Genomic DNA, 115,343 nt, shown 5'->3' with positions numbered 1-115,343 from the left:
TGGACGCCATGCGCCGCCGCGTGGGCATGGTGTTCCAGCAGTTCAACCTGTTCCCCCACCTGAGCGTGCTCGAGAACTGCACGGTGTCCCAGGTCAAGGTGCTCAAGCGCTCCAAGGAGGAGGCCAAGCGCATCGCCCTGGCGAACCTGGAACGCGTGGGTCTGGAGGCCAAGGCCGGCCAGCGGCCCACCCAGCTCTCCGGCGGTCAGCAGCAGCGCGTGGCGATCGCCCGGGCGCTGTCCATGGACCCCGATCTGATGTTGTTCGACGAGCCCACCTCCGCTCTCGATCCCGAGACCGTGGGCGACGTCCTCGCGATCATGCGCCAACTCGCGGATGACGGGATGACCATGCTCGTGGTGACCCACGAGATGTCCTTCGCACGCGACGTCGCCGACCGCGTGGTGTTCATGGACGGCGGCGTAGTCGTGGAACAGGGCCCCGCCCGCGAGGTCATCGGCTCACCCCAGCACGAGCGCACCCGCACGTTCCTCTCCCGGGTCCTCAACCCCACCACGGTGGACACCCCGGAGTAATCCGCCCGCCGACTCCCGTGCAACGGGGGCCCCGCCCACGTGATCCCGCAGCAATGGGCGGGGCGCTCGACGCAGCGTGGAAGCACACGACGACGGCGCCGCTGTTCGGGAAGAACAGCGGCGCCGTCGTGGTGGAACACGGGTGCCGAGCGGGTGCCCGACCGGATCGGTGGATCAGACGCGATCCGTGACAGGGATGTCGGTGGCGGACCCCGGGATGTCCTGGGTCTCGAGGATCTCCTCGGCCTTGGCCTTGGCCTGTTCCACCGTGCGCTGACTCGGGACGAGGATGGTCACGAGCGCACCGAACAGGGCCACGGCACCGAAGATGTAGAACGCGGTGGCACCTCCCAGGTTGGCGGCCAGGGGCCACCCGCCGATGAGCGGGCCGAAGATCCCGCCCAGGCGGCCGGAGCCGGAGGCCCAGGCCACGCCGGCGGCACGTGCGTTGGTCGTGTAGTCGTTGGACGTGAAGCCGTAGATCAGCACCTGGGTACCCAGGGTGCCCACACCGGCGATCGCGATGACGATGAACAGCACCGGCAGCGGGAACGCGATGGTCATAAGCGCCAGGGTGATGGCCGCGAGCACGAACGTGGTGGCCACGATGCGCTGCGGGCCCGAACGGTCCGCGAGCTTGGAGGCGAGCATGCCGCCGATCACCGCGCCCGATCACGACGTCATGAGCGGCCCCTGCGGGAGGCGATGAACCGCGGTCAGCCCCGGTTCACCATCCCGGAGGGCCGCACCGAGATCACCTCGACCTGAGAATCCCGCGTGGCGTCCACTGCCGTGCGCACCGCCGCGGCAATCTGCTCGGGGCGGATCCAGTCCTCGGGGTGGTACTCGTTGCCCATGTACGCCTGCAGTTCCTCCTGCATGTCCGTGGCCACGCGCCCCGGGTGCACCGAGCTCACGCGCACGCCGTTCTCGCGTTCCTCCTCGCGCAGCGCGTCGGTCAGGGCGCGCAGGGCGAACTTGGTCCCGGAGTACAGCGCCGCCGACGGGCCCGAGGTGAACCCCGAACCCGAGTTGATGGCCACGACGTCACCGCCGGCCACGCGCAGCTGGGGCAGGGTCAACCGGGTCAGCTGAGCCACGGAGATCACGTTGACGTCGAAGATCCGCTCCCACTGCTCCCGCGTGGCCTCCTCCACCCGCGCTTGCGGTGCGATCCCGGCCGAGTGGACCAGCACGTTGAGCCCCTCGAACTCGTCCCGCAGGGGTTCCCACGCCTCGGCGACCTCCTCGTCCGAGCTCACGTCCGCGGTGAACGCCCGGGTCCCCGGACCCAGCCCGGCGAGTTCGTCGCGGACCCGCTGGACGTCGTCGGCGGAACGTCCGCCCACGAAGACGATGTGGTCCCGTGCGAGGTCCTGCACGATGGCCCGGCCGATGCCGCGGGTGGCGCCCGTGACGAGCGCGGTGCGGACGGTGGTCGTGTGAGTGCTCTGCTCAGTCATGACGCCATGCTAACGAGCGCCCCGGACACCATGGGCGGCGCATACGGCCGCCGCCGGCCCGGGACGGTACGCACGGCGCACGGTGAAAAACATGTGAGCGCCGAGTGGCATTCACTCCCCCGCGCGAGGCTCCCGTTCGGAGGGCTCGCCCTCAAGGTACTCCCGCACCGCTCGCGCACCGGCGTCCCTGGCGGCCACGTTGAAGTCCCGCAGGCTCTGCCGGTCCAGTGTGACCTCGATGACCCGCCGGCCGGCCACGGGTGCGGCGAGCGCGGCGGCGAGTTCGATCGCGGTGTCCGCGCTCACGTACTGGACCCCGTACGCCGCACACAGCTCCGCGATCCCCACCGTGTGGGGGGTTCCGAAGAAGCGCTCCACGGTCGCGGTGTAACGCGGGTCCCGGCCCAGATCCCCGTGTTCCAGGGTCTGGAAGATCCCGCCGCCGGAGTCGTTGACCACGATCATGTGCAGGTCCGGGACGCTTTCGCCGGGTCCCAGGAGCAGTCCCCCGGCGTCGTGCAGGAACGTCAGGTCCCCCATGACGGCACGCACGGGCCGCCCCGTCCCCAGTCCCACGCCGTGCGCGGTGGCCACGGTCCCGTCGATCCCCGCGAGCCCGCGGTTGGCGATCACCGCCAAGGGCCCCCGGGCGCGGGCCACGAGATCCAGGTCCCGAACGATGTTGGAGGACCCCGCCACGAGTACCGACCCGTCCGCGCACGCTGCGTCCCACACCGCCCGCGCTACGTGCAGGCGCGTCAGCGAGGGTTGGTCGTCCGCGAACCGCAGCACAGCTGCGTCGGCGGCGGCTCCCGCCTCGCGCCACGCCTCGAGCCACCCGGGTTCCGCGGGTCCGACGGCGCTCGCTGCCTCCTCGAACGAGCCCACCGCGTCCTCGGGGCGCCTGCCGTGCTCGAACCACGGGGAGGGATCGGGTCGCACGGCGATCACCCGCACGTCGGGGCGCTTGAGCAGCGCCGAGACACGGCGACTCAGGGTCGGGCGGCCCGCGAGGATCACCGAGTCCACGCGCTCACCGAGGGGTGAGTCCAGCACGCTCTCGTAGGACGCGATGGCGGCCTCTCCCGCGCGCGCCTGGGACGAGGGCTCGGCGAGCAGGGGCAACGAATGCTCCAGCGCGAAACGCTCGGTGGTAGGCCCCGCGCCGTCGCCGGCAAAGATGAGGGGATGCGCGGTGCCCGCGGTCGCCGAGGGTGCCGGGGGCGCCGAAGACTCAGAGTCGGAAGACACCCGCCGCGCGGCATTGGAACGCATATCCGCGCCGTCGGCCTCCGACGTCACGCGCACGGGCTCGTTCCATGGCGCCGACTCCGCGATTCGCACCGACTCGGCGGGCGGGAGGAACGGCTCCAGGAGCACCGACCACGGGTGCACCCGGATCCGCGCGGCACCCCCGGAACGCACGGGCCGCACCTCACTCGCGAGGTCGCGGGCCCAGCTGCGCAGGTGACGGTGGTCGTCGTCGCACACGGGGTACAGCGGATCGCGCAGGGCCACGTTCACATGCACGGGTCCGGGCGGATCCTGCTCATCGCCGGGAAGGGCGGCCAGGACGTGATCGAGCAACGATTCCACGTCCTCGCACTGCTGCGGCCATGACAACTGCGGATCGTCCGGGGGTAGCAGGTCCACGGCCGCGCGCACGAAGTTGGCGAACATCCCGGGTTGCCGCGTGGTCTGGTTCGCGCCGGTCCCGCGCAGTTCGGGCGGCCGGTCCGCGCTGAGCACCACCAGGGGGACCCCCGCGTGGGAGGCCTCCATGACCGCCGGGAGCAGCTCACCCACGGCCGTCCCGCTCGTGGTCACCACGGCGCACGGCAGGCCCGTGGAGCGGGCGATGCCGAGGGCGGTGAAGGCGGCGTCGCGCTCGTCGATCCGCACGTGTACCGACAGTGCGCCGCTGGCCTGCGCTGCGGCCGCGGCATATGCCAGCGGCGCGGAACGCGACCCCGGGGACACCACGAGGTGTTCCATCCCGCGCATCGCGAGGGCGCGCAGGACGGCGGTGGCCGAGACGAGGCTGGGGCTGATCACGCTCCAGAGCGTACCGACCGGCACCGACACGCACAGCGGCCCCGGTGCCGCGCCGTCGTCGACGACGTGGACCGGGGCCGCAAAGGTCACTCAGGGATGGCTCAGATGGCCCACTCCCCCGCGTCCGCGCGGAGGTTACCCAGCACACCCGGGGTGTTGACGCTGTCGTCCTGCACCATGCCCGCGGCCTGCGTGCGACCGGACTGTGGGTCGATGAGCAGGAACGAGCCCAGCGCGTGCGACTGCGTGTACGCAGTGGTGAACAGCGGTTCGGCCACGCGCACGGTCACCCGGCCGATATCATTGAGCTCGAACGACTCCACCGATTCCGCGGCGAGGCTCTCGAGGTTCAGCCTCCCGTCGAGCGAGCCCACGATCCCGCGCACCACGCGCGTGGTGTGCTTGAGCAGCACGCGCTGGCCCTCGCGCAGGGGCTTCTCGTCGTCGAGCCAGCACACCACGGCCTCCACCGACTTGGTGCCCGACGGCGCCCCGGCCGGTTCCGCGATCAGGTCACCGCGCGTGATGTCGATCTGGTCCGCAAGTGTGAGGGTCACGGACTGCCCGGCCACGGCGTACTCGGCGGGAGCCCCGGCCACGTCGATGCGCTCGACCGTGGTGGTGCGCCCGGCCGGTTGCACGGCGACCTCGTCCCCCACGGCCACCGAACCGGAGGCAATCTGGCCCGCGTAGCCGCGGTAGTCCACGAACTCCGGGGACAGTGCGGCGGACTGCGGGCGGATGACGCACTGCACGGGCAGCGCGAACCGTTCCGCCTGGGTGAGCTCGGACGAGTCCGGGAGGTTCTCGAGCCAGCTCAGCAGGGACGGACCGTCGTACCACGGGGTGTCCTGGGAGGCCTCGACCACGTTGTCGCCTCGCAGCGCGGAGACCGGGATGATCCGCAGGTCCAGCACACCCAGTTCGTCCGCGAGTTCGTGCAACTGTCCGCTCAGTTCCCGGAACGCTTCTTCCGCATCGGGCAACAGGTCGATCTTGTTGACCGCGACGATCAGGTGCGGCACTCCCAGCAGGGCCCCGACAGCCAGGTGGCGCCGGGTCTGCTCCATGATCCCGTGGGTGATGTCCACGAGCACGATCAGCGCGTCCGCGGTGGAGGCACCCGTGACGGTGTTGCGCGTGTACTGCACGTGCCCCGGGCAGTCCGCGAGGATGAAGCTGCGCGCGGGCGTTGCGAAATAGCGGTAGGCCACGTCGATCGTGATGCCCTGCTCGCGTTCGGCCCGCAGCCCGTCCGTGAGCAGCGCGAGGTCCGCGGCGTCCAGGCCGCGGGACTGGCTGACCCGTTCGATCGCGTCGAGCTGGTCCACCAGGATGTTCTTGGTGTCGTGCAGCAAGCGGCCCACGAGCGTGGACTTGCCGTCGTCCACGCTGCCGGCCGTGGCGATCCGCAGCAGGCTTGCTCGGTTCTCGGTGCTCATCTCTAGAAGTAGCCCTCTCGTTTGCGGTCCTCCATGGCGGCCTCGGACACGCGGTCGTCCGCGCGGGTGGCCCCGCGTTCGGTGAGGGTGCTGGTCATGACCTCAGCCAGCACCTCCTCCGCGGTCGTGGCCGGGGACTCCACGGCACCCGTGCAGCTCATGTCACCCACGGTGCGGTAGCGCACGGTGCGCTGCTCCACGGTCTCGTTCTCCCGCGGGCTCACGTACTCACCCACGGCGAGCCACATCCCGTCGCGGCTGATCACGTCCCGCTCGTGGGCGTAGTACAGCGGGGGCAGGTCGATGCCCTGCTCGGTGATGTAGGACCAGATGTCCAACTCGGTCCAGTTGGACAGCGGGAACACCCGCACGTGCTCACCGGGGCGGTGGCGCGTGTTGTACAGGCTCCACAGTTCGGGGCGCTGGTTACGCGGATCCCACTGACCGAACTCATCGCGCAGGCTGATGATGCGTTCCTTGGCGCGGGCTTTCTCCTCGTCACGCCGGGCGCCGCCGTAGACGACGTCGTGCTTGCCCTCCGCGATCGCGTCCAGCAGGGGAACGGTCTGCAACTGGTTGCGGGTGCCGTCCGGGCGCTCGGCCAGGCGGCCGTCGTCGATGTAGTCCTGGACCTTGGCGACCTCCAGACGGATCTTCAACCGCTCCACGGTGCGATCCCGGAACTCCAGGACCTCCGGGAAGTTGTGCCCGGTGTCCACGTGCAGCACGGGGAACGGGATGGGTGCCGGCCAGAAGGCCTTGGCGGCCAGGTGAAGCATGACCACCGAGTCCTTGCCGCCGGAGAACAACAGCACGGGGCGCTCGCCCTCGGACGCGGTCTCGCGGAAGATGTGGATGGACTCGGCCTCGAGACGCTGCAGCTGGGAGAGTGTCACGGACTCGGAGGTGGTCGTGGTCATAGATGGATCCCGCATTCTGTCTTGCCCACACCGGACCAACGACCGGCGCGGGGGTCTTCTCCGGGTGCGACCTTGCGCGTGCACGGTGCGCACCCGATGGACGGGTAACCCTGGCCCAGCAACGGGTTGACCACTACGAGGTTCTGCTCGGCGTAATCGACCACGTGGTCGAAGCTCCAATCCACCACGGGGTTGAGCTTGACCATCTGGTGGTGCTCGTCCCACTCCACAGGCGCGGCGTTCGCGCGGTGGGGTGTCTCCTCGCGTCGCAGCCCGGTCACCCAGGCCTCGTACCCGGCCAGGGCCTTGTCCAGCGGCGCAACCTTGCGCATCCCGCAGCACAGGCCCGGGTCACGGTCATGGAGCTTGGGACCGTACTTGGCGTCCTGCTCGGGAACGGTCAGCTCGGGCAGCAGGGTCCGCACGTTCACTGGCCAGTCCGAGGCGAAGCGATCGCGGGTCTCAAGGGTCTCCGGGAAGTGGTAGCCCGTCTCCAGGAAGAGCACGTCCACATCCTTAACGTGATTGCTCACCAGGGCGGGGACCACGGTGTCGGAGGCCATGGAGCACGCGACCGCGAGCTTCTTCCCGAAGGTCTCGGCGGCCCACGCGAGCACCTCGTCCGGGTCCGCATCCCGCAGTCCGAAGCGCTGCTGCGCCTCCTCGACGAGCGCCTTGAGCTCCTCGACGGAGCGGGTGCGTCCGGGGGAAGCGGCCGCGGGGTCCTGCTCGATGGTCGTGGTGTGAGCGGACGACGACGACGCGTCCGCCGCGCCGCTGTTGCCTGCGGTGTCGGTCCTGGTCATTTCAGTGAATCCTCCTGGGCGTTCAGGGCCCACTCGGCGAAGCTCTGGTGAGCCTCGCGCTCGTCGAGGAACGTGCGGGTGACACGCTCCACGTAGTCGGACAGGTCATCTGCGGTGATCTTCAGCCCGCGCACGGTTCGACCCAAACCGCCCTCCTCGCGGTCCGGGGAGGCCAGGCCGCCGCCCAGGTGCACCTGGAACACGTACTCCTCACCGATGTACTGGCCCTTGAGACCGATGTCCGCGGTCTGGATACGCGCGCACGAGTTGGGGCACCCGTTGATGTGCAGGGAAATGGGGGTGGGGATCTCCACATCCTGGAGGCGCTGCTCCATGTCGTCGATCACCCGCGCGGCAAGACCCTTGGTCTCCACGAACGCGAGCTTGCAGAACTCGATCCCGGTGCACGCGATCGTGGACCGGCGGAACGGGCTGGGCTTGGCGTGCATCCCCCACGGGCGCAGCGCCTCGATCAGGGAATCCACGTTCTCCGGGGCCACGTCCAGCACCAGGACCTTCTGGTGCGGGGTCAACCGGATCCGGCCGGAACCGGCGGCCTCGGCGGCGTCGGCGAGCGCCACGAGGGCGTCACCGCTCAGGCGACCCGCGGTCAGCGCGAAGCCCACGTACTTCTTGCCGTCGTTCTGCTCGTGGACCCCCACGTGATCCGCGTGACCCACGGCGCGCTCGGGGGCGGGACCGTCCGGCAGCTCGCGACCCAGGTACTCGTCCTGGAGCACCTGGCGGAACTTCTCCGGGCCCCACTCGGCGAGCAGGAACTTCAACCGGGCCTTGGTGCGCTGCTTGCGGTAGCCGTAGTCGCGGAAGATCGCAGTGACCCCGGCCCACACGGGCACGACGTCCTCCGGCGCCACGAACGCACCCAGGCGCTCCCCCAACCGCGGGGACACGGACAGTGCACCGCCCACCCACAGGTCGTAACCGGGACCGAGTTCCGGGTGGTTGACCCCCACGAAGCTGACGTCGTTGATCTCGTGCACCACGTCCAGGGTGCGGCTGCCGGTGATCGCGGTCTTGAACTTGCGCGGCAGGTTCACGTAGTCCGGGTTGCCCACGAACTCTGTGCGCAGCGCCTCGAGTTCGGACGTGGGATCGATGATCGGATCCGCCTCGACGCCCGCCACGGGGCTGCCCAGGAACACGCGGGGGGTGTCACCGCACGCCTCGAGGGTCGTGAGCCCCACCGAGTCCAGGCGTTCCCACATCTCGGGGACGTCCTCGATGCGCAGCCAGTGCAGCTGGATGTTCTGCCGGTCGGACACGTCCGCGGTGCCGCGCGCGAAATCCCGGGAGATGCCACCCAGCACGCGCGTCTGCTCCGTGGTCAGCTGTCCGCCGTCCAGGCGGATGCGCTGCATGAAGTACTCGTCCGAGAGCGATTCGGCGTCCAGCTTGGAGGTCGACGCACCGTCCACGCCCTGCTTGCGCTGCGTGTACAGGCCCAACCAGCGGAACCGCCCGTGGACGTCGTCCGCGGGGATCGAGGCGTACCCCGTCTTGGAGTACGTGTCGATGATCCGCTGCCGGACGTTGAGCGAGTTCTCCTCCGCTTTGAACTCCTCGTTGTGGTTCAGCGGCGTGCGGCCGCTGACCTTCCACTGGCCCAGATCGGTACCCTTGCGGGGTCCGCGCACGCGGCCGGACGCCGCGGCGGGGGCCTTGTCCTGGGTGTCGGCGGAGGGTGTCATGGGTGCTCCTTGGGTGAGGGGGAGGCAAGTCGCTCCAACGTACCGAGCGAGCCCTCAGTGCAGCGATTCACCGTCACAAACACGTCACATAGCCGGCCTTCCCCCTGGTCACCCGCGGGTACAGGCCTACGTCGCTCGGCCGACACCGCGGCGTCGTCGCCCGCTGTGCCCGGGCACGACGACGCGGGCGGAACCGCGGTCCCCGCGATCCCGCCCGCGCATGCGTGCGGTGGTGCTACGAGCTCAGCCCTCGAAGGACTTGGGCGCCTGGCGAGCGCGGCGCTTGAGCTCGGCATTGCTCTTGCCCTGGTACCCGCGGTACTTGGGGCCGTTCTTGCCGTTCTTGCGGCGCTTGTCCTGGTTGCGGCCCTTACCCGGCTTGTCGCTCACGCCACCGGGGAACTCGGGCTGGTCCTCGCGGTTCTTGTGGAAGACCTGGACCACCGCGGGGCGTGGCATGGAGAACTCGCCGGCCCCGGCGCGCGTGGGCAGCACGTAGTCGGGGAAGTACGAGCGGGGCTGCTCGAACGTGCCGTCCTCACCGGGGTGCTGCACGGCCACGTAGACCATGCCCTCGGTGTCGTGGATCACGGGACCGCACGTCTCCGCGTCCTGCGGCACGGCCAGGAACTGCTGCACGCGACCGCGATTGGCACCCTGGAGGTCCACCTTGAACAGACCGTCGTTGTAGCCGATCTTGGAGGGCGCACCGTCCGTGGAGATCCACAGGTTGCCCGCCTTGTCGAAGGCCACGTTGTCGGGGCACGAGATCGGGGAGACCTTCTCCTTGGGGAACCCCCCGAAGTACGTCCCCGAATCCTTGGTGGGGTCACCGCACACGAGCAACAGGTTCCAGTCGAAGCGCGTGGCCTGGGGCCGGTTATTGCGCTCGGTCAGTTCCAGGATGTACCCGTCACGGTTGCCGGTGCGGGGATTGGCCTCGTCCACGTCCGCCTTGCCGGGCTTGCCGCGATCGGAGTTGTTGGTCAGCGCCGCGTACACCTTGCCGGTGTGGGGGTTGGGCTCCACATCCTCCGGGCGGTCCATCTTGGTGGCGCCCGCCTTGTCCGCGGCGAGGCGGGTGTAGACCAGGACCTCCTCCACGGACATGCCGCGGACCATGGACTTTCCACCCTTGAGCAGGGGCAGCCACTCGCCGGTGCCGTCGAACTCGCCGTCGCGGGGCAGCTGGCCCGTCCCAGTGATCTCGGGGGCCTGGGAGTTGCCGCGCAGCCGGGCCACGTAGAGGTCGCCCTCGGAGAGCAACTTCATATTGTGGGCCTTGTCGCCCTTGCGGTATTTGCGGGACGAGACGAACTTGTAGATGTACTCGAACTTCTCGTCGTCACCGGAGTACGCGACCACCGTGCCGTCGTCACCCACGCGCACGTTCGCGCCCTCGTGCTTGAAGCGGCCCAGCGCGGTGTGCTTGATGGGCGCGGAGTTGGGGTTCTGCGGGTCGATCTCCACGACCCAGCCGAAGCGATTGGGCTCGTTCTTGTACCCCTCGATCCGGGCGTCGAAGCGCTTCTCCACCTCGGGCCAGCGGCGGGACGGCATGGTCGTGGGGAAGCCGTAGCGCTTCTCCTCGGCGGTGCCGGAGGTGATGAAGTACTGGTGCACGTTCTCCTCACCGGAGAGCACCGTGCCCCACGGTGTCACACCGCCAGAGCAATTGTTCTGGGTGCCCAGCACGCGCTTGCCGGTGGGGTCGTCCTGCGTCTTGAGCAGATCGGACCCCGCGGCGGGCCCGTCCATCACGAACGTGGTGGTCAGCGTGATGCGACGGTTGCGGGCGCCACCGCGCACATAGGTCCACGGCTCCCCCACCTTGGTGCGGGAGATCTCCACGACCGACATGCCGTGCGCCTGGATCGTGGTCTTGACCATGTTGGTCAGGTTGGTCTTGTCGTAGCCCGCCGGGAACATGGTGTTCTCGTTGGTGTACTCGTGGTTGTTCACCAGCACGCCCGTGAGCCCGTTCGGGTCCGGGATGATGTCCAGATAGTCCGAGTTGAATCCGAACTGCTTGGCTTGCGCTTCGGGGGTCTGGTTCTTGGGGTCGAACTCCGGGGAGTCGTAGAACAGGGGGTCACCCCAGCGGATGATGGGCGACCAGTCGTAGCCCTTGGGCACCGAGAGGTCGTCCACGGTCATGTCCACGGGCTTGATGGGCGTGAAGTCCAGGCGGGCACGGCCCTGACCCCAGTAGGCGTAGGTGGCCTCGGCCGGCTGGGCAGTCGCGGCGACCACACCCACGGTCACGGCCCCGGCCATCCCCAGCCCCAGGGCGGCACGGCGGCTGACGGCTGCGGAGATGACGTCGTGCACGTACTCGTTGCCGGATGTGTTCGCGTCCGGGGTCATGCACTGGCTACCGCACTTGAGTTCACACGTGAGCGGGCTTCGCTTGCCGTTGACGTGGCCCAGCATGGGCAACAGGCGACGGCGTTCGGGTGCTTGGGTCATGGCGTGGCTCCCTGGGTGGGACATGCATTGATGCATGTCAGCGAGTGGTTCCGCTGCTCAGCCCACCATCACGGCGTGATCGCCACGCAACCACCGGGCGAACGACGGGTTAATTGCGCGTCTGTCACGGACCACCTTCGGGGCCCCGCACGCCGCGTGCCGCATTGTGGCGACTTTGGGTCCCGGGCTGCATACAGGGGCGGGTTTCAACCCCCGTTGACGTGCTGGGGCAAGTTCGAGCCACCTCGGCCCCTCATCATGGATCGGGACTGCTGTACGGGGGGTGACATCTGAGCTGGCTTGCCCGTCGGGCGGCCTGGAAGGATATGCACCATGCCCGCTGCATATCCCCGAGAGTTCCGCGAAGACGTCGTTCGTGTGGCGCGCGCCCGCGAGGATGGGATCACGCTCGCGCTGATCGCTCGTGACTTCGGCGTTCACGAAATGACTCTCCACAAGTGGCTACGTCAAGCCGATATCGAGGACGGCAACCGTGCCGGAAGAACCCGCGAGGAGTCCTCAGAGCTGCGCGACGCGCGCATGAGAATTCGTCTTCTTGAGCAGGAGAACGAGGTCCTGCGCCGCGCGGTTGCGTACCTGTCTCAGGCGAACCTGCCGTCACAAGGCTCTACCCGCTCGTGAGGGAGCTCGCTGTCAACGGGATTCCCGTCGCGGTGCCCTTGCGGGTTTTGAAGCTCTCCCGCCAGCCCTACTATCGGTGGCTGAAACCCCAGGTCACCGCCTCGGAACTGGTCCAGACATACCGCGCGAACGCCTTGTTCGATGCCCACCGCGATGACCCCGAGTTCGGATCCCGGTTCCTGGTCGCAGAAGCCCACGCGGCCGGGGAGGCGATGTGTGAGCGGACCGCGTGGCGGATCTGCCGAGACAACCAGTGGTGGTCGGTCTTCGGGAAGAAACCAGGGAAGAACGGCAAGCGCCCCGGTCCTCCCGTTCGCGAGGATCTCGCGAAGCGAGACTTCACCGCGGATGATCTCAACGAGCTGTGGTTCACCGACATCACGGAACACTGGACTGATGAGGGAAAGCTCTATCTCTGCGCGATCAAGGACGCGTTCTGCGGGCGGATCGTGGGCTACTCCATGGATTCCCGGATGAAGGCCCGCCTCGCGGTGAACGCACTGGTCAATGCGGCCACTCCGACCGCCAGAAGGCCCCGAACGCCACAATGTGCTGCTGCGTCTCCCGCGCAGTAGCAACTCGACCGGATTCAACTCCGGAAAACCCCGCACAGTCAGCCCTCGTAACCATCGACGTTCCCTGAAAGGCATGTTTTGGACATTCGCCGTAAGATCGACATTTCCAAGATGTCGGCATATCAATGGGTCATTGTTGCACTAGCCGCGTTTCTCAACGCCCTCGACGGGTACGACGTGTTGGCAATGGCCTTCACCGCGACCTCCGTCTCCAAGGAGTTCGAACTCACAGGAGCCCAGCTGGGCTGGCTGCTGAGTTCCGGTCTGATCGGCATGGCTGCTGGGTCACTCTTGCTGGGCCCGTTCGCTGATCGCTTCGGACGTCGCAAGATCTTGTTGGTCGCGGTTGGCATCAATGCCGCAGGTTTGTTCCTTTCCGGCACGGCGAACTCCGCCCTTGAGCTGGGCGCATGGCGAGTCATCACCGGGCTGGGTGTGGGCGGCATCCTCGCAACGGTTACGGTCATCACCAGCGAGTACTCCAATTTGAAGAATCGCGGCATGGCCATCAGTATCTACACCGCCGGCTACGGGGTGGGTGCCACACTGGGTGGAATGGGTGCCACCCAGCTGATTCCCGCTTTCGGATGGCGCTCCGTGTTCCTTGCCGGTGGCCTTGTGACATTGTTCGCAGCCGCTTTGATCCTGGTGATCCTGCCAGAATCTGTTGATTACTACCGTGTCCGACGCCCCAAGAATGCCGAAGAGAAGGTGGCTGGAATTGCCCGACGGATCGGGCTCAAGGGGGACGTTTTCCTGGGGGATGCACCCGCCACAACCAATCCGTCACAGGGTAGCGTGACGCAGCTGCTTGGTGGCCGGTACCGGGTTTCGACCATCCTGCTATGGGTATCGTTCTTCGTCATCATGTTCGGCTTCTACTTCGCGAATTCGTGGACGCCGAGACTTCTGGTTGAATCCGGGATGACGGAGCAGCAAGGCATCGTGGGGGGCCTGATGCTGACCATGGGTGGAACCTTCGGTTCGCTGATCTACGGTGTTCTGACCATTCGGCGTAACGCGCGCAACACGCTCGTGGTGTTCACTATTCTTGCGGCCGTGCTATTGGTGGCATTCATTACTACTACATCAATTCCGGCTCTCGCATTCCTGAGTGGTGTTGTCGTGGGAATGCTCATCAACGGCTGTGTTGCGGGACTCTACACCGTGGCACCTCAGACGTATGCGCCGGAGGTGCGAGCAACCGGTGTCGGATGGGGTATCGGAATTGGCCGGGTGGGAGCCATTCTGGCACCCATTCTGGTGGGCACCCTCCTCGACGGCGGCTGGTCACCGACCCAGCTCTACATCGGGGTTGCGGTCGTGGTAGCTCTAGCTGCCTTCGCGGCCTCGCGCTTGAAGCCCCATATCGATACTCCTTTGGTTGAATCCGCCACCGAGGAGCCCACTCCGGCTGCCCGTCGCTGAACCGGACTTGCCAAGAAGGGGCCGATCCTACCCATGCGTAGTGTCGGCCCCTTCCGCCGTCTAAACGTCCCCGCCCCGCAGCACCTCATACGTGCGGGAGATCCGCTCGAGCCACCAGTCACGGCGCGGGCCCGTGACCGCGTGTTCCGTCAACAGATCCTCGGAGACCGCCACGTCCCGCACCGGGAGGTAGCCGTCCACCGGGCGCAGGGGCTCGGCGGTGACGTCCGCGGTCATCAGGGACAGCGTCCCGAGCCCGCACGCGTACGGCAACTCCGGTAACGCCGCGGCGAGTGCCACGCCCGCCCGGATCCCCACCGAGCTGTCGATGGCGGAGCTGACGACGGCGGGCAGCCCGGCCTGCGCGACGATCTCCAGCGCTCGGCGTACCCCGCCCAGGGGTGCGACCTTAACCACGATCAGATCCGCCGCGTCGGCCCGAGCCACGGCCAGCGGGTCCTGCGCCTTGCGCACGGATTCGTCCGCGGCGATCAACAATTTGTTCCCCGCGTCCCGCAGCCGACGGCGCACGTCGGCCAGCCCCGGCACGGTGGCCACGGGTTGCTCGGCGTACGCGAGCTCGAACTCGCTCAGGGTGATGAGTGCGCGTACGGCGTCGTCCTCGCTCCAGCCCATGTTCGCGTCCACGCGCAGTTGCGCGTCCGGGAGGGCGGCGCGCACGGCGGCGACGCGAGCGACGTCGTCCGCGAGGCTCTGTCCGCGTTCGGCGACCTTGATCTTCACGGCGTGCACCGCGCCGCCGTACCCCGCCAGGACCTCCGGGACGCGCTCGGCGGGGACGGCCGGGACCGTGGCGTTGACGGGCACCCGGGTGCGCACGGGGTCGGGGAACCCGGTCCATGCCACCTCGATGCCCGCGCGCAACCACGACGTCGCTTCGGCGTCCTCGTACTCGGGGAAAGGACCGAACTCGCCCCAACCCGCCGGGCCGTGGAAGACGACCGTTTCCCGGGCGGTGACCCCCCGGAACCGCACGCGCATGGGCAGGGAAACCACCCGAGCGGTATCGAGCAGATCGGACAGTGGGGGTATGGACATCACCGAAGAGAGCATGGCCCTAGGGTACGTGTCCGCCTTGATCGCAACGCCGGTTACTGTCCCCTGTTTGGCGTTACTTCATAGAGTTTGAGCCCATAACTTTCTATGTAAATGCATCTATTTACATGCGAAACGCGCTTTTTATGCCACTGCGCGCCGAAAGGCTTCCCCGGAGACCCCACACCTCCGTGGGCCGCTCGGCCCACAAAGCGTTCGCAGTCGCAATTACGTGCCACAACGCATAGTTGTGCCCGACGTATTCTGGAGGGGTCACACGTGTCGTGAGTCCGGGGGGATGATCGCGACACCACAGGGGGAATCGGGGGATTCGTGTTGCATGTCTTTGCGCTGTCCGAAATCGCGTCCGTGGGGGAAACGTTGCAGGCGTTCCTGCAGGGCGGCAGCCGCGTGCTGTTGATGATCGCCATGGTGCTGTTCCTGGCGTACCTGCTGTTCTTCCTCAGCACGGTGTCCATCGCGAGCGCCATCACCACGTGGCACCAGATCCGGCGCAGACCCCGTCAGGCCGCGCACCCGCGCGAGATGGCGCCCGTGACCGCCGCCGAGGACCAGCCGTACCAGGAGCTGCCCGCGCACGGTCGGCACGCGCTGAAGGTGAAGGGCTGAACCGTGATCCTGGTCTTCGGTCATCGTATCGACCTCATCCTGGTGCTCGCCGTGGTCCTCGTGGCCCTGAGCGTCCTGTACGGCATGTTCATCCTGGTGCTCTCCCGCTTCGAACCGCAGCGCTCTCAGCACCGTAGGGTGAAGATCGCCACCGTCCCCGGCCACCACAAGGTGGTCTTCGTGATCCCGTGCCTCAACGAGGAACGCGTCCTGCGGCCCAGCCTCGAGCGGCTCGTCGGCTTGGACCACCCGGACGTCCAGATCATGGTGATCGACGACGGTTCCGACGACGGCACGGCCGAGATCGTGCGCTCGTTCCCGGACCCGCGCGTGCACCTGTTCCAGCGCACCCTGCCCCACGCCCGCGAGGGGAAGGGCGAGGCGCTCAACGCCGCCATCCAGTACCTGCGCACGAGCGATCTGATCGCCGGGACGTCTCATTCTGACGTGGTCGTGTGCGTCATGGACGCGGACGGACGTCTGGACCCGCACGCCCTGGACGACGTCATGCCCCTGTTCAAGGACAACCGCCTGGGCGCGGTGCAGATCGGCGTGCGGATCAACAACCGCCAGCAGAACCTCCTGGCCCGGATGCAGGACCTCGAGTTCGTGCTCTACACCCACGTGTTCCAGCGGGGCCGCCGACACCTGGGCAGCGTGGGACTCGGCGGCAACGGCCAGTTCGTCCGGCTCTCCGCGCTCGACGGGCTGGGTGTGTCCCCGTGGTCTCGCAGCCTCACCGAGGACCTGGATTTGGGCGTGCGACTGCTCATGGACGGGTGGCAGACCGAGTTCGTCTCCACCGCGTCCGTGCACCAGCAAGGACTCGTGGACGTCAAGCGCTGGGTCAAGCAGCGCACCCGGTGGTTCCAGGGCCACCTGCAGTCCTGGAACCTGGTGCCGTGGGTGCTGCGGGACCTCACCGGCAGCCGCCGGGCGGATCTCTTGTACCACCTGACGAGCCCGTTCCTCTTGCTGCTTACGTCCTTCCTGTCTCTGGCGTTCGCCTTCTGGGTGCTGGACCTCGCAGTCGGGATCGTCACGGGTCACGCCGTGGTCTCCGGGTGGTGGCTCTCGTCCTACCTGATCGCGTTCGGACCCGCGCTGCTCTACGGGCTGGTGTACTGGTCGCAGGAACGTCACAGCGGTCTGAACCCGGTCAAGGCCGTGGGCCTGGTCCACCTCTACGTGCTCTACGCCGTGCTGTGGTATGTGGCCGGCTGGAAGGCCGCGTGGCGCGCGGTGCGCGGCCACAACGGCTGGGCCAAGACGGAACGCGTGGTCGAGAACCAGGAGCAGGTGGACTCCTCGGCCCGGGAGCTCACGGTGGAGGCCCATGCATGAGGAAACGCGGCGTCGTCGTACTCGTCGCGACGATCGTGCTGGTGCTCGCGGTGATGGCCGTCATGAATAACCTGTGGCGCGTGCAGCCGTGGGCGGACGGGGAGGTGCACGGGCGCTGGCAGGTCATGTACACGGGCTACGGCACCGTGAAGGGCAACGACCGGCAGGTGCTGCTGGAACCCCACACGGCCGAGGCCGCCATCGTGACCCACGGGGCGCTCGTGCACACGGTGGAGAACTACGACGACGCCGACTTCGCCGTCACGGTGCGCACCGAGGAGCAACTGCGCCGCAATGACGAACCCAATGCGTGGGAAGTGGGCTGGGTGCAGTGGAACCTGCGCGACAACGACCACTTCTACGCGGTGGCGCTCAAACCCAACGGCTGGGAGATCTCCAAGCAGGACCCGGCCTACCCGGGGGCGCAGCGGTTCATCGCCTCCGGTGGGGACTGGACCTTCCCGGTGGGCAGGGACTACCGGGTGGAGATCACGCAGGACTGGCCCAGGATGACGGTCACGGTGGACGGGACCGAACTGGCCACCGTCACGGACGAGGAGACTCCCTACCGAGGTGGCGCGATCGGGTTGTACACGGAGGACGCCAAGGTCCTGTTCCACGATTTCGAGATCATGGGGCAGGGCTGACGGGATCGTCCGCGCCGGGCTGGCGCGGACGGTTGCGGGGTGCGTACGGCAGCGCACCCGACAAGGGGGGACGCGCGGTCCGGGGGGACCCGCGGGAACGTGCGGAAACACAGGGAGACAACGATGGACGGGGACTTCAAGCTCACACGGCGAGCGCGGATCGGGTGGCTCACGGGCATGGCCGTGATCCTGACGATCGCGCTCGTGGTGGTGTTCGGCCTCACGAGCAGTGCGCTCGTGGAGGGGCAGGCTTCGAGCCTGGCCAAGCAGTACACGGATCCCGAGTTGGACGGGGCGAGCTCCACCGAACCGGAGGAGCAGCTGTCCGCGAGCTACGGCCGGGACAGTGGCAAGTCCACACTCGTGCTCTACGACAACACCGGTGCCGCCGCGGACACCAACGCCATGTACGCGATCGCCACGGGCAACCTGCTCACACACTTCGGGAAGACCGAACTCAAGCCGGTGGCCGACTACACGGACGCCATGGTCGAGAACTACGACGCCGCGGTGTACATCGGCGCAGACCACCGCGTCCCGCTCCCCCAGGCCTTCCTGGACGACGTCCGCTCCACCGACAAGCCCGTGATGTGGTTGGGCCGCAACATCGAGGCCCTCGCGGGTCCCGACGACGCGCAGAACGCCCAGTTCCGGGACAAGTACCGCTGGGACCCCCGCGCCGCGACCACGGTGGACAGTTCCAAGGTCACCTCGGTCGAGTACCAGGGCGAGAAGGTGCACCGGGAGACCCAGGGTGCCCCTGAGATCGTGGTCCCGTTCACCGGCACGAACGACAAGGTGGAGGTCCTGGCGACGTCGCAGTGCACCGAGCACGGTAAGCCCACCTCGTGCACGCCGAACGGTTCCCCGCAGGCCCCGTGGGCCATCCGCTCCGCGAACCTCACGTATTTGGCCGAGGTGCCCCTGGACTACATCGACGCGAACGACGTGTACCTGGTCTACACGGATCTCTTCTACGACCTCGTGGGTTCGGACGCCCCCGCGGTGAAGCAGGCCGCGGTGCGCCTGGAGGACGTGGGGCCGGAGTCCAACCCGAAGGACCTGCGCCGCGTGGCCGATTACCTCGCGTCCGAGAACGTCCCGTTCCAGGTGGCCGTGATCCCCATCCAGATTGGGCAGAACAAGGACGGCTCCGACTGGTACGGGCTCAGCCTCACCGACCGGCCCGAGGTCGTGGACGCCCTGAAGTACATGCAGAGCAAGGGTGGCACGCTCATCCAGCACGGCACCACGCACCAGATGGGCACCATGGACAACCCGTACAGCGGGCGTTCCGGTGAGGATTACGAGTTCTACCAGTTCGGATGCACGTCCACCGGCACCGCGCCCTACACGTTCGAGGAGTGCACCAACGACTCCTACATCACGCCCGTGGGCCGCGTGGCCCAGGACGACGTGGACCAGTGGAAGGACCGCCTCGAGGCGGGACGCTCCGTGATGGAGGACGCCGGTCTGGGCGCGCCCACGATCTTCGAGACCCCGCACTACGGCGGGTCCGTGAACTCGTACGTGGCCATGGCCCGGGAGTACGACGCGCGCTACGAGCAGGGTGACTACTACGCGAGCATTCTCACGGGGCAGCCCTCCGAGGCCGGAAAGTCCTACAGCCAGCAGTTCCCGTTCACGGTGAGCGACATCTACGGCGGCACGGTCTACCCCGAGAACCTGGGCAACATCACCGAGGGCGAGCAGAACAACCACACGATCCGCGATCCCAAGTTCCTGATCTCCCGGGCCAAGGCGAACCTCACGGTGCGCGAATCCACGGCCAGCTTCTTCTTCCACCCGTACCTGGATCTGAACTACCTCAAGCAGACGGTGCACGGGATCGAGGACCTGGGCTACGAGTTCACACCGGTCACGGAGCTGAAGTAGTGCGCGCCCGGGCCGGCGCCCCCACTCGGGACGCCGACCCGGACGCACAACACCCTGGGTTCAGCCGCGGGTCAGCGCCTCTCCACGAGCGCGGTCGTGTTCTGGGCGGTGCGGATCATGGAGATCACGAACTCCAGGAACACGCGCATCAGCACGATGTTGATCAACACACTCACGAGCCCGAAGATCACGAACAGTAGACCCGCGGCGCTCTCCGTGAGCGCCACCAGTCCCGAGATCACCATGATCAATCCGCCCAGTGCGCTGAGTGCGATCGACAGGACGTAGATGAACTTCGCGAACTTGATGGTGATGAAGTGCTTGAAGTCCAGGTCGAACAATGCGGCCAGGAAGCCCGGCTCGCTATCGGGGCGGTGCGGCGCGTGCGGGGGCTGCGCAGCGCCGTCGTGCGGGGCGGGGTACGCATCGTGGCGGGGGGTGCTACCGGCGGCGTAGGGGTGACCACCGTCCGCTCGGGGACCGGCCACCGGCTCCCGGGGATCGTTGTGGTCGTAGCGGGGGTAATTCTGCTCGGACATGACACTCCTCGTGGGGGCGATAAGTGAAGGACACGGGGCCGCGGACAGCAGCCCCGCCCTCATTCTGACCCGCGGGCGTGCATTCGCAAACGATTGCTCTGTGACGCCGATGCCGAAGCGCGGACATTACGCGCCGGACGACGCCGCGCCGCGCGGCTCCCCGGCCCGTCCTTGCCGAACGGGCCCGTGCTCGAGGTGAGCGGTCGGGTCCCTCCCCCTGGAGCGCTCAGTTGTCCGCGCGCCCTCTGGCAGATGCCCGAGACCCGGAACGCGCGAACACCCGGCCAGGATCACTGACCGGGTGTTCGCACGCGTGTGAACGTCAGGGGTGGGCGGCCTTCGGCGGCCGGGAGCCCCGCACGGTGATCATCCCACCGCGCCCGGGCCCACCGAACTCACCAGGGGTCCGTTCACCCCCGGAGCGTTACTCGCTGATCTCGGAGTTGCTCGTGGGGTCCTCGTCCACGCCCATGCCCGGAACCTCGGGGTTGGCGGCGTTGGACTTGACGGCCTCCTCGATACGCTGACCGATGTTCTCGTCCACGTTCTTCCAGTACTGGAAGGCGTTCGAGAGCACCGGCTCCTCGACACCTTCGAGGGCGCCGGCCACGGTCTGCACGAACTGCGCGCGCTGCGCGTCGTTGAAGACCTCGCGGATCAGGGTGCCCGGCTGACCGAAGTCGTCGTCGTCCTGACGCAAGGTGTAGGCCTCGCGGACCAGAGCGCCGTCGTTCTCCCAGCCGTTGTCCACGGGACCGGTCTCGTCCGACCAGGAGTCACCGAAGGAGTTCGGGGCGTACACGCGACGAGCGCCGGAGTGGTTGTACCACATGTGGCCCTCGAAGTTGTAGGTGTGCACCTCGTTGATCGGGCGGTTGACCGGCAGCTGCTGGAAGTTGGTGCCGATGCGGTAGAGCTGGGCGTCCGCGTACGCGAAGTTGCGGCCCAGCAGCATCTTGTCCGGGGAATTGCCGGTGCCGGGAACCATGTTCGCCGGGGAGAACGCGGCCTGCTCGATCTCCGCGAAGAAGTTCTCCGGGTTGCGGTTCAGGGTCATGGTGCCGACCTTGTGCCGCGGGTAGTCCTTCTGGGGCCAGACCTTGGTCAGGTCGAAGGGGTTGAAGCGGTAGGTCTTGGCCTCCTCGTACGGCATGATCTGCCAGTACAGGTCCCACTTGGGGAACTCGCCGTTCTTGATGGCGTCGAAGAGGTCGCGGCGGTGGACGTCACCGTCGGCACCGGCCAGGCGCTCGGCCTCCTCGTTGGAGAGGTTCTCCACACCCTGCTGGGAGATGAAGGCCCACTTGACCCAGAACTTCTCGCCCTGCTCGTTGACGAGCATGTAGGTGTGCGAGCTGTAACCGTTCATGTGACGCCAGGTCTTGGGCAGACCGCGCTCACCCATGAGGTAGGTGACCTGGTGTGCGGACTCGGGGTTGTTGGTCCAGAAGTCCCACTGCATGGTGCCGTCACGCAGGCCGGAGTCCGGCAGGCGCTTCTGGGAGCGGATGAAGTGCGGGAACTTCATGGGGTCGCGCACGAAGAACACCGGGGTGTTGTTGCCCACGAGGTCGAAGTTGCCTTCTTCGGTGTAGAACTTCAGGGCGAAGCCACGGACGTCACGCCAGGTGTCCGGGGAGCCCAGCTCGCCGGCCACGGTGGAAAAGCGAGCCAGCATCTCGGTCTTCTTACCCGGCTGCAGGAAGTCCGCCTTTGTCCACTGCGAGACGTCCTCGGTGACCTCCAGGGTGCCGAACGCGCCCGCGCCCTTGGCGTGGGGACGACGCTCGGGAACGTTCATCCGGTTGAAGTGCTGCAGGGTCTCCACCAGGTGGTGGTCGTGCAGCACGATGGCTCCGTCGCGGCCCGTGGTCAGCGAGTTGCGGTCGCTGACAGCGGGAATGCCGGCCTGGGTCGTGGACCCGGTGGCGTGCGGGGTGGGTTCCGTCATCGCGTACTCCTTGATGGGGTTGGGATGGGTGGGTGAACCGGTGACCCGGATGGGTTCCCGGAGCTCAGGGGTCTAGACGGGCACCGCGGTCGCACCGGCCCGCTGGGCCGAGCAGTCGGAACACACGCCTTGGTAGACGACATCGGCCACGTGGATGCTCATCCCGTGGGTCTCGCTGGGGGTCAGGCACGGTGCATGCCCCACGGCACAGGCCACGTCCTCGATGCGTCCACACACCGTGCACACGGCATGGTGGTGGTTGTCGTCGACCCGGGTTTCGTACCGTGCCGGGGAGTTCGCCAGGTCCAGCTGGCGCAACAGTCCGGCGTCCGTGAGCGAGTGCAGCACCACGTAGATGGACTGCACCGTGATCTCCGGCAATGCCGTGCGCACGTCCGCGAGCACCTCGTCCGCGGTGGCGTGCTGGTGGCGCTCGAGCGCGTCCAACACCGCCAGTCGGGGCTTGGTGACCCGCAGTCCGGCCGCCCGGATCCGATCGGTCCACGGCACGGGCACGACGGCGCCGCCGCCGTTCTCCCGTTCCCCGGGCTGATCGGTAAGAGTGGTCGAGGTCATAGCTTCACTATGTCATGTTTTGAGTTACTCATCAAAAGGTTGCGGGGTGTGCCGGGTGACGGGAGGGTGAACCCTCGGGGAGGGCGGCTTCCCCCTCCTCACCCTCTGGCGCCGCGGCAAACGCTCTCCACTACATCCATGCCGCGATCCGCACGGTTTTTCCTTGTTTTCTGATCGTTCTGCACCACAGATGTTCCCACCCGCTGTCCAGCGGCGTGTCCGTTCGCGCGGGCCATCGACGACGCCCGCGTCCTCCGCGGCGCCGAACTGCGGGCGGCCGTACTACCTGTCCGGGTGCTTCACGGCAAGGTACAAACCCGCGAGCCCACAGAGGGTCTCCAACAGGGGCAGGTCACACTGTCACCAGTTCGTGCAACAGACCCATTTGGTTCCGCTGGTTGGCCGGCACCAGATCCGAAAACCTTCAGCTCACAGAAGGCCGCGCAGAGAACAGCTTCTCATTGCCCCCCTCGTAGACTGCACGGTAGACCCCCGCCCCACCGAGTAAGGCAGCCACCCACCGTGTTTAACCACGCGTCCTTCATCTGGGGTGCCGCAGACATCCTGCGCGGCACCTATAAGCAGCACCAGTACGGGGATGTGATCCTGCCGTTCACGGTCCTGTTCCGCCTGGACGCCGTGCTGGCCCCCACCAAGGAGGATGTGCTGGAGGCCATCGGCCCCACCTACGTGGACACTGAGCCGCCCCTGGCGATGATCCGCAACCGCACCAAGCAGGCCGGCAACGAGCACACGTACAACTTCTTCAACCGCTCCCGCCACACCCTCAAGACTTTGCAGGGTGACCCCAACAACCTCGAGGAGAACCTGCGGGACTACGTCAACGCCTTCTCGGAGAACGTGCGCGAGATCTTCCAGAAGTACGAGTTCGAGCAGACCATCTCCGGCCTCGCCCAGCACGATCTGCTCCTGCAGGTCCTGCAGCACTTCACCAAGGCCAACCTGCACCCGGATGCGGTGTCCAACGAGCAGATGGGTCACATCTTCGAGGAACTGATCCGCAAGTTCGCGGAAGCGTCTAATGAGACCGCGGGTGAGCACTTCACCCCGCGCGAGGTCATCGACCTCATGGTCACTCTGCTGCTGCACGACGACGAGGAGCTCACCACCCCCGGCATCGGCCGCGACGTCTACGACCCCACCGCGGGCACTGGCGGCATGCTCTCCGCCGCCGAGAACAAGATCAAGCAGTTCAACAGCGAGGCCTGGGTCAACCTGCTGGGCCAGGAGATCAATCCCGCCTCCTACGCGATCTGCAAGGCCGACATGGTGGTCAAGGGCCAGCCCATCGACAACATCGTCCTGGGCAACACCCTGACCAACCCGGCGTTCGAGAACCGCACGTTCCACTACTGCCTGTCGAATCCACCGTTCGGTGTGGATTGGAAGCAGCACCGCAAGGCCGTGGAGACCGAACATCAGATCGCAGGGTTCGCCGGCCGCTTTGGCCCCGGCCTGCCCCGCGTCTCGGACGGCTCGCTCCTTTTCCTGATGCACCTGATCTCCAAGATGCGCGAACCCAGCGCCACGGAGGAGAACCAGTCGGCCGGCCGCGCGGCCATCGTGCTCAACGGCTCCCCTCTGTTCACGGGCGGCGCCGGCTCCGGGGAATCCAACATCCGCAAATGGGTGCTGGACAACGATTACCTCGAGGCGATCATCGGTCTGCCCACGGACATGTTCTACAACACCGGTATCTCCACCTACGTCTGGATCCTGTCCAAGGACAAGGCCCCGCAGCGCCGCGGCAAGGTCCAGCTGATCGACGCGACCGGCATGTTCGTGAAGATGCGCAAATCCGTGGGCTCCAAGCGCCAGGAGCTCTCGCGGGAGAACATCGCGGAGATCAGCCGGATCTACGACGAGTTCACCGAGTCCCAGCACTCCAAGATCTTCCGCACCGAGGACTTCTTCTACCGCACCATCACGGTCGAGCGCCCCCTGCGCCTGAACTTTGCGTTCACCCCCGACCGCATCGAGCGCGTCATGGCCTCCAAGCCGGTCGCCAAGCTCCCCGACGACGACGCCGCCGTACTCCGTTCCGCCCTCCACGACCGGTCTCAGCGCGCGGGCGGCGAGGTCAGTACCAACAAGAGCGCGTTCACCTCGGAGCTACTCGAGGTCCTGGTCGAGGCCGGGCTGCAGGTGAAGCCCGCGGCACTCAAGGCCATCGTGACCGAGCTGAGTGAGCGGGACGAGAACGGGGAGCTGCAAACCAATCGCGTGAAGGACCCGGAACCGGACCCCACCCTGCGTGACACCGAGAACGTCCCCTGGGATCAGGACATCCACGAGTACCTGGAGCGCGAGGTCAAGCCCTTCGTCCCCGATGCCTGGATCGACGAATCCAAGACCAAGGAGGGCGCAGAGATCCCCTTCACCCGCCACTTCTACGAGTACGTCCCACCCCGACCGTTGGATGAGATCGACCGCGACCTTGACGAGGTTCTGGGCCGCATCCGCGCGCGACTGGAGGAGATGAAGCGATGAGCCCCTTAGGGATTTCAGCAACGTTTCCTATGGTTCGCCTCGCCTCAGCAGCACGGCGTGTAGCGCCTGTTGAAGGGCCCTCCCGGTTCACTCTGGCCCTAGAATCTATTGGTTCAGGGACCGGTCAGCTAGTTGAGGACCCCTGGGTCGAGTCTTCGACCCCAGGAAATCTCTATGAACCGGACGATATCCTATATGGGAAACTTCGTCCTTACTTAGCCAAGGTATGGGTTGCTGACCGCGCCGGCAACTACGTCGGTGATTTTATTCGCATTACTGCTCGGAGTTCTTTCGATAGCCAGTTTTTGAAGTACGTAATTCTTACTCCGTCTTTTATTTCCGAGGCCTCTGCTGGATCAGTAGGCTCCAAGATGCCACGTACTGAATGGGATACACTCAAACAAATTCAAATCCCTGCTCCGAGGTTGGAGCAGCAGCAACAGATCGCGGACTACCTCGACCACGAGACCGCCGAAATCGATTCCTTTATCGAGGGTCAACAGCGTCTGCAAGCCCTGTTTGACGAGAGGATACTCTCCTCTATAACCAAATTAACTTCCGGGAGCGACAGAAGGACAGCGCAGACGGGAAGTTTTTGTCAACCGGTGCTACCCCCAGATTGGACGCTTGCACGCGTAAAATCCGTATCTACTATGGTTACCGATGGTGCTCACATTTCCCCGGAGACAGAAGAAGGGGTCTTCCCGTTCGTTTCCACGCGGGATGTAAAAAGCGGGAACATCGATACCACTAACTGCCTAAGGACTTCCAAAGAAACAGCAGCCTATATGATTCGCACGGGCTGCAAACCCGTCCCAGGAGACATTTTATTTTCAAAAGATGGTACCGTCGGTGAAGTAGCAGTCGTGACCGATGGAACACCATTCGTTGTAGCATCATCGTTGGTGATCATCCGACCGCGACCAGATCTCATTACTTCAGATTTTCTCAGTCGTTCTTTACAATCGAAATCTGTGAAGGATCAGGCGAGGTCCTTCACGAAAGGGGCGGGACTGCCGAGGATTTCGGTGGCCAACGTTTCGCGCCTCGAAATTCCAGTGCCGTCATTGGCCTGCCAGAAAGAAATAACGGATTCTCTTGATTTGGAGATACTAAAAACTCAGGAAATAATTGGGGACACAGATTTGCTTATTAAGCTTGCCCAAGAGCGACGCGCCGCGCTCATTACCGCCGCGGTGACCGGGCAAATCGACGTCACCGCTAAGAACAAGCCCGCAGCGGAGCAGCTCGAGGACGACGTCGCGCAGGGTCTGCACAGGGAGTACGCATGAGCGCGCCGCATCAAGAAAAACCATTCCAGAGGGAGATCGCCGAGTACCTGGAGGGGCACGGGTGGTCCCACTCCCCCAACTCCCAGGGCTACGACAAAGAGCGGGCGCTGTTCCCCGAGGACGTTCTCGGCTGGCTGCAGGACACGCAACCGGAGCAGTATGCCCGGATCGTTCCAGAGCACGGCGATGACGCCGCGCGGGCCAAAGGCGAGCGCCGGATTCTGGATCGCCTGGCATCTCAGCTGGGGCAGTCGGAAAAGGCCGGCGGTGGCACCCTCAATACGCTTCGTCGCGGTTTCTCGGTCCCCGGGGCGCAGCGGTTCAGCATGCTCACGGCTCCCCCAGCGGACCACCGCAACCCCCGGATCACAGAGCGCTACGCGAAGAACCGGGTGCGGGTGGTGCAGGAGGTCGGCTACTCCACGCGGAAGAGCGACCGGATCGACCTGGTGCTGTTCCTCAACGGGCTGCCCGTGGCGACCATTGAGATCAAGACGAACTTCACGCAGTCGCTGCAGGCGGCCATCGAGCAGTACAAGACGGAACGCACGCCAGCCGGTGAACCGCTGCTGACCCCGCATCGAGGTGCACTGGTGCACTTCGCACTCACCGAGAACGACGTCTACATGACCACCCAGCTCAGGGGCGCGGACACATTTTTCCTGCCCTTCAACCAGGGGCATGACAACGGAGCTGGCAACCCGCCGTCGCAGGACGGCGTGGCCACGTCCTACTTCTGGGAGCACATCCTGGACAAGGACACGTGGATCACGATCCTCACGAAGTTCGTGTACGTGAACCACGAGAAGAAGACCGATCCCCGGACGGGGCGGGTCACCGAGTCCAGCCAGATCCGCTTCCCTCGCTTCCATCAGTGGCGCGCGGTCACCAAGCTCACCGAGGCCGCCAGAGAAGACGGACCCGGGCAGAAGTACCTCATCCAGCACTCTGCAGGTTCCGGCAAGACGGACTCGATCGCCTGGACCGCCCACCGCATGGCGTCCCTGCACGCACCGGAGGGCGAGAAGGTCTTCGACACCGTGTTCGTCATTGCGGACCGGCAGGTGCTGGACCGCCAGCTCCAGGACGCGGTGGATCAGCTGGTCGTGACCACGGGAACCTTCGAACCCATCACCTCCGGTTCCGAGGGCTCCAAGACCGAGCGCCTGCTGGAAGCGTTGCGGGCGGGCACGCAGATCATCGGCGTGACCCTGCAGACCTTCCCGTACGCCCTCGCCAAGATCCGGGAAAAAGGCGGGACATTCGAGGGCAAGCGCTTCGCGGTGATCGCGGACGAGGCGCATTCGTCGCAGACCGGCGCGGCGGCGTCGTCGGTCAAGGACCTGCTGTACCGCAACGACCCGACCGCGGCGCAGACGGGCGAGGAGACCGAGCTGGAGCCGGGCGCGGAGACCGAGCTGGAGCCGGGCGCGGACCAGGACGCCCTGGTCCAGATGGCCGCACAGGCGGACGACGGTCGTCGGATCAGCTACTTCGCGTTCACCGCAACCCCCAAGGCCAAGACCCTGGATCTGTTCGGCACCCCGGGTCCGGACGGTAAGCGACAGGCGTTCGACCTGTACTCCATGAAGCAGGCCATCCAGGAGGGGTTCATCCTGGACGTGCTCAAGAACTACACCACGTACGAGATGGCCGCCCGGATCGCCCTCAAGGGTGCGGACCCCGAGACGGTGCCCGAGGGCAGGACGGGGACTGCGGCGTCGTCGACCGAGGACGAGGTGGACGTGCGCAAGGGGACGCGCGCGTACATCGGGTTCGTGGAGCTGCACCCCACGAACGTGGATTCCAAGGTGGACGTGATCCTCAAGCACTATCAGCACACCGTGAAGAAGGAGCTGGGCGGGCGCGCGAAGGCCATGGTGGTGACGGGGTCGCGTGCGTCCGCGGTGAAGTACCAGCGGGCGTTCCAGAAGCACATCGAACGGGAGAAGCTGCCGCTGCAAACCCTCGTGGCATTCTCGGGCTCGCTGCCGGATCCGGATGTTACCGCGATCGGTAACACGGCCGTGCCCGAGGTGACCGAGGCGTCCATGAACCCGGAACTGCGCGGGAGGGACCTGGCCGGGGTGTTCGGGCAGGAGGACCAGAACATCCTGATCGTGGCGAACAAGTACCAGACGGGTTTCGACCAGCCGCTGCTCACCGCCATGTACGTTGACAAGCAGCTGTCCGGGATCGCCGCGGTGCAGACGCTGTCGCGGCTCAACCGGCGCGCGGACGGCAAGAAGAACACGTACGTGCTGGACTTCGTCAACGCCCCCGCCCAGATCCTGGCGGCGTTCCAGGACTACTACGAGGACGCGCGCATCGAAACCGATTCGGACCCGGACCTCGTGGCCAAACAGATGACCAAGCTGGATGCTGCCAACATCTACACACCCGCGGAGGTCGACCGGGTGTGGGCGGCGTGGTCGGACAGGAACGGCAAGCGCGGCGCGCTGACCTCGGCGCTGGTGCCGGCGGTCGAGCGGTTCACCAACCGCTGGTCCCGCGCCGTGTACGACGACGACGCCGCAGCGCGCGACGAGCTCGACGAGTTCCGTTCCCTGCTGGGCCAGTACACGACGTCCTATGCGTTCTTCTCCCAGATCCTCAACTTCGGGGACACGTACTACCTCAAGCTCTCGGTGTTCGCGGACCTGTTGGCGCGACTGCTGCGCGAACAGCTGGACGGCGGCGAGCGCGAGACGGTGACCGCGGACGATGTCGTCCTCACTCACTACCGGCTCGAGAAGCAGCGGGACGAGGACCTGCAACTGGAAGACGGCGAGGCACGGGGCTTGCAGGGCATGACCGAGGCCGGTATGACCCGCCAGGAGGAACGCGAGCGGGCGGCCAAGGCCGAACTGGTGGAGAAGGTCAACAGATTCCTCGGAGGCCTGGATGCCAGCGACGAGCACAAGGTGAGCACCGTGGAACTACTGGTCCGCGAGGCCGCCGAGAACACGGACCTGCAGCAACAGGCGCGCAACAACACCAGGGCGGACTTCTCGCATTCCCCGCAGGTGCGTCTTGTGCTGGAGGATTCCGTATGGAATCAGAACCGCCAGTCCGAGGCGATCGCCAAACGGCTCCAGGAGCTCCCACCCACCGATCTGGTGGAACTGGCCATGGCGTTCGATTTGTGGGAACGGTCGCGGGCAGGGTAGGGCTTATCCCTGAAAGCACGTGTTAGGGGGCCGCGAGGCCGGGGGGAACTCAGGAGGACGAGTGAATTCGACACGACGCGGTGGCACGGGGGACGTGGCAACCGCAACGGACGGGGCGCCGCGCAAGCGGCGACTGGTGGGGATCGATGCCGCCCGGGGGCTGGCACTGATCGGGCTCATGGCCATCCACCTGCTGCCCGCGTGGAACGAACAGACCGGGGAGGCCAGCTGGTCCTGGCGGTTGTTCTCCGGGCACTCGGCGGCCCTGTTCGCGCTGTTGGCCGGAGTGGGCCTGGCACTGGGCTCCGGCGCCCGGCAACCACGCGAGGGGCGAGCCCTGACCGCTGACCGGGTGAGTGTCCTGGTCCGCGCCCTGCTGATCGTCACGGTGGGTATGACCGTCAACGCCGCGATGCCGGAGGACCCTCCCGCCTACAACATCCTGTTCTACTACGGCATGTTCTTCATCCTGGCCATCCCGTTCCTGCATGCCCGCCCCAAGACGCTGTTCATCTGGGCCGCCGCGTTCGGGATCCTCTCGCCCCTGCTGATGCAGCGCATGCTGGATGTCCTGCCGGAGTGGTGGTATTACAACCCCACGCTGCCCAATGTCCTCAGCAACCCCGCGGGCACGCTGTCTCAGCTTCTGCTGACCGGCAACTACCCGGCGCTGCCGTACATGACGTATCTGCTGGTCGGGATGGGGCTGGGCCGCTTGGATCTGCGAGCAGTGCGCACCCAGGTCCGCTTGGTGATCGTGGGCGTCGCGCTCACCGTGTTGGCCCAGCTCGTGTCCGCCGTGCTCCTCTACGGCCTCGGGGGCTACTCCGTATTGCAGGAGGCATCGCGCTTAAGCGAGTCCACGCTCGACGAGATCCTGGTGTGGGGTACCGACTCGCTACCGACCGACACCGGGTGGTGGCTGGCCATCACGACCCCGCATTCCAACACGCCGCTGGCCATTGCGACCAGCCTCGGGCTGAGTCTGGCGGTGCTGGGGGTGTTCCTGCTGATCAGCCAGAAGATCGGGGACTGGCTCGTGCCGTTGTCCGCGATGGGATCGATGACCCTTACGCTGTACTCGGCGCACCTGCTGGCGCTGTCCCTCGAGCTGCATTACGACTCCCCCTACCTCTGGTACCTCGTGCACGTACTGGTGGCCGTCGTCTTCGCCGTCATCTGGCAGCGGACTCTTGGGCAGGGACCACTCGAGCGGGTGGTCGCCTACTGCGCGAAGGGGACGCGCCGCCTCGTCGCCGGGCGGGGCGGCAATGCCAATCCTGGAAGGACCCGCAACCCCTAACTGGCGTCAACCTCATCCCGCGGTACCCGCTCTGGCGTTCGACCTATGGAAGCGGCTGCGGGCAGGGTGAGGTGGAGTGACGACATTTTGAATATTTCGAATAGTCAGTAGGGTAGAAACATGACAACCGCCCCGCTGGATCGCTCAACTGTCGCACCCACCCCGGCTCATGAGGAAGAACTGAAAGCCCTCGCGGCCTTCCTCGAGCCCACGCCCTCGGCACAGGGCCGCGGGATCCCATATCTGGTGTCTCCGACCGGAGCCACACAGCAGATCCCCGCTGAGGTCTACTCCCTGCTCACACACGTCGTGGACGCGCTTGCCAACAACCGCGGCGTCTCCGTGGTACCTACCAACGCAAAGCTGACCACCCAGCAAGCTGCTGATCATCTGGGAATTTCCCGGCCGACACTGGTCAAGCTGCTGGAGCAAGGTGATATCCCATTCACCAAGGTCGGAAGGCACCGCAGAGTCCTGCTGACTGATCTCATTGCCTACGAAGAACGTCTCGAGAAGACACGCCGCGAAGGTCTCCGACAGGCAACTCACGAGGCAGCTAACCACGGCACATACTTCGACATCCCGGCAGACCCGGCCACCCGGTAAATCCCCATGTCGTTCCCGGTGGTTCTCGATGCATGCGTATTGATTCCCATGCCTATCGCAGATCTATTACTGCGTCTGGCCACGGCCAAGCAATTCAGGCCGCTTTGGTCGGATGAGATTCTGAACGAGGTAGAGAGCAATCTGGTGAAGAAGCTTCACAAGGACCCGCACAGCGCTCGCAGACGTGTGAACGCCATGCGGGACTTCTTCCCCGACGCTCTGGTCGAGAACTACGAGAGCCTCGTGCCTGCCATGACCAATGACCCCAAGGACAGACATGTGCTGGCGGCAGCGGTCCGTTCAAGAGCCGAGCTCATCGTGACATCCAACCAGAAGGACTTCCCGGCGACCGCCCTCAAGCCCTATGACGTTGCGGTGCGGTCTCCGGATGACTTCTTACTTGACCAGTTGGATTTGGACCCTTCAACCGTGGTCCGCATCGCCAAAGAAGTGGTGGCTGATATGCGGAATCCGAAGATCACGTGGAATGGGTACCTCGAGGGTCTCGCTCGCGTCGGCTTGCCTCTATTTGCTACGGAACTCGAAAAGCGGGCCGTAGGAGTCGGCTAGAAGCCAGTTCCAGGGGACACCCCACAATGCGGACTCCCCATCCTCATCGTCCCGGCCGTCGCTACGCCGGCGCTCGCTCCCCCACGCTCATTCCTCGAGTGCTCATGAGGGAACCGTATGCCGGACCCACTTCCCCGCGGGGCATCCCGTCACCGCAGCCAGCCGGGGTGGGCGTCACCCGTCAGCGCGGTCAGCCAGTAGTCCGGCAGCAGGTCCGCCAATCGCTTCCACACGACCGCCGTGGGATCGTCCCGGTCCGCCACCGCCGCCAGGACGTCCGGCCCGTACGCCGCCAGCCGTTCCCGGCACACCCCGCACGGGCTCAGCACGACGACGCTGCCATCCGCCCTGCGGTGCATACACACCGAGGCCACCACCCTGAGGTCCAACCGGTGGGCGGCACAGTACGGTTCGATCTCGTGGCACACCTCGACCGCAGCATTCGGCATGTCCGGGGCGGTTCCGGTGACCACGGTGCGGTCCTCGAGCAGCATGGCCGCCGCACCGTGCTCCGACCCGTCCGGAAACCGGGTTTCGAGTAGTGCCTTGCACTCGGTCACGACGTAGTCCAGAGCGGAAGTGTCCATGGCCGGAGCCTATCGGGGAGCGCGCCGCATGGGTCGATTGGCCAGTCGGCCAGAGTTGCCCGCGGTGCGACCACGTTCCGACGCCGGCCCGGCGGACGATCGAACCCTCGAACCGACCGAGGTGACGGTCGCACGGTGGAGCTGCAGCGGCGTCGTCTCCTCGCGGACCTGCGTGTCCACCAGGCCGCGATGCGACGTCGCGAGAGCGACACCCCGCCCACTGCCTGACATCTGAGGCACTCTCGAGCCACCGGGTGCACTTTCAGGCGCGTCGAGGCCAGGAATACCCGCTGTTCGTGGCTTCAACGTGCCTCACAGTCCGGGGGCTGGCCAGAACGTGCCTCAAAATGCGCACGTTGGTCCAAACGCGCCCCAGAGTTCGAGGACTGGCAGGGACCCGCCGCCGCCACCGTGACGCATTGCCCCACCTGACCCTCGGCGATACTGGTTAGGCATCAATCGACCGGAAAGTGTCGTGGGTCACGCAATTGACGGTATGAATGTACCCACCGGTCGAACCGGCCCCCGCGCACCCTGCGGCGGCGTTGGGCCGGTGGGTCCATCGCATCACTCCCGTGGAGGCACCATGACACGAACCCTCAGCCGACGATCGTTGCTGGCCGCAGCGGCGTCGTTGCCCGTGATCGGGGGCCTGTCGGCCTGCGCGGGAGGCCCGCGCGCGACCGACCGCACGCATCAGCTGGTGTGGTCCACCTACGGCGTGGGCACCGGGACGTACAACGACCTCGCGACGGTCGCGAACACCCTGACCCAGCGCACGGGACGGCAGATCCGGTTGATGACCTCGGACACCGGCATCGGGCGCCTGGCCCCGCTGATCAACGGCACGGCCCAGTACTCGCGCACCGGGGACGAGTACTACTACGCGTTCGAGGGCAATGACGAGTACTGCTCCGAGCAGTGGGGCCCGCAGGCGCTGCGCCTCGTGTGGACTCCCCCGGGCAACTACGGGGTGCTGGTGCGCAAGGACAGCGGCATCGAGACCGTGGCGGACCTCAAGGGCCGCAAGTTCCCCAAGCTGATCGCGAGCACGTCCATCAACCGCAAGATGGAGGCGATCCTCAACTACGGCGGCCTCACCGGCAAGGACGTCCAGATGGTGGACGTCACCTACAGCGGCCAGATCGAGGCGCTGAAGACCGGTCAGATCGACACCCTCTACCAGAACGTGGTGGGCGCCAACGTCTCCGAGCTGGCCTCCCAGTACCCCATCCGCTGGCTGGGCCTGGGCGGCGGCACGCCCTCCCAGTACGCCACGTGGAAGGAGCTCGCGCCGATGGTCAAACCCGGCGAGTTCTCCAAGGGTGCGGGCCTGGCCAAGGGGGAGACGGCGGTGAACATGCAGTACACCATCCCGGTGGTCGCCCGCGCGGACCGCCCCGCGGACGAGGTCGCCGCACTGGTCGCGGACATGGACCGCTACTACCCGGACTACAAGGACATGACCCCGGACGCCCACCGCTTCGGCACCGACCAGATCCAGCTCACGCCCCTGGTGATCCCGTTCCACGACGCCATGGTGGAGTTCCTCACCAGCAAGGGCCGCTGGAGCAAGGACCTGCAGACCCGCCAGGACGCCCTGCTGGAGCGCGAGCGCCGCATGCACGAGGCCTGGCCCGCGTTCTGGCAGGACCACAAGGACCGTGAGGACCCCAAGTCCGCGCGCAAGGAGTGGGTGGACTGGAAGAAGGCCAACCTTCCCGAGCTCCCGGACACCCCCGGCACCCTGCCCGGCGCCTCGTCCACCACCGCACCCTCCGGAGGCCACGCATGAGCACCCCGTACCAGACCGACGACGCCGCCGGCCCCGCCGATGCCGTGACTCCCGCTGGCACCGCTGGCCCCATCACCGCCCCCGGACCGGCCATCGACCCTCGCACCGGCGCTCCGCTCACCGCCACGCACCCGCACGGGGGCGACGACGCCGCCCAGCCCACCATGCCCTCGGACGTCTCCCTGCACGACGCGAGCCCGCGGCTGACGCTGTTCTGGCGCAGCCTGGTGATCGTGCTGACCGTGGTGGGCGTGCTGCTGACCATGAACCAGGTGTTCTTCTGGAACGTGGGCGGGGTGACCATCCCCACCAACTCGTTCCTGTACCTGCTGATCGCGGTGTTCGTGCCGATCGTGTTCATCGTGACGCCCATCCGCAAGCACGCCCCCGGTGCCGCGGCTCGGCAGCGGCGGGGCGTGCCGTGGTACGACGTCCTGCTGCTGCTGGCCGTGGTGGGCACCAGCGCGTACTTCGCGGTGCATGGCATCGAGATCCAGGAGTACGGCTGGCAGTACATGGCCCCCACCCTGGCCACCGTGCTGAGCTTCGTGTTCTGGGCCCTGATCCTGGAGACCCTGCGCCGGGCCGCCGGGCTCGTGGTGCTCGTGATCGCGTTCCTGTTCTCCGTGTACCCGCTGTTCGCGGGGATCATCCCGCTGTCCTTCCTGCAGGGCATCTCTTACGACCTCCCCACCCTGGCCCAGGTGCACACCATGGGCGTGGACAGCGTACTGGGCCTGCCCCTGCAGACCGCGGGCACCATCCTGGTGGGCTTCCTGCTGTTCGGCGTGGTTCTGCAGCACACCGGCGGTGCGGACTTCTTCCACGAGCTGTCCATGGCCGTGTTCGGCCGCTACCGCGGCGGCTCCGCCAAGGTGGCCGTGGCGAGCTCCGCGGCCATGGGCATGATGAGCGGCTCGGCGGTGTCCAACGTGCTGACCACGGGGCCCATGACCATCCCGGCCATGAAGCGCTCCGGGTTCAGCGCCCGGGTGGCCGGGGCCGTGGAGGCCACCGCGTCCTCCGGCGGCTCCATCACCCCGCCCATCATGGGCACCGCGGCGTTCCTCATGGTCTCCTTCGTGGGCGTGCCATACACGTCCATCCTGGTGGCGGCCACCATCCCCGCGATCCTCTACTACCTGGGCATCTTCCTGCAGATCGACGGCTACGCCGCCCAGCGTGGCCTGCGCGGCACGCCCAAGAACCTGCTGCCGCGCGCCCGCCACGCCCTGGCCATGGGCTGGCCCTACCTCGGCGCCCTGGCCGTGCTCACGGCGCTGCTGTTCACCACGGACTCCGAGGCCCGGGTGCCGTACTGGGTGGTGGCCATCCTGCTGCTGATCGCCCTGGTCAAGCCCAGCGTCACGTTCGGCCCCCGCCAGTGGGTGGACATGGGCGTGGACGTGGGCAAGACGCTGGCGCAGATCGTGGGCATCATCGCGGGCGTGGGCCTGATCCTGGGTGGGCTGACCGCCACGGGCGTGGCCCTGTCCCTGTCCCGCGACCTGGTGGCCCTGGTGGGCGACAACGTGGTGCTCGTCCTGATCGCCGGCGCCGTGGTGTGCTTCATCCTGGGCATGGGCCTGACCATCTCCGCCGCGTACGTGTTCCTGGCCATCGTGATGGTCCCGGCCGTCACGGCCCTGGGCGTGGACCCGATCGCCGCGCACCTGTTCGTCATCTACTGGGCCTCGGTCTCCTACATCACCCCGCCCGTGGGGCTCGCGGCCTTCGCGGCGGCGGGCATCTCCAAGGCCTCCCCCATGGCCACGTGCTTCTCCGCCATGAAGCTCGGCGCGGTGAAGTACGTGGTGCCGTTCGGCTTCGCGCTCAACCCCGCGCTGGTGGCCCAGGGCGAGCCCGTGCACATCGTGCTGGCCTTTCTCTCCAGCCTCGTGGCGGTCTACGCGATCGCCGCGGCCATGGGCGGCTGGCTCACGTTCGTGGAACGCCAGCTGCCCCTGTACCTGCGGGTGGTTCTCGCGGTGGGCGGATTCATGATGTTCTTGCCTGGGGCCCCGGTCACGCTCATCGGTCTGGCGCTGGTGGTCGCGGCCGCGGTGCTCGCGCGCCTGCGCCGGCCGCGCGCCGTCGTCGACCCCGAGACCGGGCAGATCACCCGGGTGCCGGAGGGAGCTGAGGTTCCCGACGCCGCCCGCGGCACGCACGGCGCGCACGGCACCGGCGGTGCCCCCGCGGGTGCGCACGCCCCGCACGAGAACACGAAGGAGAACGCATCATGAGCGCAGAGAACACCGACGTCCTGACCGTGGACGTCACGGACGGGATCGCCCTGGTCACCGTGAACCGGCCGGAGGTGCGCAACGCGATCAATGCGACCGTGCTGCGAGCCATCACCGAGACCCTCTCGCAGCTGGCCGAGAACGACGACGTGCAGGTGCTGATCTTCACCGGCACCGGGGACAAGGCGTTCGTGGCGGGCGCGGACATCAACGAGCTCGCCGTACGCACGCCCAAGGACGGGCTGAAGGCCACCATGCAGGGCGTGTACGAGAAGGTGGAGCAGTTCCCCAAGCCCACCATTGCAGCGGTGAACGGCTACGCGTTCGGCGGCGGCCACGAGCTCGCCCTGGCATGCGACATCCGCGTGGCCTCCACGAATGCGCAGTTCGCGCTGCCCGAGACCGGGCTGGGCATCATGCCCGCCGCGGGCGGCACGCAGCGCCTGGCCAAGCTCGTGGGCCTGGGCCGGGCCACCGAGATCGTGCTCACCGGGCGACGTGTGAAGGCGGACGAGGCCCTGGACATGGGGCTGGTGACCGAGGTGGTGGAGCCGGACGAGCTGCTGGTTACCGCCCGCGAGACGGCGCAGGCCATCATGGCCAAGGGCCCGCTGGCCATCCAGCTGGCCAAGACCGTGATCCGCCACGGCTTCGACGTGGACCACCAAACCGGGATCCTGTTGGAACGCCTGGCCCAGTCCGTGCTCTACAGCAGCGCCGAGAAGGCCGAGGGAACCACCGCGTTCCTGGAGAAGCGGACCCCCGATTTCCACAGTGCAGCACAGAAGGACGTGAGCAAGTGAGCGAGAACCCCCTGAAGGAGATCCAGCACATCACCGTGATCGGTGCCGGGGCCATGGGCTCCCAGATCGCCATGGTCTGCGCCCTCGCCGGGTACGACACGGACGTGGTGGACATCAAGCAGGAGGCCGTGGACAAGGCCTCCGAGCAGCTGCACTCCCGCATGGACCGTGACGTCAGCAAGGGCCGGCGCACCCAGCAGGACGTGGACGCCGCGTTCGAGCGCCTGACGTTCTCCACGGACCGGGACGCGTGCGCCGCGCAGGCGGACTTCGTGATCGAGGCCGCCGTGGAGGACCTGACCATCAAGCGTCAGGTCTTCGCGGAGCTGGACGCGGTGTGCCCCGAGCACACCATCCTGGCCACCAACTCCTCGAACATCGTGTCCTCGCGCGTGGCAGACGCCACCCACCGCCCGGAGAAGGTGTGCAACGTGCACTTCTTCAACCCCGCGCTGGTGATGAAGTGCGTGGAGGTGGTCCCCCACGAGGGCACCTCCCGTGAGACCGTGGAGACCGCCATGGAGCTGGCCCGCTCGATCGGCAAGGCCCCCGTGGAGCTCAAGAAGGAGGTTCCGGGCTTCGTGGCCAACCGCCTGCTCGGCGCCCTGCGCACGGAGGCGCTGAAGCTCTACGAGGACGGGGTGGCGGACTACAAGGACATCGACGTGGCCGCCAAGACCGCCCTGAACCACCCCATGGGCCCCTTCGAGCTCATGGACATGGTGGGCATCGACGTGGTCTACCTGATCCGGCTGGCCGAGTACGAGCAGACCGGTGACCCCGCGTCCCTGCCAGCCGAGTCCATCACGGCGAAGTACGAGGCCGGTGACTACGGCCGAAAGACCGGCCACGGCTGGTACGACTACGAGTAGGACCCGCTAGGTTCCGGGGACCTCTGCGGCCTGGCCGCGGGGGTCCCCGTAGAGGTTCTGGGCCAGGCGCACCACGGCACACAGCGCGGGGTTGGGGTCCGCCGCGCGCCACATGAGCTGCACGTCCAGGGGGCGCTGCGGCTGGGCGAGGGGCCGGAACACCACGCCGTCCGAGGCGACGTTGTCCCGCACGGTGTCGAGGCTCAGGGCGCAGCCGATCTGGGCGGCCACGAGCACCACCAGGGTCCACGAGTCCGGCGCCACCTGGGCCACGCGTGGCACGAAGCCCGCCGCTGTGGCGAGGGAGGTCAGCCGGTTCTGCAGTGCGGCCCCCGGACCCGAGGGCAGGATCACCCAGGACTCCTCGGCCAGCTGTGACATCTCCACCCGGGGCGCGTCTGCCAGCGGGTGGTTGCTGGGCAGCACCACCATGACCTCCTCGTGGCCCAGCACGGACGAGCGCAGCTCCGAGGGGATGAAATCCCACCGCCCCATGGCCACGTCCAGGGAGCCGCCCAGCACCTTCTGCATGGCGGTGTGGGAGAACTGCGAGCCGTGCAGCTCCAGGTGTACCCCGGGGCGGTGGGTGCGCACGTGGCGGGCCAGCTCCCCCACCTGCCGGTTGATGGACGCTCCCGCGAACCCGAGGCGCACGCGCCCGGTCTCTCCGGTCATGGACTTGGCCACCGCGGTGCGGGCCTGTTCCGAGGCCGCCACCAGCTCGCGCGCGGGCTCCAGGAGGGCCGCCCCGGCCGGGGTGAGCGAGACCTGCCGAGTGCTGCGCTCGAACAGCTGAGCGCCCAGGGACTTCTCGATGCTCTTGATGAGCCGGCTCAGGGGTGGCTGCGCGATCCGCAGGTTGGCGGCGGCGCGTCCGAAGTGCAGTTCCTCGGCAACCGCCAGGAACGCCTTGGCTTCGTGGACTTCCATGGGCGGAGCCTACGTGATTGTTGCCACACGCGCATCAGTCCACCGCTCTTCTTGTATTGGACAGAACCTAATGACGGTGATTGTGTGGGGTGAAACACATTCCCCGTCCCAGTGGAGCGTTCATGTCCCTCACCCAGGATCCTGCGACCTCCGGGCCGCTCAGCGGAGTGGTCGTCGCGGACTTCTCCCGCGTGCTCGCGGGGCCTTACTGCACCATGCTGCTCGCGGACATGGGCGCCACCGTGGTCAAGGTGGAGAGCCCCACCGGGGACGACACCCGCGGGTACAAGCCGCCTAGCCGGGACGGGGTGGGCACCTACTACCTCTCCGTGAACCGCAACAAGCACTCCATCGTGCTGGACCTGCGCGATCCGGCAGACCTGGAGACCGCCTACGAGATCATCGACGCCGCGGACGTGTTCATAGAGAACTTCAAGCCCGGCGGGCTGGCCCGCTACGGGTTGGATCCCGAGGCCGTGGCCGAGCGGTGGCCCGGGCTCATCCACACGAGCATCACCGGATTCGGCACGGACCGCGGCGCACACCTGCCGGGCTACGACCTGCTGGTCCAGGGCGTCTCGGGCTTCATGTCCGTGACCGGCTCCGCGGACGGCCCACCCCAGCGGGCGGGCGTGGCGATGTTCGACGTCCTCACCGGGCTGCACGCCGCAGTGGCCATCCTGGGCGCCCTGCACGAGCGGGACGTCTCCGGCAGGGGCCAGCACATCCATCTGGATCTGCTCTCCTGCGCGCTGTCCTCCCTGGTCAACCAGACCACGGGCTACGCGGCGTGCGGCAACGACCCCCAGCGCATGGGCAACGACCACCCCAGTCTGTTCCCGTACGGACCGTTCCCCACCGCGGACAAGGACCTCATCATCACGGTGGGCAACAACCCCCAGTTCCGGCGTTTCGTCACGGTGCTGGGCCTGCCCGAGCTCGCGGAGGACCCGCGCTTCGACACCGTGGAGAACCGCAACCAACACCGTGAGGAGCTGCGCCCGCTGCTCAACAAGGCGCTGTCCTCGGACACCGCCGAGGTGTGGGCGTCCCGGTTGCAGGCGGAGGGCCTGCCGTGCGCCCCCATCCTCACCATCCCCGAGGGCGTGGAGTACGCGACCTCCCTGGGCCTGGACCCCGTGGTGCAGGTGGGCGAGGGCGATGAGGCCGTGCCCCTGATCAAGAACCCCGTGACCTTCAGTCGCACCCCGGTGCGCTACGACAAGGCCCCGCCCGCCCTCGGTGCGGACGGCACCGATGTCATGGCCTGGCTGCGTTCCCGTCGCGCCGCCCACGACGACGCCCCCGCACCGGACCGCACGGCCGTCGGTGCAGTGCCCACCGCCGCGCACGACGGCGCCGCCGGTTCCCCGGGCGCGGCCCCGAACCGCGCGTAGCCCCTCCCCACACCAGAATCTCGCGCCGCAGCGAGGCGGAGCCCCGCCTCCCGGCCACCGAAAGGACCCGTGATGAGCGAACTGCTCGAGAACCCCGACTTCTTCCTGCTGGACCAGGAACTCTCCGCCGAGGAGATCGCCCTGCGCGACCGCGTGCGCGCCTACGGCCAGGAGCACGTGCTGCCCGCGATCAACGCGTTCTGGGAGCGCGGCGAGCACCCCCTCCCCGCGTTCAAGGGCCTCGCCGACCTGGGGGTCGTGGGAACGTTCATCGAGGGCTACGGCTGCCCCGGACTCTCCCGCCAGGCCGCCGGGCTGGTAGCCCGTGAGATGGGCCGGATCGACGGCTCCGTGAACACGTTCTTCGGCGTGCACTCCAACCTGTGCATGGGCAGCATCTACATGCTGGGCAATGAGGAGCAGCGCCAGCGGTGGCTGCCCACCATGGCGAAGATCGAGACGACCGGTGCGTTCGCGCTCACCGAGCCCACCCACGGCTCGGACTCGGTGTCCCTGGAGACCTCCGCGCGCCGGGACGGGGACCACTGGGTGCTCAACGGGCACAAGCGGTGGATCGGCAACGGCCACGCCGCGGACGTGATCGTGCTCTATGCCCGGGACGAGGCGGACGGACAGGTCAAATGCTTCGTGGTGGAAAAACAGGAGGACGGCGAGTACCCGCAGGGCTACCTCCCCACCGTGATCGACGGCAAGATCGGCAAGCGCGCCATCAACCAGGCGGACATCGTGATCGAGAACCTGCGGATCCCCGAGGAGAACCGGCTGGAGAACTGCCACAGCTTCAAGGACGTCAACAAGGTGCTCAAGGCCACCCGCGGCGGTGCCTCGTGGGAGGCCGTGGGGCACGGCATGGCGGCGTTCGAGATCGCCGCGAACTACGCCCTGGAGCGTGAACAGTTCGGGATGCCGATCGCCAGCTACCAGCTGGTGCAGGAGCGGCTGGCCACCATGCTCTCGGACCTGACCTCCATGCAGCTGCTGTGCACCCGCATGGCGCAGTTGCAGGAGCGCGGCCAACTCACGGACGCCATGGCCTCCATGGTCAAGATGACCACTTCCCGCAAAGCCCTGGCCATGTGCCGCACCGCCCGGGACATGCTGGGCGGCAACGGGCTGTTGCTGGAGTACCACATCGGCCGTCACCTCACCGACATGGAAGTGGTCTCCACGTACGAGGGCACCGACTCGATGCAGGCGCTCATCGTGGGCCGGGAGATCACCCGGATCTCGTCCTTCACGCGCACGCGCAGCTGACGGGTCCGGGCTGGTGGGTACGCCGTAAGGGTTCGTGAGTTCTGTTCCGGGTCTCGCCGCGAGAAGATGATGGGCATGGTTAACCGCGTAGGTAGTCAGTCCTTTGCGACGAGCAGTACCGCTTCGACCTCATTCGTGGGACGTCGCAGGGAACTGAAGGAAGCGCGGGCCACGGTGTCCCGCTCGCGGTTGACGACCCTCACGGGTCCCGGAGGCGTGGGCAAAACCCGCCTGGGGATGGAAGTCGGTCAGCGCTTGCAGACCCATTTTCGCGACGGTGCGTGGATGGTGGATCTGGGATCCCTCAACCCCGGTGCCCCCATCAGCCCGATAGTCGCCTCCGCCCTGGCCATTCAAGACCAGTCGAATCGCGGGGCGCTGGAAGGAGTGACGGACTACCTGCAGGACAAGGAGTTGTTGCTGTTCCTCGACAACTGTGAACACGTGCTGTCCGGGGCCGGGGAGTTGGTGGACCGTGTCCTGGCCACGGCCCCGGGGGTGAGGATCCTCACCACCAGCCGTGAGCCCCTGAGCCTGGCCGGCGAGGCGATCTATCCCGTGCCTCCCTTGGCGACACCCTCCGTGGAGGACGACCATGCGGTTCAGGACCTTGAACGCTTCGAATCGATTGCCTTGTTCGTGGACCGTGCACGGAACGTGGTGGGTGACTTCGCGGTCACTCCCGAGAACCAGAAGGCCGTGATCGAGTTGTGCACGCGCCTCGACGGCATGCCACTGGCCATCGAATTCGCCGTTGCGCGGTTGCAGAGCATGTCCGTGACCCAGTTGCTCGATCGCCTGGACCAGCGCTTCCGATTGTTGAGCCGCGGGTCTCGCACTGCTCAACCCCGGCACCGGACACTCCAAGCGTTGATCGACTGGAGTTACGAGCTCTGCACCCCCGAGGAGCAGGTGCTGTGGCAACGGCTGTCAGTCTTTCCCAGCAGTTTCGATCTGGAAGCCGCCGAGGAGATCTGCAGTTTCGATGGTCTCGTCCCCGATCTCGTTCTGGACTTGTTGGATCGCCTCGTGGCCAAGTCCATCCTGCTCACCGAACGCAACGGGGAGGCAGTGCGCTACCGCCAGCTCATGACCGTGCGTGAATACGGCGCCGACCGGCTGAACGACGGCGCGGCCACTGAGCTGCGCCGTCGTCACCGGGATTGCTTTCTTCGCCGGGCGGAAACCATGGTCGAACAGTGGTCTACTCCGCGCCAGGGTGAGTTCATCCTGCGCGCTCGCACGGAACGCCCCAATTCCATGGCGGCATTGCAGTGGTCCGTAGCCACCCCCGGTGAGATCAACGCTGCTGCACGCCTGGCGGTGGCGTTGCGTCACCACTGGGTGTCGGACGGTTACCTCAGCGAAGGACGTTTCTGGCTCGACCGTGTGCTGGGCGAGTACGACGACGCCCCGGAACGACGCGAACGAGGATCCGCGTTGTGGGTAGTCGCCTGGGTCAGCCTGTTGCAAGGCGATCACGAAGCTGGCGCGGAATACCTCGCCGAATGCCGACGGGTAGCCACGGCCCTCGGGGACGACGGCCTGCTTGCTCACACGGAGCACTGGAGCGGTTTGTACGGCATCTTCACAGGGGACCTCTCCTCCGCGATAGTTCACTATGAACGCGCAGTAGCCGCCCACGACCGCGTGGGCGATCTGCACAGCCCTGACGACCGAACTGCTCTCGTGGGTTGCCGCTTCCACCCGTGATTTCCCGCGCGCCGTGGAACTCTCTGGCGCCGCGGCCTCCGTGTGGCGCAGTCTGGGAACCACGATCCGGGCGTTCGGGCCCCACATCGACGAGATTTCCCGGGCCTCCGCCAAGCGTGTCCGACAAGGACTGGAACCGGGAACGTCGGATTCCTCACCCTTCGAGCACAAGCGCTTGACCAAGGAGGAAGCGATCGCGGTGGCACTCGCCGAACCGCAGGATGCCGATCAGGAGACGGACATCCAACCGCTGACCCGCAAGGAATGGCAGGTCGCTCAACTGGTGGCCCGGGGGCTGACCAACAGACAGGTGGCCGAAGAACTGGTGGTCTCGCCGCGCACCGTGGACGGCCACGTGGGTCGCATCCTCACCAAGTTGGACGTCACGACCCGCATGCACATCGCATCGTGGGTCGACGGCAGACGAGGAATGTAAGGCGCGAAGCACGACATGCACTGGCGCCCCGGATCGAGAGGTCCGAGGCGCCAGTGTCAGCCGGTCAGGGCGTGAAGAAACGCTGGTGCGGCTGGGACTCAGACGGTGATCATTGCCGCGGAGCGCACCGAAGGAAATACGCCTGAGAGGAACTCCTCGATCTCCGCCGTGTCCCCCAGCGGGAAGATGCCGGCCACGTACTGGTCGGGGCGAACCACTACCACCGCACCGTCCGCGCTGATACCGCGCTCCTCGAAGATGTCGTGTCCCTCCAACGTGCCAAACACCTTCTCCATGTCCGTCAGTCGGAACGTGCCGGTTTTGGGCTTGAACGCCTCCGGCACGTCCGAGACATCGAATTCGGTGTGCCGCTGGCGGTGGATCAACTTGGTGTCGAACAGATCGGGAGACAGCGATCCTTCAGCCCAGTGGGCCCAGTCCTGGAGGGTCTGGGAAACTCCCGGAGCTGCGTCGTCAGCGAAAAAGTAGACACGCCACCGACCGTCCGCGAAGTGATCGTGCCCGATGTGCATGGGCACCAGATCGCACACACGGCCCGCCATGGCGGACTTGAAACGCCTACCGAGCGGGTATCCCTCAGCGAGTTCCTGGTGCTTGGTGTCCGCCGTGATCATCGATGGCTCGTACTCGGTGAGGTAGCCCGCGTTGAACTCGGCGTTCTTCGTGTAGAAATCCTCCAGTTCGTTGGGGTTCTCGAACTGGTCACTCGGCTGCGCCATGAGGGTGGACCATGCCTTGTCGAACTCGATCAGACGATGGGCGATGTCCTTGCGCTCCTCCACGTAGGTGCGCAGCAGTTCCACGGGGCTGTTTCCGGAGAGCACGTGGCCCAGTTTCCACCCCAGGTTGAACCCGTCCTGCATGGACACGTTCATACCCTGCCCCGCCTTGGCCGAGTGCGTGTGGCACGCATCCCCGGTGATGAACACGCGGGGGTCCTGGCTGGAGGTCTTCTCCGAGGCGCGGTCATCGAAATGGTCGGAAACGCGGTGACCCACCTCGTAGATCGAGTGCCACACCACGTTCTTCACATCCAGCTTGTACGGGCTCATGATCTGCTGCGCAGTGGCGATCACGTCCTCGAGTGGAGTCTCACGCACGGAGCGATCACCCTCCGCCACTTCACCCAGATCCACGTAGAGCCGGAAGAGGAACCCGCCCTCGCGCGGGATGAGCAGGATGGTGCGACCGGTCGAGGACTTGATGGTGCACTTCTTGCGAACGTCCGGGAAGTTGGTGTCCGCGTAGATGTCCATCACGCCCCACGCATGGTTGGCCTGCTTGCCATGCAGTCGATACCCCAGGGACTTGCGCACATTGCTCCGAGCGCCGTCCGCCCCCACCACATACTTGGTACGCACCTGAAGCTCTTGGCCCTCGTCGGGTCCGGCCGTGCGGCGCAGGGTCACCGTGATCGGGTATTCGCGGTTCTCTTCCTCGGGGGCGACTTCCATGTCCACGAATTCGTAGCCGTAATCCGGTTCCATCCGAGTGGGCGCGTTCTTCATGAACCGATTGAAATGATCGATGATGCGCACCTGGGTGATCAGCATCATGGGCCATTCGCTGAATTCTTCCGGCAATTCGCGGGTGCTCATCTCGCGGATGATACGTTCCGGATTCTGGGGATCAGGCTTCCAGAACGCCATGTCCGTGATGGTGTGCGCTTCCTCGTAGATCTCGTGGGCGAAGCCGAACGCCTGGAACGTCTCCATGGTCCGGGAGTGCACGCCATCCGCATTGGCCAACGGCAATCGGTGTTCCCGGCGTTCGATCAACCTGGTGTTGACCTCTGGGAACCGGGACAGCTGTGCTGCGGTGATCGACCCGGCGGGACCGCACCCCAGGATCAGCACGTCCATGGTGTCGGGCAACTCGGCGGGACGATCCACCCCCGAGCCCTGAGCGGGCATAGTCATGGGATCACCGGTTTGATAGCCATCTACATGAAACTGCATGATATCTCCTTGGAGGAATGGAATGATATTCTGTGTTTTGTCTCACACGATATGGATCTCACTCGGTAACTCACAAGCAGTTCAGTCGCTACAGACAACATCCGCCTCAAAAACTGGATCGGTTAGCATGAAATTGGCGTTGTCGTAAGGGTAGGACTACGCAATTCGACCATTCGGACGAAATCCATATTGATTAGTTACCGAACGCTTTTGATATCTGGCAGATCTCGCCGTCGGAACTCGCCCCAATGAGCACGCTAGGTCCGGATGTCGCCCCAGAACTCGTTCGCTCACTGAGGACCACCCTGGTGGCGCTCTCGGCCCGGGCGGCCCACCCCGGAACTCACAGCACCGTCCGGGCGGAACGTGTCACCATGGGGACGGGCCCGCCACACCCGGGTGGGCCCGCCTGTCCTTCTATCGGTGAGGTAAGTCTTCCGTGTCCCACGCCCCCTCCCCCCGCGGCCCCGAGGCCTCCTATCCGCAGTTCGCCGGCCCACCGGCCGGGACCTCCGCCCGCTCGGTGACCACCCGGACCGTGGTCGGTGCCTTCCTGGCGCTCGCGGTGCTGTGGGGTCTGGTCATGCTCATCGCGTACGGCAGTCTGCACACGGTCACGGGTCAGGCACTCGACGAGGTCGCCCTGGCCCAGGCCAAGGCCGACCGCAATGTCTACTTCCCCGGCGCGGCCCTCGTCCTCGCGCAGTACGTCCCGGAGCTCGGGGCGGTGGCCGCCGGTGTCCTCGCGCTCGTGTGGGCCGTGCGCTACCGCCGTTGGACGGCCGCCGTATGTGCCGCGGGGGCGGCGTTCGCTGCGAACGTGACCACCCAGTTCCTCAAGCACGGGGTGCTCGACAAACCCGATTGGGGGATCCAGCAGATCGCGTCCAACTCATTCCCGTCCGGTCACACGACCGCGGCGGCCTCCGCGCTCATGGCCGTGCTGCTCGTGGCGCCTCCCCACCTGCGGGCCAGGGCGGGGCGCTGGGGAGCCCTGATAGCGGCGGTCACTGGCATGCTCACCATCCTCAACGGTTGGCACCGTCCCACGGACGCCGCGGCCGCGCTGCTCATCGTGGGCGGGTGGGGCGTCGTGGCAACCCTCGTGGCACGCGCCGTCGACGCCGCTCTCTCCCGTACCGACGCCCGCCCCGGAGCGGCCTCGCTCCAGTTCTACCGGCAGTTCCGGAAGAACCGTTCGCATAGACGCCAGGACATCGAATGGAGCGAGGACCGGGGCGAGAGTGCCTATCTTCCGCCGGCCCACGAGCGCGCCGAGCGGCAGTTCGCAGAACAGCAGCGTGGTGAGCAGGAGCGGGCGGCATCGTACCCGCAGGCTCAGCAGGGGTACCCGCACGCGCAGTACGGGCACCAGCAGCCCCAGCCGACGTGGTCGCAGCCCGCCCCCTACGGAGCGCCCGTGTACCGCCCGCGATTCCCCGCGCGACCCCGGTTGGGCACCGCGATCACCCTGACCGTGGTGGCCGCGGCATTGCTCGCGGCAGCAATCTGGTGGCCCTCCCCGACCGTGGCGGGCACGCTCGCCGGGCGGGTCACGCTCACGGCGGGGTACGTGGGCATCGCGGCGGCCGCGGCCCTGGGGTGGTCGCTCGTGGCGCGGCGACTGCGCGACACGACCCGGTGACGGCGACCCGGTGACAACGAACGCAACTGCTATCGGACGTCCGGGAGTGACGACCGGCTAGATCGCCGCCAATCGGTCCAGGAAAACCCGGGCCACGCCGGCCTGGTACGGCAAGCGGTACATCGAGGCGGTGGACGGGCCCTCACCGGAGAGGCCCACGTCCCGAGCGCGCCGGATGGCCAGCTCCATGGTGTCCGCCTGCTGGGACACGAAGTTGCCGGTCACGGGCGAGCCGTGGCCCGGCACGAACACCCGGTAGCGTTCCAGAGTCGCGAGCGCGCGCAAGGACTCCACCCAGCGCTGGGGGTAGGCGTCCTCGAAGTTGGGGTCCGCCCCCTCCTCCACGAGATCACCGCAGAAGACGACGTCGTCCACGCCCACGCACACGTCGTTGTCCGTATGACCGGGGCCCAGGAAGAACAGGGTGACGGGGCGTTCCCCCAGGTCGATCCGGGTCAGGGAAGGCCTGCGACCGTCCCCCGGAAGAGTGTTGGTGGGCATAACGAGCTGGGTGTCCATGCCCTGGCCCTCACCCATCTCGGGTTCCTGCGTGCTCACGAAACTGCGCTGGTACTCGCCGACCTCCGCCATCGCGGCCGCGCACGCCTTGTGCGCCCAGAACTCGGTGGCCCCGGCGCGCGTGAACACCGCGTTACCCATGTAGTGGTCGTAGTGCGCGTGCGTGTTCACCACGGTGAGCGGTAGCTCCGTGAGCTCACGCACCGCGGTCAGGATCTCCCGGCCCTGGCGAGGCCCCGCACCCGTGTCGATCACCAGGGCGCGCTGAGTGCCCAGCACCAGACCGGAGTTCAACCTCCAGTTCTCGGTGCCGATCACATAGACGCCGGGGCGCAACTCCTGGGTGCGTGCCATGGGGCTCACTCTATCGGCAACCCCGCACCCTCTACGTATCGCCGCAAGCCACCGGGCATGGGGCACGACGCCGCTCCGGCCGCCCCGCGCGACGGGAACCCGCGGCGGGGCGGTGCTACTGTGTGCCGCGTGTTTTCGACCAACCCCGACACCCCCGTGACCCCGGCGGGCCGCTTCGCGCCGTCGCCGTCGGGGGACCTGCACCTGGGAAACCTGCGCACGGCCCTGGCCGCGTGGGGATTCGCGCGGGCCACGGGGCGCCGCTTCCTGTTGCGCGTGGAGGACCTGGACCGGGTCAAGAAGGGGGCCGCACAGCGCAACGTGGCGGATCTGCGGGCGATCGGCCTCGACTGGGACGGCCCCGTGGACCACCAGTCCGAACACATTCCCCGATTCCTGGACCCCGTACAGGACCTCACCGAGGCGGGCCTCACGTACGAGTGCTTCTGCACGCGCAAGGAGATCCACGCGGCGGCCTCCGCTCCCCACGGCATCCCGGGCGCGTACCCCGGCACGTGCCGGAACCTGAGTGCGGCCGAGCGCGCGCGACGTCGTACCCAGCGACCCCCCGCCATCCGGCTGAGGGCGCAGACGCGGGAGTTCACGGTGCACGACCACTTCGTGGGCGAGTACACGGGAGCCGTGGACGACATGGTGCTCGTGCGCAACGACGGGACGCCGGCGTACAACCTGGCCGTGGTCGTGGACGACGCCGAACAGGGTGTGGACCAGGTGGTGCGCGGGGACGACCTGTTGCCGTCCGCTCCGCGACAGGCGTATCTCGCGGGGCTGCTGGGGCACCGGGTTCCCGAGTACGCCCACGTGCCGCTGGTGCTCGGTCCCGCCGGGGCGCGGCTCGCCAAGCGGGACGGCGCCGTCACGCTCGGGGAGCTCGAGGACATCGGGTACACGGCGCAGGACGTGCTCGCGTGGCTCGCCGGCTCTCTGGGGATCGTCCACCCCGTGCGCACCGCCGCGGACGTGCTGGACCGCTGGGACCCGAGCTCGTGGCGGCGCGAACCCGCGACCTTCACACCGTGGCCGGTGACGCGTCCGTAGGGCCTCCGGAGCGGTAGAGTTGTGAACTGTCTCACACGGCTCACATGGGATCTGCGTCACCTCCCCTATACAGTGGACGCAGTCCAACGACCCCGTACCGGAAGGCACGAGTATGTCCGATCAGGCGTACCAACTCCTGGCGATCCTGGCGTATTTCATCGCCATGATCTGCATTGGCCTGTGGGCCAACAGCAAGACCAAGAACCTCGACGACTACATGCTGGGCGGGCGCAACCTCAAGCCCGGCGTGGCTGCACTGTCGGCCGGCGCGTCGGACATGTCCGGATGGCTGCTGATGGGTCTGCCCGGTGCCGTGTACCTCTCGGGTCTCGTGGAGGCGTGGCTCGCGATCGGGCTGACCATCGGTGCGTGGGTGAACTGGAAGATCGTGGCACCGCGGCTGCGCGCGTACACCGAGGTCTCCCACAACTCCATCACCATCCCGTCCTTCCTGGACAACCGCCTCAAGGGCAACACCCGCGTGCTGCGCGTGATCTCCGGTGTGATCATCCTGGTGTTCTTCACGTTCTATGTCTCCTCCGGCATGGTGGCCGGCGGTGTGTTCTTCCAGTCCTCGTTCGGCACCAGCTACCTCACGGGCATGCTCCTGGTGGCCGGGGTGACCGTGCTCTACACATTCTTCGGAGGCTTCCTGGGGGCGTCCTACACGGACCTGTTCCAGGGTCTGCTGATGCTGGGCGCGCTGCTGCTCGTGCCGATCGTGGGCATCTTCCTGGTGGGCGGGCCCGGTGAGATGGCCACCCGGATCGAGAACGTGAACCCCGACGCGCTGTCCCTGTTCGCGGGCGGCACTGCGGTGGGCATCATTTCCTCGCTCGCGTGGGGCCTGGGCTACTTCGGCCAGCCCCACATCATCGTGCGCTTCATGGCGCTGCGCACCCCCGCGGACGCCAAGTCCGGGCGCCGGATCGGCATCGGCTGGATGATCCTCACGGTGCTGGGTGCTATCGGCACCGCCCTGGTGGGCATGGCCTACTACGGCAACCGCCCGGGCCAGGAGCCCACGGACCCGGAGGCCATCTTCCTGGACATGTCCCAGGTGCTCTTCCACCCGCTGATCGCGGGCCTCGTGCTCGCCGCCGTCCTGGCGGCCGTGATGTCCACGATCTCCTCGCAGCTGATCGTCTCCTCCTCCGCGCTGGTGGAGGACCTCTACAACCTGGCCGTCAAGCGCACCCCGTCCCCCAGTGCGCAGGTGTGGCTGGGCCGCGGTGGCGTGCTGCTCGTGGCCCTCGTGGCGGCCGCTCTCGCGTGGGAACAGAACTCCACCATCCTGGACCTCGTGGGCTTCGCGTGGGCCGGCTTCGGTGCCGCCTTCGGCCCCGTGGTGCTCATGTGCCTGTTCTGGCGCAAGCTCACCAACGCGGGCGCCATCAGCGCCATGGTCGTGGGTGCCGCGACCGTGTTCCTGTGGCAGTACACCCCGTGGAGTGACCTCTACGAGATCATCCCGGGCTTCATCCTGGGTGGTCTGGTGGGCATCATCGTCTCGCTAGCCACCCACCGGGAGAACCCCGAGATCCAGCGCGAGTTCGACGAGACCCTCCGCCTGGTCCACCACCCCGAGCAAGCCGATCCCGCCGCCGCGGCCAAGGCGGCCGCCGGTGGCACCACCCCAGGGACCGTCTGAGTTCCACGGCCTGCGCCGCGGCGCAGACGGACGACGCCCTCGCACCGCACGGTGCGAGGGCGTCGTTCATTCCTGCGAAACCCGTTCCGCCGGGGCGCGCGGGCTCAGAAGCCGAGGTCGTGCAGCGAGGACCGCATGGTCCCCGCTGACGCGCGCAGCTGCTGCTTCTCCGGCTCGCCCATGGGAATGCGCAGCTGCTGGCCCACACCGGCGCCCCCCACCACGGACGGCACGGACAGGGCCACGCCGCTCACGCCGTAGTAGTCCTCCAGCACGGTGGACACGGACAGCACCGACTGCTGGTCCTTGAGCACGGCCTCCGCGATACGCACCCCGGCCAGGCCGATCGCGTAGTTGGTGGCGCCCTTGCCCTCGATCACACGGTAGGCGGCGTTGACCACCTGGTCCTTGAGCTCGTCCAGGCGCTCGGTGGTGAAGGGCCGGCGCCCGTCCACCTCCCACTCGCTGAGCGGTACCTGACCGATGCTCGCGGAGGACCACACGGGGAACTCGCTGTCCCCGTGCTCACCGATGATGTAGGCGTGCACGCTGCTGGTGTTCACCTGCGCCTCGCTGCCGATCAACCAGCGCAGCCGGGAGGTGTCCAGCACGGTTCCGGAGCTCATGATCCGCTGGTGGGGAAGCCCGGTGATCTGCTGGGCCACCACGGTGAGCACGTCGCACGGGTTGGTCACCAGCACGAAGACCGCCTGCGGCGCTTGCTCCACCAGTTGCGGCATGAGCGACTTGAGGATCGCGGTGTTCGCACCGGCCAAATCCAGGCGGGTCTGCCCGGGGCGCTGCTTGGCGCCGGCGGTCACGAAGACGATGTCCGCGTCCTTGAGCACGGCGACGTCGTCCGAGCCCTCCACCCGGACGCCCGGGGCGAACATCTGGCCGTGGGAGAGGTCCAGTGCCTCGGCCTCCACCTTGGCGGTCTGCAGGTCGTAGAGGGCGATGTCCGTGGACGTGCCCCGGATCATCGCGGCGTAGGCCAGGGATGTCCCCACGGATCCCGCCCCCACGATCCCGATCTTGGTTCGGCGCACGGTAGTTTCGTTTGACGGGCTCACGGCTCATTCTCCATTCGACGCACTCGGTCCGACCGCGCCCGCGGGGGACCCGCGAACCCGGATCAGCTGACGGGGACGGCGACGCCGTTCGGTGGCGTCCCGCGCGGTGGGCACCGCGCGGTCCCCACCCCATTTTCGGCCGCGACGGCGATGCCTGGCAATGAGCAGCCCACGTCGGGGCGGTGATGTCCCGCGCCGTCGTGGGCTGCGCTCTTCGAGTGTGCTTCAACGCGGAGGCCACGGCCGACTTTCCAGATACTCCCAAGCCACGGCCACGTTTGAAGGCGCTCCCGGGTCCGGGCCACACGCCCTGCCCAGGTCAGCAGTGGTAGGTGTCGGTGGGGGCCTCGAAGTGCATGTCGTAGCCCTCCGGCAAGCGCATCCCGAATGCCGACGCCAGCCCCAACACCTTGCGGGCCCGGGCCAGTCGGGGCAGGTCGGAACCGTTGCGGATCTGACCGCCCTCGGCCTCGAACTCCCCCAGGAACTCGGTGGCCCAGGACAGCTCGCTCAGGGACGGGGACAGCCCCTCGTTGACGGTGGCGGTCTGTTCCGGCATGAGACACAGCTTGCCGGTCATCCCGAACTCCGTGGTCACACCGGTGGCCTCCGCGAGCTTGGCGCCGAGAGCTCCCACGGCCGGTCCGTCGATGGGCCCGGGCAGGTTGGCGGCACGCGAGGCAATGGTGAACTGCGAGCGCGTGTACGCCAGCGCCATGGGGTTCTCGCCGAAGCCCGTGTCACGGCGGTAATCGCCGATCCCGAACGCCAAGCGATACGTGGACCGGGCCGTGGCGATGGCCTGGAGGTTCTGCACGCCGCGCGCGGTCTCCACGAGCGCCACGATTCGGGTCCCGCGCAACAGCTCCGCGGTGCGGGTCACGTGCTCCGGGGACTCGGTCATGGCCAGCATCACGCCGTCCAGCCCGGGGACGTCCCGCAGGGCGCGGAGATCCTCCTCCCACCACGCGGTGCCGAAGCCGTTGATGCGCACCCACGCACGGTTCTGTTCGCCGTCCTCGGTGCGCGCACCGAGCCATTCCAGGACGTTCTCGCGAGCCTGGGCCTTGTCCGCCGGGGCCACGGAGTCCTCCACGTCCAGGACGACGGCGTCCGCGGCACTCTGCGCGGCCTGGTCGAAACGGGACCTGTGGGAGCCGTTGACAAGCAGCCACGAACGGGCCAGCTCCGGCCCCACGGCGGGGGTCTCGGTGGGGTCGATGGTCATGGTGGTGGTGTCCGGAATGGTGGTGGTCATGATGTCACTTCGCGATCTGTGTCTGTGAACGGACGCGCCCCCGCGAGTCCCGGGTGCCGCCCGGGGCCCGACGTATCACGACTGCCCCAACGCGTGGGCGTCGGGCAGGTGTACCGATCCGGGTGAGCGGGAAATCGGGGTGGCGCAGGTCAGCCGAACGCACGGACCAACCTGAACGATGGGGCGGTTGGTGCAGGTTGTCCGCCAGTCGTGGTGCCCGGCGGCCTCGACATCCCTCGAATGCGCGGGCCGCGGCGCACGGTGATGCGCTCGGGCGTAATCGGTGACCCCACCGTAACCCAGCTCACACCCGATCTCAACCGGGGGTGGGTTCACCCGTCCCTGCGCAGCGCCCTGGAGGTCTTCGCGGTGGCCACCGCGTTCCATGGGTCCTCGGGCCAGGGGTGTTTGGGGTAGCGGCCACGCATCTCGGCCCGGACCTGGGCGTAGGGCCCCGACCAGAAGGACGCGAGGTCATCGGTGATCGCGAGCGTGCTCCGCCCCGGGGAGAGCAGGTGGAACTGCACGGGCACACGCCCGGCCACGACGCACGGCGTCTGCGCCCACCCGAAGCACTCCTGCAGTTTCACCGCGACCACCGCCGGACGGGCGGGTTCGTCCTCCGAGAAGACCGCCGGGTAGTCGATCCGGGCGGTGTTCCCGCTGGGAACCGTGAGCCGCTGGGGGACCAGCTCGTCCAAGCGCGCCGCCTCCGGCCAGGGCAGCAGCCTGCGCAGCGCATCGACCACGCAGATCGACCGCAGCGACCCGCCACGCGCCACGTCCCGCAGTTCGGGGGCGAGCCATTCGGTCACGCGCTCGACCAGGGCGGCGTCGTCCATGGCAGGCCACGGCTCCCCCAGGTGACGACGCACCAGCGCGAGCCGGGCGCGCAGGCCGCGGGCGGCGTCGTCCCACGGCAGCAGGTCCAGGCCCTCGGCGGCGAGCGCGGCGCGGATGGCGGGCACGGCGGTGTCCGGATCCGCGCGGACGGGCGTGGCGGAGAGCTCGATCGCGCCCACCGCACGCACCTCGCGGGTGCTCACGCGACCGTTCGAGAAGCTCGCGCGGGTCTCGGTGCGGGCAAGCGGACCGGCGGCGAGCTGCGCGTGCGCCAGGTCCAGGGGTGCCGCCGCACGGATCACCGCGCCGGTGCCCGCGGCAACCCTGCCCGCGGCGCGCGTCAGTTCGGCGACGGCCAGCCACTCGTGGTGACGCAGCGGGCTCCCGGTCTCCAGCCCCGCGCGTGTTCCGGAGGCGAGCAGCCACTGGTCCCCGTGGGCGTCCATCCGCCGGGCAATCCACTCGGGCCGCGCCAAGGCCACGACGACACCCTCCCGGACGTCGGCGGGCACGTCCGATTCCGGCCCGCGGGGCGGCGCGTCCGTGTTCTCCTCGGCTCCCTCCGCCGCACCGTCGCCCGCCAGCGCGGGGTGCGCCGCCATCCGCTCCAACCGCTGCGCCTCGCGGCGCCACCGAGCGGACTCGCCACCGCGGGAGGAGCGCAGCCCGCGCACCAGCGCGGGGACGTCCGCGGCGGGCACGCGGACGCCGTCGGAGACGGCGGCGACGACCTCCGCCGCCGTTCTAGCACCCACGAGGTCCGCTCCGTCCAACAGGGCGCGACCCCAGCGGGGTTCCACCGGCAGGGAGACCAGCAGGCGTCCGAGGCCGGTGGCGCGGCCGTCCTCGGCTACCGCGCCGAGGCGCGTCAGCTCGGCTTCGGCGTCCGCGCGGGCACGGGGCGGCAGCGGGTCCGGCAGGGCCATCCCCTCACCTCCCGGTGAGCCCCACACGGCGAGCGCGAGGCACGCGGCGGTGAGGTCCGCCGTGCGCACCTCGGGAACGGAGTGGGCGGGCATGGCGCCCCAGGCGGCGTCGTCGTAGCAGCGCACCACCGTGCCCGGGCCCTGGCGAGCGGCGCGGCCGGCGCGCTGCTCGGCCGACGCCTTGGACGCCGAGACCGTGACGAGCCCGGAGATCCCGCGCCCGGCGTCCCGGCGGGGCTGGCGGGCCAGACCAGAGTCCATCACGAGGCGCACGCCGTTGACGGTGAGCGAAGACTCTGCGAGGGACGTGGTGACCACGATGCGCGGGCGCTCCCCCGGCGCGCGGCCCGCGACGGCGCGGTCCTGCTCGCGCGGGCTGAGCTGACCGTGCAGTTCCAGGACCTCGGCGTCGGTGAGGCTGCGCAGCTCGGCCGCCGCACGGGAGACCTCCCGGGCGCCGGGGAGAAACACGAGGGCGTCCACGGTCGGGTCGGTGGCCACGGCGCGGGCATGAGCCGCCGCGGCGGTGCGGGCCACATGAGCCAGGAACGCGGGGGTGACACCCCGTTCGTCGAGGCGCTGCGGGCCCGGCGCCCACTCCACTGTGAGCGGATGCAGCGCGGACGGGCAGTCCACCACCGGAGCGGGCGCGTCCCCTCCCAGCAGGGCCGCAAACCGTTTCGCCTCCACCGTGGCGGACATGGCCACGAGCACGAGGTCCTCCCGCAGCTGCCGCAGCTCCGCGAGCATCCCCACGAGCAGGTCCGACTCCACGCCCCGCTCGTGCACCTCGTCCAGCACCACGGCCGCGGTCCCGGCCAGTTCCGGGTTCTGCAGCAGTCGGCGCAGCAGGATGCCGGGGGTCACGAACTCCACCCGAGTGGCCTTCGACGTCCTGCGCTCGCCCCGCACGCTCCAGCCGATGACGCCGCCCGGCTCCGTCACCGTGAGCGCGGCCAGCCGGCGCGCGGCGGCACGAGCGGCCACCCGGCGGGGCTGGACGACGACGACGCGGCCGGTGACGGGATCAGCATCCGCACCGGACGCCCCTACGAGGTTTTCCCGGACCGCGTTGGACACCATCGGCGGCACGAGAGTGGTTTTGCCCGTCCCGGGCGGGGCCTGCACCACGGCCGCGCCCCCGCGCAGCGCCTCCTGCAGAGCCGGCACGGACTCCGCGAACGGCAGGCCCCGGCCGATCCGGCGGACGTCGAACGGGGCGGCACTCATGGGTTCCAGTATGGCCGAGCCCTCGGACGCGGTTGTTAGGGTGGGCAGCCCCCGACGGAGAGGTGGGCATGGACTCGACCGCGAAACGTGGCCGCGCACTGGGCATCGGCGCGATCGTCGCCGGTGTCATCCTGTTGGTGGTGACAGCGGTGACGGGAATGCTCACCTTCACGTTCCTCACCTTGACGTTCGTGGCCGTGGTCGTCGGCGCGTGCGCGGTCGCGATGGCGGGCCGCTCGAACGGCCACGACCGAGCAGCGTCGGCGGGCACAGCGACGTCAACGGGCCCGACGCCGAGCGGGACGGCGCCCCGGCCACCTGCCTAGAGTGGTACCCATGACCAACGCGCAGCTTCCCGAGCAGGTATCCGAGATCTTCGACCCGCAGCAGTGGCGTCCGGTGCAGGGCTTCGAGGACCTGCAGGACATCACCTACCACCGCGGGGTGGAACGGGACGGGGACGTGGTCAGGGATCTGCCGTGGGTGCGGATCGCGTTCGACCGGCCCGAGGTGCGCAACGCATTCCGTCCCGGGACCGTGGACGAGCTGTACCGCAGCCTGGATCACGCCCGGATGTCCTCGGACGTTGGCGCCGTGATCCTCACGGGCAACGGCCCCTCCGCCAAGGACGGCGGGTGGGCGTTCTGCTCGGGCGGCGATCAGCGCATCCGCGGCCGGGACGGCTACCACTACGCCGAGGGTGAGACCGCGGACTCCATCGACCCGGCCCGCGCCGGACGCCTGCATATCCTGGAGGTCCAGCGCCTGATCCGCACGATGCCCAAAGTCGTGATCGCCGCGGTCTCCGGTTGGGCCGCTGGCGGCGGCCACTCGCTGCACGTGGTGTGCGACCTCACTATCGCGTCGAGCGAGCACGGCAAGTTCAAGCAGACGGACGCGACCGTGGGTTCGTTCGACGCCGGCTACGGTTCCGCCTTGCTGGCTCGCCAGGTGGGCCAGAAGTTCGCACGAGAGATCTTCTTCCTCGCAGATGAATATTCCGCCGAGGACATGCACCGGATGGGCGCGGTCAACCGGGTGGTCCCGCACGCGGACCTCGAGACGACGAGCGTCGAGTGGGCTCGCAAGATCACCGCTCAGTCCCCGCAGGCCGTGCGGATGCTCAAGTACGCGTTCAATCTCCCGGACGACGGCATGGTGGGCCAGCAGGTCTTCGCGGGCGAGGCCACCCGCATGGGCTACATGACCGACGAGGCCGTCGAGGGCCGGGACGCCTTCCTCCAAAAGCGCGACCCCGACTGGTCCGCGTTCCCCTACTACTTCTGAGCATCACGGCATGTCGGATTATCCGAATGATCCCGCGTTGCCGGGTGAGCCCGTGCCGGCACCCGAGGCGCGGGCGCTGCCGAGCGACGTCGTCACCCTGGACGGGCCCGTCCCCGAGGACCCACTCGAGCTCGTACCGCGCCTGACCGCAGCCCTGTCCCGACCGGGCCCTGCGGTGGTCGTGGCGACGTCCGGCTCCACCGGGCGCCCCAAGAAGACCGTGCTGAGCACGCAAGCTCTCACGGCCTCCGGTCGCGCCACCGAGCGTGCCACGGCAGGCCCCGGTCAATGGTTGCTGTGCCTACCGGCGCACTACGTTGCGGGCATCCAGGTGCTGGCGCGCTCGGTGCTTGCGGGCACGCGCCCGGTCGCGATGCCCACCGAGCATTTCACCCCCGCCGCGTTCGCGGACGCCGCGCAGCGGCTCACCCATCCGGTGCGCTACGTCTCGGTAGTGCCTACGCAGCTGCAGCGCATTCTGGACCCGCGCGACGGCGCACCCGACCCGCGCGCCGTCGCCGCCCTCGCCCGCTTCGATGCCGTCCTCGTGGGCGGCTCCGCGCTGTACCCCGACCTCGCCGCGCGCGCCGCGGACGAGGGCGTGCACGTGGTGCGCACGTACGGGATGTCGGAGACGTGCGGGGGCTGCGTGTACGACGACGCCGCGCTCGACGCCGTCACCGCCGGGATCGTCCCCGACGGTGCACCATCCAGCGCCGTACCCGACCCGAACGAGCGCCGGGAGGGCCGGATCTGGCTGGGCGGGACGGCCGTGGCCGACGGCTACCTGGACGATCCCGCCCAGACCGCGGACCACTTCCGTGTGATCGGCGGCGTGCGCTGGTACCGCACGGACGACCTCGGTGTGCTGCGGGAGGACGGGACGCTCAGGGTGCTGGGCCGCACGGACGACGTCATCAACACCGGCGGTGTGAAGGTCTCCGCGGGACTGGTCGCGGCCGAACTGCAGCGTGATGAGCGGGTCCGCCAGGCACTCGTGCTCGCGGTGCCGCACCCGGAGTGGGGGCAGGCGGTCGCGGCGTTGATCGCGCTGCGGGAGGGCTCGGACCTCAATGCCGTGGAGCGTGAACTGTCCTCGGCGATCCGGGACGGGCTCGGAGCCCCCGCGGTGCCCAAGCTGTGGCGTCACGTGGCGCAACTGCCCATGCTGGCCACGGGGAAACCCGACCGCCGTTCCGCCGAAGCGTTGTTCGCGAGCCCCGATGTATAGCGCGCCGGCGTTCCACGGGGCCGGGGTGTGGCTGCCGACCGCGACAGGCCGGGCGGTCCTGCGCGACGACCCCACGGACGGGACGAGGTGACATCATGCCCGCGCACTCCCTCGACCTGGTGCTCTCCCCCGCCTCAGATGATCTGATCCGCTCGCGGTGGGCGGCACTGCACGGGGCCGGTCTACCGAGCCTCGCCACGCATCGCGGTGCGTCCAACGCCCCGCACATCACCGCGCTGTCCGCGCCCTGGATGCCCGAACACGTCCTGGCCCGAGCACGGGAGATGTTCTCCGCATTGTTGCCGTGTTCCGTGGACATCCCTGGGTTGCTCGTTGTGGGGCACGGGCCGTTCGTGCTCGCGGAGTCGGTGATTGTGCCACCCGGGGTCACGGAGGCCGTCCGCGAGCTGGAACGGATCGCGGCGGAGTCCCGACCCCCGGCGCGCCCGTGGGTTCCGCACCTGACCCTGGGTAAGCGACTCACCGCGTCTCAGGTGGGTAGGGCCTTGGAAGTACTCGCAGACGTGCCCGCACCGCGCGCGGTCGAGATCGCGGGCCTGCGACGGTGGGATCCCGACCAGCGCGTCACCGCCATGGTGGTGGGCTGAACCGGACCGGGCGGCTTACCGCGCTCGCGCCGTCGTCATCCCTTGGGCTCGGCGAGACCGCGCATGCCTGACGCACTCAGGCGCCCCAGCGCCCGACCGGAATCCGCGACCGCCTCCACGGCCGGGCCGCTGGGACCGCCTGGGCTCATCGTGTCCCCGGAACGTGTGCACATGCACAGCGCGTGAAACAATGACACGAACCCGTCCCCGTTCTCGAAAGGTTGCACCGTGGCCACACCAGCTCAGTGGGTCGAGGGAGCACGTCTGCGTACGCTTCCCATGGCCGCGGCCCCCGTGATCGCCGGCACCGCCGCCGCCCAGTGGATGGCTGCCGCACGGTTGGGCCCCGCGGTCCTCGCGCTGCTGGTCGCGCTGTTCCTGCAGATCGGGGTGAACTACGCCAACGACTACTCTGACGGCGTGCGCGGGACGGACGACGATCGTGTGGGCCCGTTGCGTCTGACCGGCTCCGGTGCGGCATCCCCCCGCGAGGTCAAGACCGCGGCGTTCGTGTGCTTCGGGCTGGCGGCGCTCGCAGGCATCGCGCTCGTGGTGGTCTCCCAGCAGTGGTGGCTCGCCGCGGTGGGTGTCCTGGCGATCCTCGCGGCATGGGGCTACACGGGTGGCAAGAAGCCCTACGGGTACATGGGACTCGGCGATCTCTTCGTGTTCATCTTCTTCGGTCTCGTGGCCACCCTGGGTACCACGATCACCCAGGCCGGGCGGCTCAACCTGGAGTCGTGGGTCCTGGCGATCTCCACCGGGCTGTTCGCGTGCGCGCTGCTCATGGCCAACAATGTCCGGGACATCCCCGGGGACCGCGCCGTGGGCAAGAAGACCCTGGCCGTGCGTCTGGGCGATCCGAAGGCCCGGCTCACGTTCACCACGGAGCTGTTCGTGGGGATGGTCCTGCCGTTGCTGCTCGTGCCCCACAACCCGTGGGTGCTCCTGATTTATGCCGTGACGCCACTGGCCATCGGCGCGGCCGTGACCGTGCTCAGGACCACCGACCGGCGCGAGCTGATCCCCGTGCTCAAGCAGTGCGGTTTCATCAACCTGGGCGTGACCGTGCTCTACGCGATCGCAGTGCTGGTGCACCAGTACCTGGGCTGACACTCCCCGCCGCTTGAATCATGGCGTCGCGCTCCGGGTGTGCGCCATCGCGACCCCTGAAGTGCCCCGGGCCAGAACCCCGCGGGCGGACGCTCAGACGTCCTTGCGAGCCTCGCGGTCCGTGTAGGAGTCCTCGATCTCCTGGTCCTCCAGGGCCACCCGGTTGGTGGGCTTGGGGGTGCGTGAGATCCATCGGTGGAAGTCCTGGCCCGCGGCGTAATGCAGCTTGGGGAAGAAGATGTAGCAGATCGCGAAGGCCGCCACCACGGCCGCGATCCCGGAGAAGACCAACCCCAGCCCCAGGTACATGCACAGCAGGAAGAGCACCACCAGGATGCCCAGGCGCAGCAGGGAATACTTCACGAAGTTCACCCGACCATTCTACGGGCCCGCCCTGGGGGCTTCCCGGGCACCGTGGTTGCCTGCGAGAAGCCCCGATCTGGACAGGACGTTGCCCGTGCGGGGCATCTGCCTCGAACGCCCTCCCCGCTCAAGGCCCCGGCCCTGGTCAGGGCGCCTTCCTGCCCGGGCCCGATCCGGACGGAACGCGCGCCCCCACCCGCCGCGCTGACCCGAAGAGGAACTGCCCAGTCCACTCCCCTAGGATGATTCGCATGGGCAGAGCGATCCTGATCATCGGAGCAGGCGCCCTCGCTGTGGGCGTCATCATTTACGCGCTCATCGAGTGCGCGCAGTCGGACAAGTACGCCGTGCGGGCCATTCCCAAGTGGGGTTGGCTGTTGGTGATCCTGCTGTTGCCGGTGGTCGGGGCGGTGCTGTGGCTCTTCTTCGGCCGCCCCCGCAAGGACGACGCCGCTCGCGAACCCCAGCGCGGCCGCGGCCCGGATGACGACCCCCAGTTCCTGCGCAACCTCGAGGAGCGGCGCAAGCAACAGGAACGCGCTCGCAAGCTCCAGGAATGGGAGAACGAACTCAAGCGCACCGGTCGCGCCCCGGGAGAACGCCCCGACGCCGAAGAACCGGTGTTGGATCCCTCCGACCCGCGCCTCGCTGCTCCCTCCCCCGACCATCCGGCGGGTGATGTCCGCGCGGACGACCCGGACGACGTCGCCCCCCGCAGCGGCTCCCACTCGGAAGACTCAGACGCTCCCCGGGACGATCCCGACGCGGACGGCCTAGACCCCGACGATCCGCACGGCGACGACTCGCGTCCCGGTGGTTCCACTCCCCGCTAACGAGCCCGAGATACCCACTGAACATGATGTGAGCCCCGCCCCATGAGGGACGGGGCTCACCTGTTTCGCGAACTCATGTCACGGGCTCATGCCCGCGGAGGACTCACAGGCCCGAGTACGAGTGCAGGCCCGGGAACAGCGTGTTGACCACCGCGAAGTTGAACACCACGCACAGGTAGCCCGCGATCGACAGCCACGCGGAACGATTGCCGTTCCAGCCGCGAGTCACGCGCGCGTGCATATAGGCGGCGTAGACGGTCCACACCACGAAGGTCCAGACCTCCTTGGTGTCCCAGCCCCAGAACCGACCCCAGGCCTGATCCGCCCAGATGGCACCGGCGGCCAGGGTGAAGGTCCAGAACACGAATCCCACGGAGTTGAGCCGGAACGAGAAGTTCTCGAGGGTCACGGACGTGGGCACGGCCCGCAGGAAGCCCAGACGGGCGTCCTCGCCGGTGGCCAGCTTCTCCTCGCGGCGGGACTGCAGCAACTGCAGCACGGCCATCGCGAACGTGATGGTGAAGATCCCGGAGGCCGCGACCGCGATGGACACGTGGATGATGAGCCAGTAGGACTGCAGTGCGGGCTGCAAGGGGGACACGGGGGTCGGGAACGCGATCGTGGCCAGACACAGCATGATGAGCACGAGGCCGGAGACCATGGGTCCCACGAAGCGCAGGTCCTTGAAGAACAGCGTCACGAGGTACACACCGGCCACCACCAGGGCGCCCGTGGTGCAGAACTCGTACATGTTGGCCCACGGCACACGGTCCGCGGCGACACCGCGGGAGACCACCGCGAACGCGTGCAACAGGAACGCGATGACCATGAGGGTCACGGCCACGCGGGCAGCCGGGCGGCGGCTGTTGTGCTGGTAGTCCAGCGCCTCGAACTCGTTCACGCCTTTGGCGCCGTCCGCCGAGGTCCGGAACTCATCCGCGACGGACTCACCGGTCCCCGTGCCGTCGCCGGACGCACCCCCGGCGGAAGAGCGAGTGAACGCGGAACGCGACACCGTGGAACCGACCGTGGCGGAACCCGCCGCCCGGGCCCCGGAATGCGCGGCCGTGGCGCCCACGAGTTCCCTGGCCTCGCCCTCGGCGGTGTCACGCCGGGCACGTTCAGTCAGGCCGAGGGTCTTGGAGTGGGAGGCCATGTCCCACACGAAGGCCACGAACACCACCAGGTAGGTCATGGCGGCCAGGAGCATGAACCATTCGCTCCAGTTGCCCAAGGTCACGTTGATGTTGCTACCCATTAGTTCACGCCTTCGAATTCAGGTGGAACTCCCGCACGCCGCGGTCCTCCCACAATGACGTCCACAGAGCTGTCAGTTTTTCCGCTTCCGCGCCCAAGCGGTGGTCCTCGCCACGCGCCAACAGTCCGTACTCCAGAACAGTACACCGCACCCCGTTGGCGTCCTCCGTGGTGGTGGCCCGCACCCACGCCCTCCGGCGCGCGATGAACAGGCTCATGATGAGCCCGATGAACGCGAGCACGAAGAAGATGAACGCGGGGATCCGCCCGGGGTCGCTGTTCACGTCCAGACCCACGTAGCGCTTCACGTCCAGGAACTCCACGCTGCCCTTGCCGTTGGGCAACTGCACCTCGCGGTGTTGACCGTCCAGCAGGATCGGGCCGTTGGCCGAAGTCATGGAGTTCAGTTCCGTGAGGTTCTCGGTGTTGAGCACGTACACGTTCTGCGGTTGCCCGCTGTCCAGGCCCAGGTCCCCGTAGAACGAGGACAGGATCAGCGCGGGGTTGTTCAGCGCGGGGTCCGCGGAGCGCGGGATCTCCCCCGGCTCCGAGACGGCCGTGGGCAACAACAACCCCACGAACCCGAGCTGATCGGGGCGGGCGTCCGGGACCTTGAGGGTCAGCGAGGACGTGTACACGGAGTCCGAGGGGACCGTGACCACGGGGCCCTCGTAGGCCACGTTGCCTTCCCCATCCGTCACGCGGATCACGGGCGCGTAACCGTTGCCTACCAGGTACACCTTGGTGCCGTTGACGTTGAGGGGCTTGTTGACCGCGAGGTTCACGTCCTGGGGTGTGGCCCCGGGTTCGTCCGTGACGGTCAGGTCCGCGTTGAAGTCGGTGGGCTGACCGTAGTTCCGGGGATCGGAGGTGTCCCGGTTGAACGTGGCCTGGAAGTTGTTGAGCCGCACCGAGAAGGGGTTGAGCCAGTCCGGGTCGAAATTGGTCCCCGGGTTGAAGGAGTCGTAGTCCACGAGGGTGTTCACGAAGGACTCCCCCTCCACGATGATCTTCTGCCCCTTGTACCCGAACAGGGCACCGATCGCCACGGAGACCAGCACGCCCAGCAGCGCTACGTGGAAGAGGATGTTGCCCACTTCCTTGAGCATCCCGCGCTCGGCCGCGACCGACGGCGCCGCGGAGCCCAGGTCCTGTGTCTGCACCCGGTAGCCGCGCTTCTTCAGGGCGGCGGCGGCCTGCTCGACGGCGTCGTCCGGGGAAGGTGCGGCAGCGCCGTCGCGCCCGCCCAGCATGACCTTGCGGTACTGCGGCAACCGGGAGATCCGGCGCGGGGTGCGCGGCGGCTTGGAACGCCACGCCTTGAAGTGCTGGACGGCGCGCGGGAGCACGCAGCCCACGAGCGAGATGAACAGCAGGAGGTAGATCGCGGAGAACCAGTAGGAGGAGAAGACGTCGAACAGCTGCAGGCGGTCCAGCCACGGACCCATGGTGGGGTTCGCCTCGATGTAGCTGGTCACCGCGTCCGGGTCCTGGACCCGCTGGGGGAACAGGGATCCCGGGACCGCGGCGATCGCGAGCAACAACAACAGCACGAGGGCCGTGGACATCTTGGTCAGTTGCCGCCAGGCCCACCGGGCCATGCCGAGGGGACCCAGTGAGGGGACCTCCACGTCGGAACGCTGCGCCTTCTTCGGGCGTGGCGTGCGCGTCTCGGTCATATCGGCATCACCCAATCGGTTACGAATTCGGACTGGACCCACGAGACCAGTGCGGACCACACGCCCGTGGCCATGGCGGCCCCGATGAGCACGAGCACGGCACCGCCCACGCGCTGCAGCGTGAGACGGTGCCTGCGGAAGAAGGACATGGCCCCCATGCCCCGGCGCAACGCCAGGGCGATCAGCACGAACGGGACGCCCAGTCCCAGGCAGTAGGCGGTGGTGAGCACCACGGCCTTGCCGGTGGACGCGCCGTCCACGTAGACGAGCGCCTGCACCGCGGCGAAGGTCGGGCCGATGCACGGGGCCCATCCCAAACCGAAGGCCATCCCCAGGAGGGGCGCACCCCACAGCCCCGGGGGCGGGCGGCGCTCGATCTTGCGGTCACGCTGGAACCACGAGAAACCACCCATGAAGACCACGCCCATGAGCATCACCAGGATCCCGAGCACCACCATGATCCACTGCTGGCCCAACAACCACGCGAACGCGCCGAGCTGCGCGAGCACCACGGACATCAGCACGAACACCGCGGAGAACCCCAGGACGAACAGCACCACGCCCGTGAGGATCCGCCCGCGCCGTTGTTCCCGCAGGTCCACCCCGGTGAGCCCGGTGATGTAGCCCAGGTACCCGGGCACTAGTGGCAGGACGCACGGTGAGGCGAAGGAGACGAATCCCGCGAGCAGCGCCACGGGCAGCGCGGCAATCAGTGAACCGTCGAGGACGACCTCGGCGAAGGGATTGCCGTTCATGCGGACTCAGCCACCGTGTCCTTGATCAGGGCGTCCAGGGTGGATTTGTCCGCTTTGCCCAGCACGCGGGCGGCCACGCGACCCTGCTCGTCCAGAACGAGGGTCGTGGGGACGGCCTGCGGCGGGATGTAGTCGCTCAGTGCGAGCAGCACGGCCCCGTTGAGATCGGACGCGGAGGGGTAGTCCACCCCGTAGTTGCGTTCGAACGCCTCCGCGGTGGGCTGCTGGTCGCGCAGGTTCACGCCCAGGAACTGCGCGCGGTCCTGGTACTCGTGGTGCAGGGCCACGAGGTCCGGGGCCTCCGCGCGGCACGGCGCGCACCCTGCGTACCAGAAGTTCACGACGGCGGGCTTGCCGCGCAGGCTCTCGGCGCTCACGGTGCTGCCGTCGAACATCTCGGCCTCGAACTGCACGGGCTCCCCGCGCTGCTCCGGCGCGTACTCGCTCACGGAACCGTCACCGGCCACGTAGCCCTTCTCGCCGCCGGCGTTGGCCTGCTGGGCGAGGCTGTCGTTGCCCGAGGACGAGCACCCCGCGAGCGCGAGCCCCAGACACACCACCACGGCGACCGCTCCCGTGCGCACTCGGGCACGGGCAGGCAGGGAACGGGCGGATGAACAACGCGGAGAAGTCACGGGGAGAACTCCTGGGAAGAGGTCGTGGGGTGAGAGATCAATTATGAGCCGGGAAGCTGATTGACGCCTGGATAGAGGTGGGCGGCGGGTTCCCGGTAGGAGACCTCCGGGACCTGCGCGGCGTCCACGTCCTCGAACGTTAAGGACGTCAGGGACGCGAGGTTGCACTCACGCTGCCGCGGGTCGTGCGGCAACGGACGGCCCTGCGCGGACAACCGCGTGAGCCAGATCGGCAACTGGTGGGACACGGCCACGGCCTGGGCGCCGTCGCCACCGCGGCGCACCGCGTCCCGGGCGAGTTCCCGCACGGCCTGTGCCATGCGCTCGACCTGCGCCTTGTAGGGCTCACCCCACGAGGGCCGCAAGGGGTTGAGCATGTAGGGCCAGTGCTTGGGCTTGGCGAGCTCACGACCGGTCACGTGCAGACCCTGGAAGTGGTTGGCCGGTTCGATCAACCGCTCGTCCGTGCGCACCTCGAGCCCCAACTCGCGGGCCACGGGTGCGGCAGTCTCCCGCGTGCGGGTCAGCGGCGAGCACGCCAGCAGAACGATCCGATCGCCATCCTGGACCCGCCGGGCCAGGTCCGCCGCGGCGGCCTCGGCCATCCGAGCGCCCTTCTCGGACAGGTGGTAGTCCGGGAGCCGCCCGTAGACCACGTGCGCGGGGTTGTGGACCTCGCCGTGGCGCAGGAGGTGAACGGTTGCTGAAGGCATGCCCCCAGTGTCTCAAACCCCGCTGTCAGCCCCCAATCGGCCCCGTCGGCACGGAACTGACCCCGTCAGGACAGCACTGCGCGTCAGGACAGCACGGCGCGCAACCGGGCGGCGTCGATGCGCAACCGGTCCCACGGGGCTCCGTCCACGAAGACCACGGGGACGTACTCGGCGTAGTCGCGCAGCAGCTGCGGATCGCCCGTGATGTCCCGCTCGCGGTACTCGCTGCCCGTCTGCTCGCACACCCCGGTCACGACCTCGCGCGCGTCCTCGCACAGATGGCATCCCGGTTTGGTCAGCAGCGTCACTGTGTGCGCCGGGCGCGGGCGGGTCCAGTCCGCGCCGGAGAGCAGGGGCGTACGACGTCGCTCGCGCCCGTCCTGCCGCCCCGCGGCACCGGCGCCCGCGCCGGTTCCACGCGCCGTCGTCGTTGCGGGAGCCGTCGTCCCGCGCGTCGTCGCCGCTGCGGGTTCCGCCTGCACGGCGGGGCCCGGTTCGGCCGGACGGGCGGGATCGAGACGGTCGGGGCTCACGGGCTGCTGCGTCATGCGGCCCATGCTACGCACGCGGACACTGCGCACACGATGAAGGCCCCGTTCCCATAGCGGGAACGGGGCCTATCACGGGCGCGCTTACTTCTTGTTACGGCGCTGGTGACGAGTCTTGCGAAGCAGCTTGCGGTGCTTCTTCTTGGACATGCGCTTGCGGCGCTTCTTGATGACCGAACCCATAGGATCCCTCACAGTTCTCTGGACAGTGGTATTTGCTGGGGGCCGCGGGTGAACACCGCCCCGCCCCTGCTAACGCGGGGGCAACATACGTTTAACGGCAAACTACTGGCCTACCTTACCGTGCGACCCCGCCGGGCCCGAAAACGGGCGCTCAGGCGCTCGCGCGGCGATCGGCGTCGAGTTCCTCGTCCTGCTCTGGCCGCCCGTCCTGCTCCGCGACGGAACGCCCCCGCGGCGTGGCCGTGCGCTTGTCCCGGGACGACGCCACACGGTCCAGCGAGCGTGGTTCCGCGACCGAGGCGCGGGAGTCGTCCGGGTTCACGCCGGCTTCCTCGTACTGGTAGGTGATGTGTTCGGCCACGAGGCGGGCGGCCAGGTTGTAGTCCCCCGCTTCGAGGGCGCCCACGATGGCCCGGTGCTCGGCGCGGATGCGGCTGGACGTGGTGCTCCACAGCGGCACATGACCCACGAGTGCCAGGGTGTACTCGTAGATCGAGTCCCGCAGGGCGGTGAACAATGCCGCGTTCACCGCGTTGCCGCCCGCCTTGACCAGCGCGATGTGGAAGCTCACGTAGAGGTGGTGGAACTGCTTGAGCCCCAGGTCCTCGTCCATCTGCGCCATGATCGCGTGCAGTTCCTCGCGCGGGATGCTGTGCTTCTCGGCGTTCTCTAGGGCCGAGGTCTCGAGCATCACGCGAGTCTGGACGATGTCACGCAACGGGTGCTGCGACGTCGCTATGTGCAACTGCAGTGCGGGACCCGCGGACGCGGCCGGTTCGCGCACCAGGATGGGGAGAATGCTGCGGTGCGGGCCCTCGAAGAGTTTGACGATGCCCTGGGCCTCCAGGATCTTGAGGGTCTCACGCATGGAGTTGCGGGACACCCGGAAGATCGCGGCCAGGTCCTTGTCGGTGGGCAGTCGTTGACCCAGCACCAGGTTTGCGTCGAACAGCTCGTTCTCGAGCCATTGCAGAACCTCTCGATGCGTTGCCATATATCCCACCCTAAACGTCGTACGGCGCCCGACCGCCGTATGGCACGGTCGGGCGCCCGGCGCGCCGCTCTCCGGACGCGGCCGTGCTCAGATGACGCCCTGGGCCACCATGGCCCGGGCGACCTTGAGGAACCCCGCGATGTTCGCACCGGCCACGTAGTTGCCCGGCATCCCGAACTCCTCGGCGGTCTCCGCGCAGCGATCGTGGATCCCGCGCATGATCTCCCGCAGGCGTTGCTGCGTGTAGTCGAAGCTCCACGAGTCGCGGGACGCGTTCTGCTGCATCTCGAGCGCGGACGTGGCCACACCGCCGGCGTTGGCGGCCTTACCCGGCGCGAACAGCACGTCCGATTCCTGGAACCGGTGCACGGCCTCGGTGGTGCACGGCATGTTGGCACCCTCGGCGACGGCCACGATCCCGTTCTCGAGCAGGGTCTTGGCCTGACGGCCGTTGAGCTCGTTCTGCGTGGCACACGGCAGCGCGACCGTGCCGGGGACGTCCCACACCGAACCGTCGGAGATGAATCGGGCGCTCGAGCCGCGCCGTTCGGCGTACTCGCTGATCCGGGCCCGCTCAACCTCCTTGACCTGCTTGAGCAGCTCCAGGTCGATGCCGTTGCTGTCCACCACGTAACCGCTCGAGTCCGACGCCGTGAGCGCCTTGGCGCCGAGCGACTGGGCCCGCTCGATCGCGTAGATCGCCACGTTGCCCGAACCGGAGACGATCACGTCCCGGCCCTCGAGGTCCAACCCGCGGGTCTTGAGCATCTCCTCCGCGAACATCACCGCACCGTAGCCCGTGGCCTCGGTGCGCACGAGCGAACCGCCCCAGGACAGGCCCTTGCCCGTGAGCACACCGGACTCGTAGCGGTTGGTGATGCGCTTGTACTGACCGAAGAGGTACCCGATCTCACGCCCGCCCACGCCGATGTCACCGGCGGGGACGTCCGTATACTCACCGATGTGGCGGTACAGCTCGGTCATGAAGGACTGGCAGAACCGCATGATCTCCGCGTCACTGCGCCCGGACGGGTCGAAGTCCGATCCACCCTTGCCGCCGCCGATGGGCATGCCGGTCAGCGCATTCTTGAAGATCTGCTCGAAACCCAGGAACTTCACGATGCCCAGGTACACCGACGGGTGGAACCGCAAGCCACCCTTGTAAGGACCCAGCGCGGAGTTGAACTCCACCCGGAACCCGCGGTTGATATGCACCTGGCCATGGTCGTCCATCCACGGCACACGGAAAATGATCTGACGTTCGGGTTCGCAGATACGCTCCACGATCGCGGAGTCCAACAGATCCGGATGGCGAGCCACCACGGGACCCAACGACTCGAAGACCTCGTCCACGGCCTGGTGGAACTCGGACTCACCCGGGTTGCGCGCCGTGACGATCTGCCGGATGGGGATCAGTTTCTCGTGCATGTCTCTCCTGCCCTCTTGAAAGGTCTGCGGCTCCCACTCAACCGCGGCGTGAACCGCGGTTGCGGCGCCGGAAACCCGTCAGAGTGGACAGCAGACCGCTCTGACGGCGATGCGCGGCCCCGCGAGGTCGGATGAGCTCCGCGATCTCGGGCGAGTTCGTCTCCGGGGAGACAGCGCGGGGCTCTGCATCGTGGGGCTCGGCATCATGCGCGGCACGGGGCTGCGCAGCGGGCTCGGTGTGGGCACCATCGTCCACAGTATCCCCTGTGACCTGGGCCTCCCGTTCGTCGGCCAGGCCCTCCGGATCAGCGGAATTGATAGCTTCTTCGGTGACCCCCGAGCTGAACTGCACGACTTTCTCGGACCCCTGGGATGATTCGTCGAAAAACTCGGCTTCTACGGGCGTCTCTGCTTCGCCAGAATTTTCTTCCGGACGGGGATCATCGACCGGGGATCCCGGGGCGACCGTGGGAGCGAGGATGTCCAGGACCTCGGGATCGTCCGAGGTGTTGGTGGCCTCCGCGGCCTCCGCCGTGACGTCGGTGACCTCCGCCGTGAACCACGGCAGGGACCGCTGGGGTTCGCGCACAGGTTCCTGGGCGGCGTCGACGTCAGCGGCCTCGGCGCGTACGGGCTCCGGGCGCGGGGCGTCCTCGGGCGACGGTGCGGCGTCATGGTCGGTCGACTCGGCGGAGGCGTCCGTGGTCAGCTGCGCAGCGTCGTCGACGGCCAGCTGCACAGCGACGTCGTTCGCCATGGCGGGCTCATCGGACTCGGCCGGGGCGGACTCGTGCGTATCCGTCACGGGAGTGTCCGCCTCGTTCGCGGCGGCGACCAGCTCGTTCACCCAGTCGAGCACGGCCACGAAGGGCTCGGCGGTGAGGTTGTAGAAGCGCTTCTGTCCCTGGGCGCGCGTGGTGACCATCCCGGCGTCGCGCAGGACCTTGAGGTGCTTGGACACCGTGGGCTGGGAGACCTCGAGCGCGGTGACCAGCTCGCCCACCGGCCGGGGCCCGCCGCGCAGGGCCGTGAGGATGCGGCGTCGGGTGGGGTCGGACAAGGCGGAATATGCGTCGTGGGACATGGGATTCACCTTAGACGGGCTGCCCACCCCGACCCAATCAGACCTTCCCGTCACGGGTCGGTCCCGCCAGCGTCAGCCCTGCCAGGGTCAGTCGTACCAGGGGTCCAGTCCCCACTGGGGAAAGACCTCCTTGCGCGTGGCCATGATGCTGCGGTCGGTCTCGTCACTGGGGTCGTAGCCGATCTCCCACGAACGCCACCAGATGTCGACGTCGTCGCCCATGCGCTCGGGCGGGCGCCCGCCGTACTTTTCGGCCATGTAGCTGCGCCACGCCTGCGGGACCGGCGTGTTCACGTCCACGGGGTATCCCGAGGCGACCCCCACGAGGTGCGCCCACGAGCGGGGAACGGCGTCGTGGCAGTCGTACCCGCCGCCACCCGTGGCGATCCACCGGCCCTCACATAATTCCGCCGCGAGCTCGGACACCGCCAACGCGATCTGACGCTGCCCGTCCACGCTCATGCGTAAATGGGTCAGTTCGTCCTGGAAGTGGGAGTCGCAGCCGTGCTGGGAGACGATCACCTCGGGACGGAACTCGCGCGCGATCGGGGGGACCACGGCGTCGTACGCTCGAAGCCACTGGGAGTCGTCCGCGCGCGTGGGCATGGCCACGTTGACCGCGGTGCCGGCCGCCGCCCCGGAGCCGATCTCGTTGGCGAAGCCCGTGCCCGGGAACAGGGACAGGCCCGTCTCGTGCAGGGACACGGTCATGACGCGGGGCTCGTCGTAGAAAATCGACTGGGTGCCGTCCCCGTGGTGGCCGTCCACGTCCACGTAGAGCACGCGCTGCACTCCGTTGTTCAAGAGGTGCTGGATGGCCACGGCACAGTCGTTGTACACGCAGAAACCTGAGGCCTTGTCCGCCGCGGCATGGTGCATGCCACCGCCGAAGTTCACGGCGTGGACCACGGAACCGCTCAGCAGGTCCACGGCACCCTGGTAGCTGCCGCCCACCAGGCGCGCACTCGATTCGTGGATGCCCTCGTAGCCGGGAGTGTCCTCGGTGCCCAAACCGCATTCGGGGATCTGCCGCGTGGGGTCCTCCGAGACGGCGCGCACGGACTGCACGTAGGTCTTGGTGTGCACGAGTTCCAGGACGGAGTCGTCCGGGACCTCGGGGACGGTGACCCGCACGTTGGGCGCGGTGTCCAGGCCCAGGTTCTGCACCAACCGCATGGTCGCGTCCAGGCGGGTGGGGCTCATGGGGTGGTAGTCCCCGAAGTCGTACTGGAGCAACCGGGGATCCCAGTAGACACTGGTGGGGTAGACGGCATCCTTGCCCGTTGTCGCGGAGCTCACACCTCCATTAGAACACTCACGCGCGTGCGGCGGTCGCTGCAGCGCACTGTGACGGGGGATACTGGGGGTCGTTGCGCCGATCCACCCCCGCGGGACCGTAGGATTCCGCGTGACCCGACCGTCCATCGGATCCCGCGAGGAGGTGCCGTGAGCGAGCTCGAACAACCCAACGCCGTCGAGGAGCCTGCATCCCCCGCGCCCTCCGGTGAACCGCTGACCACACGCACGGCCCGAGGCATCCGGGACTTCGTGGACCAGATCGCGAGTTCCTCGCCCGCGCGGCTCGCGGTGATCGTGTTCGTGATCGTGGACCTGGGCTTCGCGGCCCTGTTGTGGCTGCCCTTGTCCGCCAATCCCGGTCAGGAGACCCGGTTCGTGGACGCCGTGTTCACCGCGACCTCCGCCGTGACCGTGACCGGACTGACCACGGTGTCCACGGCCGCGCAGTGGTCCGTGTTCGGCCAGGTAGTCATCCTGATCGCCATTCAAGTGGGCGGTCTGGGCACCCTGACGCTCACGTCCATCCTGGCGCTGGCCATCGGGCGCAAGCTCGGGCTCAAGTCCAAGCTCATCACTCAGGAGGCCCTCAACATCGGGCGCTTGGGTGAGGTCGGCTCGCTGCTGCAGATCATTGTGATCACCTCCGTGAGCATCGAGGCCGCCCTGGCGCTCGTGCTCTCCGTGGGGTTCCTCGCCGAAGGAGAACCCCTGGGAACGGCCCTGTGGCACGGGGTGTTCTACGCGATCTCGAGCTTCAACAACGCCGGGTTCACGCCCCACACGGACGGGCTCGTGCCCTACGACCACGCCGGGCCCACCGCGTGGCTCATCCTGCTGCCCGTGTGCATCGGGGTGATCGTGGGGTCCCTGGGCTTCCCCGTGATCTTGGTGCTGCGTCAGGTGGGGTTCCGGTTCACCCGGTGGAACCTCAACGCCAAACTCACCGTGGTCACCACCGCCGCACTGTTGCTGCTGGCGTGGGTGCTGTTCACGGCCATCGAGTGGGCCAACCCGGACACCCTGGGCGGACAGTCCGTCCCCGAGCGGATCTTCCAGGGGTTCTTCGCGTCCGTGATGATGCGCTCGGGCGGTTTCAACCTGGTGGACATGACCGACACGTCCCAGGTCACGCTGTTGCTCACGGACGCCATGATGTTCGCCGGCGGCGGTTCCGCGTCCACGGCCGGTGGGATCAAGGTGACCACACTCGCCGTCGTCTTCCTGGCCATCCTTGCGGAGGCCCGCGGCGACCAGTCCGTGATCGCGTTCTTCCGCACCATCCCTGACTCCGTGCTGCGCATCGCGATCTCCGTGATCATGATGGGCGCCTCCGTGGTGCTGCTGGGTTCGAGCATCATGGTCGCCCTGACCCACATGCCCCTGGACCACGTACTGTTCGAGGTCATCTCCGCGTACGCCACATGCGGTCTCAGCACCGGTGTGTCCGCGGGCGCCCCGGACGCCGGGAAGTACGTGCTGTCCGTCATCATGCTCATCGGCCGCATCGGTACCAACACCGTGGCCACGGCCCTGGCCCTGCGCTCGCGGCGCCGGCTCTACACGTACCCGGAAGAGAGGCCCATCATTGGCTAAGAACTCCTCCCACTCCGTCCCCGTCCTGGTGGTGGGCCTCGGGCGCTTCGGCTCTGCCACGGCCCTGCAGCTGATCCAGCAAGGGCGCGAGGTCCTCGGCGTGGAACGCGACGCCGCCCTCGTGCAGAAGATGTCCGGCCAGCTCACCCACGTAGTCGAGGCCGATGCCACGGACATCGACGCCCTGCGCCAGCTCGGCGCCGCCGAGTTCTCCTCCGCCGTGGTGGGTGTGGGCACGTCTATCGAGTCCTCGGTGCTGACCACCGCAAACCTCGTGGACCTGGGGATCGACCGGATCTGGGCCAAGGCCATCTCCCCCGCCCACGGCAAGATCCTCGCGCGCATCGGCGCCCACCACGTGATCTTCCCCGAGGCCGACGCCGGGCGCCGCACCGCCCACCTGGTCTCCGGGCGGCTCCTGGACTACATCGAGTTCGACGACGACTTCGCGATCGTCAAGATGTACCCGCCCCGGGAGACGCAGGGGTTCACGCTGGGCGAGTCCGACATCCGCTCCAAGTACGGCGTGACCGTGGTGGGTGTGAAGTCCCCGGGCGAGGACTTCACCTACGCCCGCCCGGACACCACGGTCAGCTCGCGGGACCTGCTCATCGTGTCCGGGCACGTTGACCTGATCGAACGGTTCGCCGCACGCCCCTGACCCGGTTGCGTCTCGGCGGGCCGTTGTGATCCGGCATCACGGCCCGACGCCCCTCGGTGACCGGCGTGACCGACGCCCGCGAGCGACGTCGTCCCCCGCTACGGCGCACGCGCGTGACGCTACCCCGCGTTACTCAGCATCCGACGGCGCGGCCGTCATGGCCCGCGTGGCGAGCGCCATGATCCCGGGGACGCCGGCGCGGCCGAACGCCCGGAGCTGACGGCTCGCCCCATTACCGCGCTCGAGGATGTGGTGCACCCCCGCCTCGGCGAAGCGACGGTCCTCCTGCGAGGTGTAGTGCCCGCTCACCCGTTCCAGCAGGGTGCTCACGAGTTCCTCGGCTGGGACCAGGGTGGCCGTGACGGGATCCAGGAGCCGACCGCTCAGCCCCCACCGGGCGGACTGCCACAGTGCGATGTCCAGGTACTCCTGGGTGAACGCGACCGCGGGCGGTGTCTCGAGCGCGTAGTTCGCGAGGGCGCGCGTGAGCACCGCGATGGCCACCGAGTCCTGGGCCTCCAACTGGACGTCGCACGCGCGGATCTCCAGGGTGTCGTGGCGGTGGGACAACCGGGCGAGCCAGCTGAGACTCGCGGGGCTCTCCACGGCGTCGAACGCGGTGAGCATGGCCACGCGCGAGTCGTAGTCGTGCAGGTCCTGGAAGTGGGGCGGCACGCCGTTGGTCATCCAGCGGCGATAGTGGATGGAACGCCAGCTCTCGAACCCGGATTCCATGCCCCGCCACACGGGCGAGTTCGCACCGATGGCTACGAGCACGGGCAACCAGCCCCGCAGCCCGTTCAGGGCGCGCACCGCGACCTCCAGGTCCGGGAACCCCAGGTGCACGTGCATCCCGCTGATGTACTGGTCCGCCGCGATGGCCGGGGTCTGGCCGGCAAGTCGCTGGTAGCGGGCGTCGTGGGTGATCTGCGCGGGTTCGGGCCGCACGTCCGGGGCTGCGGCGACGCCCACCACGTCCATGCCCATGGCGTTCGTGGCCTCGCGCAGCGCCGTGCGGAATGTCACGAGCGAGTCCACTGCCGTGGCGGCGTCGCGGAACACCGGGGAGGTCTCCTCGACCTGACACGAGAGCCATTCCGGGGTGGCCGCACCGCCGCCAGCGGTCAGCGACATCAGTTGCGCCGACTGTTCCGGCGTGGGCCGTGCGGGGAGGTTGTCCCCGCGGTCCACCAGCAGGAACTCTTCCTCGATGCCGAACGTGCTCATGGTGCTACCGCCTTGCGTGGTCTCGTGTGGTGGGCCGGGCGGTTCACGTCATTCGCCGCCGTATTCCTCCTCCATGTGGTCACCCTTCGTCGCGGACGCCTCCGCGCCGGCCGCGATGATCTCGCGCAGGCCCTTCTCGTCGAACGTGGTGATCGCCTGCTCCGTGGTGCCGCCCGGGCTGGTGACGGCCTTGCGCAGGGCGGCGGGATCAGCGTCGTCGGGAGCGAGCAGGACGCCCGCGCCGGAGACCGTCTCCTTCGCGAGCACGCGCGCCGTCTCCGGGTCCAGGCCCAGCTGCTCCCCCGCGTGCTGCATGGCCTCGGCCAGGTAGAACACGTACGCGGGGCCCGAGCCGGACACACCCGTGACCGCGCGGATCAGGTTCTCGGGCACCTCCACGACCGTGCCCACGGCGGCCAGCACGTCCTTCACCGCGTCCAGCTGCTCACGGGACACGTGCTCACCCGGGGTCACGGACAGCACGCCACGGCCCACGCTCGACGGCGTATTGGGCATCGAGCGCACTGCCGGCTGCCCCTGCGGCAGGGCCTTCTGCAGGGCGTCCAGCGTGACACCGGCGGCCACCGACACCACCACGGTCCCGGGGTCCAGAGCGGGTGCGATCTCGCGCGCCAGGTCCAGGATCGCGTACGGCTTGACCCCCAGCAGCACGACGTCCGCGCCCTTCACAGCAGTGCGGTTCGCCTCCGCGTCTTCCTCGCCCGCGAACACGGTCACGCCGGTCTCGTCACGCAGCTCCTCCCCCGACGACGCCGATCGGGTCGTCGCGCGCACCGCCCCCTTCTCGGTGCCGCCCGCCAGGACCCCTCGCAGGATCGCACCGTTCATGGAACCGGTTCCCAGGAACGCCAGGGTCAGCTCGCTCATGCCATCAGTCCTTTCACACCCGCCCGGGGGCCCTCTCGTGCTGTCGCCGCGCAGTAGGGCTCACGGGGTGTTGTTGCGGTCACGGAACTCTCCTTGAACGGTATCGCGCGGCGGACGGTCCCCGCGAGCGCGCCGGATGGGACTCCGTGCCGTGGGGGTCGGCGGGGAGCACTCCATACGGGGCAAGGGAAGCACCGCGCCCCGCGGCTGCGAACATTCATGGCCCGAAAAGACACGGATCCCGTGTCCAGGCGGCTGTTCCGGGACTTGTGTGTATCCGCCCCTGGTGACCGGGCGGAGGCGCCAACCTCAGCCCGCTCCCACGCCGGTGCGGCCCGGGACATCCTCGCTGCAGAACGCGCGGATTCGGGGCCGAAACCGTGCGTATCGCAGCGCAGACGTGCGCGCCACCCTGGACGGGTGGCGGTTCAAGGCGGTGTGAGGCGGAAGGGGTGGCGGTAACGGCCCGCCGCGGTGCGCCGGGTCCGGGGTCCGGCGGGCTAGCCCTCCACCGTCATGTGGCGGCGCGCGAAAGACAGGGCTTCGGCGAGCCACTCGTCCCGCTCGTCCGCGTCCTTGGTCTTGCGTGTAGAGACCTCGACCCCCACCACACCCTGCCAGCGCTGATCACGCAGGTACTCGAGGGTCTCGGCGACCGGTTGTACGCCCCGCCCCGGCAGGAGGTGCTCGTCCGCCATGGTCTGACCCGAACCGTCCGTGAGGTGCACGTGGCCCAACCGGGAACCGAGTTCCTTGACGGCCGCGAGCGAATCCATCTTGGCGGTGGCCGCGTGGGAGAAGTCCCACGTGACCCAGTCGTAGTCCTGACCCAGGGGGCTGTAATGCGGCGAGTAGACGACGGCCTCACGCCCGCTCACGCGCCACGGGTACATGTTCTCCACGGAGATCTTGGTGTCGGTCATCCGGGAGACCTCACGCACACCGGCCACGAAGTTGCGCGAGTACTTGCGCTGCCACCGGAACGGTGGGTGGGCCACCACGACTTCCGCGCCCACCTGGTGCGTGAGCTTGGCGGCCATCTGGATCTTGGTCCACGCTTTGCCCCACACCTGTTGCGTGAACAGCAGCGTGGGCGCGTGGATCGTGGAGATGGGTAGCTGGTACTTCTGGATGTTGTCCAGCAGTTGGTGGGTCAGCTGACTCATGCGCTCGTGGGTCACGAGCACTTCCACGCTGTCGTAGCCCAGGCGCTGGGCGGCGTCGAACGTCTCGGGGACACCCTGCGGGTACAGCGAACTCGTGGACAGGGCCACGTGCGGGCGGTAGACGGGTGTGTCGGTCATGAGCTGGTCACCAGGTCCTTGGGATCGACGGTCGAGCTCGTGGAGTCCCGCAGCAGCCGGTCCATGCGCCGCAGGATGAGTCCTTCCCGCAGGGCCCACGGGGAGATCCGCAGCGACTCCACCTTGAGCAGGTCCATGGCGGTCTCCGCGACGATCGCCCCGGCCACCACCTGCGCGGCACGGTGTTCGGAGACACCGGGCAGGTCCGCGCGTTCGGCCACGGTCATGGCCTCCATGCGCCGCGTCCACAAGCGTAGGTCCTCCAGGTGCATGACGCGTTGCACATACGGTCCCTGGCCCGACGGCGCCGCCCCGCAGATCCGCGCGAGCGAGCGGAACGTCTTGGACGTGCCCGCGACCAGATTCGGTTGTCCCCCGGCGGCGATCCGGTCCACGGCGGGACGCAGCGTGGTGCGCACGTACTTGCGCAAGGCCTTGAAGCGGGCCGGGGGTGCGACGTCGTACCCCGCGAGATATGCCCGGTACAGCCGACCCGCACCGAGCGGGACGGACGTGGCGACCGTGGGCAACGCGTTGGTGCCGATCGCCATCTCGAAGGACCCTCCGCCGATGTCGAAATCCAGGACGCGTCCGGCGCCCCACCCGAACCAGCGGCGCACCGCGGAGAACGTTACGGCCGCCTCCTGGTCCCCGGACAGTTCCGTGAGCGTGACCCCGGACGTGGACTGGACGTGGTCCAGCACGGCGTTGCCGTTGGTGGCCTCCCGGATCGCGGAGGTCGCGAACGCGAGCAGGTCCTCCGCGTGGTGCTCCACGGCAAAGTCACGCGCCTCCACCACGAACCCGGTGAGCAGGTCACGGCCCTCGTCCGTGATCCGACCGTCGTCGTCCTGGTAGTCCACGAGCCGTAGCGCCATCTTGTGGGACGCGTACGGTTCCGGCCGCGACCCCGGGTAGACGTCCAGCAGGAGCAGGTGCACCGTGTTGGAGCCGACGTCCAGGACGGAGAGCCGCATGTGAGTTCCTTCGCTCGCTGGGTGGAGGCGTTGGGTGGGGCCGTTGGGCCGGATCGGATCGCGGGGCTTCGGGACGACCGCGGGGACGACGCCGCCGGGATGCCGCCGCACGAACCGGTCCTACTTGCTCGCGGAACGCCCCGCGCCGGCGGTCTTGCGCGTGGTCTTCCTGGCCTCGCCACTCTTGGTAGCCGCACCCTTGGTCGTGGAACGTTTCGCCGTCCCGCTCTTGGCCGTGCCGCTCTTGGCCGAGCTGCGAGAGCGCGACGTCGTCTTGGCGGGCGCCGGGCCCTTCGCCCGCTTCTCGGCGAGCAACTGGGACGCGCGGGCCGCGGTGATCTGCTCGATCGCCTCGGCACGCGGGACCGTCACGTTGGTCTCCCCGTCCGTGATGTACGCGCCGAAGCGGCCTTCCTTAATGACCATGTGCTTCTCGGTCAGGGGATCCGCACCCAGATCCGCGAGCGGGGGCTTGGCGGCCTGGCGACCGCGCTGCTTGGGCTGCGCGTAAATGGTCTTGGCCTCGTCCAGGGTGATCGTGAAGATCTGGTCCTCGGAACCGATCGACCGGGAGTCGGAGCCCTTCTTCAGGTACGGGCCGTAACGCCCGTTCTGCACCGTGATGGTTTCACCGTCGGTGTCCTCACCCAGTACCCGGGGAAGGGACAGCAGCTTGAGGGCGTCGTCCAGGGTGATGTCCTGCAGATTCATGGACGAGAACAGGGATGCCGTGTTGGGCTTGGGCCGCTCGACCTTCTTGGGCTTGGGCTTGCCGTTCTTGTAGTACTCGGTGGGGATCGCGTCCAGTTCCTCCTGCGTGGGCTCCGGGATCACCTCCGTGACGTAGGGACCGTAACGGCCGTCCTTGGCCACGATCATCCGACCGGTGTCCGGGTTCACGCCCAGCTCACGGCCGTCCGCCTTCCCGATCTCCATGAGTTCCCGCGCCTTCTCGGGCGTGAGCTCATCCGGGGCGAGGTCCAGCGGGACGTTCGCGCGCACCGGGTCGGTCAGTTCCCCCGTCTCCGGGTCCACCGTGCCACCGGTCTCGAGGTACGGACCGAACTTGCCCACGCGCAACGTGATCTCGTCCGTGACGGGGATCGAGTTCACGGCGCGGGCGTCGATCTCCCCGAGGTCGTCCACGAGCGGCTTGAGTCCTGGTTCGGAGGCGGTATCACCGAAGTAGAACCCCTCGAGCCACTTGACCCGCTCGGCCTCGCCACGGGCGATCCGGTCCAGGTCCTCCTCAAGCTCCGCCGTGAAGTCGTAGTCCACGTAGTCGGAGAAATGCTCCTCCAACAACCGCACCACGGAGAACGCGAGCCAGGACGGGATCAACGCCGAGCCGCGCACCTGCACGTAACCGCGGTCCATGATCGTGGAGATGGTCGCGGCGTACGTGGAGGGCCGCCCGATCCCCAGTTCATCCAGGGTCTTCACGAGGGAGGCCTCGGTGTAGCGGGCGGGGGGCGTGGTGGTGTGCCCGTCCGCGGTGACCTCGGAGGCGTCCAGGGCGTCACCCTCGGCCATCACGGGCAGCCGCTTGTCCTCGGAGTTCTCGGACTGCTTCGAGTTCTCATGGGCGAGATCCGGGTTCACGTCCCGGCCCTCCTCGTACGCGGCCAGGAACCCCCGGAAGGTGATGACGGTCCCGGAAGCCGAGAACTCGGCGTCGGCCCCGGAATGCTCACCGGCGGCGGAGGTGGCCGTGGCGCCCAGGCGGACGGTCGCGGTGCTGCCCTTGGCGTCCTCCATCTGGGAGGCCACGGTGCGCTTCCAGATCAGCTCGTAGAGCTTGAACTCGTCCACGGACAGCTGCGAGCGCACCTGCGACGGGGTGCGGAAGGTGTCCCCCGCAGGGCGCACGGCCTCGTGGGCCTCCTGCGCGTTCTTGGATTTGGACGCGTACACGCGCTTGGAGGCGGGGACGAACTCCGCGCCGTAGAGCTCCTTGGCCTGCGAGCGCGCGGCGTTGACCGCCTGATCGGACAGCGCGACCGAGTCGGTACGCATGTACGTGATGTAGCCGTTCTCGTACAACCGCTGCGCGACCCGCATGGTGGTGCGCGAGGTGAAACGCAGCTTGCGAGCGGCCTCCTGCTGCAGCGTGGAGGTGGTGAACGGTGCGGCGGGACGGCGCGTGTAGGGCTTGGTCTCGAGCGAACGGACCGAGAACTCGGCGTCCTGCAATCCGGCCGCGAGCGCCGTGGCCACGGTCTCGTCCAGCGCGGCGGGGGCGTTCTGCCCGGAGGCCTTGAGCTCGCCGCGGTCCGTGAAGTCCTTGCCGGTGGCCACGCGGCGGCCGTTCAGGGAGCTCAACCGCGCGGTGAAGGCCCTCCCGGTGTCCTGCCCCTCGGGCCGGGAGAAGGTGCCGGTGAGGTCCCAGTAGTCGGCGGGCACGAACGCGATCCGCTCCCGTTCGCGCTGGACCACCAGGCGGGTGGCCACGGACTGCACGCGCCCGGCGGAGAGCCCCGAGGAGACCTTGCGCCACAGCACCGGGGAGATCTCGTAGCCGTAGAGCCGGTCCAGGATGCGGCGGGTCTCCTGGGCGTCCACGAGGTCCTGGTCGATCTCCCGCAACTGCGCGAACCCGCGCTCGATGGCCTCCCGGGTGATCTCCGGGAACGTCAAGCGGTACACGGGGACCTTGGGCTTGAGCACCTGCAACAGGTGCCACGCGATCGCCTCACCCTCGCGATCACCATCCGTGGCCAGGTACAGGGCGTCCGCGTCCTTGAGCTTGCGCTTGAGCTCCGTGACCTTCTTCTTCTTGTCCGGGTTGACCACGTAGTACGGGTCGAACTCGTGCTCCACGTCCACCGCGAACTTGCCGTACGGGCCCTTCTTCATGTCCGTCGGCAGCTCGGAGGGCTGCGGCAGGTCACGGATGTGGCCCATGGAGGACTCCACTTCATAGGCGTCCCCCAGGTACCCCGCGATCGTCTTCACCTTGGACGGTGACTCCACGATCAGCAGGCTCTTGCCCGTACCGGCGTTCTTGGTGGCCTTGGATGCCAAAGGTGCTCCTCGTCATGACCCGTGGTTGCGGAGCGGGTCTGTGTTCAATGCTGGCCGTTCATGCTGATCGGCCGGTGGGCGTGGGCGACGGCGCTCGATTCCTCCGCGCGCCGCGTTCACTCCGTGCCCGGGACGTCAGCGTACGACACGCTGGATCACTACAGGTCGTGATCCGGTTCCTCGCCCATGGTGAATTCGCGTCCGGTGGCGTCGTCCGGCTCCAGGACCACGTAGTGGAACTTGTAGTTCGGTGCCCATGGGGTCAGCGGCAATTGTTCCGCCGCCTCCACCTCCGCCCGGGTCTCCAACCGGCGCGCCCGGCCGTGGACCACCGCGGATTCAACGTGGGTGCCCTCGACCTTGTCCACCTCGAACGCCACGTGGTTGTTCACCACCAGGCTGGCCAGCTTGGTGCCCTGTGACGTGCGGAAATAGATCTTGCGCTGATTGACCACGTGATTGACCGGGAAGATGTCCACGAGGCCCGCGCCCTGGACGGCAAGGCGGCCGTACGGCATGTCGCCCAACAACTCCCAGACCCGCTGGGAATCCATGACCCGGAAGGGATTCAGGTTCTCGCTCATGGGTTCAGTCTTACACCTCCGTCAGGAAGCCATGTGTGATCAGGCCTTTGATTTCACGCAGCAGCTGGGGTGCCGGGCCGTCCTGCCACCCCAGCAGCGATCCGAGGGCCGTGAGGATCTGCCCCGCGCTGAGCTCGCCGTCGCATACGCCCGCGAAGCCCGCCGCCTCGCTCGAGAGGATCACGCTCCGACGCAGTCCCGCCCCCTGCCGCAACAGGATCAGGGCCGGGTCCGGGGCCCCGGGTGTGCCGTGGCGTTCCTCGGTCACGTCCTGCGCCACGGTGTAGTGCCGCGCGAGCCACGCGGGATCGGTGCCCGACGCCGCTGCCGGGCCGCGAGCGCCGTGGTCCGCCTCGTCGCGCGCCATGCGCAGCATGCGCTCCCACTCCGCGGCGAGCGCCGGGGCGATGGGTTGCTGGATCGGGTGCGGGACGGTCTCGAAGATCCGCGGTGCAATATCCGGTGTTTCCTCACCCGGGCGGTACAACCACACCATACCGAAGCCCACCGCGGCCACGTCCCGGGAGTCGAAGTCGTCCAGGTAGGCCGCGTAGGCACGTTCGTAGTCGGCGACGTCGCGCTGCTGGGACGCGTCCCGCAACCAGGTCTCGGCGTACTCGCACGGGTCCTGCACTTCACGTTGGACGAGCCACGCGCCGGTTCCCGGCGGCACCCACGACGCCGGCCCGCGGGACCACGTGGTCGAGGGCTCCTCGTGCGGATCACGCGGGATCTCCCAGTTCGCGAGCAGGTGCGCGGTGGCCCCCGGGTTCAACACGGTGGGCAGCGCGCCCAATAATTCCCGCACGAGCCGGTCCCCCGGCAGACCGCCGTCCCGATAGGTGAAGCGGTCCTCGGCGTGTTCGTCCGGGTTGCGCGGCGTGATCACGAAGGGCGGGTTGGACACGACCATGTCGAACCGGCGATCCGCCACGGGCTCCAACAGGCTCCCCCGTTCCAGGCTCACCCGGGCGGGCAAGTCCCACGGGTCCACGTCCAATGCCTCGGCGTTGAGGATCAGGTTGAACCGCGCGGTGGCCAGGGCGCGGTCGGAGATGTCCGTGGCCGTGACGTGGCGCGCGTGGGCCAAGAGGTGGAAGGTCTGGATCCCGCATCCGGTCCCCAGATCCAGGGCGGTGTCCACGGGCCGGCGCGGTGTGGACTGCACGAGGGTCAGCGATGCACCCCCGATGCCCAGCACGTGGTCATGGCGCAGCACGCCCGGTCGCTGGAACGCACCCAGGTCGCTCGCGACGTACAGCTCGGCCGAGGAATCCGTGGCGTAGGGCCGCAGATCCACCGCGGAACGCACTGTGACGGAGGGCGCGGGGGTATCCGCCGCTGCGCTCTCGTCCGGGTTCGCGTGGGACGGGCAGTTCTCACGGAGCCCGCGTGCAGCGGCGTCGACGGCGCCTTCGGCCGACTCGGTGGCGGCATCGGCGGCACCATCGGCCGGCTCAACGCCGGCCTCGACCAGACCCAACCGTTGCAGGCCGGAAGCGCCCACGGAGGGCAGCGCGGCGTCGAGCGATGTGGCCGTTACGGGGTCCCCGAGCAGGAAGAACGCGGCGAGGGTGATCAACGCGGCGACGTCATGGCCCGCGGAATCCGCAGCGTTGCCGACGCCGCGCGGTGAGGAGTGAGTATCTTCCGCACCGCCCGGCACCGAACCGAGGTCCTGCGAGCGTCGTTGCAGGGCGCGACGGGCAGGGACCGCCTGGTCCCGCGACCACGCGGACATGGCCTGCTCGCCCACGAGGTCCGTGACCCCGTCCACCGTGAACCCCGCGGCCACGAGGTCGTCGTGGAGGCGGGCGATCAGCTCCGGGTCATCGGAGCGCGGGGCATCCGGGACCACGCTGAACGCGGGCCCGGGAGCGGCGTCGTTGGGACAGGAAGAGACCACCCGTCAGTGACCCAACCGGAAGGCGCGACCCGTGATGCGCGTGGGCGTGATCTCCACGAACTCGATCTTCTCCGTCTCCAGCCACGGTCGCAGACCAAGCTCTTCCACGTACGCGATCCGGTCCGTGTCCGTGATCATCTCGGCCGTGCCGCGCACCACCACGGAGTGCGCTTGTGAACCGGCGGCGCGGTCGATCTCGACCGTCACGTTCGGGTGCAGTTGCAGGTGCAGGACCTTGGTGCCCTTGGCGGAGCGGAAGAAGATCTTCTCGCCGTCGGTCACGATGTTCAGCGGGGTGATGTCGATCTCGTCGCCGTCGCGAGTCGCCAGCCGCGCGAAGCGTGCCTGCTTGAGCAGCTCCCAGCTCTCCTGTTCGCTCAGCTCGGTGATGGGCGGGACCTGGGACGCGTCATCGTGCTCGTGGGCGATGTTCATGGGGTGCGGGTGCTCAGCGTTGCTCATACCCCCATGATTCCATGCGGGTGCGGGACGTGGGCCAGGCGGCGGTGTCGTCCCCGCATCGGATTCCGGCACCGGGTCCCCGCACAGGCAGGGAGCCGACGACGCGTGGCGGGCCCCGCGCATTGGTGGCCGGGCGGCGTCGTCCCCGCCCGGTGTGGGCCACAATGTCACGGTGACGACTTCGCAGGAGATGGTGGACCTGCTCGGACGCGGACCCCGCCCCGAGCAGGTACGTCATGTGCGCGAGATCCCGGAACGTGAACCCACCCACGCGCCCTGGCCCGAATGGCTGCACCCGGACGTGGTCAGCGCATATGAACGGCTGGGTATCCATGAACCGTACGCGCACCAGGTCGCTGCGCTGACCGCTCCGCGACACGCGATCGTGGCCACGGGCACCGCTTCGGGGAAGTCCCTGGTCTACCAGTCCCTCGTGCTCGACGCCGTGCACCGGGGCAAACTCGCGGTGGCCGAACGCCCCGGCCTGCTACACCATCCGGACGAGACCACGGCCCTCTACATCTCGCCCACCAAGGCCCTGGCCGCGGACCAGCTCACGTCCCTGCGTGCGCTCGGCTTCGCGGACGTGCGCGCGGCGACCTACGACGGGGACACCGATCCCGGCGAGCGCCGTTGGATCCGGGAGCACGCCGACGTGATCCTGTGCAACCCGGACATGCTCCACCACGGGATCCTGCCGCATCACATCGGCTGGTCGCGGTTCTTCCGGCGGCTGCGGTTCGTGATCGTGGACGAGGCACATTCCTACCGGGGGGTGTTCGGTTCGCACGTGGCCGTCCTGTTGCGCCGACTTGTCCGGGTCGCGGCGCATTATGGGGCCTCCCCCGTGTTCGTGGGGGCGTCCGCCACGAGTGCGTCCCCGCAGCAGTCATTCGCCAAGCTCATCGGCGCGTCCGAACAGGACGTGACGGCGGTGACCCGTGACACCTCGCCCCACGGTTCGCGCACCGTGGTGCTGTGGGAGCCGGAACAGTCGCCCGGCGGTTCTGACAACGGCGCGCCCCGTCGCCGCACGGTCACAGCCGAGGCCTCCGACATGCTCACCGACCTGGTGCTGCGTCAGATCCGCACGATCGCGTTCATCCGTTCCCGCCGCGGCGCGGAGACCATCGCACAGGCGGCCCACCGGCAGCTCGAGGAGGTGGACCCCTCGCTCGGTCATCGCGTGGCCGCCTACCGTTCCGGATTCCTGCCGGAGGAACGCCGTGAGCTGGAACAGCAGTTGCGGGACGGGCGGTTGCTGGGGGTCGCGAGCACGTCCGCACTCGAGCTCGGGATCGACATCGCGGGGCTCGACGCCGTCCTGGTCGCCGGGTGGCCCGGCACCCGCGCGTCCTTCCTGCAGCAGATCGGCCGCGCCGGGCGGGCGGGCCAGCACGCCTTGGCGGCACTGATCGCCGGTGACGATCCCCTGGACGGCTACTTGGTCAACCACCCCGAGGCAATCTTCGACGTCCCCGTGGAGGCCACGGTGTTCGAGGCCTCCAACCCCTACGTGCTCGCACCGCACCTGTGTGCGGCCGCCGCAGAACTGCCCCTGCGCCCCGACGAACTCGAGCTGTTCGGGCCCACCGCGCGCGACGTCGTCGACTCCCTCACGGACGCGGGGCACCTGCGCCGACGCCCGAGCGGGTGGTTCTGGACCCGGTCCGAACAGCCCGCCACCATGGTGTCGATCCGTTCCGGGGACGGCGGTCCCGTGCAGATCATCGACTCGGAGACCGGCTCGGTGCTCGGCACCATGGGCGCTCCGCAATCGCATTACCAAGCCCACCCGGGCGCGGTCTACGTGCATCAGGGCCGAACCTATCTGGTGGAGGAACTGGACGAGGAACTGCACGTGGCGGCGGTGCACCGCGCGTTCCCGGACTTCTACACGGTCGCGCGGGACATCACCGAGGTCCGCGTGCGGGACGTGCGCGATTCGATGCAGTGGGGTCCTGTGAGCATCCACCGCGGGGCCGTGGACGTGACCACCCAGGTGGTCAGCTATCAACGCAAACTGGTGGCGTCCAACGAGGTGGCGGGTGAGGAACCCCTGGATCTGCCGCCCCGCCAGTTGTCCACCACGGCCACATGGTTCACGGTCTCCGGGGGTCAGCTGGCCGCGATGGGGATCGAGGAACCGGACATCCCCGGCTCCCTGCACGCCGCGGAACACGCGATGATCGGGCTCCTGCCACTGTTGGCCTCCTGTGACCGGTGGGACGTGGGCGGGCTCTCGACCGCCCTGCACGTGGACACCGAACTGCCCACGATCTTCGTGCACGACGGCCACCCCGGCGGTGCGGGCTTCTCCGAGCGCGGGTACGACATGTTCCGGCACTGGATCACCGCCACCCGGGACGCGATCGCGCAGTGCGAATGCGAGTCCGGTTGCCCCTCGTGCGTGCAGTCCCCCAAGTGCGGCAACCGCAACAACCCGCTCGACAAGGCGGGGGCGCTCAAGCTGCTCAACGGGGTGCTGTCCTTCGCGCCGTGATGCGCTCGCGGCTGCCACGCGGCGGGTGGCCGTCCCGCAATGGCTGACTACTCCGAGGTGGGGGACCACTCCGGGGCGGGCGCCTGCTGCGGGGCTGATGGCTGCTCCGGGGGTAAAGTTCCCGGAGCTCATGGCTCCCCCGGCGGCGGTCCGGCCCGGGACACCCCGGTGGCCGGGCCCAGTGACGCGAGGGGTTGCGGCAACTCGATCACCGCGGTGACGTTCACGATCGTGTTCTCAGGGGCCACCACCGCGCACTCGGACAACTGCGCCCCGTTGTCAGCGGCCACCCGCGCAGCCACATCGCACGGGACGCCGGGGCTCAGGCCGCGAGCGACGTCGGCCGCGGCGAGTGCTGCCAAATCCGCCGCCTTGGCCGCACGGTGCGTGAGGATCGCGGCCTGCCCGACGAGCAGGACCACCACGAGGACAAAGCAGAGCATCACGGCCAGTGTCAGACCGTGCACCGCGCCGGACCCCTCGTCGCGATGATCTCCCGCGCCCACTGCTCGAGTCCGGCGACGCTCGTGCACCTCGTCCGACGTCATGTCACGGCCTCGCATGATCAAGCGTCCCCGGCCCGGCGCTCGGACCCCCGGTGGTTCCGAGAGCGGTGTCCACGGCCGCGCTGCCCGTGGCCTGCAAGCGCCAATCACTCCATGTCCCCAGGATCCCCGGGGCGGGGCCGTTCACCGCGACCGTGACCCGGTCGTCCGCGACGCTCACCCGGACGACGGCGGTGTCCCCGGCGATCTCACGCGCCGTGCGTTCCACGACCTCGGCGGTTTCTCCCCGTGCGGCGGCGCGCGCGGAGGCCCGGGCGGCTTCCTCGTAACGCACGGTCGTCATCCCGGCAGCTGCGGCCGCGAGCAGAACGGCCAGGAGCAGGACGAGACCGGGCATAATCACGGCCGTTTCCACCGTGACCGCTCCGGCATCCGGATGTCGTGGTGGGTGCTCCGGCTGTCCCGGCGGGGCTTCGGCGCGATCATGCACCGGCACGGTTCTTGACCTTCTCATGGGAGTCCTCCTCCTACGGACGGCCACGCGCTCGCTCACCGGCACTCCACGGTGTTCGAACCACGGTGTGACTGGGGACCGTGGCAGTTCCGGGCGGCGTGGTGGTGGCCCCACTCCGACGAGCGGGTCCGCCGGAACAGAAGCGCGGCGGGCCCGGGGGCTCGGAGTGGTTCGGGTGTATGCGGTTCTGGCACCGGGCCCGGGCCGCAGGGTGGCCGGTCCTACGCGGCCCTCCCACGGCCCGGGCCCGGTGGGTGCGCGGTTCAGACGGCCAAGGCCTTCTGGATGATGCCGAGCAACATGCCCGACACGGAGTCCGAGGACAGCACTGCGGCCATGACGCCGCCGAACGCGGCGGCCGCGAGCACGATGACCGCGTACTCCGCCGTGGACGCCCCGAGGTCCGGGTCGTCCGGATCGATGGCGGTGCGGGGCCGCACCTCGGCGGTCGGCATCGACTGGGTCGCATCCTCCACGGGGATCTCCGTGGGATCGTCGAACGCGGTGGTGCAGGCGGGAAGCGTGATCGTGGACATGGTGGTATTCCTGTTCGTTGGGTGTTCGTGATGTGTTGAGGGGTGAGATGGCAGCGGTGTCGCGCACCCGCCTTCGTGACAAGTGGAAGGTTGCAAATACGTGTCTAGATCGGGGCGCAGCATCCTACGGGCGGTCCCCTCCCCCTCCCCGCAGCGTGAGCGCCGTGCAGGCGCGCGTGGCCGGTCATAATCCGAAGACCCTGGGCAGCAAACTCATGAGCACGGGGACCACACCCCAGCACATGAACGCGGGCAGGAAGCACAGGCCGAGCGGCAGCACGAGCTTCACGGCGAGCGCCTCGGCCGCCCGTTCGGCGCGACGGTACTGCGCTCGCCGCACGAGGTCCGCCTGACCCCGCAGGACGGACGCCGAGGCCGTGGCGGAGGTGGCCGTGAACTCGAGAGCGTCGCGGAAGTCGCGCATGTCCCGGGACAGTTCTTGATCCGCGGGCCACGCCGCGTCCCACGGGAGCCCGAGTCGCAGGGCGGCCGCAACCCGACCCAGCTGCTGGTGGACAGCTCCAGCGCAGCTGTTCGCGAGAACGGACACGGCCTCCGCGAGGGGCAATCCGGTCTCAAGCTGGCATGCCGTGAGTTCCACGAGTGCCGCGGCGGGTAGTGGGGGGATCGACGCCGCCGTCGCAGTTGCTGCACGGACCGAGGGACCCAGCGATGCGTCCGCCGGCATTGCCCAGGTCGCCACACTCCGAGCATCCCCGGTCGCTCCCGGGGTCGTGGATGACCCAGACGACCACCCGTTCACCCCGGTCGATCCGATGTCCCCGCCCCGGGCCAATCCGCCGTGAACGGTCGACGTGGCCTTTGAGCCAGGACGAAGAAACCCACCATTCAACCCCGAACGGGACGACCCGAGCTCACGCGGGGAACGTCGTCGTCCGCGAGGGATCCGCAGCCGCGAGCCGGGAGAAAGCCACACAAGTACACCGCATCCCGCGAGAACACCCGCCATCAGCGCCCCGATCATGACGCGCTTTCCACTTCGGCGCGATGCATCAGGGCCCGGGTCCACAATCGCCCGGCGATGCTGAGGGCGGCACCCGCCGCGAGCGCGAGCCGACCCCACCACGTGGTCAGCAACGTGGTGATCGGATCCGTGCCCATGAGCACACCGAGCCCCAGCGCGAGCACGGGCAGCCACGACAGCGTCCGCACCGTGACCCGCGGTCCTGCCAGGGCACTGTCCCGGGCGGCCTGCGCGTCCAGCTGCGATTCTAGGGACTCCGCCACGCCCGAGAGCGTGCGCCCCAGGGGCGCCCCGGAACGCTCCGAGATCTCCCAGCACGCGGCGAGCTGGGCGCACACGGACCGCGCGGTGGCCGCGAGGGCACGATCACCCACGGGCACGGGAGCACTCGCGAAGCGTGTCAGACTGGCGGACACCGGGATCCCGACCTGGGCGGCGGCGTGGACGTCCCCGCACATCCGGGCGATCCACCGCCCCGTGGGTCCCGAGCCCGTGGAGACCGCGGGCAGTTCGCCGAACACCCGGGCGGGTGCCCGCCCCGCTTGCAGCAGCGCGGCCAGTCGGCGCACCACGGTCACCCATTGCATCGCTTCCGCGGCACGATCACGACGACGCCACCGTGCGAACACGCCCGTACCCACCGAACGCTCGGCACCGCCGTCGGCGTCGTCATCACCCGAGCGGTGTGCGGGTACTGCGAGGCTGCCCCCGCGCGCGCCGCCACTGCTCCAGACGAGCAACGCGGCCGCGGTGAGGACGAAGAGGAGAAACGCGAGCATCATGATGCGTCACGCCCTCGGGCCAGCAGCCGTGCCAGCTGTGACCACCCGGGCCCCTCGACCGGATGCCCGGACTCCACGGTCAGAGCGGGCCGGGTGCTCAGCACACCGTCCTCGAGGTGGAGAGTGCACAGGGAATCCAGCCTGCGTCCGGCGGGGGTGCGGCTCACGTGGGCCACGAGGTCCAGCGCGTTGGCAGCCTGCAGGTCCACGGCGCTACGGCTGAGTCCCGCGAGGGACCCCAGGGCGGCGAGCCGGGCCGGAACCGCCCGCGCGGAGTTCGCGTGCACGGTTCCCGCACCGGAGTGCCCCGTGTTCAGGGCGGTCAGCAACTCGCGGACCTCCGCGCCACGGCATTCCCCCACCACGAGCCAATCAGGGCGCATCCGCAACGCTTGCCGGACCAGGTCCGTGAGGTCCACGGAACCGGCCCCCTCCACGTTCTCCTGCCGGGACTGCATGCCGACCACGTGGGGATGATCGGGGTTCAGCTCCGCGGCGTCCTCCACGAGCACGAGGCGCTGTCCCGGCGCGCACTGGGACAGTAGAGCAGACAGCACGGTGGTCTTTCCGGAACCGGTGGCGCCGCTGATCATGAGATTCGCCCGTGCGGCCACGGCATCCGTGAGGACGTCCGCGAGGAACGGGTGCACGGTCCCGGAGTGCACCAGATCCGCGAGCGACAGCCGCTGCGGAGCCCGGAAACGGATGGACAGCAGTGTCCCCGACGTGGACACCGGCGGGATCACGGCATGCACCCGTAGCCCGGTGGCGGTCTGCACGTCCACGCACGGGTGGCCGTCGTCCAGCCTTCGCCCGGCCGCGGTCACGAGCCGCACCGCGAGCGCACGCACGTGCGCCTCGGACGTGAACGGGCTCATGACACGCTGGATCCCGTCGTGGGTCTCCACGAAGACGTTCTCGTGGCCGTTGACGTAGACGTCGCTCAGTCCGGTCGCCGGCAGTAGTGGCTCCAACGGCCCGAGCCCGGTCAATTGCGCCTTGACGTGCTGCGCGGCTCGGACGGAGCCGACGGCCCCGAGCACCCGGCCCGTCTCCCGCACGGCCTTGGCGATCCTGGTGTCGGTGACCGGACCGCCCTCGGCCAGGAGGCGTTCGCGCACCTGGTCCACGAACGCGGCGTCGTGCGCGGCAGCTTCCGGCCCTGGCGTGGCGCACGGCCCGGACCGGGTTGCGGTGTGGTCGACCACTTCCGACCCCGACGCGTCGGGCGGACCGGGCCGGGCGGCGTCGTGATCGCGGGACACCGTGCATGAGACCGTCATGACAGCTCCTCCAATGCCCGGGCGATCTGCGCCACGGCCTTCGCGTGGCGGGTGTGCCGGCCGCGACGTAGGACGGTGCCGTCGTCGAGGTGCTGGGGCACGCGAGCGTCGAACGCCACGGCCGCGACGCACGGCACGCCGGTGGCCTCGGCCACGACCGGGGGATCCACGTCCGCGACGTTGACCCCGCACACCGCACTCACCACGGGAACGGGTGCGCAACGCCGCACCGTGTGTTCCGCGGCCAGGATCCCGCGCACGGTGCGGGAAGCCAGGACCAGCACGGCATCGCACCAGCGCGCTTGCCGTTCGAGGTCCGAGCGGCACAGATCCACCACCTGGACCGCAGCGGCGCCACGCAGCGCGGCGATCACCGTGGCCATCGGAACGGTGTGCGCTAGGCTCGCGTGGCGATCCCATGAGAGGTACCGCAGGGCATCCAGGCGCGGCATGGCCGCCCACAGTTGATCGGCCGCCACGGTGCCCGAGAACTGATTGAGCTCGGGCCACCGCAGCCCGTCGGTGGTTTCCTCCCCCAGCGCGAGATCGAGGCCCGCGCCCAGGGGGTCACCGTCCACGAGCGCGGTGTCCACCCCCCGGGCCGCGAAGTGCCCCGCGAGCCAGCACGCCACCGTGGACGCGCCCACTCCCCCGGTAGCGCCGACGACGCCGTACACCCGCCCGGTCGTGCGTGGCAGTTCGGAATCGGACGAGCGAGAGATCATGTCCGCGAGCCACGCGGCCGCGTGCGGTAACACCACCACGGCGGACGCCCCGAACCTCACCGCGGTGTCCCACGCGTCGGCGTGTTCGGTGAGCGCCACGACCACCGCCCCGCGGGGTACGACGTCCCCGGCCCAGGCGGCATCCACGAGCACGACGTCCGACGACGCCGCTCGCGCCCCCGCACCGTCGTCCGTCACCCTGAGCGCAACCCCGGCGCCGATGCACACGGCCTCAACGGCCTCCACGAGGTCAGGGGTGGTGCTGAGCAACTGCACGCCGCGGGTCCCGTGCAACTCGGTGCAGGCCAGCGAACTACCCGCCGAGGCACTGCCCGCGGCGACACCGCCCGATGCCGCGCTGCCCGTCGCCGCGCTTCCCATCGGTGCACGTCCCCCCGCTGCGCTGACCCGGGAGCGCGCCGCGATCGGGGACTCGCGATCCGCGGGGACCGGCCCGGCAGGGAGCGGGCCACACCCCTGATCGCCATGGCCACTGTCAAAGGCTGCGTAAGGCCGACTGGCCGCGCGGCGGGCTCGACGCGAGGCGCCCGGAGGGTCGGCGGGAGCCGTGATGGATGCGGTGTTCATGGCACCAACCTGGCCGGTGACACCCACGTTCCGCGCCCGCTGGCCCGCACTGTGCAGCGTTGCGGGCACCCGCCGCGGCGTGCCGGGTGCTGTGCAGATCGCCCGCCGCGGGGACGGAGGGTTCCTTCCCGTCGTGCGCGCTCGCCGAGTATTACGGAACGGTAACCGGTGGTGCACAGTTGTCCGGGGAAGCACCACCATGAGCTGATGGACCTCAACCCTGTGACACGAACATCGGCCGTCGCGGCGCTGATCCTGAATGTGCTCTATTGCCTGCTGGTGCTCGTCCTGCTGCTCTGGGTGTTCCACTGGGGCCGGGTCAGCATCATAGTGGTGGCTCTGCTTCTCCTGGCCGTCATCATCATCCCCGGGCTCTTCGCTCTGCGCCCGCAGACCGAGCGGGCGAAGGACTACACCATCACCTCATGCGGTGCCCGCAGCCAAGGGCAACTCACGGTACCGGTGCCCGTCTCCGAACTTCCGAGACTGGTCGAGCGTGCCTGCGCCCAGCACGCGGAACTGGGCTTGCGAGAACTCGATGCGCAGGGCGGGCGGATCTCGGTGGGAATCACGTTCTCGTCGTGGGGCGCGCGCGTCCGATTCGTCTTGCGACCCGTCTCGGAGACCGCGTCGCAGATCATAACGACCTCGCGTCCTCGGATGCCACTGGAACTGTCGGGCCTGGCCGGGAGCGAGGCAAACCTGTCCGTGCTGTTCCGCGGCGTGGCACGGGAGGCCGAGCGCACGCACACGAGCGTGGCCTGAGCACCGCCCGACCGGGCACGGCGCATGCCCCATGAGGCCCGGCTCTCAGCTGAGCCGCCGCTCAGGCGGGTTCCACCCACCACGCCCGGGTGGTGTCGGTGGGGCCGTCCAGCTCGGTCAACCCCGCGTCCGTGACCGTGACCGGCCTCTCGGCCCCGCCCCACTCATCCCGCGAGGGGAACTCCACGCGCACCCGGTAGTCGTCCACGCGCCAGCGTTCCCGCACTGCTTCGGGCATGGCCTCCCACGCGAGCTGCGCGGCGTGCCCACACTGCGCCGCGAGCTTGCCGCTCGAGATCCCGAGTCCCGGGGCCACCTCCACGGTGACCACGGCATTCTGCGTGGCGGAGGCCCCGACGGCGGGGAATTGCGTGCCGGACACCTGCAGCTTGTGCAGTTGCTTGGGCAGGGGCTGCACGGGTGCGGGCACGAACGCCCTCACGGCCGCGGTGCCGTGCTCGTCCGCTGCCGTAGTCGGCGCCTTCTGCGCCACCGTGACCCCGGGTAACGCCTGCACGTCCTCCCAGCGCTTGCCGTCCGCGCGCCGCACAAGTTTGCGGATCTGCACGTCCCGCCACGTCCGCACGGCCTCGTGCCATGGCCCACCCGGGGCGCTGCGTTCGTCGGCCAGCAGCATCACGACGGCGCGCGCCGCCGCTTCCGCGACGTCTACCTCCCGTGCGGGGCGCCCACGATCCCGGTACACCACCAGTTGCATGGCCCAGGGGACGTCGTGGGTCTCAGTCGGCTCGGCACTCATGGCCCCGAGTCTCCCACACGGGTCCGCAGCGCGAGCTCGCCCACGGACAGCGCGTGCGCGTCCGGGACCACGGGGACCATGAGACCGCGGTCCGTGGCCTTGCGGACGCCCTTCAACGGGATGGTCCACGTCTCGTCGCCCTCCGGTGCGCCGGGCGACGCCGTCGGCGCGACCTCCGGGAGACCACCGGTGCCTACCAGGTGCTGCGCGAGGTCCCTGCGGGTGACCTCGCCGGCCGGACCCGTTCCGGTCAGCGCGGCGAGATTCACCCCGGCGTCCTTGGCCCGCTTGTGCACGGGCGGTGTGGCGCGGGCACGCGTGTCCCCGGGGGACGGCACCGAGGGTTCAAGACGCTGCGGGGCACCCACGTCCTCGTGGAGACCGATAGGACCGGACGGTGCTGGCCCCGCCGGCTCGGCCGCCCGCTGCTCCGCAAGGGCACGACGTCGCCCGAGTCGCCCGCGACGCTTCGTGTCCTCCCGAGCCCCGTACCCGACCAGGGTGGCGCCGGAACCCTCGGCATCGGCCGCGGGTTGCGCGCCGGTCTGGGGGCCGGACTCCCGTGCAGAACCGGCCGGGGCAGCGGGTGCACCGGTGGACCCGTCCGCCACGGCGTCCTCGGCCACGATGTCGATCATGGGCGTCCCCACCTCCACCGTGGCTCCCTCGGGGGCGAGCAGCGCCGCCACCGATCCCGCGGTGGGACACCGCAGTTCCACGACCGACTTGGCGGTCTCGATCTCCACGATCACCTGGTTGACCTTCACGGCGTCACCGGCGGCGACTTTCCAGGTCAGGATGTCCGCTTCCGTGAGGCCCTCGCCGACGTCGGGGAGCTTGAACTGGGCTGTATTCATGATCTCCTCCTCAATACTCGAGAGCCCGGTCGATCCCGTCGAGGATTCTGTCCACGTCGGGCAAGTCGTGGTGCTCGGAACGCGACGCCGGGTACGGGGTGTGGAACCCGCCCACGCGGATCACGGGTGCCTCGAGCTCGTAGAAGCATGTCTCCCCGACCCGCGCGGCGATCTCAGCGCCCACACCGAAACTCGTGGGCGCTTCATGGACGACCACGAGACGACCCGTCTTGCGCACGGAGGTCACCACGGTGTCGATGTCCACGGGGCTGATCACCCGCAGGTCCACGACCTCCACGGACACGCCGTCGTCCTGCGCCGCCGCGGCCACGTCCAGGGCCGTGGTGACCAGGGGTCCGTACGTCACCAGGGTCACGTCCTCGCCGGGGCGACGAACCACTGCCCCGCCTGCGAGACCGAAGCTCCCACAGGCGGCGGGGTCGGTCCCCACCTCACCCTTCATCCAGTACCGGCGTTTGGGTTCGAAGAAGATCACGGGGACCTCGGAGGCGATCGCCTCCTGGATGCCCCAGTACGCGTCGTGCGGGGTGCCGGGCGCCATGATCCGCAGCCCGCTCATGGCCATTCCGACGCCCGTTCCCACGATGCCCGCTTCCGCGAGGGGAGCATCGATGACCCGCTGGTCACCGAAGTCCTTCTGCAGCCCGTCCGTGATGAGGAAGACCCCGCCCGCGCGCCGATGTCCTCCCCGAACAGCACGACCCCGAGATCGTCCTCGAGGGCCTTGCGCAGTCCTCGGTTGATGGCAGCGGCCAGGGTCATGGTGGTGTTCTCGGCCCCGGGTGCCTGGGCCGCGGTCCCAGCTCACCGCTGGGACTGATCATCTGCACGGGATGAGGTTCACCCGGTCCCGTTCGTTCCGGATCCATCACCTCGTTGTGAACGTTCATGTCACTCCTCGAAGTAACGCGTATTCAATTGTCACTAGGTCTCTGTGATGCAGGTCGCTACGTCTATCCCGCGCGGCTCCGCCAGGGGGCCCGGGCGTACCCGATCCACGCCCCATACTGGGAGCATGCACATCGTGGTGGCCGCCGCAGAGCCCGGGTCCTGGGTGTTGCGGGTGGTCTCCGCGAACGGCAAGCCCGCCGGGGAGCCGCACACCGTCACGGACGAGGGCCTCGCCTTCGAGGTCGCCCGGCGCGAGAACGCGGCACGTGCCGCGGGCGTGGTGCCTCCCGTGTGGACGTGGCTCGAGACCTCCGTCCCCGCCGCACTGCTGCTCGCCGCGGGCGTGTGGGTGACCCGCTGCCGGGACCTGGGACTGTGCGCCACGATCCTTGCCACGGCCGCGACCGCCCCCGGATCCGGCGCGCCCGATCCCACGTCGGACGAACCCCGCCCACTCGACTACCGTCCCGTGATCGAACCCGCGGACCCGCGCCGCGTGCCCGGTCCACGCGCCCCGGCCGAACCGAGCAGCCAGGGGTCGCTGTTCGCCGTCGTCGAGCAGCGCGGACCCGGGACGGACGAGTTGATCGCGGAGCTCGCCGCGCAGAACCGGGCGTGCGAGACCGCGCGCTATCCCCGGCGGATCGAACGCCTGCTGGCCCTCGAGTCCCAGGGCGCGTTGGTGGCCGCGGACATGCGCCACCACGGCGTCCCCTGGAGCCCCCGGGCCCACGAGGAGATCCTCGAGGAGCTGCTCGGCCCCCGCCCGGTCGGTGAGGAGCGGCCCGCGCGCATGCAAGAACTCGCCCGGCAGGTACGTGACGTGCTCGACGCCCCCACCCTCAACTCGGACTCCCCCGTGGAGCTGCTCAAGGCCCTGCGCAACGCCGGGGTGGACGTGGACACCACGCGCGCGTGGAAACTGCAGGACTGGGCCCTCGTCAACGGCCGGCCGCAGGAGCAGCGCGTGGCCATCGTGGAACCGGTGCTCGAGTACAAGAAACTCTCCCGGATCTTCTCCGCGACCGGGTGGCACTGGTTGGACACATGGGTGCGGGAGGAGCGCTTCCACCCCGAGTACGTCGTGGGCGGCGTCGTGACCGGACGATGGGCCGCGCGCGGCGGCGGTGCGCTGCAGATCCCCAAGTACATCCGCGGCGCCGTGCGCGCGGATCCCGGCCGCGCGCTCGTCGTGGCCGACGCCGCCCAGCTCGAGCCGCGCGTGCTGGCCATCCTCGCGCGCGACGACGCTCTGGCCGAGGCGTCGCGCGACCGTGACCTCTACGAGTCCATCGCACTGCAGGGCGAGGCACGCGGTTCGGAACTCAAGGAGCGGGCGCACGCGAAGCTCGCGCTGCTGGGCGCGATGTACGGTGCGACGTCCGGGGCCGGCGGGCGGTTCATGCCTCACCTGGCCCGGATGTTCCCGCGCGCCGTGGGTTACGTGGAACACGCCGCGCGCGTGGGCGAGCTGGGGCACCAGGTCTGCACCTACCTGGGCCGCTGGTCACCCGTTCCCGGGGCGGAATGGTTTGAGGTGCAGCGCGCCACGGCCACCCAGGCCGGCGAGCGCCGGGCCACCCAGGCCGCGCGCGGTCACGGCCGGTTCTCCCGGAACTTCGTGGTCCAGGGCTCGGCCGCCGAGTGGGCGCTCGCGTGGTTGGGACACATCCGACAGGGTCTGCACGACGCCGGCCTGGACGCACAGCTCGTGTTCTTCCTGCACGACGAGGTCATGGTCCACTGTGCCGAGCAGCATGCGCCCCGGGTGCGGGACCTCGTGACGCAGGCGGCCGAACAAGCGGTGATCACGGTGTTCGGCAGGGTACCCGTGGCGGTCCCGGTGGCCACGACGGTGGTGACGTCGTACGCGGATGCGAAGTGACCGCGGCTGCGCGCACCGGCATTACGCTGAGACGTCCCGCTCCTGAGTAGCGTCCTGCTGGTGACCTCGCGGACCGTCCGCACCATGCGCCTCGACGGGGACCGAGGGTGAACGGCGCTGAAAGGGTTACGCCGTCGGCCCGAACCTCGGCGCGGGGCGCTTGATCGAGCGGTCCCACTCCACGGACCAGCCGAGCCAGTCGAGCACGCGGTCGATGATGACGCCGGTGAACCCCCACACGGTGATGGGCTCGGCCACGTCCGCCACGCTCACGTCGAACGCCGGGGACTCGTAGGTGTGCTGCCCGCGGGTCACGGTCGCGTAGTACCGGTGGGCGGGGTTGATCAGGTCCAGCACCGGCACCCGGAACACCAGGGAGGACTCGGCGTGGTCCACCACGTCCACGGGGGACGGGCTGCGCCACCAGCCGATCACGGGCGTAACCAGGTGGTTGCTCACGGGCAGCGGCACGGGGCGCAGTGCACCGAGGACCTCCACGCCGTCCGGGTCCACCCCGGTCTCCTCGTGGGCCTCCCGCAGTGCCGCCCGGATATGGGGTGCGCTCACGCGCCCGCCGGGCACGTCCAGGAAGGTGCCGGGTTCGCCGTCGGGCGGATCGAGGCGCCCGCCCGGGAAGGCGACCTGGCCGGGGTGGGCACGCAGGGTCGCGGCGCGCTGGACGAGCAGCACGTCCAGGTCACGTCCCGGCCCGTCCGTGTGCTCGGCGTAGTGCGACGGCACGGCGTCCAGCGCGCCGAAGAGGATGAGCACCGCGGAGTGCCGATGGTTCTCGTCCAGCTCGCCGATCCGCCACGGTTCGCGGTCGTGCATGATCACGGAATCACCGTGCCGGGCGAGCTCCACGAGCTGATCACGGGGGTCGGCCCCGTGAGGGTCGGAGGGAGTCATGCGAAGTCCTTTCACGCGCCGAGGGTGTGTCCGTCGGCGCGCAGTTCGCGGCGCGTGCGCCCGGCCAGGAAGCCCGCGAGCAGCTCCTCGCGGCCCGGGGCGAGTTCGTAGGCCAACAGTTTCCGGGCGGCCAGTGGATCGGTGGGGCCCGTGCCGTAGGAGGGGCACAGATCCGCGACCGGACACACTCCACACGCTGGTTTGCGCGCGTGGCACATCCGCCGCCCGTGGTAGATCAGTTCGTGGGACAGCTCGGTCCACACCGCGGGCGGGAACAGGGCGGCCACGTCCGTCTCGACCTTGACGGGGTCCTCCTGGTCGGTCCAGCCGAAGCGGCGCGCGAGCCTGCCGAAATGCGTGTCCACCGTGATCCCGGGGACCCCGAACGCATTACCGAGCACCACGTTCGCGGTCTTGCGCCCCACGCCGGGCAGGGTCACGAGCTCGGCGAGCGTACCCGGGACGCGGCCGTCGTACTCGTCCACGATCCGCGTGGCCAGCCCCTGGATGGAACGCGCCTTGGACCGGTAGAACCCGAGCGAGCGCACCCGTTCCTCGACGTCCTCGGCCGGCGCCTCGGCCAGCTCCCAAGGCCCGGGGTATGCGGCGAACAGCCCCGGCTTTACCGAGTTGACGCGCACGTCGGTGGTCTGCGCGGAGAGCACCGTGGCCACGAGCAGCTGCCACGCGTCGTCGAAATCCAATTCCGCCACGGCGTACGGATAGCTGCGCGCGAGCTCGCGCTGGATCCGCCGCGCGCGCCGCGTCGTCGCCAACCGCGTTTCGCCCCCGGTACGACGACGCCGCGCGGCCGCCTGCTCGGCCTGGCGCGGGGGCACGAAGCGCACGTGGGCAGCGGCGGCCGGGGAGTCCATGTCCTCGATCATGGTGGCCGCCGTGGCGGGGGTCAAACCGCGCGGCCGCCGTGACGGTGCGCGCGACACCGGCCGCCATGGATCGAGCACGGGCGGGAACCTCGACTACGCTGGAGAACAAGAATGTGAACTGAACCACGTGCCCGCGAGCGGCACGAGACGGCCCAGGTAAGGAGCACCATGTCCTCGGAATCCGCAGCATCCCAGTCGAAGACCTACGCACCCAGCGAGGAGTTCGCCACCCAGGCCAACGCCACCGCGGAGCTGTACACGCGGGCCAAGGAGCAGGGTGAGGAGTTCTGGGCGGACCAGGCCCGCGAGCTGCTGACGTGGTCCACCCCGTTCACCGAGGTATTGGACTGGTCCAACCCGCCGTTCGCCAAGTGGTTCCAGGACGGCACCCTGAACGCCGCGTACAACGCCGTGGACCGCCACGTGGAGGCCGGCAACGGGGACCGCGTGGCCCTGTACTTCGAGGGCGAGCCCGGGGACAGTGCGTCCTACACGTACGCGCAGCTCAAGGACGAGGTCTCCAAGGCCGCGAACGCGTTCGAGGCGCTCGGCGTGGGCAAGGGCGACCGCGTGGCCGTGTACCTGCCCATGATCGCGGAGGCCGTGGTCACCATGCTCGCGTGCGCGCGCATCGGAGCGATCCACTCGGTGGTCTTCGGCGGCTTCTCCGCGGACGCCCTGCGCTCGCGCATCGAGGACGGCGAGGCCAAGCTCGTGGTCACCGCGGACGGCTCCTACCGCCGCGGCAAGCCCACGACGCTCAAGCCCGCCGTGGACGCCGCCCTGGAGAAGGGCGGGAGCTCCGTCCAACACGTGGTGGTGGTCAAGCGCAACGGCGAGGACGTCGCGTTCCAGGACGGCCGTGACGTGTGGTGGCACGAGGTCACCGAGAACGCCTCCACCGAGCACACGCCCTCGGAGCAGAACGCCGAGGATCCGCTGTTCATCCTCTACACCTCCGGCACCACCGGCAAGCCCAAGGGCATCCTGCACACCACCGGCGGCTACCTCACCCAGGCGGCGTTCACCCACAAGAACGTGTTCGACCTCAAGCCGGAGACGGACGTCTACTGGTGCACCGCGGACGTCGGGTGGGTCACGGGCCACACCTACATCACTTACGGGCCGCTCGTGAACGGCGCCACCCAGGTGATCTACGAGGGCACCCCGGACTCCCCGCACCGCGGCCGGTTCTGGGAGATCGTGCAGAAGTACGGCGTGAGCATCCTCTACACGTCCCCCACCGCCATCCGCACCATGATGAAGTGGGGCGAGGAGATCCCCGGCGAGTGGGACCTCAGCTCGCTGCGCTTGCTGGGCACCGTGGGCGAGGCCATCAATCCCGAGGCCTGGACCTGGTTCCACCGTGTGATCGGCGGCGAGCGCTGCCCCATCGTGGACACGTGGTGGCAGACCGAGACCGGCGCGATCATGATCTCCCCGCTGCCCGGGGTCACCCACGCGAAGCCCGGTTCCGCGCAGGTCCCGCTGCCGGGGATCGCGGTGGACGTCGTGGACGACGCCGGCAACTCCCTGCCCAACGAGACCGACGGTTTCCTGGTGGTCCGCAAGCCGTGGCCGTCCATGCTGCGCACCATCTGGGGGGACGACGACCGTTTCGTCAACACCTATTGGGGCCAGTTCGGTGACAAGTACTTCGCCGGCGACGGCGCCAAGCGGGACGCGGACGGGGACGTCTGGATCCTGGGTCGCGTGGACGACGTCATGAACGTCTCCGGCCACCGCCTGTCCACCCCCGAGATCGAGTCCGCGCTGGTCTCCCACCCGTCCGTGGCCGAGGCTGCCGTGGTGGGCGCCCAGGACGAGACCACGGGCCAGGCGGTTTTCGCCTTCGTGATCCTCTCGGACCAGGCCACCGCCGAGAACCGGGACGCCGCCGAGCTCGCCGAGGAGATCCGCGCGCACGTAGGCCGGGAGATCTCCCCGATCGCCAAGCCCAAGAAGGTGTTGATCGTCCCCGAGCTGCCCAAGACCCGCTCGGGCAAGATCATGCGCCGTCTGCTCAAGGACGTCGCCGAGGACCGTCCCGTGGGTGACGTCTCCACGCTCGCGGACCAGACGGTCATGCAGCAGATCGTGGACTCGCTCGGCCAGAAGTAACCCCGGCCCCGGCGGGCGACGCCGCTGCGGTGCCTCGCGTGAAGAGGTCATCGTGGCGGCGTCGTCCGGTGTTGTCAGGGTGTTCGACGACGCCGCACTGTTGGTCGGTGCCGCACTGTTGGTCGGCGCCGCCGTGTTCGGAGGTGCCGTGTCGCTCCACGTGACCGTGTTGTTGAATGGAGGCATGAGTGAGCTGCCGATCCACGTCCTGAATGGGCCCAATCTCAACACCCTGGGCACCCGCAAGCCCGAGATCTACGGGCACACGACCCTTGCGGACGTCGAACGCAATGTGCGCGTCCGCGCGCAGTCGTACGGGCTGGACGTGGTGTTCGAGCAGTCCAACTATGAGGGGCAGCTCGTGGACTGGATCCAGCGGGCGCGCACCGAGGCGTGCGGGATCGTGATCAATCCCGCGGCGCTGACCCACTACTCCGTGGCCCTGCACGACGCCCTGGAGATGTGCGAGATGCCCATCGTGGAGGTGCACATCTCCAACGTGCACCGCCGGGAGGCCTTCCGACACACGTCCTTCGTGTCACCGCAGGCCACGGCCGTGATCGCCGGTGCCGGTGTCCTGGGGTACGAACTGGGCGTGCAGGTGATCGCCAACGAACTGGGTAAGAACATCGAGAGTTAGGACGCACCCTGACCGCAGCAGATCCACGGTCCGGCGTGCCCCTGGTCCACAGGCGCAGCGACGAGTCCTTCCACCAGGTGGCCGCCGCCGGGGGCGTGGAGCTGTTCGCCGATGCGTGGTTGCCCGGCGGCCACGAGGTGCACTGGGAGCAGGTCAAGGACACGTGCATGGAAGCCGCGGTGCTCTTCGAGGGGTACATGTTCTCCTGGGCGTTCCGGCCCATGTCCCGGAGGACGTGGTCTCGTCCCTCGAGGAACTGGGCAGGCCCGAGGTGGCCGAGCGGATGACCACGCTCACCGCGCAGGGGGCCATGCCCGGGACCGGTCTGACCATGCGCTCCGAGAAACTCATCGAGGCCTACGGACTGGCTGCGCTGGGGTGGCACCAGGAGATCGGTGACCCGCGGGCCATCATCGACTCGGTCGACCGGCGCATGGCGGACGAGGACTGGTTCGTCACTGCCCTGTGGCAACCGCAGTACCTCGACGACGTGTACAAGCTGCGCCCGCTGCGTGATCCCCTGAATGCGTCCTTGACCCCGGACCGCGCCTCCCTGCTGGCGCACTCGGTACCCGGCCACCGCTCGTCCGTGCTCGACCGCCGGTCATCGGTGCTCAGCCGCTGCTTGTCGGTGTTCAGCTGCTACCGACAGGTTGTCCGCTCAGGACACCACGCACTGACCCGTGGGGACGGACTCCATGGAGTCCCCCGCCGCGGCGAGGATCTCGGTGACACGAGCCACGGGGATCGCATACCCCACCTGGTCCGTGACGGCCTTGGCGAAGACCACGCCCACGACCTCACCGTCCGCGTTGAGCAGCGGACCGCCCGAGTTGCCCTGCTCCACGTTGCCCGCGATCTGGATGATGCTGCGGGTCTGGGTCTGCCCCGTGGTCACGTTCTGCACGGGGGCCACCGCCTGACCCTGGATCGTGGCCGGGCGCAGCGTATAGGGACCGCCCAGCGGGTAGCCCGCGAAGGACACGGTCTGTCCGCTCGTCACCGAACCCTGCAGGGCCAGGGGCGCCTCAGGCAGATCGGGGACGCGCAGCACCGCGAGGTCGGACGCGGCGTCGTACTGCACGGCCTGCGCGCGGTAGACGCGACCGTCGCGCGTCTGGACCACGGGCTGGTCCACGCCCGCGACCACGTGGGCGTTGGTAACCACCGTGCCGGGCTGCGCCACGAATCCTGAACCCGTCTGGTTCTGGGCGCACTGGGCCGCCGTGCCGTAGACCTGGACCACGGACTGGCCCGCGTCCGCGACGCTCTGGGTGTCCGGGGTGTCCGTGGGGTCCGGGGCGGCCTGGGACGGGAAGAGTAGTTCGTCCAGCTGCCGGATGCCCTGGGCGCCGCTGATCGCGTTGCGGGTCTGTGTCATGGCCTGGCGCACGGGCTCCGGGGTGACCCGCTCAATACCGCGCAGCACCTGCGAGGACGCGACCTGTTGGGACAGCGCGGGAAGGCCCAGCTGACCCACGAGCGAACCCACGAGCCCCATGACCAGGGCGGCCACGACCACGTTGAGCACCCCCCCGCCCACGCGGTCCAGGATCCCCAGTCCCGTCCTCTCGGTGATCCGCGCGAGGGCGTTACCCGCGATCGACCCCAGCCACTGACCCAGGGCCAGGGCCACGAGGACGGTGAGCAGCACGGCCGGGATCCGCCATTCGTCCGAGACGTACGCGGACACCACGGGGCCGGCCCAGAACGCCACCACGGCGCCGAGCACTAGCCCCACGAGGGACGCGAACGAGCGGAAGAACCCTCGGCTCAGCCCTGCGACGAGATACGCCACCAGCGCCGCGATCAGCAGCACGTCCAGGATGTTCAGGGACAGGGTCATCGAAGTCCTCACGGAGGGGGAACACGCGGGGATCGGGTGCGTGCTCAGCCGAGCATACGGTGGGGGGCTGGGTAAATCGTGGATCGTGAACGGTGGATGAACACGAGCGGGAACACCCGGAATTCGCGGCGCGTTCACACCGGGCATAACCACCGGGGTGGACCCGGGCGGTGTGAAATTCGTTACGATGGAACGTACTCAGATCATGTGCCCCTGTCCGGGCTCATCCGCAATCCGTGAGGAGTTTTACCTTGGATACAGACGTCCTACGCCGCGCTCCGCTGTTCGCTTCCTTGGACGATGAGGCGTTCGCCGCTCTGACCGAGGAGATCACCGAGGTGAACCTCTCCCGCGGTGCCACCCTGTTCTACGAGGGTGATCCGGGGGACCAGCTCTACTTCATCGTCTCCGGCAAGATGAAGCTTGGGCGCACCGCGAGCGACGGTCGCGAGAACCTCGTGGCCGTCATGGGTCCCGGTGAGATCTTCGGCGAGATGGCCCTGTTCGACCCCAGCCCCCGCTCGACCTCCGCGACCGCCGTGTCCGAGACCCGCCTGGACGGGCTCAAGCACGAGAACCTGCGCAAGGTCATCCAGCGCTCCCCCGAGGTCTCCGCGCAGCTGCTGCAGGCGCTCGCCCGGCGCCTGCGCCGCACCAACGAGAACCTCGCGGACCTAGTGTTCTCGGACGTCCCCGGCCGCGTGGCCAAGGCCCTGCTGGACCTCGCGGACCGGTTCGGCCGCCCCGCCACGGACGGCATCCTGGTGGCGCACGAGCTCACCCAGGAGGAACTCGCCCAGCTCGTGGGTGCCTCCCGCGAGACCGTGAACAAGGCCCTGGCCGAGTTCGTCCAGCGCGGTTGGATCCGCCTCGAGGCGCGTGCCGTGGTCATCCTGGACCTGCAGCGCCTCAAGCAGCGCTCCCGCTGACGCCGGTTCTTCCGCCGACGGCGCTCGTGGCACCCGCCACGGGCGCCGTCGCCTTTCACACGGGATGCGTACGGGGTGCGTGAGGGCGCGCGGGACGCGACCCACCCGGGAGGTCACTCGTCCAGGACGAGGACGGGTTCGCCGTCGCGCAGATCCAGTCGGGGACTCTTGACCCGCAAGTCCCGCCGGGCCGCGAGGAACGCCACCGCCGAGCCGGCGTGCGCAACCGCCTCGAGGGCGCACTGCACCCCGGGGGTCGTGAGCTCGTTGAGGTCGAAGTGCCAGGGGTCGTCGGTGAGGCTGGCTTCCTCCGACTGGCGCCGGAACAGCTCCGGCACCGGTGTGGACCACGGGTCCTCGAACAGGGCGCGCGCGTCCACCCAATCGAGCCACGCCACACCGCGCTGCGTGGCCAGCGGCACGGGGCGCTGGCCCACGGGAACGGCCGCCGAATAAAACTGCAGGTCCACGCGCTGGTGGATGAAGTCCGAGGTGATCCAGTGGGACAGCGGCCGGAGGCATTCGCTGTGGAACGTGAGACTGCGCTTGGCCAGCAGGTCCGCGAAGGAGAACTCCTCTGCTGCCAACCGTTCCCGCGAGGTCATCCAGTCCGCGCCGTCCACGCTCTCGGCGACACCGTGACCCGGGGTTCCCGCGAGCAGGATCCCGGTCTCCACGAACACCTTGCGCGCGGCGGCCACCACGCTGCGGCGCGTGCGGCCGATGTCCTCCGAGAGCACCTTGTGGGCCCACTGCGCGGGGGTGGGGCCGTGCCAGTCCAGGGGTTCGTCGTCGCTGGTCTCGCACACCCCGCCGGGGAACGAGAGCGTGCCCATGGACTGGCGGCCCGGGCGGTGGAGCATGAGGGTCTCCACGCCGTGCTCGCCGTCCCGCACGAACACGGTGGCGGCGCCGTGGCGGGGGGCGGAACCGTGCAACCCCAACCCCCGTTCCATCCAGGCCCGGGCGGCCGTGGAATAGGCGCGGGGCACCGCGAAGATGCGTTCGTTCCCGCGGCCCCCGCTCATCGTCAGTGGAACTCGACGATCAGTTCGACCTCCACCGGGGAGTTCAGCGGCAACACGCTGACACCCACGGCGGAGCGGGCATGCACGCCGGCGTCCCCGAACACCCGGCCCAGCAGGGTGGACGCGCCGTCCACCACGGCGGGCTGACCGTAGAAGTCGGTCGCGGAGGCCACGAAACCCGTGACCTTGACGATGCGTTGGATCCGGTCCAGGTCCTCGATCTGGGACTTCACCGCGGCCAGGGCGTTGAGCGCGCAGCGTTCGGCGAGCTCGGCGGCCCGTTCCGGGGACACGGTCCCCTCGGCGCCGGAATCGCTCACCACGCCGGTCTCGAGTAGTGACCCGGACACCAGCGGCAGCTGGCCTGCGGTGTAGACGTGCTTCCCGCTCACCACGGCCGGGGCGTAGGCCGCGAGCGGCCGGGCCACGCCCGGCAGTTCCAGACCCAGCTGCGCGAGCCGGTCTTCGTAGCTCTTGTCCATGATGTCCTCTTCCCCGCGGGTCAGTTCTTGGGCCGCTTGAAGTAGGCGATCGGGTTGGTCTGGACGGGGGCGTTCACGTTGCCCGCGGGGGTGTCCGCGGCCTGCGTGCCGGGCAGGACGGTCACGAGCTCCCAGCCGTCCTCACCCCAGTTGTCCAGGATCTGCTTGGTGGCGTGGATCATCAACGGAACGGTGGCGTATTCCCATGTGGTCATGGCCACCACCCTACTGGTCCCGCCCCCCGCAGCGCGCCGGGAGCGTTCCCGCACGAGGTTCGCGGGCCGTGTGCCACCCTCTCCGGTACACGATTCGCACAGGACCCGGCCTATAGACTGGCCCAATGGCATCACGCAACAACTCGGGCTCCGAGCCCACCTCGGTACTGGGCAACATCGTGGCGTTCATCGCCGTGTCGGTGGTTGCCGGGGTGGTGGCAGCCGGACTCCTCGTTCCCCCCGCCGCGGCCGCCGGACTGGCCGCCAACGCGTCCATCGGCTGGTTCAAGTCCCTTCCCGCGGACATGGAAATGGGCCCCCTCTCCCGTTCCTCCACCGTGGTGGCCAAGGACGGTTCCGAGATCGCCACGTTCTTCGCGCAGAACCGGGAACCGGTCTCCCTGAACCAGATCTCCCCCAACATGAAGAAGGCGCTGCTGTCCATCGAGGACCGCGACTTCTACGACCACGGCGGTGTGGACCCCTGGGGCATCGTGCGTGCCATGGGCAATAACGTGTTGCGCCCCAGCAACCGCCAGGGTGCCTCCACCATCACGCAGCAGTACGTGAACAATCTGATCATCGATCAGCAGGTCCGGGCCGGCGAGCAGGCCAGCACCATCGGCGCGGACAAGGGCATCGTGGATAAGATCAAGGAAATCAAGCTCGCGCTGTCCATGGAGCAGGAGAAGTCCAAGGACGAGATCCTGGAGGGCTACCTCAACATCGTGCTCTTCGGCGGGCAGAACTACGGTGTGCAGGCGGCCTCCGAGTACTACTGGGGCATTCCGGCCTCCCAGCTGAGCATCGCGCAGGCCGCCACGCTCGCGGGCATGGTGCAGTCCCCCAACTACTACGATCCGCAGGTCAACCCGGAGGCCTCGGTGCAGCGGCGCAACGTGGTGCTGGACACCATGGTGCAGACCGGCGCGATCACGCAGCAGCAAGCGGACCAGGCGGCCCGCGAGCCCCTGAACCTGGACATCCACCCCACGAGTTCCGGGTGCTCGGCCGCGCGGACCGCTCCCTACTTCTGTGACTACGTGGAGAACCAGGTCATGCAGTCCAACTCGTTCGGTGCCACGCCGGAGGAGCGCCTGGCCACGCTGCAGCGCGGTGGTCTGACGATCACCACCACCCTGGACCCCAAGGCCCAGCGGGCCGCGGACACCCAGGTGAACGCGACCCAGCCCAAGGACGACAACCCGGACAACGTCTCCACGGCGTTGGTTTCCCTGGAGCCGCGCAACGGTCACATCGTGTCCATGGCGCAGAACACCAACTACTCCGCCGCGGAGGGCACCTCCAACACCACGTACAACTTCAACGTGGACAGCTCCATGGGCGGTGCCGGTGGGTTCCAGGTGGGCTCCACGTTCAAGCCGTTCACCCTGGCCCAGTGGATCAATGCGGGCAAGGGCATCAAGGCGAGCGTGGACGCGCGTCGTCTGCACTACCCTGCGGACTTCCGTTGGAAGGCCTCGTGCCTGCCCAACGGGTACAAGATCGAACCGGGTGATGACGGCAACGGGTTCAGCTTCCAGAACGCGACCGAGGGATACGCCCGGGTCATGGACGTGGACTACGGCATCTACAACTCCATCAACTCGGCGCTGTACGCCATGGCCGCGGACCTGGACCTGTGCGAGATCGGTGAGTTAACCAAGGCCATGGGCATCCACGACGGCAAGACCGGTGATCCCGTGGACACCACCGTCCTGTCCTCCCTATTGGGTGGTTCGGTGGACATCTCCCCCATGACAATGGCGCGTGCCTTCTCCGGCTTTGCGAACGACGGCGTGATGTGCGAGCCCCGCGCTGTCACCAAGGTCGTGGACTTCACCGGGAAGAACTACGACGTCCCCGGTGACAGCTGCCAGCAGGTGATCAAGAAGGAGGTGGCCCAGGGCGTGAACGAGGTGCTCAAGCAGGTGCTCGTGCGCGGTTCCGGGTACCAGCGCTCGATCGGGCTGCCGGATGCCTCCGCCGCCAAGACCGGCACCACCGACAACTCGACCCAGACCTGGATGCTCGGCTACACCAAGGGCCTCGCGACCGCCTCGTGGGTGGGTAACTACGAGTTCGGTTCCCGCTCCCTCAACGGCCTGAGCATCGGCGGGCGGACCGGCGGTTCGGGTACCGAGTGGGTGGACGGTGCCACGTACGCGGGTGGCCAGTGGCAGAACTACATGCGCACCGTGGCCCCCGACTACGACACCTCCCGGTTCTCTTCGCCGACGCCCAGCGTGATGTCGGCGCGCAAGTAGTGGCGGACTCCACCGCATCCGCCCCGGTCGCCCGCTCCCTCGCCGCGGCCGGAGCGGGCTTGTTCGCCGCTGGCGCCGGGACGCTCGCGTGGGCCTCATTCGGGGAGCGGCGTCGATTCCAACTGCGCCAGGAGACGGTGCGTGTGCTCCCGGAGGGCTTTCGGCCCGTGCGGATCCTGCACATCTCCGACCTGCACACCGTGCCCGGGCAGGAGGCCAAGAAGCGCTTCGTGCACTCGCTCGCCGCACTGCGCCCGGACCTCGTGATCGACACGGGTGACAACCTCTCGCACCTGCGCGCCCTGCCGTACCTGCTCGAGATCCTGGAGCCGCTGTTCGCGTTCCCCGGTGTGTACGTCCCGGGGTCCAACTGCTACTTCGCGCCGCAGCCCAAGAATCCCGCGCGCTACCTGTGGCGCACCACGAGCGGCGAGAAATCGGACGAGGCCCCGCGGTTGCCCACCGAGGACATGCACCTCGCGTTCGACGAACGCGGCTGGACCGGGCTCATCAACCGCGCCGAGCGGCTCAACATTGCGGACACCGTCATCGACTTCTCCGGCGTGGACGACCCCCACCTGCGCTTCGACCGGCACCCGGGCTTCCCGCGTGAGCAGGACGGGCCGGCCCACGTGCGCATCGGCGTGGCGCACGCGCCGTACGTGCGCACGCTGGACCGTTTCGCCGCCCACGGTGCGGACATCGTCTTCGCGGGTCACACCCACGGCGGTCAGGTCTGCCTCCCCGGGGGCCGCGCGCTGGTGAGCAATTGCGACCTGGATCCCGCGATGTGCAAGGGATTGATCTCCCACAGGGGCGTCCCGGTGAACATCTCCCAGGGCCTGGGCGAGTCCCGCTTCGCCCCGGTGCGGCTTTTCTGCCCACCACAGGCCGTTCTGGTCACGCTCACGGACTAAGGTTCTTCCCATGGCACCGATTCGACTCCCCCTCCCCACGCGCCGACCCGACGACGCCGCCCCGGCTCCCATCGACTCTCCGCTGGACCGCGCGGTGGCGAGGATCGAACGGGAGTGCGGCAGCGGCGTCGTCGTCACCGGGGAGCTGGAGCGGCGCGCGGTGGCCCACGACGCCTCCCACTACCTGATGCAGCCCCGCGCGGTGCTGCGCCCACGGGACACGCACGAGGTGGGGCGGATCTTCGCCGCGGCCGCGGACACGGACGCTGGCCTGACCCTGCGCTCGGGCGGCACGTCCCTGTCGGGGCAGTCCGTCACGGACCAGATCCTCGTGGACGTCCGCCGCCACTTCAAGAGCGTGGAGGTCCTGGATCGGGGTGCCCGCGTGCGCGTGCAACCCGGGGTCACCGTGCGCCAGGTCAATGCGCGGCTGGCTCCGCACGGGCGGGCGCTGGGCCCGGATCCGGCCAGCGAGTCCGCGTGCACGCTGGGCGGAGTGGTGGCCGACAACTCCTCCGGGATGGCGTGCGGCACCGAGTTCAACACGTACCGCACCCTGGAGTCCATGGTGCTCGTGTTGCCCTCCGGCACGGTGCTGGACACCGCCGCCCCGGATGCTGGTGAGCAGCTGCGGGCCCGAGAGCCCGACCTGTTCGAGGGCCTGCTCCGGCTGCGGGACCGCGTGCGGGGCAATCCGGAGTCCGTGCGGACCATCCAGCGACTGTTCGCCATGAAGAACACCATGGGCTACGGGCTGAACTCGTTCCTGGACCACGAGGACCCCGTGGCCATCCTGGAGCACCTCATGATCGGCTCGGAGGGCACCCTGGGGTTCGTGGCGAGCGCGACCCTGCGCACCGTGCCCGTGCACCCGCACGTGGCCACCGGCCTGCTGGTGTTCCCCACCGTGGTGGCCGCCACGAGTGCCGTTCCGGACCTGGTGGGCTCGCAGTGCGCCACCCTGGAGCTGATGGACGCCACGTCCCTGGCGGTCTCGCAGCGCACCGGACTCGCGCCGTCCGCGATCATGGACATCCCGGTGAGCCAGCAGGCCGCACTGCTCGTGGAGTACCAGCACGACACCGCGGCAGGTGTGCGGGAGCTGGCGGAGGCGGCGGCGTCCACCTTCGATGCGCTCGAGCTGGCCGGGCCGGTGGCCCTGACCACCGACCCCCGCGAGCGCGCGAGCCTGTGGACCGTGCGCAAGGGTCTCTACACCACTGTGGCGGGCAACCGACCGCAGGGCACCAACGCGCTGCTCGAAGACGTGGTGGTGCCGGTGGACCAGCTGGGCGGCACGTGCGAGGAACTCACCGGACTCTTCGACGCCCACGGCTACCGGGACTCGGTAATCTTCGGCCACGCCAAGGACGGCAACGTCCACTTCATGCTCAACGAGCAGTTCGATGATCCCGCTTCGCTACGCCGTTACGAGCAGTTCACCGAGGAGATGGTGGAGCTCATCCTGGGCCGCGGGGGCTCCCTCAAGGCCGAGCACGGGACCGGGCGGATCATGGCCCCGTTCGTGCGGCGGCAGTACGGGGACGAGCTGTACTCGGTGATGGTGGAGCTGAAGGCCCTGATCGATCCCGGCAACCGCTTCAACCCCGGGGTGATCCTCACCGAGGACCCGCGCGCGTACCTGCGCGATCTCAAGACCGCGCCGGCCGTGGAGGAGGAGGTGGACCGGTGCGTGGAATGCGGATACTGCGAGCCGGTGTGCCCATCCCGGGATCTCACGCTCACGCCGCGCCAGCGCATCGTGGGGCGCCGCGAGATCGCGGACGCCGAAGCGCGCGGTGAGCACGAACTGGCCGGTCGGATGCGGCGCGAGTTCGACTACGACGGGCTGCAGACGTGCGCGGTGGACGGCATGTGCGTGACCGCGTGCCCCGTGGACATCAACACGGGTGACCTGGTGCGTCGGCTGCGGTCGGAGAACCGTTCCGCCGTGGCGGACCTCGTGTGGGCGGGGCTCGCCCGGGCGTGGCCCATGACCGTTCCTGGTGCGGCCTTCGCGCTGTCCCTGGCCCGGCGGATGCCCGCCGCGCTCCCGGTCAGCGCGACGTCGGTGGCCCGCGCCGCGCTCGGGACGGACACCGTCCCCGGCTATTCCCCTCGTCTGCCCGCGGGCGGTCGCTCCCGTGCCGGATTGACGACGGCGCCCGCGAACGTCCCTGCCGACCGCGCCCGGGCCGTGTTCTTCCCCGCGTGCATCGGGGCCATGTTCGGCACGGTGCACGGGGAGGGACCGTCGGTGTCCGAGGCGTTCTTGATGTTGTGCGAGCGCGCCGGAGTGGACGTACATGTTCCCGAGGGCATCACCTCCACGTGCTGTGGCACGCCGTGGAAGTCCAAGGGCCTACCCTCCGGATACGAGACCATGTCCCGGCGGACCCTCGAGACCCTGTGGGAGGCCTCCGAGCACGGCACACTCCCGGTGGTGTGTGATGCCTCCTCGTGCACCGAAGGACTCGTCACCATGCGAGAACTGGCGGCGAACTCGCCCCGGTACGCCGGACTGCGGTTCGTGGACGCGGTGCAGTTCGTGGCCGAGAACGTGCTGGACCGGCTGACCGTGTCCTCGCCCGTGGGCGCGCTCGCGGTGCACCCCACGTGCTCGTCCGTGCAACTGGGGATCAACGATCACCTCCTGCGCGTGGCTGGCGCATGTGCCGAGCACGCCACCGTTCCTTTCGCGTGGGGGTGCTGCGGGTACGCGGGCGACCGCGGCATGCTGCATCCCGAGCTCACGGCGGCCGCCACGGCTCCCGAGGCTGCGGAGGTACAGGCCGGATCCTTTGATGCATATGCATCTTTGAATCGGACGTGTGAGCAAGGCATGACCGAGGCCACGGGCAAACCCTACGAACACGTCCTGCAGGTGCTGGAGCGGGTCAGCCGCTGACACCGCGCTCGGACGTTTTCGGTGACTCGGGGATTTCACATTCCTCCCGTGCTGCCGCTATGCTGGAGCAGTTGTTCGCGGCTCTGCCGTGTGACATCGGGATGTGGCGCAGCTTGGTAGCGCGCGTCGTTCGGGACGACGAGGTCGCAGGTTCAAATCCTGTCATCCCGACCAAGGTCGCTTTACTTGAACCATGGTCCAAGTAGATCGACCCAAGTGACACAGACAGAGGTGCCCCTGAGAAATCAGGGGCATTTCTCATGTCCGCATCGATCCGGCCAGGACGTGTCAGAACGTCCGAAATCGGCGCCTGGGGGGACGAAGGCGTCGACGTGGGTCCAGACGTCGTCTCGGTCACAACGTAGGACCGGAAGGCGGTCTGGGCGGCCATGATGTCCGCGTACGGATCGTTGAGGACACCCTGGGCTGGCCCATGTTCGTCCACATAGAAGCGGCGGAAGAAGGCTTCGTTCATCAGCCGGCGCACGCTGTCCGTGGTGCGCTCGTAGCTTTGACGAGGACTTCCCAGCTGCGCCAGCGCCTGAGTGATCACCTTCGTGCCAAGCTCGAGCCGATCGTTGGTCGTAGACAGCTGTTCCTCGATCCGCACCCTTTGCATCCGATACTCGTTGGAGAGCTGGCGCACCTTGTCGATCGGCAGGATCCCCTCGGCGGCCAAGGTGACCAGGCGACGCTCCTTGTCGTCCACCTCAGCAAGCTGGTTTTGGAGTCGAGCGAAGAATTCATGCGTGTCAGCGTGCTCGTTTTCAAGGCTCTCCCGGAGCTTTTGAGAGATGTCGGACTCGAAGTCTTGGTCGAGCCGTAGCTGGGCGTAGGCTTCGGCCACTTTGTCTTCGACGATGTCAACAGGAAGGTAGCGCTGGTCGCAGAAGCCGTCTTGCTTGCCTCGACAGAAGTAGTACTCATGAATGGAGCCGCTTGGGACTGCTGCACGGATAGGTGACACCGAACCTCGCTGGCCGACGCGGGTCGGCCTGGAAGGATGATCACCGTGCCCAAGCCCCACCCTCAAGAGGTCCGTGACGACGTCGTGCGTGTCGCTCGCGCCCGTGAAGCGGGCGACACCCTCGCTCAGATCGCCAAGGACTTCGGCGTCCACGAGATGACGCTGCGCAAATGGATCCGCCAAGCAGACATCGACGACGGCAACCGTCCCGGGAAGACCCGTGAAGACTCCACGGAGCTGCGCGAGCTCCGCCGCCGGAACCC

The 115,343-nt window shown here is 68.4% G+C and carries 99 protein-coding genes, 1 tRNA gene and 2 pseudogenes (1 of these 102 running past the window's edge); 47 read left to right on the top strand and 55 right to left on the bottom strand.

Going from position 1 to position 115,343, the window contains the following annotated elements; translation table 11 throughout:
* Window positions 1-536, top strand: the 3' portion of a protein-coding gene (locus Q9R22_RS03555) for an amino acid ABC transporter ATP-binding protein (RefSeq protein WP_064846722.1). The gene continues 211 nt to the left of window position 1, outside the view; 536 of the gene's 747 nt are visible here — the last part of the coding sequence; its start codon lies off the left edge, out of view; its stop codon occupies window positions 534-536.
* A 174-nt stretch (window positions 537-710) separates the two neighbouring features.
* Here Q9R22_RS03555 and Q9R22_RS03550 read toward each other — a convergent pair whose 3' ends face one another.
* From Q9R22_RS03550 to Q9R22_RS03515, 8 genes are all read right to left on the bottom strand, one after another.
* Window positions 711-1,199, bottom strand: coding sequence for an MFS transporter (locus tag Q9R22_RS03550; RefSeq protein WP_311254068.1), 489 nt, complete (start codon window positions 1,197-1,199; stop codon window positions 711-713).
* Window positions 1,200-1,252: 53 nt separating this feature from the next.
* Window positions 1,253-1,999 carry an SDR family oxidoreductase gene (locus Q9R22_RS03545; RefSeq protein WP_085108619.1) on the bottom strand — a complete coding sequence of 249 codons (747 nt, stop codon included), beginning with the start codon at window positions 1,997-1,999 and terminating at the stop codon, window positions 1,253-1,255.
* Between the two features lie 111 nt (window positions 2,000-2,110).
* Entirely contained in the window at window positions 2,111-4,054 is a 1,944-nt protein-coding gene (menD, locus tag Q9R22_RS03540; protein ID WP_311254067.1) for a thiamine pyrophosphate-binding protein, read from the bottom strand.
* Window positions 4,055-4,155: 101 nt separating this feature from the next.
* Entirely contained in the window at window positions 4,156-5,496 is a 1,341-nt protein-coding gene (locus Q9R22_RS03535; RefSeq protein ID WP_311254066.1) for a GTP-binding protein, read from the bottom strand.
* Window positions 5,497-5,498: 2 nt separating this feature from the next.
* Complete coding sequence (gene cysD, locus Q9R22_RS03530) at window positions 5,499-6,431, bottom strand: sulfate adenylyltransferase subunit CysD (RefSeq protein WP_085108615.1); 933 nt, start codon at window positions 6,429-6,431, stop codon at window positions 5,499-5,501.
* Window positions 6,413-7,222 (bottom strand): phosphoadenylyl-sulfate reductase, encoded by an 810-nt coding sequence (locus Q9R22_RS03525; RefSeq protein ID WP_242670598.1) that lies wholly within the window; start codon window positions 7,220-7,222, stop codon window positions 6,413-6,415. Before Q9R22_RS03525 ends, cysD begins: the two co-directional genes overlap by 19 nt.
* Entirely contained in the window at window positions 7,219-8,931 is a 1,713-nt protein-coding gene (locus tag Q9R22_RS03520) for a nitrite/sulfite reductase (protein WP_064846686.1), read from the bottom strand. The genes Q9R22_RS03525 and Q9R22_RS03520 overlap by 4 nt, the downstream gene beginning before the upstream one ends.
* 243 nt (window positions 8,932-9,174) lie before the next feature.
* Window positions 9,175-11,400: a PhoX family phosphatase gene (locus Q9R22_RS03515; RefSeq protein ID WP_311254065.1), complete on the bottom strand. Its 2,226-nt coding sequence runs from the start codon at window positions 11,398-11,400 to the stop codon at window positions 9,175-9,177.
* Window positions 11,401-11,733: 333 nt separating this feature from the next.
* Here Q9R22_RS03515 and Q9R22_RS03510 point away from each other — a divergent pair, with 333 nt between their 5' ends.
* The 3 genes from Q9R22_RS03510 to Q9R22_RS03500 all read left to right on the top strand — a co-directional run bounded on the left by Q9R22_RS03510 (window position 11,734) and on the right by Q9R22_RS03500 (window position 14,045).
* A complete protein-coding gene (locus Q9R22_RS03510) occupies window positions 11,734-12,042 on the top strand; it encodes a transposase (RefSeq protein ID WP_305142976.1) in 309 nt (102 codons plus the stop codon).
* Complete coding sequence (locus tag Q9R22_RS03505; RefSeq protein WP_239317945.1) at window positions 12,039-12,617, top strand: DDE-type integrase/transposase/recombinase; 579 nt, start codon at window positions 12,039-12,041, stop codon at window positions 12,615-12,617. Before Q9R22_RS03510 ends, Q9R22_RS03505 begins: the two co-directional genes overlap by 4 nt.
* Before the next feature lie 78 nt (window positions 12,618-12,695).
* Window positions 12,696-14,045 (top strand): MFS transporter, encoded by a 1,350-nt coding sequence (locus Q9R22_RS03500; RefSeq protein ID WP_311254064.1) that lies wholly within the window; start codon window positions 12,696-12,698, stop codon window positions 14,043-14,045.
* A gap of 60 nt (window positions 14,046-14,105) precedes the next feature.
* Here the strand turns inward: Q9R22_RS03500 and Q9R22_RS03495 are convergent, their stop codons facing one another.
* Window positions 14,106-15,119, bottom strand: coding sequence for an o-succinylbenzoate synthase (locus Q9R22_RS03495; protein WP_311254063.1), 1,014 nt, complete (start codon window positions 15,117-15,119; stop codon window positions 14,106-14,108).
* A 351-nt stretch (window positions 15,120-15,470) separates the two neighbouring features.
* Here Q9R22_RS03495 and Q9R22_RS03490 point away from each other — a divergent pair, with 351 nt between their 5' ends.
* The 4 genes from Q9R22_RS03490 (at window position 15,471) to Q9R22_RS03475 (ending at window position 19,618) form a co-directional block, all read left to right on the top strand.
* On the top strand, window positions 15,471-15,731 hold the full coding sequence (locus tag Q9R22_RS03490) for a hypothetical protein (protein WP_143467430.1): 261 nt from the start codon (window positions 15,471-15,473) through the stop codon (window positions 15,729-15,731).
* Between the two features lie 3 nt (window positions 15,732-15,734).
* The gene (locus Q9R22_RS03485) at window positions 15,735-17,075 is read left to right on the top strand and encodes a glycosyltransferase family 2 protein (RefSeq protein WP_206069185.1); all 1,341 of its coding nucleotides are present in this window, start codon (window positions 15,735-15,737) and stop codon (window positions 17,073-17,075) included.
* A complete protein-coding gene (locus tag Q9R22_RS03480; protein ID WP_239317923.1) occupies window positions 17,072-17,722 on the top strand; it encodes a calcium-binding protein in 651 nt (216 codons plus the stop codon). The genes Q9R22_RS03485 and Q9R22_RS03480 overlap by 4 nt, the downstream gene beginning before the upstream one ends.
* Before the next feature lie 123 nt (window positions 17,723-17,845).
* Window positions 17,846-19,618 (top strand): DUF2334 domain-containing protein, encoded by a 1,773-nt coding sequence (locus Q9R22_RS03475; protein ID WP_311254062.1) that lies wholly within the window; start codon window positions 17,846-17,848, stop codon window positions 19,616-19,618.
* Between the two features lie 71 nt (window positions 19,619-19,689).
* Here the strand turns inward: Q9R22_RS03475 and Q9R22_RS03470 are convergent, their stop codons facing one another.
* The 3 genes from Q9R22_RS03470 to Q9R22_RS03460 all read right to left on the bottom strand — a co-directional run bounded on the left by Q9R22_RS03470 (window position 19,690) and on the right by Q9R22_RS03460 (window position 22,684).
* Window positions 19,690-20,157, bottom strand: a complete 468-nt coding sequence (locus Q9R22_RS03470) for a DUF4282 domain-containing protein (protein ID WP_035960269.1) — start codon at window positions 20,155-20,157, stop codon at window positions 19,690-19,692.
* Window positions 20,158-20,581: 424 nt separating this feature from the next.
* On the bottom strand, window positions 20,582-22,108 hold the full coding sequence (locus Q9R22_RS03465; RefSeq protein ID WP_311254061.1) for a catalase: 1,527 nt from the start codon (window positions 22,106-22,108) through the stop codon (window positions 20,582-20,584).
* A 72-nt stretch (window positions 22,109-22,180) separates the two neighbouring features.
* The gene (locus tag Q9R22_RS03460; protein ID WP_260856717.1) at window positions 22,181-22,684 is read right to left on the bottom strand and encodes a Fur family transcriptional regulator; all 504 of its coding nucleotides are present in this window, start codon (window positions 22,682-22,684) and stop codon (window positions 22,181-22,183) included.
* Between the two features lie 522 nt (window positions 22,685-23,206).
* On the opposite strand from Q9R22_RS03460, the gene Q9R22_RS03455 reads away from it, so the two are divergent.
* The 6 genes from Q9R22_RS03455 (at window position 23,207) to Q9R22_RS03430 (ending at window position 32,136) form a co-directional block, all read left to right on the top strand.
* Window positions 23,207-25,195: a class I SAM-dependent DNA methyltransferase gene (locus Q9R22_RS03455; protein WP_311254060.1), complete on the top strand. Its 1,989-nt coding sequence runs from the start codon at window positions 23,207-23,209 to the stop codon at window positions 25,193-25,195.
* Complete coding sequence (locus Q9R22_RS03450; protein WP_311254059.1) at window positions 25,192-26,487, top strand: restriction endonuclease subunit S; 1,296 nt, start codon at window positions 25,192-25,194, stop codon at window positions 26,485-26,487. Before Q9R22_RS03455 ends, Q9R22_RS03450 begins: the two co-directional genes overlap by 4 nt.
* The gene (locus Q9R22_RS03445; protein ID WP_311254058.1) at window positions 26,484-29,657 is read left to right on the top strand and encodes a UvrB domain 3-containing protein; all 3,174 of its coding nucleotides are present in this window, start codon (window positions 26,484-26,486) and stop codon (window positions 29,655-29,657) included. Before Q9R22_RS03450 ends, Q9R22_RS03445 begins: the two co-directional genes overlap by 4 nt.
* A 61-nt stretch (window positions 29,658-29,718) precedes the next feature.
* Window positions 29,719-30,960 (top strand): heparan-alpha-glucosaminide N-acetyltransferase domain-containing protein, encoded by a 1,242-nt coding sequence (locus Q9R22_RS03440; protein ID WP_311254057.1) that lies wholly within the window; start codon window positions 29,719-29,721, stop codon window positions 30,958-30,960.
* Between the two features lie 120 nt (window positions 30,961-31,080).
* Window positions 31,081-31,566 carry a helix-turn-helix domain-containing protein gene (locus tag Q9R22_RS03435; protein WP_311254056.1) on the top strand — a complete coding sequence of 162 codons (486 nt, stop codon included), beginning with the start codon at window positions 31,081-31,083 and terminating at the stop codon, window positions 31,564-31,566.
* Window positions 31,567-31,572: 6 nt separating this feature from the next.
* Window positions 31,573-32,136: a PIN domain-containing protein gene (locus tag Q9R22_RS03430; RefSeq protein WP_311254055.1), complete on the top strand. Its 564-nt coding sequence runs from the start codon at window positions 31,573-31,575 to the stop codon at window positions 32,134-32,136.
* Window positions 32,137-32,285: 149 nt separating this feature from the next.
* Here the strand turns inward: Q9R22_RS03430 and Q9R22_RS03425 are convergent, their stop codons facing one another.
* On the bottom strand, window positions 32,286-32,723 hold the full coding sequence (locus Q9R22_RS03425) for a cytidine deaminase (RefSeq protein ID WP_311254054.1): 438 nt from the start codon (window positions 32,721-32,723) through the stop codon (window positions 32,286-32,288).
* Window positions 32,724-33,309: 586 nt separating this feature from the next.
* Here Q9R22_RS03425 and Q9R22_RS03420 point away from each other — a divergent pair.
* From Q9R22_RS03420 to Q9R22_RS03405, 4 genes are read left to right on the top strand one after another with little or no spacing between them, the layout of a single operon-like run.
* A complete protein-coding gene (locus Q9R22_RS03420) occupies window positions 33,310-34,518 on the top strand; it encodes a TAXI family TRAP transporter solute-binding subunit (RefSeq protein WP_311254053.1) in 1,209 nt (402 codons plus the stop codon).
* Window positions 34,515-36,764 carry a TRAP transporter permease gene (locus tag Q9R22_RS03415; protein WP_311254052.1) on the top strand — a complete coding sequence of 750 codons (2,250 nt, stop codon included), beginning with the start codon at window positions 34,515-34,517 and terminating at the stop codon, window positions 36,762-36,764. Before Q9R22_RS03420 ends, Q9R22_RS03415 begins: the two co-directional genes overlap by 4 nt.
* Window positions 36,761-37,567, top strand: coding sequence for an enoyl-CoA hydratase-related protein (locus Q9R22_RS03410; protein WP_311254051.1), 807 nt, complete (start codon window positions 36,761-36,763; stop codon window positions 37,565-37,567). Before Q9R22_RS03415 ends, Q9R22_RS03410 begins: the two co-directional genes overlap by 4 nt.
* A complete protein-coding gene (locus Q9R22_RS03405; RefSeq protein WP_131332400.1) occupies window positions 37,564-38,439 on the top strand; it encodes a 3-hydroxyacyl-CoA dehydrogenase family protein in 876 nt (291 codons plus the stop codon). The genes Q9R22_RS03410 and Q9R22_RS03405 overlap by 4 nt, the downstream gene beginning before the upstream one ends.
* Window positions 38,440-38,445: 6 nt before the next feature.
* Here Q9R22_RS03405 and Q9R22_RS03400 read toward each other — a convergent pair whose 3' ends face one another.
* A complete protein-coding gene (locus Q9R22_RS03400) occupies window positions 38,446-39,369 on the bottom strand; it encodes a LysR family transcriptional regulator (RefSeq protein WP_131332399.1) in 924 nt (307 codons plus the stop codon).
* 122 nt (window positions 39,370-39,491) lie between these two features.
* Between Q9R22_RS03400 and Q9R22_RS03395 the strand changes: the two genes are divergently transcribed.
* The 4 genes from Q9R22_RS03395 (at window position 39,492) to Q9R22_RS03380 (ending at window position 44,190) form a co-directional block, all read left to right on the top strand.
* Window positions 39,492-40,766, top strand: coding sequence for a CaiB/BaiF CoA-transferase family protein (locus tag Q9R22_RS03395; RefSeq protein WP_131332398.1), 1,275 nt, complete (start codon window positions 39,492-39,494; stop codon window positions 40,764-40,766).
* A gap of 72 nt (window positions 40,767-40,838) precedes the next feature.
* The gene (locus Q9R22_RS03390) at window positions 40,839-42,041 is read left to right on the top strand and encodes an acyl-CoA dehydrogenase family protein (RefSeq protein WP_311254050.1); all 1,203 of its coding nucleotides are present in this window, start codon (window positions 40,839-40,841) and stop codon (window positions 42,039-42,041) included.
* A 135-nt stretch (window positions 42,042-42,176) separates the two neighbouring features.
* Window positions 42,177-43,754 carry a hypothetical protein gene (locus tag Q9R22_RS03385; protein ID WP_131332396.1) on the top strand — a complete coding sequence of 526 codons (1,578 nt, stop codon included), beginning with the start codon at window positions 42,177-42,179 and terminating at the stop codon, window positions 43,752-43,754.
* A 13-nt stretch (window positions 43,755-43,767) separates the two neighbouring features.
* On the top strand, window positions 43,768-44,190 hold the full coding sequence (locus tag Q9R22_RS03380) for a LuxR C-terminal-related transcriptional regulator (RefSeq protein ID WP_197493135.1): 423 nt from the start codon (window positions 43,768-43,770) through the stop codon (window positions 44,188-44,190).
* A 98-nt stretch (window positions 44,191-44,288) separates the two neighbouring features.
* Here the strand turns inward: Q9R22_RS03380 and Q9R22_RS03375 are convergent, their stop codons facing one another.
* Window positions 44,289-46,169, bottom strand: a complete 1,881-nt coding sequence (locus tag Q9R22_RS03375; protein WP_131332395.1) for an FAD-dependent monooxygenase — start codon at window positions 46,167-46,169, stop codon at window positions 44,289-44,291.
* A 439-nt stretch (window positions 46,170-46,608) separates the two neighbouring features.
* Here Q9R22_RS03375 and Q9R22_RS03370 point away from each other — a divergent pair, with 439 nt between their 5' ends.
* The gene (locus Q9R22_RS03370) at window positions 46,609-47,814 is read left to right on the top strand and encodes a phosphatase PAP2 family protein (protein ID WP_242670592.1); all 1,206 of its coding nucleotides are present in this window, start codon (window positions 46,609-46,611) and stop codon (window positions 47,812-47,814) included.
* Between the two features lie 57 nt (window positions 47,815-47,871).
* Here the strand turns inward: Q9R22_RS03370 and Q9R22_RS03365 are convergent, their stop codons facing one another.
* Window positions 47,872-48,687 carry an MBL fold metallo-hydrolase gene (locus Q9R22_RS03365; RefSeq protein ID WP_035965106.1) on the bottom strand — a complete coding sequence of 272 codons (816 nt, stop codon included), beginning with the start codon at window positions 48,685-48,687 and terminating at the stop codon, window positions 47,872-47,874.
* Between the two features lie 129 nt (window positions 48,688-48,816).
* On the opposite strand from Q9R22_RS03365, the gene gluQRS reads away from it, so the two are divergent.
* Both gluQRS and putP read left to right on the top strand, forming a co-directional pair.
* The gene (gluQRS, locus tag Q9R22_RS03360) at window positions 48,817-49,746 is read left to right on the top strand and encodes a tRNA glutamyl-Q(34) synthetase GluQRS (protein ID WP_242670591.1); all 930 of its coding nucleotides are present in this window, start codon (window positions 48,817-48,819) and stop codon (window positions 49,744-49,746) included.
* A gap of 112 nt (window positions 49,747-49,858) precedes the next feature.
* Window positions 49,859-51,397 (top strand): sodium/proline symporter PutP, encoded by a 1,539-nt coding sequence (gene putP / locus Q9R22_RS03355; protein WP_131332393.1) that lies wholly within the window; start codon window positions 49,859-49,861, stop codon window positions 51,395-51,397.
* A 104-nt stretch (window positions 51,398-51,501) separates the two neighbouring features.
* Here the strand turns inward: putP and Q9R22_RS03350 are convergent, their stop codons facing one another.
* From Q9R22_RS03350 to hrpB, 3 genes are all read right to left on the bottom strand, one after another.
* Window positions 51,502-52,470, bottom strand: coding sequence for an L-lactate dehydrogenase (locus tag Q9R22_RS03350; RefSeq protein ID WP_064846665.1), 969 nt, complete (start codon window positions 52,468-52,470; stop codon window positions 51,502-51,504).
* A 319-nt stretch (window positions 52,471-52,789) separates the two neighbouring features.
* Window positions 52,790-53,728: a CoA ester lyase gene (locus Q9R22_RS03345; protein ID WP_131332392.1), complete on the bottom strand. Its 939-nt coding sequence runs from the start codon at window positions 53,726-53,728 to the stop codon at window positions 52,790-52,792.
* A gap of 332 nt (window positions 53,729-54,060) precedes the next feature.
* Window positions 54,061-56,727 carry an ATP-dependent helicase HrpB gene (gene hrpB, locus Q9R22_RS03340; RefSeq protein WP_131332391.1) on the bottom strand — a complete coding sequence of 889 codons (2,667 nt, stop codon included), beginning with the start codon at window positions 56,725-56,727 and terminating at the stop codon, window positions 54,061-54,063.
* A gap of 68 nt (window positions 56,728-56,795) precedes the next feature.
* On the opposite strand from hrpB, the gene Q9R22_RS03335 reads away from it, so the two are divergent.
* The 5 genes from Q9R22_RS03335 (at window position 56,796) to Q9R22_RS03315 (ending at window position 60,966) form a co-directional block, all read left to right on the top strand.
* Complete coding sequence (locus Q9R22_RS03335; protein ID WP_131332390.1) at window positions 56,796-57,053, top strand: hypothetical protein; 258 nt, start codon at window positions 56,796-56,798, stop codon at window positions 57,051-57,053.
* 10 nt (window positions 57,054-57,063) lie between these two features.
* Entirely contained in the window at window positions 57,064-58,014 is a 951-nt protein-coding gene (locus Q9R22_RS03330; RefSeq protein WP_064846661.1) for a 1,4-dihydroxy-2-naphthoyl-CoA synthase, read from the top strand.
* 10 nt (window positions 58,015-58,024) lie between these two features.
* On the top strand, window positions 58,025-59,245 hold the full coding sequence (locus tag Q9R22_RS03325; protein ID WP_131332389.1) for an AMP-binding protein: 1,221 nt from the start codon (window positions 58,025-58,027) through the stop codon (window positions 59,243-59,245).
* Window positions 59,246-59,340: 95 nt separating this feature from the next.
* Window positions 59,341-59,853 (top strand): 2'-5' RNA ligase family protein, encoded by a 513-nt coding sequence (locus Q9R22_RS03320; RefSeq protein ID WP_131332388.1) that lies wholly within the window; start codon window positions 59,341-59,343, stop codon window positions 59,851-59,853.
* Window positions 59,854-60,081: 228 nt separating this feature from the next.
* Window positions 60,082-60,966 carry a 1,4-dihydroxy-2-naphthoate polyprenyltransferase gene (locus Q9R22_RS03315; protein WP_035965116.1) on the top strand — a complete coding sequence of 295 codons (885 nt, stop codon included), beginning with the start codon at window positions 60,082-60,084 and terminating at the stop codon, window positions 60,964-60,966.
* Window positions 60,967-61,059: 93 nt separating this feature from the next.
* On the opposite strand, the gene Q9R22_RS03310 is transcribed toward Q9R22_RS03315, so the two are convergent.
* Complete coding sequence (locus tag Q9R22_RS03310) at window positions 61,060-61,338, bottom strand: DUF4229 domain-containing protein (RefSeq protein ID WP_035965117.1); 279 nt, start codon at window positions 61,336-61,338, stop codon at window positions 61,060-61,062.
* A gap of 242 nt (window positions 61,339-61,580) precedes the next feature.
* Between Q9R22_RS03310 and Q9R22_RS03305 the strand changes: the two genes are divergently transcribed.
* The gene (locus Q9R22_RS03305) at window positions 61,581-62,162 is read left to right on the top strand and encodes a PLDc N-terminal domain-containing protein (protein ID WP_131332387.1); all 582 of its coding nucleotides are present in this window, start codon (window positions 61,581-61,583) and stop codon (window positions 62,160-62,162) included.
* Between the two features lie 103 nt (window positions 62,163-62,265).
* On the opposite strand, the gene ccsB is transcribed toward Q9R22_RS03305, so the two are convergent.
* The 11 genes from ccsB to Q9R22_RS03250 form a co-directional block, all read right to left on the bottom strand.
* Complete coding sequence (gene ccsB, locus Q9R22_RS03300) at window positions 62,266-63,420, bottom strand: c-type cytochrome biogenesis protein CcsB (RefSeq protein ID WP_242670590.1); 1,155 nt, start codon at window positions 63,418-63,420, stop codon at window positions 62,266-62,268.
* A 4-nt stretch (window positions 63,421-63,424) separates the two neighbouring features.
* Complete coding sequence (locus tag Q9R22_RS03295; RefSeq protein ID WP_206398598.1) at window positions 63,425-65,098, bottom strand: cytochrome c biogenesis protein ResB; 1,674 nt, start codon at window positions 65,096-65,098, stop codon at window positions 63,425-63,427.
* Entirely contained in the window at window positions 65,095-65,853 is a 759-nt protein-coding gene (locus Q9R22_RS03290; protein ID WP_085106234.1) for a cytochrome c biogenesis CcdA family protein, read from the bottom strand. The genes Q9R22_RS03295 and Q9R22_RS03290 overlap by 4 nt, the downstream gene beginning before the upstream one ends.
* A complete protein-coding gene (locus Q9R22_RS03285) occupies window positions 65,850-66,488 on the bottom strand; it encodes a TlpA disulfide reductase family protein (protein ID WP_179861282.1) in 639 nt (212 codons plus the stop codon). Before Q9R22_RS03285 ends, Q9R22_RS03290 begins: the two co-directional genes overlap by 4 nt.
* A gap of 41 nt (window positions 66,489-66,529) precedes the next feature.
* Window positions 66,530-67,201, bottom strand: coding sequence for a histidine phosphatase family protein (locus tag Q9R22_RS03280; protein ID WP_131332385.1), 672 nt, complete (start codon window positions 67,199-67,201; stop codon window positions 66,530-66,532).
* Window positions 67,202-67,284: 83 nt separating this feature from the next.
* A complete protein-coding gene (locus Q9R22_RS03275) occupies window positions 67,285-67,749 on the bottom strand; it encodes a glutaredoxin family protein (protein WP_131332384.1) in 465 nt (154 codons plus the stop codon).
* Window positions 67,750-67,833: 84 nt separating this feature from the next.
* Entirely contained in the window at window positions 67,834-67,932 is a 99-nt protein-coding gene (locus tag Q9R22_RS03270) for a 30S ribosomal protein bS22 (protein ID WP_005504750.1), read from the bottom strand.
* 151 nt (window positions 67,933-68,083) lie between these two features.
* Window positions 68,084-68,926, bottom strand: coding sequence for a FadR/GntR family transcriptional regulator (locus tag Q9R22_RS03265; RefSeq protein WP_131332383.1), 843 nt, complete (start codon window positions 68,924-68,926; stop codon window positions 68,084-68,086).
* An 87-nt stretch (window positions 68,927-69,013) separates the two neighbouring features.
* Entirely contained in the window at window positions 69,014-70,354 is a 1,341-nt protein-coding gene (gene gdhA, locus Q9R22_RS03260) for an NADP-specific glutamate dehydrogenase (protein ID WP_131332382.1), read from the bottom strand.
* A 37-nt stretch (window positions 70,355-70,391) separates the two neighbouring features.
* A complete protein-coding gene (locus Q9R22_RS03255) occupies window positions 70,392-71,438 on the bottom strand; it encodes a metalloregulator ArsR/SmtB family transcription factor (RefSeq protein ID WP_311254049.1) in 1,047 nt (348 codons plus the stop codon).
* A gap of 87 nt (window positions 71,439-71,525) precedes the next feature.
* Window positions 71,526-72,737 carry an acetoin utilization protein AcuC gene (locus Q9R22_RS03250; RefSeq protein WP_239319118.1) on the bottom strand — a complete coding sequence of 404 codons (1,212 nt, stop codon included), beginning with the start codon at window positions 72,735-72,737 and terminating at the stop codon, window positions 71,526-71,528.
* 147 nt (window positions 72,738-72,884) lie between these two features.
* On the opposite strand from Q9R22_RS03250, the gene Q9R22_RS03245 reads away from it, so the two are divergent.
* A complete protein-coding gene (locus tag Q9R22_RS03245; RefSeq protein ID WP_064846651.1) occupies window positions 72,885-74,330 on the top strand; it encodes a TrkH family potassium uptake protein in 1,446 nt (481 codons plus the stop codon).
* Window positions 74,323-74,991: a TrkA family potassium uptake protein gene (locus tag Q9R22_RS03240; RefSeq protein ID WP_035965130.1), complete on the top strand. Its 669-nt coding sequence runs from the start codon at window positions 74,323-74,325 to the stop codon at window positions 74,989-74,991. Before Q9R22_RS03245 ends, Q9R22_RS03240 begins: the two co-directional genes overlap by 8 nt.
* Before the next feature lie 129 nt (window positions 74,992-75,120).
* Here the strand turns inward: Q9R22_RS03240 and Q9R22_RS03235 are convergent, their stop codons facing one another.
* The 8 genes from Q9R22_RS03235 to Q9R22_RS03200 form a co-directional block, all read right to left on the bottom strand.
* Window positions 75,121-76,218 (bottom strand): YbdK family carboxylate-amine ligase, encoded by a 1,098-nt coding sequence (locus tag Q9R22_RS03235; RefSeq protein ID WP_131332381.1) that lies wholly within the window; start codon window positions 76,216-76,218, stop codon window positions 75,121-75,123.
* A gap of 48 nt (window positions 76,219-76,266) precedes the next feature.
* A complete protein-coding gene (gene proC, locus Q9R22_RS03230) occupies window positions 76,267-77,106 on the bottom strand; it encodes a pyrroline-5-carboxylate reductase (RefSeq protein ID WP_131332380.1) in 840 nt (279 codons plus the stop codon).
* Window positions 77,107-77,606: 500 nt separating this feature from the next.
* Window positions 77,607-78,410 carry a sugar phosphate isomerase/epimerase gene (locus tag Q9R22_RS03225; protein WP_131332379.1) on the bottom strand — a complete coding sequence of 268 codons (804 nt, stop codon included), beginning with the start codon at window positions 78,408-78,410 and terminating at the stop codon, window positions 77,607-77,609.
* Window positions 78,407-79,387, bottom strand: a complete 981-nt coding sequence (locus tag Q9R22_RS03220; protein ID WP_131332378.1) for a Ppx/GppA family phosphatase — start codon at window positions 79,385-79,387, stop codon at window positions 78,407-78,409. The genes Q9R22_RS03225 and Q9R22_RS03220 overlap by 4 nt, the downstream gene beginning before the upstream one ends.
* Window positions 79,388-79,507: 120 nt before the next feature.
* Entirely contained in the window at window positions 79,508-82,411 is a 2,904-nt protein-coding gene (topA, locus tag Q9R22_RS03215) for a type I DNA topoisomerase (protein ID WP_131332377.1), read from the bottom strand.
* Window positions 82,412-82,569: 158 nt separating this feature from the next.
* On the bottom strand, window positions 82,570-82,995 hold the full coding sequence (locus Q9R22_RS03210) for a pyridoxamine 5'-phosphate oxidase family protein (RefSeq protein WP_085106222.1): 426 nt from the start codon (window positions 82,993-82,995) through the stop codon (window positions 82,570-82,572).
* 10 nt (window positions 82,996-83,005) lie between these two features.
* Entirely contained in the window at window positions 83,006-84,901 is a 1,896-nt protein-coding gene (locus Q9R22_RS03205) for a methyltransferase (RefSeq protein ID WP_131332376.1), read from the bottom strand.
* Window positions 84,902-84,904: 3 nt separating this feature from the next.
* Entirely contained in the window at window positions 84,905-85,363 is a 459-nt protein-coding gene (locus tag Q9R22_RS03200; protein WP_131332375.1) for a pyridoxamine 5'-phosphate oxidase family protein, read from the bottom strand.
* 172 nt (window positions 85,364-85,535) lie between these two features.
* Here Q9R22_RS03200 and Q9R22_RS03195 point away from each other — a divergent pair, with 172 nt between their 5' ends.
* On the top strand, window positions 85,536-87,866 hold the full coding sequence (locus Q9R22_RS03195; protein ID WP_396415661.1) for a DEAD/DEAH box helicase: 2,331 nt from the start codon (window positions 85,536-85,538) through the stop codon (window positions 87,864-87,866).
* A gap of 128 nt (window positions 87,867-87,994) precedes the next feature.
* On the opposite strand, the gene Q9R22_RS03190 is transcribed toward Q9R22_RS03195, so the two are convergent.
* The 7 genes from Q9R22_RS03190 to ssd all read right to left on the bottom strand — a co-directional run bounded on the left by Q9R22_RS03190 (window position 87,995) and on the right by ssd (window position 93,578).
* Window positions 87,995-88,414 (bottom strand): Rv3654c family TadE-like protein, encoded by a 420-nt coding sequence (locus Q9R22_RS03190; RefSeq protein ID WP_131332373.1) that lies wholly within the window; start codon window positions 88,412-88,414, stop codon window positions 87,995-87,997.
* 1 nt (window position 88,415) lies between these two features.
* Window positions 88,416-88,775 carry a TadE family type IV pilus minor pilin gene (locus tag Q9R22_RS03185; protein ID WP_276401456.1) on the bottom strand — a complete coding sequence of 120 codons (360 nt, stop codon included), beginning with the start codon at window positions 88,773-88,775 and terminating at the stop codon, window positions 88,416-88,418.
* Between the two features lie 374 nt (window positions 88,776-89,149).
* Entirely contained in the window at window positions 89,150-89,422 is a 273-nt protein-coding gene (locus tag Q9R22_RS03180; RefSeq protein WP_239319101.1) for a DUF4244 domain-containing protein, read from the bottom strand.
* Between the two features lie 184 nt (window positions 89,423-89,606).
* Entirely contained in the window at window positions 89,607-90,023 is a 417-nt protein-coding gene (locus Q9R22_RS03175; protein ID WP_242670589.1) for a type II secretion system F family protein, read from the bottom strand.
* A gap of 380 nt (window positions 90,024-90,403) precedes the next feature.
* The gene (locus Q9R22_RS03170) at window positions 90,404-91,189 is read right to left on the bottom strand and encodes a type II secretion system F family protein (protein WP_064846639.1); all 786 of its coding nucleotides are present in this window, start codon (window positions 91,187-91,189) and stop codon (window positions 90,404-90,406) included.
* The gene (locus tag Q9R22_RS03165) at window positions 91,186-92,472 is read right to left on the bottom strand and encodes a TadA family conjugal transfer-associated ATPase (RefSeq protein ID WP_131332372.1); all 1,287 of its coding nucleotides are present in this window, start codon (window positions 92,470-92,472) and stop codon (window positions 91,186-91,188) included. The genes Q9R22_RS03170 and Q9R22_RS03165 overlap by 4 nt, the downstream gene beginning before the upstream one ends.
* On the bottom strand, window positions 92,469-93,578 hold the full coding sequence (gene ssd, locus Q9R22_RS03160; protein WP_131332371.1) for a septum site-determining protein Ssd: 1,110 nt from the start codon (window positions 93,576-93,578) through the stop codon (window positions 92,469-92,471). The genes Q9R22_RS03165 and ssd overlap by 4 nt, the downstream gene beginning before the upstream one ends.
* Before the next feature lie 414 nt (window positions 93,579-93,992).
* On the opposite strand from ssd, the gene Q9R22_RS03155 reads away from it, so the two are divergent.
* The gene (locus tag Q9R22_RS03155; RefSeq protein WP_131332370.1) at window positions 93,993-94,550 is read left to right on the top strand and encodes a hypothetical protein; all 558 of its coding nucleotides are present in this window, start codon (window positions 93,993-93,995) and stop codon (window positions 94,548-94,550) included.
* A gap of 61 nt (window positions 94,551-94,611) precedes the next feature.
* Here Q9R22_RS03155 and Q9R22_RS03150 read toward each other — a convergent pair whose 3' ends face one another.
* From Q9R22_RS03150 to Q9R22_RS03140, 3 genes and pseudogenes are all read right to left on the bottom strand, one after another.
* Window positions 94,612-95,310: a peptidyl-tRNA hydrolase gene (locus Q9R22_RS03150; RefSeq protein ID WP_207387874.1), complete on the bottom strand. Its 699-nt coding sequence runs from the start codon at window positions 95,308-95,310 to the stop codon at window positions 94,612-94,614.
* Entirely contained in the window at window positions 95,307-96,167 is an 861-nt protein-coding gene (locus Q9R22_RS03145; protein WP_311254048.1) for a biotin/lipoyl-containing protein, read from the bottom strand. The genes Q9R22_RS03150 and Q9R22_RS03145 overlap by 4 nt, the downstream gene beginning before the upstream one ends.
* Before the next feature lie 10 nt (window positions 96,168-96,177).
* Window positions 96,178-96,950, bottom strand: a pseudogene (locus tag Q9R22_RS03140) (alpha-ketoacid dehydrogenase subunit beta).
* Window positions 96,951-97,203: 253 nt separating this feature from the next.
* Between Q9R22_RS03140 and Q9R22_RS03135 the strand changes: the two are divergent.
* Window positions 97,204-98,964 (top strand): bifunctional 3'-5' exonuclease/DNA polymerase, encoded by a 1,761-nt coding sequence (locus Q9R22_RS03135; RefSeq protein WP_311254047.1) that lies wholly within the window; start codon window positions 97,204-97,206, stop codon window positions 98,962-98,964.
* A gap of 126 nt (window positions 98,965-99,090) precedes the next feature.
* On the opposite strand, the gene Q9R22_RS03130 is transcribed toward Q9R22_RS03135, so the two are convergent.
* Both Q9R22_RS03130 and nth read right to left on the bottom strand, forming a co-directional pair.
* Entirely contained in the window at window positions 99,091-99,873 is a 783-nt protein-coding gene (locus Q9R22_RS03130; protein ID WP_131332367.1) for a CoA pyrophosphatase, read from the bottom strand.
* 11 nt (window positions 99,874-99,884) lie between these two features.
* Window positions 99,885-100,748, bottom strand: coding sequence for an endonuclease III (nth, locus tag Q9R22_RS03125; protein WP_131333863.1), 864 nt, complete (start codon window positions 100,746-100,748; stop codon window positions 99,885-99,887).
* A gap of 180 nt (window positions 100,749-100,928) precedes the next feature.
* On the opposite strand from nth, the gene acs reads away from it, so the two are divergent.
* The 4 genes and pseudogenes from acs to Q9R22_RS13300 all read left to right on the top strand — a co-directional run.
* Complete coding sequence (acs, locus tag Q9R22_RS03120; protein WP_131332366.1) at window positions 100,929-102,881, top strand: acetate--CoA ligase; 1,953 nt, start codon at window positions 100,929-100,931, stop codon at window positions 102,879-102,881.
* 184 nt (window positions 102,882-103,065) lie between these two features.
* Entirely contained in the window at window positions 103,066-103,521 is a 456-nt protein-coding gene (gene aroQ / locus Q9R22_RS03115; protein WP_064846707.1) for a type II 3-dehydroquinate dehydratase, read from the top strand.
* A 35-nt stretch (window positions 103,522-103,556) separates the two neighbouring features.
* Window positions 103,557-103,808, top strand: coding sequence for a hypothetical protein (locus tag Q9R22_RS03110; RefSeq protein ID WP_311254046.1), 252 nt, complete (start codon window positions 103,557-103,559; stop codon window positions 103,806-103,808).
* Window positions 103,757-104,026 (top strand): annotated as a pseudogene (locus Q9R22_RS13300) (glycine betaine ABC transporter substrate-binding protein); the annotation flags it as partial. The gene Q9R22_RS03110 and the pseudogene Q9R22_RS13300, both read left to right, overlap by 52 nt.
* Before the next feature lie 156 nt (window positions 104,027-104,182).
* Here the strand turns inward: Q9R22_RS13300 and Q9R22_RS03105 are convergent.
* Window positions 104,183-105,367: a MarP family serine protease gene (locus tag Q9R22_RS03105; RefSeq protein WP_131332365.1), complete on the bottom strand. Its 1,185-nt coding sequence runs from the start codon at window positions 105,365-105,367 to the stop codon at window positions 104,183-104,185.
* A 251-nt stretch (window positions 105,368-105,618) separates the two neighbouring features.
* Here Q9R22_RS03105 and Q9R22_RS03100 point away from each other — a divergent pair, with 251 nt between their 5' ends.
* Window positions 105,619-106,296 carry a Crp/Fnr family transcriptional regulator gene (locus Q9R22_RS03100; protein ID WP_085106205.1) on the top strand — a complete coding sequence of 226 codons (678 nt, stop codon included), beginning with the start codon at window positions 105,619-105,621 and terminating at the stop codon, window positions 106,294-106,296.
* A 113-nt stretch (window positions 106,297-106,409) separates the two neighbouring features.
* On the opposite strand, the gene Q9R22_RS03095 is transcribed toward Q9R22_RS03100, so the two are convergent.
* From Q9R22_RS03095 to Q9R22_RS03085, 3 genes are read right to left on the bottom strand one after another with little or no spacing between them, the layout of a single operon-like run.
* The gene (locus Q9R22_RS03095) at window positions 106,410-107,324 is read right to left on the bottom strand and encodes a hypothetical protein (RefSeq protein WP_131332364.1); all 915 of its coding nucleotides are present in this window, start codon (window positions 107,322-107,324) and stop codon (window positions 106,410-106,412) included.
* Window positions 107,325-107,326: 2 nt separating this feature from the next.
* Complete coding sequence (locus Q9R22_RS03090) at window positions 107,327-107,806, bottom strand: RidA family protein (protein WP_131332363.1); 480 nt, start codon at window positions 107,804-107,806, stop codon at window positions 107,327-107,329.
* Between the two features lie 20 nt (window positions 107,807-107,826).
* Window positions 107,827-108,021: a DUF4177 domain-containing protein gene (locus Q9R22_RS03085; protein ID WP_035965209.1), complete on the bottom strand. Its 195-nt coding sequence runs from the start codon at window positions 108,019-108,021 to the stop codon at window positions 107,827-107,829.
* 125 nt (window positions 108,022-108,146) lie between these two features.
* On the opposite strand from Q9R22_RS03085, the gene Q9R22_RS03080 reads away from it, so the two are divergent.
* The 6 genes from Q9R22_RS03080 to Q9R22_RS03055 form a co-directional block, all read left to right on the top strand.
* Window positions 108,147-110,288 carry a transglycosylase domain-containing protein gene (locus Q9R22_RS03080; protein ID WP_131332362.1) on the top strand — a complete coding sequence of 714 codons (2,142 nt, stop codon included), beginning with the start codon at window positions 108,147-108,149 and terminating at the stop codon, window positions 110,286-110,288.
* Window positions 110,288-111,205, top strand: a complete 918-nt coding sequence (locus Q9R22_RS03075; RefSeq protein ID WP_131332361.1) for a metallophosphoesterase — start codon at window positions 110,288-110,290, stop codon at window positions 111,203-111,205. Before Q9R22_RS03080 ends, Q9R22_RS03075 begins: the two co-directional genes overlap by 1 nt.
* Window positions 111,206-111,215: 10 nt before the next feature.
* On the top strand, window positions 111,216-114,113 hold the full coding sequence (locus Q9R22_RS03070; protein ID WP_311254045.1) for an FAD-binding and (Fe-S)-binding domain-containing protein: 2,898 nt from the start codon (window positions 111,216-111,218) through the stop codon (window positions 114,111-114,113).
* A gap of 97 nt (window positions 114,114-114,210) precedes the next feature.
* A tRNA-Pro gene (locus Q9R22_RS03065) sits at window positions 114,211-114,287 on the top strand.
* Between the two features lie 259 nt (window positions 114,288-114,546).
* Window positions 114,547-114,939, top strand: a complete 393-nt coding sequence (locus Q9R22_RS03060; protein ID WP_131332359.1) for a hypothetical protein — start codon at window positions 114,547-114,549, stop codon at window positions 114,937-114,939.
* A gap of 177 nt (window positions 114,940-115,116) precedes the next feature.
* Window positions 115,117-115,343: transposase (locus Q9R22_RS03055; RefSeq protein WP_311254044.1), on the top strand; the 227-nt coding region annotated here is incomplete at its 3' end.

The organism is Kocuria sp. PD6, from assembly GCF_031844145.1.
Lineage (GTDB): Bacteria > Actinomycetota > Actinomycetes > Actinomycetales > Micrococcaceae > Kocuria > Kocuria marina.
Note: the sequence above shows the minus strand (reverse complement) of the source record. Positions and strands in the feature narration are given on the sequence as shown.

Bases quoted from the DNA above. Each gene is read 5' to 3' on its own strand.
- Q9R22_RS03495 (WP_311254063.1), bottom strand. From the start codon at position 15,119: ATGCTCTCTTCGGTGATGTCCATACCCCCACTGTCCGATCTGCTCGAT.
- hrpB (WP_131332391.1), bottom strand. From the start codon at position 56,727: ATGAGTGCCGCCCCGTTCGACGTCCGCCGGATCGGCCGGGGCCTGCCG.
- Q9R22_RS03170 (WP_064846639.1), bottom strand. From the start codon at position 91,189: ATGATGCTCGCGTTTCTCCTCTTCGTCCTCACCGCGGCCGCGTTGCTC.
- Q9R22_RS03220 (WP_131332378.1), bottom strand. From the start codon at position 79,387: ATGCGGCTCTCCGTCCTGGACGTCGGCTCCAACACGGTGCACCTGCTC.
- Q9R22_RS03510 (WP_305142976.1), top strand. From the start codon at position 11,734: ATGCCCGCTGCATATCCCCGAGAGTTCCGCGAAGACGTCGTTCGTGTG.
- Q9R22_RS03365 (WP_035965106.1), bottom strand. From the start codon at position 48,687: ATGGCACGCACCCAGGAGTTGCGCCCCGGCGTCTATGTGATCGGCACC.
- Q9R22_RS03080 (WP_131332362.1), top strand. From the start codon at position 108,147: ATGGCATCACGCAACAACTCGGGCTCCGAGCCCACCTCGGTACTGGGC.
- Q9R22_RS03130 (WP_131332367.1), bottom strand. From the start codon at position 99,873: ATGACTCCCTCCGACCCTCACGGGGCCGACCCCCGTGATCAGCTCGTG.
- Q9R22_RS03305 (WP_131332387.1), top strand. From the start codon at position 61,581: ATGGGCAGAGCGATCCTGATCATCGGAGCAGGCGCCCTCGCTGTGGGC.
- Q9R22_RS03270 (WP_005504750.1), bottom strand. From the start codon at position 67,932: ATGGGTTCGGTCATCAAGAAGCGCCGCAAGCGCATGTCCAAGAAGAAG.
- Q9R22_RS03200 (WP_131332375.1), bottom strand. From the start codon at position 85,363: ATGAGCAACGCTGAGCACCCGCACCCCATGAACATCGCCCACGAGCAC.
- Q9R22_RS03465 (WP_311254061.1), bottom strand. From the start codon at position 22,108: ATGACGGAACCCACCCCGCACGCCACCGGGTCCACGACCCAGGCCGGC.
- aroQ (WP_064846707.1), top strand. From the start codon at position 103,066: ATGAGTGAGCTGCCGATCCACGTCCTGAATGGGCCCAATCTCAACACC.
- Q9R22_RS03420 (WP_311254053.1), top strand. From the start codon at position 33,310: ATGACACGAACCCTCAGCCGACGATCGTTGCTGGCCGCAGCGGCGTCG.
- Q9R22_RS03525 (WP_242670598.1), bottom strand. From the start codon at position 7,222: ATGACCAGGACCGACACCGCAGGCAACAGCGGCGCGGCGGACGCGTCG.
- Q9R22_RS03325 (WP_131332389.1), top strand. From the start codon at position 58,025: ATGTCGGATTATCCGAATGATCCCGCGTTGCCGGGTGAGCCCGTGCCG.
- Q9R22_RS03435 (WP_311254056.1), top strand. From the start codon at position 31,081: ATGACAACCGCCCCGCTGGATCGCTCAACTGTCGCACCCACCCCGGCT.
- Q9R22_RS03320 (WP_131332388.1), top strand. From the start codon at position 59,341: ATGCCCGCGCACTCCCTCGACCTGGTGCTCTCCCCCGCCTCAGATGAT.
- Q9R22_RS03470 (WP_035960269.1), bottom strand. From the start codon at position 20,157: ATGTCCGAGCAGAATTACCCCCGCTACGACCACAACGATCCCCGGGAG.
- cysD (WP_085108615.1), bottom strand. From the start codon at position 6,431: ATGCGGGATCCATCTATGACCACGACCACCTCCGAGTCCGTGACACTC.
- Q9R22_RS03545 (WP_085108619.1), bottom strand. From the start codon at position 1,999: ATGACTGAGCAGAGCACTCACACGACCACCGTCCGCACCGCGCTCGTC.
- Q9R22_RS03180 (WP_239319101.1), bottom strand. From the start codon at position 89,422: ATGTCCACGATCACGCTTCCCGCCTGCACCACCGCGTTCGACGATCCC.
- Q9R22_RS03290 (WP_085106234.1), bottom strand. From the start codon at position 65,853: ATGAACGGCAATCCCTTCGCCGAGGTCGTCCTCGACGGTTCACTGATT.
- Q9R22_RS03460 (WP_260856717.1), bottom strand. From the start codon at position 22,684: ATGACCTCGACCACTCTTACCGATCAGCCCGGGGAACGGGAGAACGGC.
- Q9R22_RS03105 (WP_131332365.1), bottom strand. From the start codon at position 105,367: ATGACCCTGTCCCTGAACATCCTGGACGTGCTGCTGATCGCGGCGCTG.
- Q9R22_RS03070 (WP_311254045.1), top strand. From the start codon at position 111,216: ATGGCACCGATTCGACTCCCCCTCCCCACGCGCCGACCCGACGACGCC.
- Q9R22_RS03060 (WP_131332359.1), top strand. From the start codon at position 114,547: ATGTTCGTCCACATAGAAGCGGCGGAAGAAGGCTTCGTTCATCAGCCG.
- Q9R22_RS03275 (WP_131332384.1), bottom strand. From the start codon at position 67,749: ATGACGCAGCAGCCCGTGAGCCCCGACCGTCTCGATCCCGCCCGTCCG.
- acs (WP_131332366.1), top strand. From the start codon at position 100,929: ATGTCCTCGGAATCCGCAGCATCCCAGTCGAAGACCTACGCACCCAGC.
- Q9R22_RS03375 (WP_131332395.1), bottom strand. From the start codon at position 46,169: ATGCAGTTTCATGTAGATGGCTATCAAACCGGTGATCCCATGACTATG.
- Q9R22_RS03295 (WP_206398598.1), bottom strand. From the start codon at position 65,098: ATGACCGAGACGCGCACGCCACGCCCGAAGAAGGCGCAGCGTTCCGAC.
- Q9R22_RS03330 (WP_064846661.1), top strand. From the start codon at position 57,064: ATGACCAACGCGCAGCTTCCCGAGCAGGTATCCGAGATCTTCGACCCG.
- Q9R22_RS03085 (WP_035965209.1), bottom strand. From the start codon at position 108,021: ATGACCACATGGGAATACGCCACCGTTCCGTTGATGATCCACGCCACC.
- Q9R22_RS03410 (WP_311254051.1), top strand. From the start codon at position 36,761: ATGAGCGCAGAGAACACCGACGTCCTGACCGTGGACGTCACGGACGGG.
- Q9R22_RS03480 (WP_239317923.1), top strand. From the start codon at position 17,072: ATGAGGAAACGCGGCGTCGTCGTACTCGTCGCGACGATCGTGCTGGTG.
- Q9R22_RS03445 (WP_311254058.1), top strand. From the start codon at position 26,484: ATGAGCGCGCCGCATCAAGAAAAACCATTCCAGAGGGAGATCGCCGAG.
- Q9R22_RS03280 (WP_131332385.1), bottom strand. From the start codon at position 67,201: ATGCCTTCAGCAACCGTTCACCTCCTGCGCCACGGCGAGGTCCACAAC.
- Q9R22_RS03265 (WP_131332383.1), bottom strand. From the start codon at position 68,926: ATGGCAACGCATCGAGAGGTTCTGCAATGGCTCGAGAACGAGCTGTTC.
- Q9R22_RS03450 (WP_311254059.1), top strand. From the start codon at position 25,192: ATGAGCCCCTTAGGGATTTCAGCAACGTTTCCTATGGTTCGCCTCGCC.
- Q9R22_RS03395 (WP_131332398.1), top strand. From the start codon at position 39,492: ATGTCCCTCACCCAGGATCCTGCGACCTCCGGGCCGCTCAGCGGAGTG.
- gdhA (WP_131332382.1), bottom strand. From the start codon at position 70,354: ATGCACGAGAAACTGATCCCCATCCGGCAGATCGTCACGGCGCGCAAC.
- Q9R22_RS03095 (WP_131332364.1), bottom strand. From the start codon at position 107,324: ATGAGCGGGGGCCGCGGGAACGAACGCATCTTCGCGGTGCCCCGCGCC.
- Q9R22_RS03515 (WP_311254065.1), bottom strand. From the start codon at position 11,400: ATGACCCAAGCACCCGAACGCCGTCGCCTGTTGCCCATGCTGGGCCAC.
- putP (WP_131332393.1), top strand. From the start codon at position 49,859: ATGTCCGATCAGGCGTACCAACTCCTGGCGATCCTGGCGTATTTCATC.
- Q9R22_RS03090 (WP_131332363.1), bottom strand. From the start codon at position 107,806: ATGGACAAGAGCTACGAAGACCGGCTCGCGCAGCTGGGTCTGGAACTG.
- Q9R22_RS03255 (WP_311254049.1), bottom strand. From the start codon at position 71,438: ATGTCCCACGACGCATATTCCGCCTTGTCCGACCCCACCCGACGCCGC.
- Q9R22_RS03190 (WP_131332373.1), bottom strand. From the start codon at position 88,414: ATGACGTCGGACGAGGTGCACGAGCGTCGCCGGACTCGAGCAGTGGGC.
- nth (WP_131333863.1), bottom strand. From the start codon at position 100,748: ATGGACTCCCCGGCCGCCGCTGCCCACGTGCGCTTCGTGCCCCCGCGC.
- Q9R22_RS03145 (WP_311254048.1), bottom strand. From the start codon at position 96,167: ATGAATACAGCCCAGTTCAAGCTCCCCGACGTCGGCGAGGGCCTCACG.
- Q9R22_RS03425 (WP_311254054.1), bottom strand. From the start codon at position 32,723: ATGGACACTTCCGCTCTGGACTACGTCGTGACCGAGTGCAAGGCACTA.
- Q9R22_RS03225 (WP_131332379.1), bottom strand. From the start codon at position 78,410: ATGACCGACACACCCGTCTACCGCCCGCACGTGGCCCTGTCCACGAGT.
- Q9R22_RS03345 (WP_131332392.1), bottom strand. From the start codon at position 53,728: ATGACCACCACCATTCCGGACACCACCACCATGACCATCGACCCCACC.
- Q9R22_RS03135 (WP_311254047.1), top strand. From the start codon at position 97,204: ATGCACATCGTGGTGGCCGCCGCAGAGCCCGGGTCCTGGGTGTTGCGG.
- Q9R22_RS03155 (WP_131332370.1), top strand. From the start codon at position 93,993: ATGGACCTCAACCCTGTGACACGAACATCGGCCGTCGCGGCGCTGATC.
- proC (WP_131332380.1), bottom strand. From the start codon at position 77,106: ATGAGCGAGCTGACCCTGGCGTTCCTGGGAACCGGTTCCATGAACGGT.
- Q9R22_RS03235 (WP_131332381.1), bottom strand. From the start codon at position 76,218: ATGAGCACGTTCGGCATCGAGGAAGAGTTCCTGCTGGTGGACCGCGGG.
- ccsB (WP_242670590.1), bottom strand. From the start codon at position 63,420: ATGGGTAGCAACATCAACGTGACCTTGGGCAACTGGAGCGAATGGTTC.
- ssd (WP_131332371.1), bottom strand. From the start codon at position 93,578: ATGGGAAGCGCGGCGACGGGCAGCGCGGCATCGGGCGGTGTCGCCGCG.
- Q9R22_RS03150 (WP_207387874.1), bottom strand. From the start codon at position 95,310: ATGAGTGCCGAGCCGACTGAGACCCACGACGTCCCCTGGGCCATGCAA.
- Q9R22_RS03390 (WP_311254050.1), top strand. From the start codon at position 40,839: ATGAGCGAACTGCTCGAGAACCCCGACTTCTTCCTGCTGGACCAGGAA.
- Q9R22_RS03165 (WP_131332372.1), bottom strand. From the start codon at position 92,472: ATGACGGTCTCATGCACGGTGTCCCGCGATCACGACGCCGCCCGGCCC.
- Q9R22_RS03335 (WP_131332390.1), top strand. From the start codon at position 56,796: ATGGACTCGACCGCGAAACGTGGCCGCGCACTGGGCATCGGCGCGATC.
- Q9R22_RS03415 (WP_311254052.1), top strand. From the start codon at position 34,515: ATGAGCACCCCGTACCAGACCGACGACGCCGCCGGCCCCGCCGATGCC.
- Q9R22_RS03475 (WP_311254062.1), top strand. From the start codon at position 17,846: ATGGACGGGGACTTCAAGCTCACACGGCGAGCGCGGATCGGGTGGCTC.
- Q9R22_RS03210 (WP_085106222.1), bottom strand. From the start codon at position 82,995: ATGAGCGAGAACCTGAATCCCTTCCGGGTCATGGATTCCCAGCGGGTC.
- Q9R22_RS03520 (WP_064846686.1), bottom strand. From the start codon at position 8,931: ATGACACCCTCCGCCGACACCCAGGACAAGGCCCCCGCCGCGGCGTCC.
- Q9R22_RS03400 (WP_131332399.1), bottom strand. From the start codon at position 39,369: ATGGAAGTCCACGAAGCCAAGGCGTTCCTGGCGGTTGCCGAGGAACTG.
- Q9R22_RS03430 (WP_311254055.1), top strand. From the start codon at position 31,573: ATGTCGTTCCCGGTGGTTCTCGATGCATGCGTATTGATTCCCATGCCT.
- Q9R22_RS03535 (WP_311254066.1), bottom strand. From the start codon at position 5,496: ATGAGCACCGAGAACCGAGCAAGCCTGCTGCGGATCGCCACGGCCGGC.